The organism is Amycolatopsis sp. NPDC051102, assembly GCF_040682815.1.
Taxonomy (GTDB): domain Bacteria; phylum Actinomycetota; class Actinomycetes; order Mycobacteriales; family Pseudonocardiaceae; genus Amycolatopsis.
The window spans coordinates 1-114110 of sequence record NZ_JBFBBT010000007.1; the positions used below are offsets into that span (position 1 = coordinate 1).

The 114110-nt window shown below is 70.0% G+C and carries 106 protein-coding genes and 1 pseudogene (1 of these 107 running past the window's edge); 61 read left to right on the forward strand and 46 right to left on the reverse strand.

Annotation, left to right across the window (positions count from 1 at the left end; all coding sequences use genetic code 11):
- Window positions 1-138: 138 nt before the first annotated feature.
- The 4 genes from AB0M93_RS20855 to AB0M93_RS20870 all read right to left on the reverse strand — a co-directional run bounded on the left by AB0M93_RS20855 (window position 139) and on the right by AB0M93_RS20870 (window position 5180).
- Window positions 139-2442 carry an oxidoreductase gene (locus AB0M93_RS20855; protein WP_364275813.1) on the reverse strand — a complete coding sequence of 768 codons (2304 nt, stop codon included), beginning with the start codon at window positions 2440-2442 and terminating at the stop codon, window positions 139-141.
- 81 nt (window positions 2443-2523) lie between these two features.
- Window positions 2524-3297, reverse strand: a complete 774-nt coding sequence (locus AB0M93_RS20860) for an amino acid ABC transporter ATP-binding protein (RefSeq protein ID WP_364275815.1) — start codon at window positions 3295-3297, stop codon at window positions 2524-2526.
- Window positions 3294-4226, reverse strand: coding sequence for an amino acid ABC transporter permease (locus AB0M93_RS20865; protein ID WP_364275817.1), 933 nt, complete (start codon window positions 4224-4226; stop codon window positions 3294-3296). Before AB0M93_RS20865 ends, AB0M93_RS20860 begins: the two co-directional genes overlap by 4 nt.
- Before the next feature lie 15 nt (window positions 4227-4241).
- Window positions 4242-5180 (reverse strand): ABC transporter substrate-binding protein, encoded by a 939-nt coding sequence (locus AB0M93_RS20870; protein WP_364275818.1) that lies wholly within the window; start codon window positions 5178-5180, stop codon window positions 4242-4244.
- 148 nt (window positions 5181-5328) lie between these two features.
- On the opposite strand from AB0M93_RS20870, the gene AB0M93_RS20875 reads away from it, so the two are divergent.
- The 3 genes from AB0M93_RS20875 to AB0M93_RS20885 are packed head-to-tail and all read left to right on the forward strand — an operon-like array spanning window position 5329 to window position 8787.
- Window positions 5329-6990, forward strand: a complete 1662-nt coding sequence (locus tag AB0M93_RS20875) for a circularly permuted type 2 ATP-grasp protein (RefSeq protein ID WP_364275820.1) — start codon at window positions 5329-5331, stop codon at window positions 6988-6990.
- A gap of 10 nt (window positions 6991-7000) precedes the next feature.
- Window positions 7001-7948 carry an alpha-E domain-containing protein gene (locus tag AB0M93_RS20880; protein WP_364275822.1) on the forward strand — a complete coding sequence of 316 codons (948 nt, stop codon included), beginning with the start codon at window positions 7001-7003 and terminating at the stop codon, window positions 7946-7948.
- Window positions 7945-8787: a transglutaminase family protein gene (locus AB0M93_RS20885; protein ID WP_364275823.1), complete on the forward strand. Its 843-nt coding sequence runs from the start codon at window positions 7945-7947 to the stop codon at window positions 8785-8787. Before AB0M93_RS20880 ends, AB0M93_RS20885 begins: the two co-directional genes overlap by 4 nt.
- On the opposite strand, the gene AB0M93_RS20890 is transcribed toward AB0M93_RS20885, so the two are convergent.
- Entirely contained in the window at window positions 8784-9788 is a 1005-nt protein-coding gene (locus AB0M93_RS20890) for a hypothetical protein (RefSeq protein WP_364275825.1), read from the reverse strand. The genes AB0M93_RS20885 and AB0M93_RS20890 overlap by 4 nt on opposite strands.
- 82 nt (window positions 9789-9870) lie before the next feature.
- Here AB0M93_RS20890 and AB0M93_RS20895 point away from each other — a divergent pair, with 82 nt between their 5' ends.
- Window positions 9871-10431 carry a helix-turn-helix domain-containing protein gene (locus AB0M93_RS20895; RefSeq protein WP_364275827.1) on the forward strand — a complete coding sequence of 187 codons (561 nt, stop codon included), beginning with the start codon at window positions 9871-9873 and terminating at the stop codon, window positions 10429-10431.
- Here the strand turns inward: AB0M93_RS20895 and AB0M93_RS20900 are convergent.
- Window positions 10428-11849 (reverse strand): M20/M25/M40 family metallo-hydrolase, encoded by a 1422-nt coding sequence (locus tag AB0M93_RS20900; RefSeq protein WP_364275829.1) that lies wholly within the window; start codon window positions 11847-11849, stop codon window positions 10428-10430. The two genes, AB0M93_RS20895 and AB0M93_RS20900, sit on opposite strands and share 4 nt — an antisense overlap.
- 371 nt (window positions 11850-12220) lie before the next feature.
- Between AB0M93_RS20900 and pdhA the strand changes: the two genes are divergently transcribed.
- Genes pdhA through AB0M93_RS20915 form a run of 3 tightly spaced genes read left to right on the forward strand, consistent with a single transcriptional unit; the run spans window position 12221 to window position 15745 of the window.
- The gene (gene pdhA, locus AB0M93_RS20905; RefSeq protein WP_364275831.1) at window positions 12221-13426 is read left to right on the forward strand and encodes a pyruvate dehydrogenase (acetyl-transferring) E1 component subunit alpha; all 1206 of its coding nucleotides are present in this window, start codon (window positions 12221-12223) and stop codon (window positions 13424-13426) included.
- Entirely contained in the window at window positions 13426-14418 is a 993-nt protein-coding gene (locus tag AB0M93_RS20910) for an alpha-ketoacid dehydrogenase subunit beta (protein WP_364275833.1), read from the forward strand. The genes pdhA and AB0M93_RS20910 overlap by 1 nt, the downstream gene beginning before the upstream one ends.
- Window positions 14419-14434: 16 nt before the next feature.
- Entirely contained in the window at window positions 14435-15745 is a 1311-nt protein-coding gene (locus AB0M93_RS20915; RefSeq protein ID WP_364275834.1) for a dihydrolipoamide acetyltransferase family protein, read from the forward strand.
- A 34-nt stretch (window positions 15746-15779) separates the two neighbouring features.
- Here AB0M93_RS20915 and AB0M93_RS20920 read toward each other — a convergent pair whose 3' ends face one another.
- Window positions 15780-16070: a DUF6191 domain-containing protein gene (locus tag AB0M93_RS20920; protein ID WP_364275835.1), complete on the reverse strand. Its 291-nt coding sequence runs from the start codon at window positions 16068-16070 to the stop codon at window positions 15780-15782.
- Between the two features lie 94 nt (window positions 16071-16164).
- On the opposite strand from AB0M93_RS20920, the gene AB0M93_RS20925 reads away from it, so the two are divergent.
- The gene (locus AB0M93_RS20925; RefSeq protein WP_364275836.1) at window positions 16165-16749 is read left to right on the forward strand and encodes a helix-turn-helix domain-containing protein; all 585 of its coding nucleotides are present in this window, start codon (window positions 16165-16167) and stop codon (window positions 16747-16749) included.
- 68 nt (window positions 16750-16817) lie between these two features.
- Window positions 16818-18716 carry an ABC transporter ATP-binding protein gene (locus tag AB0M93_RS20930; protein ID WP_364276144.1) on the forward strand — a complete coding sequence of 633 codons (1899 nt, stop codon included), beginning with the start codon at window positions 16818-16820 and terminating at the stop codon, window positions 18714-18716.
- Here the strand turns inward: AB0M93_RS20930 and AB0M93_RS20935 are convergent.
- Window positions 18713-18913, reverse strand: a complete 201-nt coding sequence (locus AB0M93_RS20935) for a zinc-binding dehydrogenase (RefSeq protein WP_364275837.1) — start codon at window positions 18911-18913, stop codon at window positions 18713-18715. The genes AB0M93_RS20930 and AB0M93_RS20935 overlap by 4 nt on opposite strands.
- A gap of 153 nt (window positions 18914-19066) precedes the next feature.
- Here AB0M93_RS20935 and AB0M93_RS20940 point away from each other — a divergent pair, with 153 nt between their 5' ends.
- The 5 genes from AB0M93_RS20940 (at window position 19067) to AB0M93_RS20960 (ending at window position 24289) form a co-directional block, all read left to right on the forward strand.
- Entirely contained in the window at window positions 19067-20263 is a 1197-nt protein-coding gene (locus AB0M93_RS20940; protein WP_364275838.1) for a DNA cytosine methyltransferase, read from the forward strand.
- A 79-nt stretch (window positions 20264-20342) separates the two neighbouring features.
- A complete protein-coding gene (locus tag AB0M93_RS20945) occupies window positions 20343-22391 on the forward strand; it encodes an AAA family ATPase (protein WP_364275839.1) in 2049 nt (682 codons plus the stop codon).
- Window positions 22388-23239: a hypothetical protein gene (locus AB0M93_RS20950; protein ID WP_364275840.1), complete on the forward strand. Its 852-nt coding sequence runs from the start codon at window positions 22388-22390 to the stop codon at window positions 23237-23239. Before AB0M93_RS20945 ends, AB0M93_RS20950 begins: the two co-directional genes overlap by 4 nt.
- A 125-nt stretch (window positions 23240-23364) precedes the next feature.
- Window positions 23365-23832, forward strand: coding sequence for an FxsA family protein (locus AB0M93_RS20955; RefSeq protein ID WP_364275841.1), 468 nt, complete (start codon window positions 23365-23367; stop codon window positions 23830-23832).
- A gap of 82 nt (window positions 23833-23914) precedes the next feature.
- Complete coding sequence (locus AB0M93_RS20960) at window positions 23915-24289, forward strand: very short patch repair endonuclease (protein ID WP_364276145.1); 375 nt, start codon at window positions 23915-23917, stop codon at window positions 24287-24289.
- 26 nt (window positions 24290-24315) lie between these two features.
- Here AB0M93_RS20960 and AB0M93_RS20965 read toward each other — a convergent pair whose 3' ends face one another.
- Window positions 24316-24867 (reverse strand): SCP2 sterol-binding domain-containing protein, encoded by a 552-nt coding sequence (locus AB0M93_RS20965; RefSeq protein WP_364276146.1) that lies wholly within the window; start codon window positions 24865-24867, stop codon window positions 24316-24318.
- Between the two features lie 71 nt (window positions 24868-24938).
- Window positions 24939-25595, reverse strand: coding sequence for an SCP2 sterol-binding domain-containing protein (locus AB0M93_RS20970; protein WP_364275842.1), 657 nt, complete (start codon window positions 25593-25595; stop codon window positions 24939-24941).
- A gap of 126 nt (window positions 25596-25721) precedes the next feature.
- Between AB0M93_RS20970 and AB0M93_RS20975 the strand changes: the two genes are divergently transcribed.
- Window positions 25722-26378 carry a TetR/AcrR family transcriptional regulator gene (locus tag AB0M93_RS20975; RefSeq protein ID WP_086843734.1) on the forward strand — a complete coding sequence of 219 codons (657 nt, stop codon included), beginning with the start codon at window positions 25722-25724 and terminating at the stop codon, window positions 26376-26378.
- On the opposite strand, the gene AB0M93_RS20980 is transcribed toward AB0M93_RS20975, so the two are convergent.
- A complete protein-coding gene (locus AB0M93_RS20980) occupies window positions 26370-27212 on the reverse strand; it encodes a MaoC/PaaZ C-terminal domain-containing protein (RefSeq protein WP_364275843.1) in 843 nt (280 codons plus the stop codon). The genes AB0M93_RS20975 and AB0M93_RS20980 overlap by 9 nt on opposite strands.
- 1 nt (window position 27213) lies before the next feature.
- Entirely contained in the window at window positions 27214-28548 is a 1335-nt protein-coding gene (locus tag AB0M93_RS20985) for a 3-oxoacyl-ACP reductase (RefSeq protein ID WP_364275844.1), read from the reverse strand.
- Between the two features lie 92 nt (window positions 28549-28640).
- Between AB0M93_RS20985 and AB0M93_RS20990 the strand changes: the two genes are divergently transcribed.
- Entirely contained in the window at window positions 28641-29930 is a 1290-nt protein-coding gene (locus AB0M93_RS20990) for an acetyl-CoA C-acetyltransferase (protein ID WP_364275845.1), read from the forward strand.
- Window positions 29931-29976: 46 nt separating this feature from the next.
- Here AB0M93_RS20990 and AB0M93_RS20995 read toward each other — a convergent pair whose 3' ends face one another.
- Window positions 29977-30522: a DoxX family protein gene (locus tag AB0M93_RS20995; protein ID WP_364275846.1), complete on the reverse strand. Its 546-nt coding sequence runs from the start codon at window positions 30520-30522 to the stop codon at window positions 29977-29979.
- Between the two features lie 171 nt (window positions 30523-30693).
- On the opposite strand from AB0M93_RS20995, the gene AB0M93_RS21000 reads away from it, so the two are divergent.
- From AB0M93_RS21000 to AB0M93_RS21015, 4 genes are all read left to right on the forward strand, one after another.
- On the forward strand, window positions 30694-31422 hold the full coding sequence (locus tag AB0M93_RS21000; protein WP_364275847.1) for a TipAS antibiotic-recognition domain-containing protein: 729 nt from the start codon (window positions 30694-30696) through the stop codon (window positions 31420-31422).
- A 154-nt stretch (window positions 31423-31576) separates the two neighbouring features.
- The gene (locus AB0M93_RS21005) at window positions 31577-32767 is read left to right on the forward strand and encodes an ATP-binding protein (RefSeq protein ID WP_364001685.1); all 1191 of its coding nucleotides are present in this window, start codon (window positions 31577-31579) and stop codon (window positions 32765-32767) included.
- Between the two features lie 260 nt (window positions 32768-33027).
- Window positions 33028-33177, forward strand: coding sequence for a hypothetical protein (locus AB0M93_RS21010; protein WP_364275848.1), 150 nt, complete (start codon window positions 33028-33030; stop codon window positions 33175-33177).
- Between the two features lie 224 nt (window positions 33178-33401).
- Window positions 33402-34331 (forward strand): helix-turn-helix domain-containing GNAT family N-acetyltransferase, encoded by a 930-nt coding sequence (locus AB0M93_RS21015; RefSeq protein WP_364275849.1) that lies wholly within the window; start codon window positions 33402-33404, stop codon window positions 34329-34331.
- On the opposite strand, the gene AB0M93_RS21020 is transcribed toward AB0M93_RS21015, so the two are convergent.
- Entirely contained in the window at window positions 34328-34903 is a 576-nt protein-coding gene (locus AB0M93_RS21020; protein ID WP_364275850.1) for a peroxidase-related enzyme, read from the reverse strand. The genes AB0M93_RS21015 and AB0M93_RS21020 overlap by 4 nt on opposite strands.
- A gap of 32 nt (window positions 34904-34935) precedes the next feature.
- Between AB0M93_RS21020 and AB0M93_RS21025 the strand changes: the two genes are divergently transcribed.
- The 3 genes from AB0M93_RS21025 (at window position 34936) to AB0M93_RS21035 (ending at window position 36617) form a co-directional block, all read left to right on the forward strand.
- Complete coding sequence (locus tag AB0M93_RS21025; RefSeq protein ID WP_364275851.1) at window positions 34936-35541, forward strand: hypothetical protein; 606 nt, start codon at window positions 34936-34938, stop codon at window positions 35539-35541.
- Between the two features lie 66 nt (window positions 35542-35607).
- Window positions 35608-36339 carry an HNH endonuclease gene (locus tag AB0M93_RS21030; protein ID WP_364275852.1) on the forward strand — a complete coding sequence of 244 codons (732 nt, stop codon included), beginning with the start codon at window positions 35608-35610 and terminating at the stop codon, window positions 36337-36339.
- Window positions 36336-36617, forward strand: a complete 282-nt coding sequence (locus AB0M93_RS21035) for a hypothetical protein (protein ID WP_364275853.1) — start codon at window positions 36336-36338, stop codon at window positions 36615-36617. Before AB0M93_RS21030 ends, AB0M93_RS21035 begins: the two co-directional genes overlap by 4 nt.
- 65 nt (window positions 36618-36682) lie before the next feature.
- On the opposite strand, the gene mctP is transcribed toward AB0M93_RS21035, so the two are convergent.
- Both mctP and AB0M93_RS21045 read right to left on the reverse strand, forming a co-directional pair.
- Entirely contained in the window at window positions 36683-38338 is a 1656-nt protein-coding gene (gene mctP / locus AB0M93_RS21040; RefSeq protein WP_364275854.1) for a monocarboxylate uptake permease MctP, read from the reverse strand.
- Entirely contained in the window at window positions 38335-38613 is a 279-nt protein-coding gene (locus AB0M93_RS21045; RefSeq protein WP_364275855.1) for a DUF3311 domain-containing protein, read from the reverse strand. The genes mctP and AB0M93_RS21045 overlap by 4 nt, the downstream gene beginning before the upstream one ends.
- A 187-nt stretch (window positions 38614-38800) precedes the next feature.
- On the opposite strand from AB0M93_RS21045, the gene AB0M93_RS21050 reads away from it, so the two are divergent.
- On the forward strand, window positions 38801-40420 hold the full coding sequence (locus tag AB0M93_RS21050) for an alpha/beta hydrolase (RefSeq protein WP_364275856.1): 1620 nt from the start codon (window positions 38801-38803) through the stop codon (window positions 40418-40420).
- A 113-nt stretch (window positions 40421-40533) separates the two neighbouring features.
- Window positions 40534-40806, forward strand: coding sequence for a helix-turn-helix transcriptional regulator (locus AB0M93_RS21055; protein ID WP_033261071.1), 273 nt, complete (start codon window positions 40534-40536; stop codon window positions 40804-40806).
- Here the strand turns inward: AB0M93_RS21055 and AB0M93_RS21060 are convergent.
- The 11 genes and pseudogenes from AB0M93_RS21060 to AB0M93_RS21110 form a co-directional block, all read right to left on the reverse strand.
- Window positions 40803-41381: an EndoU domain-containing protein gene (locus tag AB0M93_RS21060; RefSeq protein ID WP_364275857.1), complete on the reverse strand. Its 579-nt coding sequence runs from the start codon at window positions 41379-41381 to the stop codon at window positions 40803-40805. The two genes, AB0M93_RS21055 and AB0M93_RS21060, sit on opposite strands and share 4 nt — an antisense overlap.
- A 31-nt stretch (window positions 41382-41412) precedes the next feature.
- Window positions 41413-42692 (reverse strand): annotated as a pseudogene (locus AB0M93_RS21065) (hypothetical protein).
- Window positions 42686-43291: an ABC transporter ATP-binding protein gene (locus AB0M93_RS21070; protein WP_364275858.1), complete on the reverse strand. Its 606-nt coding sequence runs from the start codon at window positions 43289-43291 to the stop codon at window positions 42686-42688. The pseudogene AB0M93_RS21065 and the gene AB0M93_RS21070 overlap by 7 nt, the downstream one beginning before the upstream one ends.
- The gene (locus AB0M93_RS21075; RefSeq protein ID WP_364275859.1) at window positions 43288-44136 is read right to left on the reverse strand and encodes an LLM class F420-dependent oxidoreductase; all 849 of its coding nucleotides are present in this window, start codon (window positions 44134-44136) and stop codon (window positions 43288-43290) included. Before AB0M93_RS21075 ends, AB0M93_RS21070 begins: the two co-directional genes overlap by 4 nt.
- A 14-nt stretch (window positions 44137-44150) precedes the next feature.
- Entirely contained in the window at window positions 44151-44993 is an 843-nt protein-coding gene (locus AB0M93_RS21080) for a TIGR03621 family F420-dependent LLM class oxidoreductase (RefSeq protein WP_364275860.1), read from the reverse strand.
- Window positions 44994-45072: 79 nt separating this feature from the next.
- Window positions 45073-46896 carry a phosphoenolpyruvate carboxykinase (GTP) gene (locus AB0M93_RS21085; protein WP_364275861.1) on the reverse strand — a complete coding sequence of 608 codons (1824 nt, stop codon included), beginning with the start codon at window positions 46894-46896 and terminating at the stop codon, window positions 45073-45075.
- A gap of 349 nt (window positions 46897-47245) precedes the next feature.
- Window positions 47246-47941: a hypothetical protein gene (locus tag AB0M93_RS21090; RefSeq protein ID WP_364275862.1), complete on the reverse strand. Its 696-nt coding sequence runs from the start codon at window positions 47939-47941 to the stop codon at window positions 47246-47248.
- Window positions 47942-48042: 101 nt separating this feature from the next.
- Window positions 48043-49881 carry a dynamin family protein gene (locus tag AB0M93_RS21095; RefSeq protein ID WP_364275863.1) on the reverse strand — a complete coding sequence of 613 codons (1839 nt, stop codon included), beginning with the start codon at window positions 49879-49881 and terminating at the stop codon, window positions 48043-48045.
- On the reverse strand, window positions 49878-50264 hold the full coding sequence (grpE, locus tag AB0M93_RS21100) for a nucleotide exchange factor GrpE (protein WP_364275864.1): 387 nt from the start codon (window positions 50262-50264) through the stop codon (window positions 49878-49880). The genes AB0M93_RS21095 and grpE overlap by 4 nt, the downstream gene beginning before the upstream one ends.
- A 69-nt stretch (window positions 50265-50333) precedes the next feature.
- Complete coding sequence (locus AB0M93_RS21105; RefSeq protein ID WP_364275865.1) at window positions 50334-50981, reverse strand: hypothetical protein; 648 nt, start codon at window positions 50979-50981, stop codon at window positions 50334-50336.
- A 59-nt stretch (window positions 50982-51040) separates the two neighbouring features.
- Window positions 51041-52564, reverse strand: a complete 1524-nt coding sequence (locus tag AB0M93_RS21110; RefSeq protein ID WP_364276147.1) for a dynamin family protein — start codon at window positions 52562-52564, stop codon at window positions 51041-51043.
- 205 nt (window positions 52565-52769) lie between these two features.
- Here AB0M93_RS21110 and AB0M93_RS21115 point away from each other — a divergent pair, with 205 nt between their 5' ends.
- Together AB0M93_RS21115 and AB0M93_RS21120 are read left to right on the forward strand one after the other, a co-directional pair.
- The gene (locus AB0M93_RS21115) at window positions 52770-53924 is read left to right on the forward strand and encodes a sensor histidine kinase (RefSeq protein WP_364276148.1); all 1155 of its coding nucleotides are present in this window, start codon (window positions 52770-52772) and stop codon (window positions 53922-53924) included.
- A complete protein-coding gene (locus AB0M93_RS21120) occupies window positions 53921-54577 on the forward strand; it encodes a response regulator transcription factor (protein ID WP_364275866.1) in 657 nt (218 codons plus the stop codon). Before AB0M93_RS21115 ends, AB0M93_RS21120 begins: the two co-directional genes overlap by 4 nt.
- Window positions 54578-54590: 13 nt before the next feature.
- On the opposite strand, the gene AB0M93_RS21125 is transcribed toward AB0M93_RS21120, so the two are convergent.
- Window positions 54591-55502, reverse strand: coding sequence for an SDR family NAD(P)-dependent oxidoreductase (locus tag AB0M93_RS21125; protein ID WP_364275867.1), 912 nt, complete (start codon window positions 55500-55502; stop codon window positions 54591-54593).
- Window positions 55499-56086 carry a TetR/AcrR family transcriptional regulator gene (locus tag AB0M93_RS21130; protein WP_364275868.1) on the reverse strand — a complete coding sequence of 196 codons (588 nt, stop codon included), beginning with the start codon at window positions 56084-56086 and terminating at the stop codon, window positions 55499-55501. Before AB0M93_RS21130 ends, AB0M93_RS21125 begins: the two co-directional genes overlap by 4 nt.
- 197 nt (window positions 56087-56283) lie before the next feature.
- On the opposite strand from AB0M93_RS21130, the gene AB0M93_RS21135 reads away from it, so the two are divergent.
- The 6 genes from AB0M93_RS21135 (at window position 56284) to trmB (ending at window position 61241) form a co-directional block, all read left to right on the forward strand.
- Window positions 56284-57222 (forward strand): ABC transporter ATP-binding protein, encoded by a 939-nt coding sequence (locus tag AB0M93_RS21135; protein ID WP_364275869.1) that lies wholly within the window; start codon window positions 56284-56286, stop codon window positions 57220-57222.
- A gap of 17 nt (window positions 57223-57239) precedes the next feature.
- Window positions 57240-57989 carry an ABC transporter permease gene (locus AB0M93_RS21140; protein ID WP_364275870.1) on the forward strand — a complete coding sequence of 250 codons (750 nt, stop codon included), beginning with the start codon at window positions 57240-57242 and terminating at the stop codon, window positions 57987-57989.
- A 98-nt stretch (window positions 57990-58087) separates the two neighbouring features.
- Window positions 58088-58996: an ATP-binding cassette domain-containing protein gene (locus AB0M93_RS21145; RefSeq protein ID WP_364275871.1), complete on the forward strand. Its 909-nt coding sequence runs from the start codon at window positions 58088-58090 to the stop codon at window positions 58994-58996.
- Window positions 58993-59754 carry a hypothetical protein gene (locus AB0M93_RS21150; protein ID WP_364275872.1) on the forward strand — a complete coding sequence of 254 codons (762 nt, stop codon included), beginning with the start codon at window positions 58993-58995 and terminating at the stop codon, window positions 59752-59754. The genes AB0M93_RS21145 and AB0M93_RS21150 overlap by 4 nt, the downstream gene beginning before the upstream one ends.
- Before the next feature lie 159 nt (window positions 59755-59913).
- The gene (locus tag AB0M93_RS21155) at window positions 59914-60483 is read left to right on the forward strand and encodes a hypothetical protein (protein ID WP_364275873.1); all 570 of its coding nucleotides are present in this window, start codon (window positions 59914-59916) and stop codon (window positions 60481-60483) included.
- A gap of 62 nt (window positions 60484-60545) precedes the next feature.
- Entirely contained in the window at window positions 60546-61241 is a 696-nt protein-coding gene (gene trmB, locus AB0M93_RS21160) for a tRNA (guanosine(46)-N7)-methyltransferase TrmB (protein WP_364275874.1), read from the forward strand.
- 106 nt (window positions 61242-61347) lie between these two features.
- On the opposite strand, the gene AB0M93_RS21165 is transcribed toward trmB, so the two are convergent.
- Together AB0M93_RS21165 and AB0M93_RS21170 are read right to left on the reverse strand one after the other, a co-directional pair.
- Entirely contained in the window at window positions 61348-63591 is a 2244-nt protein-coding gene (locus AB0M93_RS21165; RefSeq protein WP_364275875.1) for an ABC transporter permease, read from the reverse strand.
- Window positions 63588-64289: an ABC transporter ATP-binding protein gene (locus AB0M93_RS21170; RefSeq protein ID WP_364275876.1), complete on the reverse strand. Its 702-nt coding sequence runs from the start codon at window positions 64287-64289 to the stop codon at window positions 63588-63590. Before AB0M93_RS21170 ends, AB0M93_RS21165 begins: the two co-directional genes overlap by 4 nt.
- Before the next feature lie 173 nt (window positions 64290-64462).
- Between AB0M93_RS21170 and AB0M93_RS21175 the strand changes: the two genes are divergently transcribed.
- The 3 genes from AB0M93_RS21175 to AB0M93_RS21185 are packed head-to-tail and all read left to right on the forward strand — an operon-like array spanning window position 64463 to window position 68234.
- On the forward strand, window positions 64463-66253 hold the full coding sequence (locus tag AB0M93_RS21175) for a histidine kinase (RefSeq protein WP_364275877.1): 1791 nt from the start codon (window positions 64463-64465) through the stop codon (window positions 66251-66253).
- Window positions 66250-66903 (forward strand): response regulator transcription factor, encoded by a 654-nt coding sequence (locus tag AB0M93_RS21180; RefSeq protein WP_364275878.1) that lies wholly within the window; start codon window positions 66250-66252, stop codon window positions 66901-66903. The genes AB0M93_RS21175 and AB0M93_RS21180 overlap by 4 nt, the downstream gene beginning before the upstream one ends.
- A 23-nt stretch (window positions 66904-66926) precedes the next feature.
- On the forward strand, window positions 66927-68234 hold the full coding sequence (locus AB0M93_RS21185; RefSeq protein ID WP_364275879.1) for an amidohydrolase: 1308 nt from the start codon (window positions 66927-66929) through the stop codon (window positions 68232-68234).
- On the opposite strand, the gene AB0M93_RS21190 is transcribed toward AB0M93_RS21185, so the two are convergent.
- The 5 genes from AB0M93_RS21190 to AB0M93_RS21210 form a co-directional block, all read right to left on the reverse strand.
- A complete protein-coding gene (locus AB0M93_RS21190) occupies window positions 68231-68908 on the reverse strand; it encodes an SDR family oxidoreductase (protein ID WP_364275880.1) in 678 nt (225 codons plus the stop codon). The genes AB0M93_RS21185 and AB0M93_RS21190 overlap by 4 nt on opposite strands.
- Entirely contained in the window at window positions 68905-70530 is a 1626-nt protein-coding gene (locus AB0M93_RS21195) for an SdrD B-like domain-containing protein (protein WP_364275881.1), read from the reverse strand. Before AB0M93_RS21195 ends, AB0M93_RS21190 begins: the two co-directional genes overlap by 4 nt.
- A gap of 87 nt (window positions 70531-70617) precedes the next feature.
- The gene (locus tag AB0M93_RS21200; RefSeq protein WP_364275882.1) at window positions 70618-72693 is read right to left on the reverse strand and encodes a PhoX family phosphatase; all 2076 of its coding nucleotides are present in this window, start codon (window positions 72691-72693) and stop codon (window positions 70618-70620) included.
- A gap of 98 nt (window positions 72694-72791) precedes the next feature.
- Window positions 72792-74009 (reverse strand): MFS transporter, encoded by a 1218-nt coding sequence (locus AB0M93_RS21205; RefSeq protein ID WP_364275883.1) that lies wholly within the window; start codon window positions 74007-74009, stop codon window positions 72792-72794.
- Window positions 73999-74457 carry a MarR family transcriptional regulator gene (locus tag AB0M93_RS21210; protein ID WP_364275884.1) on the reverse strand — a complete coding sequence of 153 codons (459 nt, stop codon included), beginning with the start codon at window positions 74455-74457 and terminating at the stop codon, window positions 73999-74001. The genes AB0M93_RS21205 and AB0M93_RS21210 overlap by 11 nt, the downstream gene beginning before the upstream one ends.
- 66 nt (window positions 74458-74523) lie before the next feature.
- On the opposite strand from AB0M93_RS21210, the gene AB0M93_RS21215 reads away from it, so the two are divergent.
- Window positions 74524-75171 (forward strand): HAD family phosphatase, encoded by a 648-nt coding sequence (locus tag AB0M93_RS21215; protein ID WP_364275885.1) that lies wholly within the window; start codon window positions 74524-74526, stop codon window positions 75169-75171.
- Between the two features lie 60 nt (window positions 75172-75231).
- On the opposite strand, the gene AB0M93_RS21220 is transcribed toward AB0M93_RS21215, so the two are convergent.
- The 3 genes from AB0M93_RS21220 to AB0M93_RS21230 form a co-directional block, all read right to left on the reverse strand.
- Window positions 75232-75435: a hypothetical protein gene (locus AB0M93_RS21220; protein ID WP_364275886.1), complete on the reverse strand. Its 204-nt coding sequence runs from the start codon at window positions 75433-75435 to the stop codon at window positions 75232-75234.
- A 113-nt stretch (window positions 75436-75548) separates the two neighbouring features.
- On the reverse strand, window positions 75549-76637 hold the full coding sequence (locus tag AB0M93_RS21225) for an inositol-3-phosphate synthase (RefSeq protein WP_364275887.1): 1089 nt from the start codon (window positions 76635-76637) through the stop codon (window positions 75549-75551).
- A 71-nt stretch (window positions 76638-76708) separates the two neighbouring features.
- Window positions 76709-77254, reverse strand: coding sequence for a PadR family transcriptional regulator (locus AB0M93_RS21230; RefSeq protein ID WP_086679623.1), 546 nt, complete (start codon window positions 77252-77254; stop codon window positions 76709-76711).
- A 303-nt stretch (window positions 77255-77557) separates the two neighbouring features.
- Here AB0M93_RS21230 and AB0M93_RS21235 point away from each other — a divergent pair, with 303 nt between their 5' ends.
- Window positions 77558-77953 carry a DUF5318 domain-containing protein gene (locus AB0M93_RS21235; RefSeq protein WP_364275888.1) on the forward strand — a complete coding sequence of 132 codons (396 nt, stop codon included), beginning with the start codon at window positions 77558-77560 and terminating at the stop codon, window positions 77951-77953.
- 67 nt (window positions 77954-78020) lie between these two features.
- Window positions 78021-80681: a transglycosylase domain-containing protein gene (locus AB0M93_RS21240; RefSeq protein WP_364275889.1), complete on the forward strand. Its 2661-nt coding sequence runs from the start codon at window positions 78021-78023 to the stop codon at window positions 80679-80681.
- A 56-nt stretch (window positions 80682-80737) separates the two neighbouring features.
- Here AB0M93_RS21240 and AB0M93_RS21245 read toward each other — a convergent pair whose 3' ends face one another.
- Window positions 80738-81316 carry a hypothetical protein gene (locus AB0M93_RS21245; RefSeq protein ID WP_364275890.1) on the reverse strand — a complete coding sequence of 193 codons (579 nt, stop codon included), beginning with the start codon at window positions 81314-81316 and terminating at the stop codon, window positions 80738-80740.
- A gap of 491 nt (window positions 81317-81807) precedes the next feature.
- Here AB0M93_RS21245 and AB0M93_RS21250 point away from each other — a divergent pair, with 491 nt between their 5' ends.
- The 3 genes from AB0M93_RS21250 to AB0M93_RS21260 all read left to right on the forward strand — a co-directional run bounded on the left by AB0M93_RS21250 (window position 81808) and on the right by AB0M93_RS21260 (window position 88634).
- Window positions 81808-85179, forward strand: coding sequence for a hypothetical protein (locus tag AB0M93_RS21250; protein WP_364275891.1), 3372 nt, complete (start codon window positions 81808-81810; stop codon window positions 85177-85179).
- Between the two features lie 123 nt (window positions 85180-85302).
- Window positions 85303-87603: a transglycosylase domain-containing protein gene (locus AB0M93_RS21255; protein ID WP_364275892.1), complete on the forward strand. Its 2301-nt coding sequence runs from the start codon at window positions 85303-85305 to the stop codon at window positions 87601-87603.
- 62 nt (window positions 87604-87665) lie between these two features.
- Window positions 87666-88634 carry a S8 family serine peptidase gene (locus AB0M93_RS21260; protein ID WP_364275893.1) on the forward strand — a complete coding sequence of 323 codons (969 nt, stop codon included), beginning with the start codon at window positions 87666-87668 and terminating at the stop codon, window positions 88632-88634.
- A gap of 43 nt (window positions 88635-88677) precedes the next feature.
- On the opposite strand, the gene AB0M93_RS21265 is transcribed toward AB0M93_RS21260, so the two are convergent.
- Window positions 88678-89724: a Gfo/Idh/MocA family oxidoreductase gene (locus AB0M93_RS21265; RefSeq protein WP_364275894.1), complete on the reverse strand. Its 1047-nt coding sequence runs from the start codon at window positions 89722-89724 to the stop codon at window positions 88678-88680.
- Between the two features lie 55 nt (window positions 89725-89779).
- On the opposite strand from AB0M93_RS21265, the gene AB0M93_RS21270 reads away from it, so the two are divergent.
- Window positions 89780-90838, forward strand: coding sequence for an ROK family transcriptional regulator (locus AB0M93_RS21270; protein WP_364276149.1), 1059 nt, complete (start codon window positions 89780-89782; stop codon window positions 90836-90838).
- 48 nt (window positions 90839-90886) lie between these two features.
- The gene (locus AB0M93_RS21275; RefSeq protein WP_364275895.1) at window positions 90887-92437 is read left to right on the forward strand and encodes a glycosyltransferase 87 family protein; all 1551 of its coding nucleotides are present in this window, start codon (window positions 90887-90889) and stop codon (window positions 92435-92437) included.
- Window positions 92438-92441: 4 nt separating this feature from the next.
- On the opposite strand, the gene AB0M93_RS21280 is transcribed toward AB0M93_RS21275, so the two are convergent.
- On the reverse strand, window positions 92442-93215 hold the full coding sequence (locus tag AB0M93_RS21280) for a deoxyribonuclease IV (protein WP_364275896.1): 774 nt from the start codon (window positions 93213-93215) through the stop codon (window positions 92442-92444).
- A 115-nt stretch (window positions 93216-93330) separates the two neighbouring features.
- Here AB0M93_RS21280 and AB0M93_RS21285 point away from each other — a divergent pair, with 115 nt between their 5' ends.
- The 12 genes from AB0M93_RS21285 (at window position 93331) to dnaB (ending at window position 103102) form a co-directional block, all read left to right on the forward strand.
- Window positions 93331-94155: a hypothetical protein gene (locus tag AB0M93_RS21285; protein ID WP_364275897.1), complete on the forward strand. Its 825-nt coding sequence runs from the start codon at window positions 93331-93333 to the stop codon at window positions 94153-94155.
- A 117-nt stretch (window positions 94156-94272) separates the two neighbouring features.
- Complete coding sequence (locus tag AB0M93_RS21290; RefSeq protein WP_364275898.1) at window positions 94273-95178, forward strand: hypothetical protein; 906 nt, start codon at window positions 94273-94275, stop codon at window positions 95176-95178.
- 84 nt (window positions 95179-95262) lie between these two features.
- Complete coding sequence (locus tag AB0M93_RS21295) at window positions 95263-96138, forward strand: hypothetical protein (protein ID WP_364275899.1); 876 nt, start codon at window positions 95263-95265, stop codon at window positions 96136-96138.
- Window positions 96139-96253: 115 nt separating this feature from the next.
- Complete coding sequence (rpsF, locus tag AB0M93_RS21300) at window positions 96254-96580, forward strand: 30S ribosomal protein S6 (RefSeq protein WP_364275900.1); 327 nt, start codon at window positions 96254-96256, stop codon at window positions 96578-96580.
- A 17-nt stretch (window positions 96581-96597) separates the two neighbouring features.
- Complete coding sequence (locus AB0M93_RS21305; RefSeq protein ID WP_364275901.1) at window positions 96598-97110, forward strand: single-stranded DNA-binding protein; 513 nt, start codon at window positions 96598-96600, stop codon at window positions 97108-97110.
- Between the two features lie 43 nt (window positions 97111-97153).
- Window positions 97154-97402, forward strand: coding sequence for a 30S ribosomal protein S18 (gene rpsR, locus AB0M93_RS21310; RefSeq protein ID WP_003098744.1), 249 nt, complete (start codon window positions 97154-97156; stop codon window positions 97400-97402).
- A gap of 14 nt (window positions 97403-97416) precedes the next feature.
- Window positions 97417-97878, forward strand: coding sequence for a 50S ribosomal protein L9 (gene rplI / locus AB0M93_RS21315; RefSeq protein ID WP_003098743.1), 462 nt, complete (start codon window positions 97417-97419; stop codon window positions 97876-97878).
- A gap of 126 nt (window positions 97879-98004) precedes the next feature.
- A complete protein-coding gene (locus tag AB0M93_RS21320; protein ID WP_364275902.1) occupies window positions 98005-98361 on the forward strand; it encodes a hypothetical protein in 357 nt (118 codons plus the stop codon).
- Window positions 98358-98957: a DUF3558 domain-containing protein gene (locus tag AB0M93_RS21325; protein ID WP_364275903.1), complete on the forward strand. Its 600-nt coding sequence runs from the start codon at window positions 98358-98360 to the stop codon at window positions 98955-98957. Before AB0M93_RS21320 ends, AB0M93_RS21325 begins: the two co-directional genes overlap by 4 nt.
- 1 nt (window position 98958) lies before the next feature.
- Window positions 98959-100314, forward strand: coding sequence for a hypothetical protein (locus AB0M93_RS21330; protein ID WP_364275904.1), 1356 nt, complete (start codon window positions 98959-98961; stop codon window positions 100312-100314).
- Window positions 100315-100401: 87 nt separating this feature from the next.
- Window positions 100402-101190, forward strand: coding sequence for an ESX secretion-associated protein EspG (locus tag AB0M93_RS21335; RefSeq protein ID WP_364275905.1), 789 nt, complete (start codon window positions 100402-100404; stop codon window positions 101188-101190).
- A 502-nt stretch (window positions 101191-101692) separates the two neighbouring features.
- Entirely contained in the window at window positions 101693-103102 is a 1410-nt protein-coding gene (dnaB, locus tag AB0M93_RS21340) for a replicative DNA helicase (protein WP_364275906.1), read from the forward strand.
- On the opposite strand, the gene AB0M93_RS21345 is transcribed toward dnaB, so the two are convergent.
- Window positions 103099-103551, reverse strand: coding sequence for a MarR family winged helix-turn-helix transcriptional regulator (locus AB0M93_RS21345; RefSeq protein ID WP_364275907.1), 453 nt, complete (start codon window positions 103549-103551; stop codon window positions 103099-103101). The genes dnaB and AB0M93_RS21345 overlap by 4 nt on opposite strands.
- A gap of 66 nt (window positions 103552-103617) precedes the next feature.
- Here AB0M93_RS21345 and AB0M93_RS21350 point away from each other — a divergent pair, with 66 nt between their 5' ends.
- Both AB0M93_RS21350 and AB0M93_RS21355 read left to right on the forward strand, forming a co-directional pair.
- A complete protein-coding gene (locus tag AB0M93_RS21350; protein ID WP_364275908.1) occupies window positions 103618-104010 on the forward strand; it encodes a MarR family transcriptional regulator in 393 nt (130 codons plus the stop codon).
- A gap of 67 nt (window positions 104011-104077) precedes the next feature.
- Window positions 104078-104848 carry a class III extradiol ring-cleavage dioxygenase gene (locus tag AB0M93_RS21355; RefSeq protein WP_364275909.1) on the forward strand — a complete coding sequence of 257 codons (771 nt, stop codon included), beginning with the start codon at window positions 104078-104080 and terminating at the stop codon, window positions 104846-104848.
- 232 nt (window positions 104849-105080) lie between these two features.
- On the opposite strand, the gene AB0M93_RS21360 is transcribed toward AB0M93_RS21355, so the two are convergent.
- A complete protein-coding gene (locus AB0M93_RS21360; RefSeq protein WP_364275910.1) occupies window positions 105081-108581 on the reverse strand; it encodes a PE-PGRS family protein in 3501 nt (1166 codons plus the stop codon).
- A gap of 206 nt (window positions 108582-108787) precedes the next feature.
- Window positions 108788-109762: a hypothetical protein gene (locus AB0M93_RS21365; protein WP_364275911.1), complete on the reverse strand. Its 975-nt coding sequence runs from the start codon at window positions 109760-109762 to the stop codon at window positions 108788-108790.
- Window positions 109763-109995: 233 nt separating this feature from the next.
- On the opposite strand from AB0M93_RS21365, the gene AB0M93_RS21370 reads away from it, so the two are divergent.
- Genes AB0M93_RS21370 through AB0M93_RS21380 form a run of 3 tightly spaced genes read left to right on the forward strand, consistent with a single transcriptional unit; the run spans window position 109996 to window position 113035 of the window.
- The gene (locus tag AB0M93_RS21370; protein ID WP_364275912.1) at window positions 109996-111237 is read left to right on the forward strand and encodes an AI-2E family transporter; all 1242 of its coding nucleotides are present in this window, start codon (window positions 109996-109998) and stop codon (window positions 111235-111237) included.
- Complete coding sequence (locus AB0M93_RS21375; RefSeq protein WP_364275913.1) at window positions 111234-112370, forward strand: DUF5931 domain-containing protein; 1137 nt, start codon at window positions 111234-111236, stop codon at window positions 112368-112370. Before AB0M93_RS21370 ends, AB0M93_RS21375 begins: the two co-directional genes overlap by 4 nt.
- A complete protein-coding gene (locus AB0M93_RS21380) occupies window positions 112367-113035 on the forward strand; it encodes a response regulator transcription factor (protein WP_364275914.1) in 669 nt (222 codons plus the stop codon). Before AB0M93_RS21375 ends, AB0M93_RS21380 begins: the two co-directional genes overlap by 4 nt.
- Before the next feature lie 3 nt (window positions 113036-113038).
- Here the strand turns inward: AB0M93_RS21380 and AB0M93_RS21385 are convergent, their stop codons facing one another.
- Window positions 113039-114110: the 3' portion of a hypothetical protein gene (locus tag AB0M93_RS21385; protein ID WP_364275915.1), read on the reverse strand. It continues 8 nt past the right edge of the window; only the last 1072 of its 1080 coding nucleotides appear in the window; its start codon lies beyond the right edge, outside the window; the stop codon is at window positions 113039-113041.

Below are 114110 nucleotides of genomic sequence, written 5' to 3' on the forward strand. Positions count from 1 at the left end.
AAGCGTGCCTTGACAAACCCGACCGTCGACTGAAAAGCGGCTGGGATGAGGGGCGGGGGAGGTCTGGTGACGTCGTTGGTCATCTCGCGCTGCCGTCCGCCGGTTCGTCTCCGGACAAAGCTTGCGGCCGGTGCCCGCTCAGTTCTCCCGGCGCAGCATCCTGCTCACACCCGCCGCCACGGTCGTCGCCAAGATCCAGCCCGACGCAGTGAACCCGGCCGCTACCCAATTATCCGTTCCGTGCATGTACCACCGCGACTTGTTGCCGAAGTCGACGATCGGGACCAGCAGGTCCGCCGTGTAGATCACCGGGTTCCATTGCAGGCCGGTGTCCTGCTGGTTCACCACGCAGCGCTCGCCGTTGGCGACGACGCGGCCGGATTTGTCATATATACAGTCGTCCGAACCCAAGCCGAACCACAGGCTGCCCAGTACCAGCAGTGTCAGGAGCCAGCCGAGGGCTCGGACCGGGCGGTAGCCGTAGCCCACCATCGATCGCTGGAGCCAGCTCCACAGCCGGACTCCCGGGCCGAAGAACTTGAAGCCGCGGGCCAGTGCTTCGTACCTGAACTGCTGCTTGCGCAACGCCACCGTTGACGCGTGCTCTTCGTTTCCCGCCGCGCGCAACATGTGGGCCAGCTGGTCGTACGGGCCCGGGCGGTAGCCGCGCATGGCTTTGCGGAGCATCTCGATGCGGGCGTCCAGGGCCTTGTCGTCGTCGAGGGGGATTCCTTTCTTCAACGCGTCGTAGCGGAAGTCCTCCAGCTCGATGCCCTCGGAGGCGTCCCAGAACTGGTCGTTGTCGCTCAACGTTCCGCAGTGGGCGCGGCGCAGCACCACGCGGCCCGTCGGTGGCGCGCTCGGGGTCAGGATGAACTCGTCCGAGGCCACGTCGCCCGCGTCCAGGGCCACGTTGAACGGGGGCAGGGAGCCCAGCTGGGAGCCGCGGAGGTCCACGCGGCGGGCGACCTGGGCGCCGTCCAGGTTGACGCCGCCTTCCGCCACGAACGGGCGGCCGTTGTTGTCGCGTAGCGTCAGGTCGCGGCCGACCCGGCCCGTGCGGACGTCGAGGGAATAACTGCTGGTCTGGCGGCGGCCCGGGTCCGTCAGGCGGGTGCCCGCCAGGTTGATGCTGCCGCCGACGTCCACGCCCTGCAGGCGCAGCGTTCCGTGGATCGTGGCGTCCGTGAGCTGGAAGTTGCCCGCGATCTTCGACCGGCGGGCCGAGAACACGTCGCGACCCGGGTGGCGGAACATCGAGTTCCACGCCAGGAAGTTGCCGCCCACCGTGACGTCGGCCAGGCGCAGCTGGCCCGCCGGGACACGCAGGCTCGTCGCCTCGATGTCGCCGCCGATCTCGGTGCCGTCCAGGTGCAGCGCGCGGTCGTAGTACGGGACCGTCTTGCCGCGCTCGACGCGGATTTCGGCGCCGGCCAGCCGCAGCGAGCCGCCGATGCGGGCGTTGACCATGCGCAGCGTGCCCAGGGCCTGCAGGCCGTCGGACAGCTCGACGTTGCCGTCGACGCGCATGCGGTCCGCGACCAGGGCCGGCCGCGGGTCGAGGTACGGGTCGTTGGACTTCCACGCGTCGACGGCGATCGGGCCGTGCTGGGACACCGTCAGCTTGGCCTCGCGCAGCGAGATGTCGCTGTCCACCGTCGCGCTCGGCAGGTACATGATCCCGGTCGCGGAGAACCGCTTGCGCTGGCTGGCCGGCCCGTAGTTGTCGACCTCGCACAGCAGGCTGCCGCCGATGTGCAGGCCGTTGCCGTTGAGCGCGAAGCCGTCCGGGTTGTTCAGCGTGGCGCCCGAAAAGTTGACGTTACCGCCGGTCCGGACGCCGGGGAGGCGGACTTCGCCGTTCGCGACCATCCGGTAGGCCAGCAGCGCGCCGGTCAGCACGAGCCGATCGGCCTGGATCGCCTTGCCGTGCGGGTGCGAGATCACCGTGCGGGTCAGCACCATCGACCCCTCGATGACCGCGTCGGTCAGGTTGACCGCGGCGTTCGGCATGCCGCGCTCGCGGTCGTCGCCGCGCTGGACGGTCGTCTCCTCGATCTCGCGGACGTCCCCGTCGACCTGCACGACGCTGCGGATCAGCCGGACGTCGTTGCGGCTGCGCATGTTGCGGGCCTTGAGCCCCGGCAGCCAGCACTTGCGGAACACCAGCCCGAGCAGGTTCGCCTCGCGCACGTCCGGCGGCTGCTCGAACCGGCACCGCTCGAACCGGAACAGGTACTTCAGGTCCGCGGCCCGCAGATCCAGCGTCCCGGTGATGTAGGCGTCCTCGACGTAGACGATCGGGGCGTTCGTGGCCTGCCGACGCCAGCGCATCAGGCCCGCGTTGCCGGGTTTCAGCAGGTCAGCGGCCTTGACCTCGTACCGGCGGTCCGGGATGCCCGCGAAGGGGTCCAGCGGCGGCAACGCGCTTTCCGTCGACATGACCCCTCCCTCACCCCGCCACCAAAGTAGCGAAAAAACGGCGGAAACGGTGCTGGAACACCGTTTCCGCCGCAGGATCCCTCAGGCGTTGGGGTTGAGCACCCGGGCGAGGAACTCCTTGGTCCGCTCCTCGCGCGGGCTTCCGATCACCCGTTCGGGCGGCCCTTCTTCGACGACGACGCCGCCGTCCATGAAGAGCACCTTGTCCGCCACCTCGCGCGCGAACTGCATCTCGTGCGTGACGACGACCATGGTCATGCCGTCCTTCGCGAGCTGCTTCATCACGCCGAGGACGTCGCCGACGAGCTCCGGGTCCAGCGCCGACGTCGGCTCGTCGAACAGCATCAGCTTCGGCTGCATCGCCAGCGCCCGCGCGATCGCGACGCGCTGCTGCTGCCCGCCGGACAGCTGCGCCGGGTAGTTCTTCGCCTTGTCGGCGAGGCCGACGCGCTCCAGCAGCTCGTGTGCCCGCTGCCGGACCTGGGCCTTCGGCTCGCGCCGGACCTGGATCGGCGCCTCCATGACGTTCTCGAGCGCCGTCATGTGCGGGAAGAGGTTGAAGCGCTGGAACACCATGCCGATGTCCTTGCGCTGGAACGCGACCTCCTTCTCCCGCAGCTCGTGCAGCTTGTCGCCGCGCTGCTGGTAGCCGACCAGCACGCCGTCGACGTAGAGCCGGCCGGCGTCGATCTTCTCGAGGTGGTTGATGCAGCGCAGCAGCGTCGACTTGCCCGAGCCGGACGGCCCGATCAGGCAGAGCACCTCCCGCTCCTGCACCTCGAGGTTGATGCCCTTGAGGACGTGGACGCTGCCGAAGCTCTTGTAGATCCGCTGCGCGGACACCACGGGGGTCATGTGACGTTCCCTCCACCCCGGCTGAACATCCGCGACGCCCAGCCCTGCCGCTGGACCACGTCCCGCGAAGTGCCGCGCGCGAACCGCTTCTCGATCTGGATCTGGACCAGCGTCAGCACCGACGTCATGAACAGGTACCAGGCCGCGGCCGTGATGAGCAGCGGAACCGTCTTGTAGTTCTGCGCGTAGATGGTCTGCACGGCGACCATCAGCTCGTAGTACCCGATGGCCACGACCAGCGACGTCGTCTTCAGCATGGAGATGGTCTCGTTGCCGGTCGGCGGGATGATCACCCGCATCGCCTGCGGCAGGATGATCCGCCGCAGGGTCTTCGTCCGGCTCATGCCGAGCGCGCTCGCCGCTTCCAGCTGGCCGGAGTCGACGGACTGGATGCCACCACGGACGATCTCCGCCATATAAGCGGCTTCGTTCAGGCCGAGGCCCAGCAGCGACGCGGTGAACTGCGTGATCAGCTGGTTGGTGTCCCAGCTGACGAACTCCGGCCCGAACGGGATGCCCAGGCCGAGGCGCGGGTAGGCCAGCGCCAGGAAGTTCCAGATCACCAGCTGTGTGATCAGCGGGGTGCCGCGGAACAGCCAGATGTAGATGGCCGCCGCCCCCGAGGTCAGCGGGTTGGGCGACAGCCGCATCACGGCCAGCAGGATTCCGCCGACGATGCCGATCAGCATCGCGATCACGGTCAGGATCAGGGTGTTCTGCAGGCCGCGCAGCACCCGGGCGTCGAAGAGGTAGTCCCCGACGACCGGCCACTGCAGGGCGTTGTTCGTGATCACGCTGCGGACCACGATGAACGCGAGGAAGAGGATGACCACCCCGGCCACCCAGCGCCCGTAGTGGCGCACCGGGACGGCCTTGATGGCCTCCGCGTCGGTCGGCGCCTCGGTCGGAGGCGCTTCGGAGGAACTCACGAACTACGTCCTATCTCAGGAAGCCGGGTTGATCTCCGACTTGGTGACCGCGCCGGCCGCGTTCAGACCCCACTTGTCCAGGATCTTCTTGTACGCGCCGCTGTCGATCAGCTTCTGGATCGCACCCTGGACGGCCTTGCCGAAGTCACCGCTGTTCTTCGGCAGCACGATGCCGTACGGCGCCGTGTCGTAGGGCGCGCCGACCGACTCGAGCTGGCCGTTGGTCTGCTTGACCGCGTAGTCGATGACCGGGGAGTCGGCCAGCTCGCCCTGCACGCGCTTGGCGGTGAGGGCCAGGTTGACGTCGGTCTGGGCCTGCAGCTGCGTGACCTCGATGGCGGGCTTGCCCGCGCCGGTGCAGGCGGCGTTCTTCTTGTCGAGGTCCTCGACCTGCGTGGTGCCCTTCTGGACGGCGACCTTCTTGCCGCACAGGTCGTCGGCCTTCAGGCCGTCGGGGTTGCCCTTCAGCACGGCCAGCGAGGTACCCGCGCTGTAGTAGGAGATCATGTCGACCGACTGCAGCCGGTCGGCGTTGATGCTGAACGACGACATCGCGAGCTCGTACTTCTTGGCGCCGATGCCGGGGATGATGCCGTCGAAGGCGGCGTTCTGGAAGTCCATCTGCACGCCGAGCACCTGGCCGATGGCGGTGCCGAGGTCGACGTCGAAGCCGGCCGGCTTGCCGTTGTCGACGAACTCGTTCGGCGGGTAGCTCTGGTCCTGGCCGACCACGATCTTGCCGTCGGACTTCACGTCGGCGGGCACCATGGCGGCCAGCGCGTCGTCCTTCGCGACCGTGCCCGCGTCGCCGGAACCGGTGCCCGGGGCGGCCGCGGAGGTGCTGGAGCCGACGTTGCCCGCGCCGCTCCCTCCCGCTCCGCACGCCACGGTCAAGCCGACCAGGGCGAACGCAGGCAGCAGGGCGATCGCCTTGAGCTGGGTTCCTCGGGCCACGTCGTCACTCCTCGTAGTTCTCAGTTCGTGAGAGCACGCATATTGCCACTCATCCATACCAAAGCACAGCACCGTCGAGTTACGGCGAAGTTTCGCACTGCGCCCATCGCTCCCGGAGTGTCGCGCACGAAGGGGCACGTGGGTCAGGATGTCGCTCATGAACGCCACCCCGCCCCGGCTGCCCCCCTCCGGTCGACGCGCGAGGAAGGCGACGACCAGCCGGATCACCCGGCCGGGGGCCCGGTTCGACGGGTACCTCTCGCCGGATCGGCCGCACGCGGGCGCCTACGACGAGATGTTCGCCGCGGACGGCACGGTCCGCGGCCCGTACCGGGCGCTGTACGAGTCGATCGCGGCGCTCGACGCGCACGACCTGAACTCGCGGTCGCTCGCGCTGGACCGGGCGATGGTCGACCAGGGCATCACGTTCTCGCTGTCCGGGCAGGAACGGCCGTTCCCGCTGGACCTGGTGCCGCGGGTGATCCAGGCCGCCGAGTGGGCGAAGCTCGAGCGCGGTGTCGCCCAGCGCGTCCGCGCCCTGGAGGCGTTCCTCGCCGACATCTACGGCGACCGCCTGATCCTGCGCGAAGGCGTGCTGCCGCGGCGGCTGATCACCTCGTGCGAGCACTTCCAGCGGGAGGCGTTCGGCATCAACCCGCCGAACGGCGTGCGCATCCACGTGTCCGGGGTGGACCTCGTGCGTGACGAGGAGGGCACGTTCCGCGTGCTGGAGGACAACCTCCGCAACCCGTCCGGGGTGTCGTACGTGATGGAGAACCGGCGGACGATGGCCCGGGTCTTCCCGGACCTGTTCGCCCAGCACCGCGTGCGACCGGTCGGCGACTACGCGTCGCACCTGCTCCGGGCGCTGCGCGCGGCGTCCGCGGCGAACGTCGCCGACCCGACGGTCGTCGTGCTCACCCCCGGCGTCCACAACTCGGCGTATTTCGAACACTCGCTGCTGGCCCGGCTGATGGGCGTCGAGCTGGTCGAGGGCCGCGACATGTTCTGCCGCGACAACGTCGTCTACCTGCGGACCACCGAGGGCGAACGCCAGGTCGACGTCATCTACCGGCGGATCGACGACGAGTTCCTCGATCCCGTGCACTACCGGCCGGACTCCGTGCTCGGCATCGCGGGGGTGCTGAACGCGGCGCGCGCGGGCAACGTCGTCGTCGCGAACGCCGTCGGCAACGGCGTCGGCGACGACAAGCTCGTCTACACCTACGTGCCGGAGATGGTGAAGTACTACCTGAACGAGAAGCCGCTGCTGCCCAATGTGGACACCTTCCGGTGCTGGCTGCCGGACGAGTTCGACCACGTCATGGCGCACCTCGACGAGCTGGTCGTGAAGCCGGTCGAAGGCTCCGGCGGCTACGGGATCGTGTTCGGACCCGAGGCGACGCCGGCGGAACTGGCGACGCTGCGGCGCAAGGTGCGCGCGAACCGGCGCGGCTGGATCGCGCAGCCGGTGGTCCAGCTCTCGACCGTGCCCGCCAAGGTGGAGGACCGGCTGGCGCCGCGGCACGTCGACCTGCGGCCGTTCGCCGTCAACGACGGCAAGGACATCTTCGTGCTGCCCGGCGGGCTGACGCGGGTGGCGTTGCCGGAGGGCAGCCTGGTCGTCAACTCGTCGCAGGGCGGCGGTTCGAAGGACACCTGGGTGCTGGCGTCCCGGGCGTCGACGGCCGAACGCGAGCTGGAGCAACCCGCACTCGGCGCGATATCCACTGTGGATGGTCTAGCCGCCGAGCAGGGGCCCGAGCTGTCGATGTCCCAGCAGCAGCAACAGCAGCAGCAGCAGAGCTAGGGAGGTTCGCATGCTCGCCCGCAACGCGGAGTCGCTGTACTGGATCGGCCGGTACGTCGAACGCGCCGACGACACCTCCCGCATCCTCAACGTCTCGGTCCACCAGCTGCTGGAGGACGCGACCGTCGACCCGGACCACGCGAGCCGGCAGCTCCTGGCCGTCCTGGGCATCGACCCGGCGGGCACGGAGTCCCTGGACGTGTGGAAGCTGACCGAGCTGGTGGCGTACGGGAAGGACAACCCGGCGTCGATCGTCGGCTCGATCAACTCGGCGCGCGAGAACACGCGCGGTGCCCGCGAAGTCGTCTCGACCGAACTGTGGGAATGCCTGAACGCGACCTGGAACGCGGTGCCCGACCGGCAGCGCTACGCCCGCCGCGCCGGGCCGCACGCGTTCCTGTCGTTCGTGGAGGAGCGCGCGGCGATGTTCGCCGGGCTCGCGGATTCGACGATGAGCCGCGACGACGGCTGGCTGTTCATGGTGCTCGGCCGCTCGATCGAACGCGCCGACATGGTCGTGCGGCTGCTGCTCTCGCGGGTCGCGGACCGCGCGTCGTCCCCGGGCTGGATCACGGTGCTGCGCTCGGCCGGCGCGCAGGACACCTACCTGCGGACGTACCGGGGCGCGCTGGACGCCGGCCGGGTCGTGCAGTTCCTGTTGCGTGACACGCTGTTCCCGCGCTCGGTGTTCCACGCGCTGCGGCAGGCCGAGGAGTGCCTGCAGCGGCTCGACCCGGGCGGCGGCGCGCGCAGCAACGAGAAGTCCGAGGCCTTGCGCGAGCTCGGCCGGGCCCGCAGCGAGCTCGAGTTCCTGCGCCCGTCGGAGCTGCTCACCGACCTGCCGCGGCGGCTCGGGGCGTTGCAGACGTCCATCAAGGAGATCGGCGAAGCGGTCTCGATGCAGTACTTCAGCACGTCGCCGTGGGTGGCGTGGAGCGGCGCGGAGGTTTCCCTGTGACGTGGCAGCTGCGGGTCGCGCACCGGACGGGCTACCGGTACGCGACACCGGCGACGCAGTCGTACAACGAGGCCCGGCTGACCCCGCGCTCGGACCGCCGCCAGACGACGGTGGCGACGCGCATCGAGACGACCCCGGCCACCCGCGCCTACCGGTACACCGACTACTGGGGCACGGTGGTGACGTCGTTCGACCTCCACGCACCGCACACGGAATTCGCCGTGCTGGCGACGTCGGTGGTCGAGACGGCGGACGAGGCGGAACCCATCCGCACGGCGTCGTGGAAGGACCTCCGCGGCGAAACGGTGATCGACCACCGCACGGAGTACCTGACCCCGACCGACTACACCCCGCACGACGCGACGCTGGCGCGCGAGGCGCGTTCGCTGCGCACCGGCCTCGACCCGGCGGACGCGGTGCTGGCGGTGTGCGAGTGGGTGAACAAGCAGCTCAAGTACCAGCCGGGCACCACGGGCGTCCACTCGACGGCGACCGATGCCTGGCAGGCGCGCGAAGGCGTCTGCCAGGACTTCGCGCACGTGACGCTGGTGATGCTGCGCGCGATCGGCGTCCCGGCGCGGTACGTGTCGGGGTACCTGCACACGAAACCGGACGCGAAGCTCGGCGAGGTCGTCGAAGGCGAGTCGCACGCCTGGGTCGACGTCTGGACCGGCGGCTGGTGGGCGTACGACCCGACGAACGCGATCCCGGTCGGGCCGCGGCACGTGTGGGTGGCGATGGGCCGGGACTACGCGGACGTGGCGCCGTTGAAGGGCATCTTCACCGGCGGCGGCCAGTCCACTTTGGACGTCTCGGTGCAGCTGACCCGGCTCGCCTAGAGCAGGAAGGTCCCGCCCGCCGCTTCGGCCACCTCCGCGCCGAGGGCGGACACCGGCGTGTGCGCGCCGGGTTTGCCTTCGCCGCGGGCCAGGCGGGCGGCGACCTCGGCCACGACCGCCGCCGTGAAGTCCATGGCTTCGTCCGCGCGGAGCCAGCCCTCGCGGGTGGTTCCGCCGGGCCAGGTGACGACCGCGTGGCCCCACGTGTGCGTGCGGGGGCGGGGTGCCGGCTTCGTCCGGATGGCCGCGAGGCGCCGGACGGCGAAGCGGCGCACGGCCGGGATCGACGCCACCCGTCCGAGCAGCGGGACGAGGGCCCGGATCACCGGGGCCGTCGGGGCGAGTCCGGAGAAGACCGTGACGTCCGGCGTGCCGCTCGCGCGCTGGGCAGCGATCAGCTCGCCCGAGTCGACGCCCGCCACCTTCGCCGACTCGCCGTCCGGCAGGACGAGGGTGCGCGGCTTCGCGCCTCTGACCGTGACCGCGGTCAGGGCGTCGACGATGCTGGCGGCCAGCGCGACCCCCACTGTCCCGCCGTCGGACGCCACGGAGGCCAGCGCGTCGACCTCCACGTTGCTCGGCGTGTCACGCCCCTCACACAGCTTTGCGACGACGGCCTCGGTGGCCAGGACACCGAACCCGGCGCCGGTCACGAACGTGCTGCCGCCGGCCAGGGCCTCTTCGTGCAGGTCCAGCAGCCGCCGGACCGCGACCGGGTCCGCGGCCATGTCGACGTAGTGGCCGCCGGGCAGGCAGGCCCGGGCGATCGTCGCCGCCGTGGTGGCGTACTCGCCGATCGTGTTGATCACGACCGCCGGTCGCTGCCGCCGGATTTCGGCGGCCATGGCGTCGACGCCGTCGGCGACGACGTACGTCGCGCCGGTCGCCGCCAGGCCTTCCCGGTTGCGCCCCACCAGCACGACCGGCACGTCCCGGCGCTCGAGTTCGGCGGTGATGGCCCGGCCGGTACGGCCCAAAGCGCCTAGCACCCAGATCTCCATGACGGCTCCTCAGTGACGTCTCAGTGTGTCATCACTGAGGCTAGCAGGTGATGACACACTGAGACGTCAGCTAGGCTGAGGCGTGGCCAGATGGGATCCCGGGACCGCGGACCGGCTGCGGAAAGCCGCGCTGGAGCTGTACGCCGAGCACGGCTACGACGCCGTGACGATCACGCAGATCGCCGAGCGCGCCGGGATCACGCGCCGCTCGTACTTCCGCTACTTCCCCGACAAGCGCGAAGTGCTCTTCGCCGGCGCGGAACAGCTGCCGCCCGCAGTCGCCGAAGCCGTCCTCACCGCCGAAGAGGCGGAGTCGCCGCTTCGCACGGCTCTCGGGGCGCTCGCCGAGGTCGGTACGCGGGTCACGCAGCTCGTCGACCCGTCGCCCGAGCGCCGCGCGATCATCGCGGCCACGCCCGAGCTGCGCGAACGCGAGCGGAGCAAGGCAGCAGCGATCACCAGCGCGATCCAAGACGCCCTCGAACGGCGGGGCGTCCGTCCCGAGCTGGCCAAACCGGCGGCGCAGGTCGCGGCGATCGTCTTCGGTGCCGCCTTCGACCGCTGGATCGACGAAGGCGGGAGGCAGGAGTTCCCGGCCTACCTGGAGACGGCCGCCGCGACCTTGCGCGAGGCCTGTGGTTAGCCGCGCGCGTGGGCGTCCAGGATGTGCGCGACGGCCTCGGTGACCTGCTGCGCGTAGTCCAGGTGCAGCCACTCGTCCGGCACGTGGATGTTCGAGTCGGCCCCGCACGCACCGGTGACCAGGAACTGCGCCTCCGGGTACTTCCGGGAAAGCAGCCCCATGAACGGGATCGAGCCGCCCATGCCGGTCGCCCGGTGGGGGTGGCCGAAGACCTCGTCGCTGACCGTGCGCAGGGCCGCCGTCAGCCACGGCGACTCGGCCGGCGCGTTCCAGCCGTTCTCCGCCTGCGGGTTGTCGCCGAAGGTGACCTTCGCGCCGTACGGGACGTCGGTGGTCAGGGCGCGCTTCACGGCTTCGAGCGCCTTCTCGGCGTCGGCCGTCGGCGGGAGGCGGAAGCTCAGCGTCAACGTCGTGCTCTCGCGCAGGACGTTGCCGGCGTCGGCGGGCTTCGGGAAGCCGTCGGCACCGATCACCGACAGCGTCGGGCGCCACGCGTTGTTGAGCATCAGCTCCAGCGCGTCTTCTGTGATCACGCGCCCGCCTTCGACCAGCGGGAACGCCTTCGCCAGCGCCTCCGGGAAGTCCTGCGAGACGGCCTTGAGCTCCGACAGCCGGTTCGCCGGGACGTCGACCTTGAGCTCGTCCAGCAGCAGCTCACCGGTGGCGCTGTCCTCGAGGCGTTCGATCAGGTGCCGCAGGATCCGGAACGAGCTCGCGACGACGCCGGACGCGATGCCGGAGTGCTGCGCCGCGCCCAGCAGCTGCACGGTGACGTCGAGGTGCAGCATCCCGCGCAGGCTCGTGACCAGCCACAACCGCTCGTAGTCGCTGCCGCCGGCGTCGAGGCAGATGACCAGGGACACCTCGCCGATCCGGTCGGCCAGGTGCTCGACGTAGGCGGGCAGGTCGGGGCTGCCGGACTCCTCGCCGGTCTCCAGCAGCAGCACGATGCGGGCGTGCTCGCCGCCGGCCGCGTGCACGGCTTCGATCGCCGTCGTCGCCGCGTAGCCGGAGTAGCCGTCGTCGACGGACCCGCGGCCGTACAGCCGGCCGTCGCGGATCACCGGGGTCCACGGGTCGAGGCCCTCCGACCAGCCGCCCACCGGGGGCTGCTTGTCGAGGTGGCCGTACATCAGGACGGTGCCCTTGTCCGCCGCGCCCGGGGTCGCCGGGACGTCGACGAGCAACAGCGGGCTCCGGTCTTCGAGCTGGACGACCTCGAGGGTGGCGCCGGGCAGGTCACGCCCGGCGATCCACTCGCGGACGTGCTCGACGGCGGCGGCGAGGTGGCCGCTCTTCGCCCACCCGGCGTCGAAGGCCGGGGACAGGGCGGGGATCGCCACCAGCCCGGAGAGGCTCGGGATGACGTCGCTGGTCCACGACGAGACGACGGATTCACGCACGGATTTTTGCTCCACACGGCCATCGTGCCACGGAGGCGTTGGCGTGCCGCACATCACAACCTCACCTCACGCCTCGTGAGTGGTAAGGCGGGTTCTAACCCGCCTTGCCACTCACGAGCCTGGTGAGCGTCCCGGCTGACTGCCAACTCTCGTAGTTCCGACGCTCGGGCTTCCTAGCGTTTTCCCTGTTCAGGACCGGTTTCTCAGCAACAAATCAGCAACCGCGTCTCACCAAGACGGCGACCTTCGTGCCAGGATGTCCGCGAGAACCGTCAACGCCGACGGTGACTGAGCGCTTCGGACCCGACGCGCTGGTCCCCGCCGGTGCAGTCGCTGTGGTCGCCACAAGCGGCCGCCAGAGGCACCGACACCGAGGAGTACTGCGCATGCCGTCCGAACAGTGGACGCACCCGGAGCCCGGCGACGGGCCGGCCGCGGTAGCGGCCCAGCCGTCGCCGGAACAGGTGATCGCCGGGTTGCGAGCGACGAGTGAAGGTGGCGCTGAGCTGACTCAGCTGCTCACCCCCGAAGGCGAACGGGTTCCGTCGCCCCAGTTCGACAAGTACGTCGAGGACGTCGACGCCGAAGCACTCCGCGGCCTCTACCGCGACATGGTGCTGGTCCGGCGGGCCGACCGCGAGGCGAACGCCATGCAGCGCCAGGGCCAGCTCGGCATCTGGGTCCCGCTGCTCGGCCAGGAGGCCGCGCAGATCGGCTCCGGCCGCGCCCTCAAGGCGAACGACATGGCGTTCCCCAGCTACCGCGAGCACGGCGTCGCGTACGCGCGCGGGGTCGACATGAAGGACCTGCTGGGCATCTTCCGCTGCACCGACCACAGCGGCTGGGACTACCAGGGCACGGGCTTCCACCCGTACACCATCGTGATCGGCAACCAGGTGCTCAACGCCGCCGGCTACGCGATGGGCCAGAAGTTCGAAGGCAAGGTCGGCGACGACGACGGCGAAGCGACCATCTGCTACTTCGGCGACGGCGCCACTTCGCAGGGTGACGTCCACGAAGGATTCGTCTGGGCCGCCGTCTACGACGCGCCGCTCGTCTTCTTCTGCCAGAACAACCAGTGGGCGATCTCCGAGCCGACCGAGCGCCAGTCGCGCCTGCCGCTGTACCAGCGCGCCCGCGGCTACGGCTTCCCCGGCATCCGCGTCGACGGCAACGACGTCCTGGCCTGCCTGGCGGTGTCGCGCTGGGCGCTCGACGAGTGCCGGCACGGCAACGGCCCGGTGCTGATCGAGGCGTTCACCTACCGGATGGACGCGCACACGACGACCGACGACCCCACCCGCTACCGGCTCTCCGACGAGCTGGAGGAGTGGAAGCTCAAGGACCCGATCGAGCGCGTCCGGGCGTTCCTGGCCCGCAACGGCTACGCCGACCACGAGTTCTTCGACCAGATCCAGGCCGAGGCCGACGCCTTCGCCGCCGACCTGCGCGAGTACACGTTCAACATGCCGGAACCCCCGCCGGAGCGGATCTTCAGCAACGTCTACGCCGAGGGCAACCCGGTGCTGGACGCGCAGCGCGAAGAGTTCCTGTCCTACCTCGACGGCTTCGTATCGGCGGGTGAGCACTGATGTCCGACCTCCAGAAACTCACCATCGGCAAGGCCCTCAACCTCGGCCTCCGCCGCGCGATGGAAGAGGACCCCAAGGTCCTGATCATGGGCGAGGACGTCGGCAAGCTCGGCGGCGTCTTCCGGATCACCGACGGCCTGCAGAAGGACTTCGGCGAGCAGCGCGTGCTGGACACGCCGCTGGCGGAGTCCGGCATCATCGGCACCGCGGTCGGCCTGGCCGTGCGCGGCTTCCGGCCGGTGTGCGAGATCCAGTTCGAGGGCTTCATCTTCCCCGGCTTCGACCAGATCTCCTCGCAGCTGGCGAAGCTGCACTACCGGACGCAGGGCAAGATCAAGATGCCGGTGGTGATCCGGGTGCCGTTCGGCGGCGGGATCGGCGCGGTCGAGCACCACTCGGAGTCGCCGGAGTCGCTGTTCGCGCACATCCCCGGCCTCAAGGTCGTGTCGATCTCGAACGCCGTCGACGCCTACTGGGGCATCCAGCAGGCGATCAAGTCCGACGACCCGGTGCTGTTCTTCGAGCCGAAGCGGCTGTACCACTCGGGTGCGCTGCGCGCGGAGATCGACGTGGCCGGGACACCGGTCTCGTGCTTCTCGTCGCAGGTCGTCCGCGAGGGCACCACGGCGACGGTCGTCGCGTACGGCCCGTCGGTGAAGGTCGCCCTCGACGCGGCCGCCGCGGCCGAGGACGAAGGCAAGTCCCTCGAGGTCATCGACCTGCGCACGCTCTCGCCGCTGGACCTCGGCCCGGTGTTCGAGTCGGTGCGCAAGACCGGACGGCTGATCGCGCTGTCGGAGGCGCCGTCGGAGTCGTCGCTGACCTCGGAGATCGCCGCGCGCGTCCAGCAGGAGTGCTTCTACTCGCTGGAAGCGCCCGTCCTCCGGGTGACCGGGTTCGACACGCCGTACCCCCCGGCCAAGCTCGAGGAGCACTACCTCCCCGACCTGGACCGGGTGCTGCACGCCGTCGACCGCTCACTCGCCTGGTAAGGGGGATTTCCGCGCAATGCCCACGTACAAACAGTTTCCCCTGGCCGACACGGCGGAGGGGCTGACCGAAGCCGACATCCTGTCCTGGCACGTGAAGCCGGGCGACACCGTGACGGTCAACCAGATCGTCGTCGAGATCGAGACCGCGAAGGCCGCCGTCGAGCTGCCGATCCCGTGGGCCGGGGTCGTCACGGAGCTGCACGTCGAGCCGGGCCAGACGGTGGAGGTCGGCACGCCGATCCTCACCATCGACGTCGACCCCGGTGGCGCTTCGGCTCCTGCTGCTGCGGCACCTGCTCCCGCCGAGGCGGAAGAGGAGATGAAGCCGCTGGTCGGGTACGGCTCGAAGACGGTGATCACGCAGCGGCGCGCCCGCAAGGGTGCCGAACCCACTCCGGTCGCCGCGGTCCCCGCCCCGCCGGCGCCTGCCCCGGTAGCGCCTGCCCCGGTGGCGCCTCGCGGCGGGTACGTCCCGCTGGCGAAGCCGCCGGTCCGGAAGCTGGCGAAGGACCTCGGCGTCGATCTGCACACGCTCGCCGGAACCGCGGATGGCGGCGTCATCACGCGTGAAGATGTCGAGCGCGCCGCAAACGGGACTCCAGTCGTGTCCTCCGTTGTCGAGAGCGGCTCCCGCGAGCGGCGCGTGCCGATCAAGGGCGTCCGCAAGATGACCGCGGCGGCGATGGTGCAGAGCGCGTACACCGCTCCGCACGTCACGGAGTTCCTGACCATCGATGTCACGCCGATGATGGAGTTCCGCGAGAAGCTCAAGAAGTCGCGGGAGTTCGCCGGGGTGAAGGTCACGCCGTTGACGTTCGCGGCGAAGGCCGTGTGCCTGGCGGCGAAGCGCACTCCGGACGTCAACGCGGTGTGGGACGAAGCGGCGCAGGAGATCGTCTACAAGGACTACGTGCACCTCGGGATCGCCGCGGCCACCCCGCGCGGCCTGATCGTGCCCAAGGTCCGCGACGCCGACTCGATGTCGCTGAAGGAGCTGGCGAACGCGCTGACGACGCTCACCGACGTCGCCCGCGAGGGCAAGACGTCCCCGGCGGACATGGCGAACGGCACGATCACGATCACCAACGTGGGCGTGTTCGGCGTCGACACCGGAACGCCGATCATCAACCCGGGCGAGTCCGCGATCCTGTGCCTCGGCGCGATCAAGGACCAGCCGTGGGTGGTCGACGGCGAGATCAAGGTCCGCAAGGTGCTCCAGCTGTCACTGAGCTTCGACCACCGCGTGGTCGACGGCCAGCAGGGTTCGGAGTTCCTGGCCGACGTCGGCGCGCTGCTGGCCGACCCGGCGATGGCCATGACTTACTGAGTTCTCGCAGGTGAGGGCCGCCTCCGGGCGGCCCTCACCTCCGGAAGACGATCTTCCCGGCGTCGAGGTCGACGTGAGTGCGCGGCGGGGCGCCGTCCGCCTCGTCGTCGACCAGCATCAGCTGGACCTGGCGCTGTTCGAGCTCGTGCTGCTTCGTGCCGCCGAGGATCGCTTCCACCTCTTCGGTCGCCGCGACGCTCGCCACCCGCTGGCCGTCACCGCGGCGGTGCCACGGCAGGAACCGCCGGCCCCAGACCTCGAACACGGCCAGCAGGAACAGCAGCACCACCAGGATCGGGAACGCCATCGCCCAAAGCACACCCATGGAGCCAACTTATACTCGCTTGACGGAGTGAGCACTCACTCCACACACTGGTGGCATGACACCAGCACCCGAGACCCGGCGAAGAGCGCCGAGCATGAGCGCCGAAGACCGGCGCGCCATGATCGTGCACGCGGTGCTGCCGCTCCTGATGGAGCACGGCACCGCCGTCACGACCAGCCAGATCGCCCGCGCCGCCGGCATCGGCGAGGGCACCATCTTCCGCGCGTTCAAGGACAAGGACGAGCTGTTCGACGCCTGCACCGCCGAGGTGCTGCGCCCCGACCACGTCCTCGATGCGATCGCCGAAATCCCCATCGAGCAGCCTCTGGCGGACCGGCTCGTCGAGGCCGCCGAGGCGCTCGGCGCGCACTTCGAGCGGATGGGCGCGCTGATGGGCGCCCTGCACGCGTCGGGCAGGCACAAGCAGCGCGACCCCGAGCAGCGCCTGAAGAACCGCACGATGAAGGGCGGCCGCAACGAGTCGATGGCCGCCATGCGCGGCGCGATCACCGAACTGTTCGAACCCGAGAAGGACCAGCTGCGGCTGGCCCCGGAGCAGCTGGCCGCGCTGTTCCTCACCCTGCTGTTCGGCGGCCGGCGGATGGCGCCGGACGACAACGCCGCCACCACGCGCCAGGTGGTCGACGTCTTCCTGCACGGCGCCGTGGAGGCTCAGTGATTCCGGGCGGTGGGGGCGGCCTCGAGTTCGCGTTGAGCCGGCGCGGTCGCCGGCGGCACGCGACGACGGTGCCGGAGAGCGGGCTCACCGGGCCCGTGGAAATTCCCGAACCGAAGCAGGAGGACCAGCCGAAGGACCTGCGCTCCCGGCTGTCGCGCGCGAAGACGTCCGTCGCGGGCACGGTCCGCGGCCTGCCGAAGGTCGCGAAGCTGACGTGGCAGGCGAGCCCGGTCCTGACGATCCTGCTGGCTCTGATCACGCTGTTGTCGGGCCTGTTGCCGACCGTGACCGCGTACATCGCGAAGCTGCTGCTCGACGCCGTCGTCGCGGCGATCCAGCACCGCGGCACCACGGCCGACATCGTGAACGTCGCGCTGTTCCAGTTCGGGGTGCTCGCGGCGACCGCGATCAGCAGCGCGCTGACGTCGATCGCGCAGTCGCTGCTGCAGGAACGCATGACGCTGACCATCCGCCACCAGGTGATGGCGCACGCGAGCGAACTGCACCTGGCGTACTTCGAGGGCTCGGCGTCCTACGACATGCTGCGCCAGGCGGCGCAGGAGGCCCCGACGCGGCCGCTGTCGATGATGACTTCCGCGCTGGGGCTGGTCCGGACGCTGATCACGTTCGGCAGCATGGTCGCGCTGCTCGTCGCGATCAGCCCGCTGCTGGCCATGGTCGCGCTGGTGGCGCCGATCCCGGCGTTCATCTCGCAGTCCAAGTACGGCTCGCGCGCGTTCTGGCTGACGTTCCTGATGTCGCCGATCAAGCGGCGGATGGACTACCTGTCGTCGCTGGTCACGACGGACACCTACGCCAAGGAGACGAAGCTGTTCGGGCTCGGCCCGTACTTCGTCGACCGCTTCCGCCGGCTGGGCGTGGTTTCGTACGAGCGGCAGCGGAAGCTGACGGTCAACCGCAACATCAGTTCGACGGCGTGGGGCCTGCTGAGCACGCTGGTGGGCTCGGCGATCGCGCTGTACATCGCACTGGAGGCGGTCGGCGGCCGGCTCACGCTGGGCGACCTGGCGTTGTACACGGCCGCGGCGACGTCGGTGCAGACGTCGGTGTCCGGGCTGTTCACGGCGTTTTCGGGGATGTACGAGAACAACCTCTACCTGGACACGCTGTACCGCTTCCTGGACACGAAGCCGGAGATCACGGCACCGCCTTCGCCGCGCCCCATGCCCTCCACTGTGGACGGTCACATCGAGTTCGACTCGGTGACGTTCGCCTACCCGGGCGCGGAGGAGCCGGCCCTGGAGGACGTCAGCTTCGAGATCCGCCCGGGCGAGACGGTGGCGGTGGTGGGCCGCAACGGCGCGGGCAAGTCAACGCTGTTCAAGCTCCTCTGCCGCCTGTACGACCCAACGGACGGCCGCATCCTCCTGGACGGCGTCGACATCCGCGAGTACGACCCGGACGAGTTGCGCCGGCGCATCAGCGCGATGTTCCAGGACTACGTGACATACCAGGGAACGGCGGCGGAGAACATCGGCCTGGGCGACCTCACGCGGCTCGAGGATCGCCCGCACATCGAGGATTCGGCCCGCAGGGCGGGAGCGGACGAGCGCATCAAGCGCCTGCCATCCGGCTACGACAGCCCATTGGGAAGGTGGTTCGACCAGGGCGTATCGCTGTCCGGCGGCGAGTGGCAGAAGATCGCACTGGCACGGGCGTTCCAGCGCGAGGCACCCATTTTGATCCTCGACGAGCCGACATCGGCGCTGGACGCCCAGGCCGAGCACGATTTGTTCGCCCGCTTGCGCTCGTTGTCCGAAGGCCGGACGACGCTGTACATCTCGCACCGGTTCTCGACGGTCCGGCAGGCGGAGCGGATCCTCCTGCTGGACCACGGGAAGGTGGCGGAGTACGGAACGCACGAGGAGCTGATGGCGGCGAAGGCGGGGTACGCGGAGCTGTTCACGCTCCAGGCGCAGGCGTACCTGGACGAGGTGCCGAGCTAAGGGATGAGCACGACCTTGCCGACACCTTCGCGGCTCTCGACACGCGCGTGCGCGGCCGCGACGTCGGCGAGGGGATAGGTGCGGTCGATGACGGGGGTCAGCGTGCCGTCCGCGACGAGGCCGAGCGCCTCGTCGCGGGCGGCCGCGACCTGCTTCCCGTAGGCGACGGGAAGCTCGGAAAATTCCCCGCTGATCACGTCCGAAAGTGACGGTCCACATCGTCTGTCAGGAGGGGACGTCCCAGGATACATCGAGATCGTTCAACACGGCGTAGACGTGATGCGCCCCATCTCGAGTTTTTAGCACAAGTCTTGTAGTGTTTGAACGATCTCTGACTGAGGAGTGATGACGTGTCGGGCAAGTTTCGAGTGGCAGGGCTGTTCGCCGGGATCGGCGGCATCGAGCTCGGGTTCCACGCCGCTCTTGGCGACGGGCTGGACACGGTTCTCCTTTGTGAGAGCTGGGAGCCCGCCCAGCAAGTCTTGCGTGCACGATTTCCCGGGGTCGACGTTCATCCGGACGTGCAGGAGCTTCGTGACTTGCCGGACAATCTCGACGTCCTCGCAGCGGGGTTCCCGTGCACCGACCTCTCTCAGGCAGGACGCACCGCCGGCATTCATGGGGCACAGTCCGGTCTGGTCGCACATGTCTTCGAGATGCTTCAGCTAACGAAGCGTCGCGGACGGCGCATGCCGTGGGTGCTCATCGAGAACGTCCCGAACATGCTGACTTTGGATCGCGGTGAGGCCATGGCCTACCTAGTCCGCGAACTCGAAGACTTGGGCTACCGATGGGCTTACCGAGTCGTCGACTCCAGATTCACGGGTGTACCACAGCGACGACGCAGAGTGATCATGGTTGCATCATGCACCGACGACCCTCGCGGTGTGCTATTCGCCGATGAGTCGGCTCCCTTAGACGAGAGCCTTCTGTCGTCAGACGCATTCGGCTTCTATTGGACTGAAGGCCGTTCAGGAGTCGGCTGGGCCAAGGATGCGACTCCGACGCTGAAGGGAGGTTCTGCGTTAGGTATTCCGTCACCCCCTGCCGTATGGCTGCCCGACTGGACCGATCGTCCAACTATTGTTCTACCGACGATCGAAGACAGCGAGGCACTGCAGGGGTTCAAACGAGGCTGGACCGACGCAGCTAGCGACAGCCGGCGCAACGGCCCACGCTGGAAACTTGTCGGCAATGCCGTCACGGTCGGCGTATCGACGTGGGTCGCCGAGCGACTGCTGGACCCCGGTACACCTCATGACCTCCCTTCGGTCGAATTTATTCGAACGGCTGGCTGGCCGACTTCGGCATGGGGCGAAAAAGGCAAAGTTCACAGAGTTATCGCCAGCGAATTCCCTCGGCAAGCCAAGTACACTCATCTGTTGGATCTACTAGATGTAGACCAATGCCTTCCGTTGTCACACCGAGCCGCAAGTGGCTTTTGGGGTCGGCTGCAACAAACCAATTTGGGTAGGTACCCGAATTTTCGCGAGGACTTGGCCGCGTACGTCGCTTTGACTGACCCGACTCCACGCGTTTCAGCGTGAAGGTCACCGCATAGCGTGAACAAGTCCGACAACGGGTAATCAGTCAACCTGCGGCCGCAACACTGGGTATGCTAGGCGAGTGACGGATCCAGCAACGACACGACTGGGCCTTGAGCAGGCTAGTCAACGACTTCTAGGCGTAGATCACTCCGCGAAAAGCACTACGAAGTACCGGCCGTTCGAGGCAGATCTTGCAAGAACCCTCGGCATCGCTGACGGATCGATCTATACGACGTACATTTCCAAAGCCGGGAACGCACGCGTAAGGTTTGACCAATCGGACAGGTCTCAACGAGCACAGCTCCTAGTCGCACTGATCGACCCACCAGCAAAAGAGCATCCAATGCGGTCAGTTGAAGCACTGGAGCGGTACTGCAGGGAAAAGCGAAGCGACGCCGAAATTCTTGTTCTCCAGGCCCATGAGTCCGGCGCATGGAACCCGTACGCTGTAATATTCGTTCCTTCCGAGCGAGTTCCCCTACTGCAGCCCATTATCGAGGCGATGCCCAATTTGCGGGTATTCTCGCAGAATCTAGGGATTGATCGGAGCAAAAACTCCAGTAGTACTTCTGAGATTCCTCGGTTTATCGTACAAAAGCCCGGCGAATATGACGACAGTCTATCATATCCATATATCGCACTACGTTTCGAAGACTGGCCCGACGACTCGTTCCAGACATTATTCTCGGTGTATCTATACCGCAGCTTCAGCGATCGAGAACTACTAGGAGAGGTAAAAATACTGAAGAAGGGACAAAGAGGAGGCAAGACCCAGCTTCCTTTGGAGTCCTTTTCTCAATTAGGACGAGACTATTGCTCACTCGGTCAAAGCTTTTCTTTTTACGAGGCACTCCGAAGGTTGCCTCAAAAAACTTATCAGGCGATACTCCGCGGTCTGCGTGACGTCGTCTACTCAGACGATGTACGCGCGGAATTCGAGAATGAACCAGGGTTCGAAGCCTCACTCGCGAGGACCGGCAAGGCGACGCTTGCCCTACAGGAGGCGAGTACGTTATTCATACATGATTCCAAACGACGCCGTCGAGGACTGCGGTTCAAGTTCGAGACGAACGTTGGCGGATCATCTTTTGAAGTAGATTTTGTATTCGATCAATCCTCGAATATCCCTGATAGAATCAATGCCATAGTCGGATATAATGGAACCGGCAAAACTCAACTCCTCGCAAACATTGCCCTGGTAGCCACCTCAGATCTGAAACAGCGCGAGGGCGAGAACAGCTACCGTGGACGGATCGTTGATTCGCCAAACGTTCGATTCAGCTCAGTCATAGCTATCTCGTATAGTGCCTTCGACACGTTTTCACTACCGGATGCGTTCTGGCATTCAGAAGATGAGAGGCGCGCGGCAGAAAAAAGGTTGCGCGAAAAAGGCGATGTATTCGGATACGCCTACTGCGGTCTTCGAAAGCGTTTGATCGGGCAGAAGTCAGGAGCTCCACGCGGTCTAAAGAACATCGATGAACTGACAAAAGAATTCTCACGAGCTCTCGAGGCGTCTCGCTCGGCAGAGAAACGCTCGATATTGATCGCGGCGTTGTCGATAGTACTTCGAGAACCTTCTTTTTCGCGCATAGGACTCGACCCCTACCTAGCTGCCAGCGGAGACGACTGGGTCGAGCATTTCGATAGATTGAGTACGGGGCATAAGATTGTCCTGAATATCATTATGCAAGTCATCGCTCATGCCGATCTCCGCTCGATCATTCTTATTGATGAGCCGGAGTCCCACTTACACCCTTCGCTGCTTTCCGCGCTTATTCGAGCTTTGCATACGATCTTACAGCGCCTTAACTCATATGCGATTGTGGCCACGCATTCACCGGTCGTACTCCAAGAGATACCGCGAAGGTACGTCCGCGTACTACAAAGGTTTGGCAACAAAACGCGCGTTGCAAAACCATCAGTCGAGACGTTCGGTGAAAATGCTGGAAACTTGACTACGAACGTTTTCCATCTCGATAACACTGAAACCGACTATCATGAAACTTTGAAAAGGTTAGCGGCCGAGATGGACATGGACGAGATCGAAGATTTATTCGACGGCGAGATGAGCGCACAGGCGAGAGCCTACATACTAAGTTTCAAACACTCCATGGGTGATCAATGATCTACCAAATACAAAAGCCTACCCGTGATGTGGTTTTTGATTACGATCAAACTTACGCTAAGAGACGATCCATTCACGCCAAGAAGTATCTTTCTGCGGCTCGAAACCAAGTCATCGACGCGTATGCTGCGTATGATTCGATTGCCGGTCATCCAAAAGACCTCACACCACTACCTCTGGAAGAGGATACAAGAAAGGCACTTCGCGGGAACTACGAAAATACGTACCAAGATGGACGACTCGCCCCGTTGCGGGCGGAGTTGTTGGCTGGAGCAGCCTACGAACTCTGTCCCATGTGTGGACGGAATCCCGTGGCAGAACTCGATCACTATCTTCCAAAAGATAAGTATCCTGAATTCAGCATCCTTGCATTCAACCTTATCCCTGTTTGCGGTCGCTGTAACCGCGCCAAGTCAAATCTGATCACGGGAAATAGGGGTTACCTCTTCCACGCTTATTACGATAAAGTGCCACATAGCCCAACCTTACTTGTCGCAAACCTGAATGTGACACCAATAAGCACCCTCGTAACATTCGAGGTGAACAAGAAGTTGCCGCAACAGCTATATCGTGATGCATGTTTTCAATTCAATACACTGAAACTGGCTGATCTATACGTCGGAGCTTCCATACCGGAACTTGTCGAGCGAATCGATCTATACCGGCAATATCACGAGTCCGGCGTCGGAGCCACAGGTGTGGCGTACGACGCAAGCAGGCACGCGAAACATCTTCGCAAAGAATTCGGTGCGCATTATTGGAAGGCAGCCTTATACGACGCCGTAGCGTCTAGTTATGATTATTGCAACGGGGGCTTCCGGCTTCTGGCCAATCGTAGAGATCGATGATCACCCGGAATGCGGCAAGGTGGCGGACAGATGGGTAACTCTCGGTATGAGTACTTGCTACGAACTGTAATCGAATACGTCCGTCCAGATCGGAGCAAAACGAGCAGGCTGTCCGTTGAACCGGTATGGCTATCGCTCTCCTACTCTACGTCTTCGCCGAGATCGCCGCGATCTGGGCGGTGGGCTCGGCTGTCGGCGTCCTCGGCACGCTGGGCCTCCTGCTGGCCGGCGCGTTTCTCGGGTCTTGGCTGGCCCGCCGCGAGGGCGCTAAGGCGATGAGGGCGTTCACCTCGGCAGCCCGCTCCGGACGGCCGGTGGAGAAGGAACTCACCGACGGCATGCTGGTTGGCTTGGGCGGGGTGCTGATCCTGGTGCCCGGCTTCGTCAGCGACGTGCTGGGGTTGCTGCTGATCCTGCCGCCATCCCGCGCGGTAGCGCGCCGGCTGTGGTTGAAGCGGACGGATAAGCGAGCGGTCCGGTTCGCCGACCGCCGCAGGGGCCCAGTCATGGTGGTGGACAGCGAGGTGGTCTCCTCGGACGAACCGCGGCGCGACCACCCCACGGTCATCGAGGGTCGCGTCGTCGAGAACTGATCCACGCTCGGCCAGAGTCTCCGATCTTTGTCACAATGGGCTCGTGGAGCGTCTGAAGACCACGTCCGCCGTGCGCATCCGGATGAGTCAGCAAAGGTCCCGTAACACCGGGATCGAGATGACCCTGCGCAAGGCTCTCCACGGCGCAGGCTTCCGTTACCGGGTGCACCGCCGACCGGTCGAAGGTGTGCGACGCGAGGCTGACCTGGTGTCCGGCCCCGCGCGCGTGGCGGTCTTCGTGGACGGGTGTTTCTGGCACGGTTGCCCGGAGCACGCCACTTGGCCCAAGAACAATGCAGAATTTTGGCGCGACAAGATCGAGACGAACCGCAGACGAGACGCCGACACGGACGCTCGGCTCAGCGAGGCGGGCTGGCTGGCCGTCCGAGTATGGGAGCACGAAACGGCGGAGACCGCAGTGAACCGTGTCATCGAAGCATTGCGAAAACGTCGCTGACACTCCGGCTTCCTGGCGTCGGAAAGCTAGTCCGCCGTCGGCTTGGGGATGTCGAAGTAGCTCGAGAACCGCACCGCTGGTGCGTACTCGCCCTTCACCTTCACCCTTCCCGTCACGAACATCGCCGCCACTGCGGCATTGCCCGTCGCCATCCGAATGAAGTCGTCCACCGACAACGTGATCGTGGTGTCCGGGGTCCGGGACAGATCCGTTGAAGACACGCACACCCCGTCCTCGATCACCGTCTGGAAACGGTCGTAGCCGTCCTCTCCCGAACCGTCCGAAAAGCGCCACGAAACCACGATGTCCACGTGGCGTGCGCGGGCCGGTGAGAAATGCTCTGACATTCGGCGGAATATCTCGTCCAGGAACACCGGTCGTAACTCCGGGTGGTCCGCGATCGCCTTCAGCTGCTCGCGGGACGCTCGGCGGACCACGTCCACCAGGACGTCCGTCGACAATGAGCTCAGCTCGATGCCCGCTCCGGCTTCGCCCAGCATGTGGAGGGTTTCCAGGACCTGGATGAACTGCGCCGGTGTCAGCCGGGCGATTCCCAGCTTCTCCGCGAACGCGTTCACCACGTGACCGCCGCGATGGGTACGGGGGCGGCGCCATTTCGCTTTCCGGGGCACTGGCGGACTATAACCGGTCAAGCGGGGTGCGGTAGGTCGAAGAAACCGATCAAGCCCGCCGCGAAGGCCAAGTCACCTTTGACTTTGATCCTCCCCGTGACGAACAACACCGCCGGTGTCGCCTGGTGCGTGATGAGGCGGAAGAAGTCGGTCGGCGCGATGGTGATGGTCACTCGCGGCGATGAGCGCATCTCGCGGCTCACCGTGCACGATCCGTGCGAGATCGCCGTCTCGTAGCGGTCGAAGCCGCCTTCGCCTGCTCCGCCCGACAGGCGCCAGTGGACCACCGCGTGGAGGTCGCGGGCTCGGTCGGGGCGGATGTGGGCGCCCATGCGGGCGAAGATTTCGTCCAGGAGGCGCTCGCGCAGGGCGCGGTCCGCGACGACGCTCTCCAGCTGCGCGCGCGACGCCGAGGCCACCAGGGAGGCGAAGCGGGCCGGCTCGACCTTGCTCAGGTCGAACGCCGGGGCGTGGGTGGCCAGCCTGAGCAGGGCGTTCAGGAGACGGCGGAAGTCGTCCTTGCGGAGGTCGCCGGGGTCCAGGGCGAGCTCGTTGACGTTGAGGGCGTGGGCCTCGGGGCTCAGCGGGTCGAGCCGCTCCAGGGCGTCGAGCAGCGGTGCCCCACGGAGCTCCGCGATCCGATCGGCGCTGGTCATCCCGGCGTTGTCGGCCATGGTCACCCCTCTCCGGTTACTCATGCGTAAGGCTACCCGCCAGTAGGTACGCGGGCAAGCGTGCCGAAATCACCCGCGCGTGGCAACGACCGGTACCGTCTCCGGGCAGCAACGAGGAGGTCCAGCGTGTCAGAGGAAGATCAGCGTCCGCCCGAACGGGCCAGGCGGCTGCCGCGTGCCGTGCGCGAGCGGCAGATCCTGGACGCGGCCGTCCAGGTCTTCTCGCGCCACGGCTACCACGCCGCGTCGATGGACGAGATCTCCGACGTCGCCGGGGTCTCGAAGCCGATGATCTACACCTACCTCGGCTCGAAGGAAGACCTCTTCGGCGCGTGCATTCGCCGCGAGGCAACGCGCCTGCTCGAGGCCATCCAGGCCGGCGTGCAGCCCGACCTGCCACCCGACATGCAGCTCTGGCACGGCCTGCGGTCCTTCTACCGCTTCGTCGCCGAGTACCGCGAGTCGTGGACGGTCCTGCACCGCCAGGCCCTCACCGTCGGCGGGGCCTTCGCCGCGGAGATCACCGACATGCGGGCGCGCGCGATCCAGCTCGTCGCCGCGCTCGTGGTGTCCGCCGGCACCCGCAAGGGCGTCGGCGAGCAGGCGGAGTTCTCCGGCGAAGGCCTGGCCGCGTCGCTGGTCGGCGGGGCCGAGTCGCTGGCCGACTGGGCCCTCGACCACCCCGACATCTCCGACGGCGTCCTGGCCTCCTGGATGATGAACCTCGTCTGGCTCGGCTTCAACGACCTCATCGAGGGCGCGGTCTGGAAGCCGTCAGAGTGAGCTGATCGTCCCCTCGAGGTGCGGCTTCGACTTGCTCCACAGCTCGAACGCCCAGCCGTCGTCCACGGACCAGGACGTGAAGCCCGCCTTCGCCGGCAACAGCACCGGCTGCTTGAAGCGGACGTCCACCGTGAACGCCTCCGGCAGCCTGCCCTCGAACGCCGCCAGCGCGTGGGCCTTCGTCCACATCCCGTGCGCGATCGCGCGCGGGAAGCCGAACAGGCGCGCCGTCAGCGGGTGCAGGTGGATCGGGTTGCGGTCGCCCGAGACCTCCGCGTAGCGCCGCCCGATGTCGGCCGGGACGCGCCAGATCGCGTCCGGCGTCGGCGGCGCCAGCTGGTCCCGCCGGGAAGGGGCACCCGAAGAGCCGCCGCGACGCAGGTACGTGCTGACGTCGGACCAGACGAGATGATCACCGGTCCAAGCCTCGCTGACGACGTCGAACTGACGCCCCTTCTCGTGCGGCCGCAGGTTCTCCGCGCGCACGCGCACGGTGAGCGGCTCGCCGATCCGCAGGGCGCGGTGCTGGGTGATCCGGTTCGCCACGTGGACCATGCCGAGCAGCGGGAACGGGAACCCTGGCTCGGTCATCAGCGCCATCTGCAGCGGGAACGCCAGCATGTGCGGGTACGTCGCCGGCAGCTCGTCGCTCAGCCGGAAGCCGGACACCGCGTTGTACGCCGCCAGGTGCGCCGGGTCGACGACGACACCCGTGCGCACCAGCTCCGTGTCGGGCAGCGAATCCCCGGACGGCTTGCGCAGGACGCCGCCGAGCAGCGCCTTCGGGTACAGCGTGGCCAGGCTCGGCGTGCTGTCGAGTTCGCGGATCGCCACGTCACGCCCCCAGCAGGGCCTGGCCGCAGACGCGGACCACGTTGCCGTTCACCGCGGCCGACGCCGGGTTCGCGTACCAGGCGATCGTTTCGGCGACGTCGACCGGCAGGCCGCCCTGGCCGAGGCTGGACAGCCGCCGCCCGGCTTCGCGGATGAACAGCGGGACCGCGGCCGTCATCTTGGTCTCGATGAACCCGGGCGCGACGGCGTTGATCGTGCCGCCGTACGCCGCCAGCTGCGGCGCGCCGACGTTCACCATGCCGATGACGCCCGCCTTCGACGTCGCGTAGTTCGTCTGGCCGACGTTGCCGGCGATGCCCGCGATCGACGAGACGCCGATGATGCGGCCGTTCTCGTTCAGCACGCGATCGGCGAGGAGCTTGTCGTTCACCGCGAGCTGCGACGCGAGGTTCACCGCGATCACCGAGTCCCACGCGCTCTCGCTCATGTTCCCCAGCGTCTTGTCACGGGTAATACCCGCGTTGTGCACAACGATGTCGACGCCGCCGTGACGCTCCTTCAGGTACTCCGCGAGCTTCGCGGGCGCGCTCGGCGAAGTGATGTCGAGCTGCAGGGACGACCCGCCGACCTTGTTGGCCACCTTCGACAGGTCGCCGCCCTGGGCGGGGATGTCGAGCGCGACGACGTGCGCGCCGTCGCGGGCCAGCACCTCGGCGATCGCCGCGCCGATGCCGCGGGACGCGCCGGTGACCAGCGCGACCTTGCCGGCCAGGGGCTTCTCCCAGCTGGCGGGCGCGGACGCCGTCTTGCCCTCGGTGCCGATCCGGATGACCTGCGCGTCGACGAACGCCGACTTCGCCGACAGGAGGAAGCGCAGCGTCGACTCCGTCGCCTCTTCGGCGCCTTCGGCGACGTACACGAGCTGGGCGGTCGCGCCGCGCTTCAGCTCCTTGCCCACCGAACGGATGAAGCCCTCGAGGGCGCGCTGCGCGATCCGCTCGCGGCCCTCGACCTGCTCGGGCGGGGTGCCCAGCACGACGACCCGGCCGGACGGGCCGACGCTGCGGATCACCGGGTGGAAGAAGTCGTAGACCTCGCGCAGGCGTGCGGGGTCGGTGATGCCGGTGGCGTCGAAGACCAGCGCCGCATGCCGGTCGGCCGCGGTGGCGATGACCTCGATGCCGGCGTCGGCCAGCTGGTCACGAAGGGTTTTCTCCAGCCGCCCGCCGGGCGCGGCACCGAGCAGGGCGGGACCTTCGAGCGCCGGTTGCCCGGGCCGGTACCGGCGCAGCGTCGCGGGATTGGGCAGGCCGAGCTTCGGCACCACGAACTTCCCCACCGGGGTTTTCGTGAACTGCTGGTACCTGTCAGCCATCGGATGCCTCCCGTGCAGTCTGCGTCACGTCGCAGTCTAACCTACTCCCGAGTAGGTTACAGTGTGAGGGACACGACCAGAGAGGTGAAGTCATGCCACCGAAGAAGACGCCCGCAGTACGCAAGGTCGCGATCATCGGGGGCAACCGGATCCCCTTCGCGCGGTCCAACGGCCCGTACGCGAAGGCGTCGAACCAGGACATGTTCACCGCCGCCCTCGACGGCCTGGTGAGCCGCTTCTCGCTGCAGGGCGAGGTGATCGGCGAGGTCGCCGCCGGCGCCGTGCTCAAGCACTCGAAGGACTTCAACCTGGCCCGCGAGAGCGTGCTGGGCAGCAAGCTTTCGCCCGCGACGCCCGCGTCCGACGTCCAGATGGCGTGCGGCACCGGCCTGCAGGCGATCATCAACGTCGCCAACAAGATCGCCCTCGGCCAGATCGACTCGGCCATCGCCGGCGGTGTCGACACGACCAGCGACGCACCCCTGGCCGTGAACGAGGACCTGCGGCAGATCCTCATCCAGCTCAACGCGGCCAAGACGCTCGGCGACCGGCTCAAGCTCGTCGCGAAGATCCGCCCGGGTCACATCGTCCCGGCGATCCCGCGCAACGAGGAGCCGCGCACCGGCCTCTCGATGGGCGAGCACGCGGCGCTGACCGCGAAGATCTGGGAGATCACCCGGGAGGCGCAGGACGAGCTGGCGGCGAGCAGCCACCAGAAGCTCGCCGCCGCCTACGACCGCGGGTTCTTCGACGACCTCGTGACGCCGTTCCTCAAGCTCGCGCGCGACCAGAACCTGCGCCCGGACTCGACCGCGGAGAAGCTCGGCAAGCTCAAGCCGGCCTTCGGCGGCCCGGACGGCACGATGACCGCGGGCAACTCGACGCCGCTGACCGACGGCGCGTCGACGGTCCTGCTCGCCACCGACGAGTGGGCGAAGGCGCACAAGCTGCCGGTGCAGGCGTACCTGACGTTCTCGGAGACCGCGGCCGTCGACTACGTCCACGGCGAAGAGGGCCTGCTGATGGCGCCCGCGTACGCCGTGCCGCGGATGCTCGCCCGCGCCGGGCTGTCGCTGCAGGACTTCGACTTCTACGAGATCCACGAGGCGTTCGCGTCGCAGGTGCTGGCCACGCTCAAGGCGTGGGAGGACCCGGCGTTCGCCAAGGAGAAGCTGGACCTGGACGAGCCGCTCGGCGCGATCGACCGGGCGAAGCTGAACGTCAACGGCTCGTCGCTGGCGGCCGGGCACCCGTTCGCCGCCACGGGCGGCCGGATCGTCGCGACGCTGGCGAAGCTGCTGCACGAGAAGGGGTCCGGCCGCGGCCTGATCTCGATCTGCGCGGCCGGCGGCCAGGGCGTCACCGCGATCCTGGAGAAGTAGCCGCACGAAAAAGGGCCGTCCCCCGCGGGGGACGGCCCTTTTCGCGTCAGTTGGGGAGGGCCTTCTGGGCCCGCTTCGCGAGCTTGTTCGCGCGCTTCTGCCCGCGGCGGCTCAGCCGCTCGGCGCTCTGGCCGACGTCCTTCGCGGCGCGACGCGCACGCCAGGCCGCCGACGGCTTCCCGTGCGTGTCGGCCACCGCCAGCAGCAGGCCACCGGCCAGGCTCGCGTTCTTGAAGAACTGGATCTGCTGCTGCTGCTTCTCGGCCGGGTCCTTGATGGTCCAGAAGCTGTGCGTCGAGAGCGTCGTCGGCACCAGGCTGCCGAGGAGCAGCCCCGCCGCGAGCCGCGGCGCCTTGCCGGACGCGAGCGCGAGACCGGCGCCGATCTTCACCGCGGCGTCGATCCGGACGAGCGTCACCGGGTCACGCGGGACTTGCTCCGGGACGACGTCGCCGAACTTCTCGAACGCGTTGTTGAGGAACGGTTCCGCCGCCTTGGCGTGGCCCTCGGCCTGCCTCAGCGCATTGATCCCGCCCGTCACGAAGATCGTGGCGAGCAGGGGACGTGCCACTCGACGGAGTATCACGGTCATAGCCTTCCTCGTACGGGCCGCTGCCTGGTCGAACCTACTCCGTGGATGCCCGCTCGGCCCGGGCTCGAATCCTCATCGCGCTTTCTGCGGAAATATCCCCTGGACGCTAGAGAGCGCTATAAAGCTCTAGCGGTTGACCTTGACGCTGCGTCAACTTCTATCGTCGACGGCATGGAGTGGTCGATCCAGGACATCGCCCGCTCGGCCGGGACCACGAGCCGGACGCTGCGCCACTACGGCGCGGTCGGCCTGCTCGAGCCCAGCCGGATCGGCGGCAACGGCTACCGCTACTACGACGAGCAGGCGCTCGTCCGGCTGCAGCGGATCCTGTTGCTGCGTGAGCTCGGGCTCGGGCTGCCGGCGATCGCCGAGGTGCTCGACGGCCAGCGCGACAGCGCCGCGGCCCTGGAAACCCACCTGGAGCTGCTCGAAGAGGAGCAGCGGCGGATCGGACGGCAGATCGAGTCGGTCCGCACGACCCTCCGGAAACTGAAGGGAGGTGAACGGCTGATGGCAGAAGAAGTCTTCGACGGCTTCGACCACACGAAGTACGAGAAGGAGGTCACTTCGCGATGGGGCGCCGAGGCGTACCGGCGCGGTGACCAGTGGTGGAGTTCGCTGTCGGCGGCGGAGAAGCAGGCCCACCAGCAGGAGCAGCGCGACATCGCGGCGGCGTTCGGCGCGGCGTCCGGGCTCGCCCCGGACTCCGACGAGGTCCAGGCGATCACGCGGCGGCTGCACGAGTGGCTGAAGCCGGCGGTGTCGTCCGTGTCCGCGGGGTACTTCGCGGGGCTCGGACAGCTGTACGTCGACGACCCGCGCTACGGGTTCGAAGGCGCGACGGCGGAGTTGGTCCGGGACGCGATGAAGATCTACGCGGAGCGGAACCTGGGCGACTAGCGGTGCGTCGTAGGGGCGCACTGGGGGTAGAGCCGAGCAGGGCTGCAGACCTGTTCGGCTCTATGTACGGCCATCCGATCGAACCTCGGCGACACGCCTAGCCGTCTATGGCGGAATATCGGGCTCACCCTAGAAACGCCGATAACTTGGCAGAGTGGACCCCATCCGCAACCCCTTCGCGCCGGGCGCCGGGCAACGGCCGCCCGAGCTGGCCGGGCGCGAGCGTGAGCTCAAGGCGTTCGAAGTGGTGCTGGAGCGGGTGGCGCGGGGGAGACCCGAACGCAGTCTCGTCCTCACCGGGCTGCGCGGCGTCGGCAAGACCGTGCTCCTCGGGGAGCTGCGCGCGATGGCCGTGCGGCACAAGTGGGGAGCGGGCAAGATCGAGGCGCGGCCGGACGCCGAGCTGCGGCGGCCGCTGTCGGCCGCGCTGCACCGGGCCATCCGCGACCTCGCCGTGCGGCACCGGGCGCCGGACCGCGTCGAAGAGGTGCTCGGCGTGCTCAAGGCGTTCGCGCTGCGGGCCAACAAGCCCGACGCCAAGCTGCGCGAACGCTGGCAGCCGGGCATCGACGTGCCCGCCGCACAGGGACGGGCCGACTCCGGCGACATCGAAATCGACCTCGTCGAGCTGTTCACCGACGTCGCCGAGCTCGCCGCGGACGTCGGCACCGGCGTCGCGCTGCTCATCGACGAGATCCAGGACCTGCAGCCCGACGACGTCTCGGCGTTGTGCGCGGCCTGCCACGAGCTGTCGCAGTCCGGCGCGCCGCTGGTCGTCGTCGGCGCCGGGCTGCCGCACGTGCCCGCGGTGCTCTCGGCGTCGAAGTCCTACTCCGAGCGGCTCTTCCGGTACGCGCGCATCGACCGGCTCAACCGCGAGGACGCCGACTTCGCCGTGATGGCGCCGATCGAGCGCGAGGACGCCGGCATCGAACCGGAAGCTCTCGACGCGCTCTTCGACGCGTCCGGCGGCTACCCGTACTTCATCCAGGCCTACGGCAAGGCGGCCTGGGACGCGGCGCCGTCCGACCCGATCACTGTCAAGGACGTCCAGGTCGCGGCGCCCGAAGCGGAGTCGGAACTGGCGGTCGGCTTCTTCGGCTCGCGCTACGAACGCGCGACGCCCGCCGAGCGGGAGTACCTGCAGGCGATGGCCTCGCTGACCCAGGGACGCGACGAGCCGGCCGGCACGGCCGACGTCGCCGTGTTCCTCGGCCGCAAGCCGTCGTCGCTGTCGCCGGCGCGCGACAGCCTCATGAAGAAGGGGCTCGTGTACTCCGCCGAGCGGGGCCAGATCGCCTTCACCGTCCCGCACTTCGGCCACTACCTGCTCGGACGCGACTGACCTGCGGTTTTCCCGCTGTCTCGCGCTCTATGAGCGTCGCTAAGTCTTTATCGGATTATCGCTATACATACTTAGACGCCTGTAGCGGGTTGCTTCGTCGTGACCGCCGCCGCCCCGAATCTCTCCGGCCCTTACCCAGCTTTGCCTACGATTCATCGGCGAGTGCGCCACATCACCGGATATTCGTTGGCTTCCTTGTGAAAAAAGGCGCATACTAGAGGCACACCGACCAAGAACCCTCGAAGGGGATGCAGAAACCGATGAACAACATCGCCGCCAAGCTCCGTGCCCGTCGCGCCGAGGCTCGCACTCGCCGGGCGCTGAACCGGGCGATCGACACCGCCGCCACCGCGACGGTCCGTCAGGAACTCATCGCGATCTCGCAGGCTCGCTCGGGCTACATGCGCTGATCTCTTCACCCCGTGGCGGTCGCCCATTCGAGTGACCTAGGCCACATCGTGCTCACGGTGTAACGCCGCCCCGAGGGGCGTCGATACCCAGTACGACCCCGTGATGCTGGCGGACCCCCGACCTGGCAGCATCGCGGGGTTTCCCATTTCCCCGGAAAATCCCTCGCCGGCGCCGACGTGTCCGGTAATCTTTGACTTCGTCAACGAACTTGTTGAGGTGGTCAATGAACGACAGTCAGCTGGCCGATCGGGTCGCCGCGGTCCGCGCCTTCAACCGGCTCTACACCGGGGTCATCGGCGTGCTCGACGAGGGGCCCGCGGACGCCGAGTACTCCCTGCCGGAAGCCCGCGTGCTCTTCGAACTCGCCCACCAGGACCCGCTACCGGTCACCGACCTGCGGAAACGCCTCGAACTCGACGCCGGCTACGCGAGCAGGCTGCTCGCCCGCCTCGAGTCACGCGGGCTGATCGTGCGCGAACGGTCCGAGGAGGACGCCCGCCGCCAGCTCGTGCGGCCGACCACCGCGGGCCGGGACGCCTTCGCGGTGCTGAACCGGCGGTCCACCGACCAGATCGGCGGGCTGCTGCGCCGGTTCGCCGACGAGGACCAGCAGCGCCTGCTGACCGCGATGCGCACGATCGGCGACCTGGTCGGCGACCGCCGCCGCGACCCGGCCCTCGTTCTCCGCCCGCCACGACCGGGGGACCTCGGATGGGTGGTGGAACGCCACGGCGCGCTCTATGCGCGGGAGTACGGCTTCAACGCCGGTTTCGAGGCGCTCGTCGCCCGGATCGCCGCGGACTTCCTGGACGCCCGCACCGACCCGGGGGTGGCGTTCTGGATCGCCGAGCTCGACGGCGAGCGGGTGGGCAGCATCGGGTGCGGGCGCGGCCCGGACGCGGACACCGCGAAGCTCCGGTTGCTGCTGCTCGAGCCGTCGGCGCGGGGACACGGCGTGGGCAAGCGGCTGGTGACCGAGTGCGTGGAGTTCGCCAGGGCGCACGGCTACCGCGCGATGGAGCTGTCGACGGTCTCGGTCCTCGAGGCCGCGCGGTCGATCTACCGCGCGGCCGGCTTCGAGCTCGTCGCCGAAGCCGACTTCGACGACTGGGGCCCGAAGCTGACCGACGAGACGTGGCGCCTGGAGTTCTAGCGCGGGACGCGGCCGAGCAGGAAGAACTCCGGGTTCGGCCGCAGCGCCGTGAGGTGGGCGAGACGGTTCGACATCGCGAACAACGCCGTGATGGCGCCGACGTCCCAGATCTCGTCGTCGGTGAGGCCGGCGTTGCGCGCGGCTTCGAGGTCGCCCTCACCGAACAGTGCCGAGTCCTGGGCGAGCGCGAGGGCCAGGTCGACGATCGCGCGGCCGCGTTCGTCCAGCTCCACCTGCCACGGGTTGCTCGACACCCGGTCGGCCAGCTCCGGGTCCTTCGCGCGGATGCGCAGGATCGCGCCGTGCGCGACTACGCAGTAGGTGCAGTGGTTGGCGCCGGAGGTGGCGACCACGACCAGCTCGCGCTCGGCCTTGCTGAGTCCTTCGGCGCGTTCCATCAGGGCGTCGTGGTAGTCGAGGAAAGCCCGCAGCTCGGCGGGGCGGTGGCCGAGGGCACGGAAGATGTTCGGCGTGAAGCCGGACTTCTGCGCGATCGCGCCGACGCGCTCACGGAGGTCGTCGGGCAGGTCTTCGAGTTCCGTCACCGGGAACCGGCTCACCGCGTCGCTCATACCCCGCACGCTAGTCGTGGTTGGCTGGTCGCGTGACGGACTACGTCGACGGGTACTGCGAACGCGTCGCGCCCGGGCTCTGGGGTGAACCGCTCAACAGTCTCAGCAACCTCGCGTTCCTGGTCGCCGCCGTGCTCGTGTGGCGGCTGGCCGAGGGAGACCGGACCGGACGGCTGCTCGCCGGGCTGATCGGGCTCATCTTCGTGGCCAGCACGGCGTTCCACCTGCTCGCGACGCGGTGGGCCGCCGTCGGGGATTCGGTGGCGATCCTCGTCTTCGTGCTGGTGTACGCCGGGTTGTTCCCGCGGGTGTTCTTCGGGTGGCGGCTGTGGTGGCTCGGGCCGCCCGCGTTTCTCGCGCTCACCCTCGTCACGGCGTTGCTGGGCGGCGGGCTCTACCTGTCCGCCGTGATCGGGCTGTTCGCGTTCGCCGCGCTGCTGGCCTTCCGCCGCGACGCCTACTGGACGCACTTCGCCGTCGCGGGCGCGGTTTTCGCGCTTTCGCTGAGCTTGCGCGGGCTCGACCGGGACGTGTGCGACTACGTCCCGGCCGGCACGCACTTCCTCTGGCACCTGCTCAACGGGCTGGTGCTGTACCTCGTTTCCCGAGCGGCCATAGCGTGGCAACGGCAGGCGTAGGCACAGCATTTACTTGCCACTACTTGCCGAAATCGCGTACCGGCAAGTATGCTCACCTCGGGCGCCGTGCACTACGTCGCCATCAGCAAGGGGGGGACCGTGGGGCTACCTGATTGGCGTTCACCAGCGCTGGGCACCCGCGTGCGGGTGGCCTTATGGCTGGTCAGTGAGGTCGGCGAGAACGGCACGTTCACGAAAGCGGAGTTGAGGACGGCTTTTCCAGACGTAGCTCAAGCCGAACGCCGGATGCGTGACCTGCGTCAGGCGGGGTGGGAGTTCGTCACCAGGCGCGAAGATCCCACTTTGAGCCAGGAGGAGCAGCGCCTGGTGAAAGTCGGAAGTCCGGTGTGGGAGCGGCAACATCGCGCCGCGGGCCTTGGTCTGCTCACCAATGCAGTACGGCGGCAAGTGCTCGACCGCGACCGCAGTCGCTGCGTACGCTGCGGAATCGGCGCCGGCGAGGCTTACCCGGACAGCCCTTCGACGACCGCACGGCTCGGGGTGCACCACTTCGTTCCCTTGGGGAAGGCCGGCGGCAAAGACACGATCGACAATCTGGTCACCGAGTGCACGCGGTGCAGTGACGGAGCCCGCGAGGCGACGCCCCCGTCACTGACCGAGGTTTGGCAACGCATCGAGGAACTCTCACCCGACGACCGGGTGCGAGTCCTTGCCTGGATGGTGCGGGGCAAGCGCGAGTTCAGCCCAGCTGAACAGGCATTTGCTGACGCTCGTCGGCTCCCGCCGGCCGAGCGAGAAGCCCTTATGAGCCGGTTGGCCGGACTGGTGGCCGAATGACCGACGTCGATGAGAAACCTTCGTCGGAGCCCAGGAAGCGCCTGCCCACCGTACGGACGATCCCTGCCTTGATCTCGCGGGTTGTCGCCGACAAGGACCAAACCCGCCACCTCGCGCTCCTCATGCGCACCGCCATCTGGCCGGTGGTGGCCATCTCCGCAATTGGCGCATCGGTGCTGGTGGTGCTCGTGTTGAACCCGTTGTCGACCGTCAGCGCCCTCACCGGTCTCGGTGTTGTCGGCGGCACTTTCGCCTGGCGACGCCGCCGCTCCAGTTGACTACCCCACCCGTACCCTCGCCGACCCGGAGGGCCGGCGAGGGTATCGAGAACGTCCTTAATGGATTAGTGGACGCCGATCGGGCGCAGGTCCTTGTCGTTCTCGTCCGCGTGGTAGTCCTCGGCGTTGGTGTCGTCGGTGCCGTTGAACACCTTCAGCTGCCGCGCGATCACCGTGACGATCGCCGCCACCACCAGGTTCGCGATCAGCGCCACGAAACCGACGTAGATCTGGACCGCCGAACCCGCGAACGGGTGCCAGCCGAAGATCGACATGTTGCCCAGGGCCAGTGCCGAGCCGCCGAAGTGCTGCTTGCCGTTGGCCGGGTTGGGGATGCCGTACAGCATGATCAGGCCCCAGCCGATGCCGACGACCCAGCCCGCGATCAGGCCCCAGCGGTGGAACCAGCGCGTGTACAGCGCCAGCGCGACCGCCGGCAGCGTCTGCAGGATCAGCACGCCGCCGATGAGCTGGAGGTCGATCGAGAACTGCGGGTCGATCAGGATGATCACGGCGACCGCGCCGAGCTTCACGACCAGCGAAGCCAGCTTCGCCTGCTTCGCTTCTTCCTGCGGCGTCGCGTTCTTGCGGATGTACTCCTTGTAGATGTTCCTGGTCCACAGGTTGGCCGCGGCGATCGACATGATCGCGGCCGGCACCAGGGCGCCGATGCCGATCGCGGCGAACGCGATGCCCGCGAACCAGGACGAGAACTGGCTGTCGAACAGCACCGGGACGATCGTGTTGCCGTCCGCCTTGCCGGTCGCCGCGTTCGTCAGCGGCTTGACGCCCGCCGTGATGGCCACGTAGCCGAGCAGCGCCAGCAGACCGAGCACCAGCGAGTACGCCGGCAGCGCGACCATGTTCCGCTTGATGACGTTGCGGCCGCGCGAGGCGAGCACGCTGGTCAGCGAGTGCGGGTAGAGGAACAGCGCGAGCGCCGAACCCAGCGCCAGCGTCGCGTACTGCAGCTGGTTGTTGGCCGTCAGCAGGATCGACCCGGCCGGCTTGCCGGTGGCCGGGCTCGGCGTGCCGAGCTTCTTCGCCGCCGCGTCGAAGATGTGCGACCAGCCGCCCAGCTTCGAGGGCAGGTAGATGATCGCCACCAGGATCACGATGTAGATCAGGATGTCCTTGACGAACGCGATCAGCGCGGGCGCCCGCAGGCCGGACTGGTAGGTGTAGAAGGCCAGGATGACGAAGGCGACCAGCAGCGGCAGGTGCCCGACGATGCCGGAGCCGTTGATGCCCATCGTCCGCAGCACGGCTTCGAGGCCGACCAGCTGCAGCGCGATGTACGGCATGGTCGCGACGATGCCGGTGATCGCGACCAGCAGCGCGAGGATCGGCGAGCCGAAGCGGCCGCGCACGAAGTCGGCCGGGGTGACGTAGCCGCGCACCCGCGACACCGACCACATCCGCAGGGCCGGGAGCAGGACGATCGGGTAGACGACGATCGTGTACGGCAGCGCGTAGAGGCCCAGCGCGCCGGCGCTGAACACCAGCGCGGGCACCGCGACGAACGTGTATGCCGTGTAGAGGTCACCGCCGAGCAGGAACCAGGTGATCCACGAGCCGAACTTGCGGCCGCCGAGGCCCCATTCGTCCAGGTGGTCCAGGGTGCTGCCGCGCTGCCACCGCGACGCCATGAAACCGAGGACGGTGACGAGCGCGAAGAGGATCGTGAAGATGATCAGCTCGGGCCACTGCAGGTTGCTCATCGAGCGTCCCCTTCGTCCAGGTCGTCGACGCTCAGCTTGTCCGGCGCGTCAACGGTCCGCTTGTCCCGCGTCATCAGGTAGACGATCCAGGTGCTCAGCACCCCGACGCCGACCATGAGGAACTGGAACCAGTAGAAGAACGGCATCCCGAACAGCCGCGGACCGTCCATGTTGAACAGGGGCGTGACCAGGACCAGCAGCGGGACGATCAGGAGCAGGTTCCACGGGCTGAATTGAAACCCGCGGACCTTTCCGTCGTGCTTCACCGTCGACATCGACCTCACCTAACACTCCCGTAACCGACCGCCTGACCTTAGAACCTGGGTGACAGGGAGTCACGTCTGTCCGATATCGATTTGATCGCCGCGGCCGCCGATGCCGACCAACGTCGCTTGCCCCGCCCCCGAGGGCCCGATATCAATAGCGCGACTCCACACGCGAAAACCCAAAAGGGGCAACCGTATGACACGACTCCGCTACGCGGTGGTGATCCCGGCCATCGCCGGCACCCTGCTGGCCGGGTTCACTCCTGCATTCGCAGGTCAGGAGGTCGCGGCCGGTAAGCAGCCGCTGAACTCCACGAACATCCCGGCGCAGTACGCGAACCAGAAGCTGGACTGGCACAAGTGCGCCGTCCCCGCCGAGCTGCCGACGGCCCCGCCCGCGGGTGCCGAGGACATGGAGTGCGCGACCTACAAGACGCCGCGCAACTGGTACCAGGCCAACGCCCAGATCGACCTGACCATCGCCGTCAGCCGGCTGAAGGCGACCAAGGACGCGACGGCCAGCGTCGTCACCAACCCGGGTGGCCCGGGGGCGCCCGGGCGGAACTTCCCGGCCCGCCTGCGCAACCAGCCGAAGCTGCGTGAGCACCAGGAGATCGTCGGCTTCGACCCGCGCGGCACCGGCAAGAGCACGAACATCACCTGCGGTGGCGCCATCGGCACCGGCTCGGACCTCGACCCGCGTGACCGCAGCAAGCAGAACCTGAACCTGATCCTCCAGGCGACGAAGTACGCGGCCCTGTCCTGCCAGGCGAAGTCCGGCGAGCTGGGCCCGCTGATCAACACCGACCAGACGGTCAAGGACATCGACCTGCTGCGCGTGCTGCTCGGCCGCGACAAGATCAACTGGGTCGGCTACTCGGCTGGCACCTGGATGGGCGCGCACTACGCGCAGGCCTACCCGACGCGCACCGGCCGGTTCGTCCTCGACTCCTCGACGGAGTTCACCACGACCTGGCAGAAGTCCTTCGACTGGCAGCCGCTCGGCTTCGAGCGCCGCTTCCGCCAGGACTTCCTCCCGTGGGTGGCGAAGTACGACAAGCTCTACCACTTCGGCACCACCGGCGAGGCGGCCCGCCAGACCTACGAGCAGGTCCGCTACGCCCTGACCCAGGGCGCGGTCACCCTGCCCGACGGCTCGACCGTCTCGGCCAACGGCCTGGACTCGTTCATCGCGTCGAACATCTACTCGAAGCGGTCCTTCCCGGGCCTGGCCGACTACCTGGTCAGCGTCCGCACGCTGACCCAGGGCACCGCGTCGGCGCAGGCCAAGTCGTCGGCCGCGCAGAAGGTCAAGGCCGCCGACAAGAGCACCGAGACCTCCGGCGCCCAGCCGCTGATGGTCCCGACCGACGGCGACGCCTACGACGCCTCGTTCTGGACCATCCCGTGCAACGAGGGTCCGTGGACCGGCTCCACCCAGAGCGCCATCAAGCAGTCGCAGAAGCTGATCGACCAGCAGCTGCCCCTGCTCGGCGCGGGCTGGTTCATCCAGCCGTGCCTGTTCTGGAAGAAGCCGCCGGCTCCGCTGCCGGTGCTCGACGGCCGGGGTGTCCCGCCGGTGCTGATCGTCGAGTCGGAGCACGACCCGGCGACGCCGATCGAGGGCGCGCGCCGCGCGCACAAGGCGTTCGAGAACTCGCGGATGCTGACCATCACCGGCGAGGGTGACCACGGCATCTACGCCGGCGGCAACGCGGGTGTGGACAAGGTCGTGGAGGCCTACCTGGTCGACGGCGTCGTGCCGAACGACCAGAGCCTGCCCGGCATGCCACTTCCGGTGCCCGCGGGCGCCTGACGCCACAAGGGGTAGTGGAGGCCCCGCCGAACAGACGTTCGGCGGGGCTTTTCCACACCTGTGCACAGAGTTGTCCACCACCTGTGGACAACTCTGGTATTAGTATTGGCGCCATGGTGCGCGTACCGCTGACAGACGAAGAGCGTGAACGGGGCGAGCGCCTCGGCCTGGCGCTGCGGGCGGCGCGAGCCGGCCGGAGCATGGTCGACGTCGCCGCCGAGGCCGGGATCTCGGTCGAGACGCTCCGGAAGATCGAGACCGGCCGCATCCCGACGCCGGCGTTCTTCACGGTCGCGGCCATCGCGGACGCCGTCGGCCTGCCGCTGGAGGAACTCCGCGCGGCCGTCACACCCGCCGCGTCGCCACCGCTTTCCCAGGCCAGCTAGGCCGGGCGCAGCTGCTTGAGGATGTGCTCGCGGTCGTTGAGGAACGCGCAGGCCGGCACCGGCAGGTCGTAGCTGTTGAGCAGCCGCTCGAAGTCGGAGAACTCGTCGGCCGAAAAGCCGAAGCCGACCTTGACGGCGTGCGCGGCCAGCACGTCGGCCAGTTCCTCCCACTCGCCCGCCCACAGCAGCGTGCGGTAGTGCGTGTAGTCCTCCGGCGCGAGCCGGTCGGCGAGGTGGGTCAGGATGCTGTCGGCGAAGAAGCTGATCCGGTTGCTCTGGAGGTCGGCGACCGTCGGGTTCGCCGGGTCGCGCGCGGTGTCGGGGTTGCGGACCACGCCGGGCCCGGCCACCGGGTAGGCGGTGTGCACGTGCCCGTTGTCCTCGACCAGCACGATCAGGTGCACGTTGAACCGCTCGCCGGCACACCGCCAGCGGCCGTTGCGCTGCTGCCGGCGGGCCTCGCTGGGGTCGTTCGCGACATCCTTGACCACCGAGATGATCTGCTCGTCGCTCCAGCCGGCCGGGAACTCGCTGGTCGCCCTCCGCCCGACGCCCGGTGCGTGTCCGCCGCCCACTGGCTGCTCCCTTCGTCGCACCGAGGGTAGGTCAAACGGCGGCGGCGAGCAGCACGATGCCGACCACCAGCAGGTCGAGTCCGCGGAAGAGCTGCCGGACGAGGTTGGCGGGCATCGGGCCCATCGGGGTGTCGACGAACGCGGGATTCGCGTAGTCAACGGCGGTGCGGGTGACCGTGCGCAGGATCGAGAGCACCGACAGCGGCACCGCGAGCCACGCCGTCGCGGCGAACGACGTCCCACCCGCGAGGGTGACCGCGAACAGCACTGCCGCCCAGAGCAGGCCCACCCCGGCGAGCACCAGGCCGTGGGCCAGGACGAGGGCGCGGTCGCCCGAGCCCAGCCACCGCCGCCGTCCCGGGTTGCGCCAGAGCTCGCCGAGCCCGCCGCCGAACGGCGTCAGCGCGACGTACGCCCCGACGCCGACCAGGACCGCGCCCGGCACGGTCGGCACCGCGATGTGCGCGACGACGACCGCGAGGCCGACCAGCAGCGCCGCGCCCGCGTACCGCGACCGGCCGAGCGTGCCCGCCCAAGCCAGCCGCAGCGGCGTCGGACGGCGCAGCGAAAGCCCGCCCACCGGCGCGGACGGCGGGAGCAGCATCATCGGGTCGAGGAAGGTGACGGCGACCGAGCGCAGCACCCGGCCGTCCCACCCGGCGAGCAGCGCCGCCGGCCCGCGCGCGAGACCGGTTCGCCGCCGAAGGCCAGCGGCACTGCCGCGACCAGCACCCCGGCCGCGACCAGCTGGACGGTCGCCGGGCCGAGACCGAAGGCGGCGATCCCGAGCCCGACGACCGCGAGCGCGAGCGGGCCGAGCGCGTCCAGGCGCAGCGACGTCCGCCTCGCCGCCGCGAAGGCCGCCACGCCGGTCGCGAGCACGATCGCGACGGCCGCCCGCCACTGGTCCAGGCCCGCGCCGCCGACGGCGAGCAGCAGCGCGGCCAGGTAGCCGGTCACCGCGACCACGCCGGTCCACGCGCCGAGCAACCGCAGCGTGACGACGCGGCTGCGGTCCACCGGGGCGAAGTCGAGCCAGGTCAGCTCCGCGGGTTCGACCCACGCGAAGCCGCGGCGCAGCAGGCCGCGCCAGCCCACCGCGCAACAGAGCGTCAGCAGCCCGAGCACGGCCGGGAAGTCCACAATGGACGATCCGTAGAGCGCCGGGCGCCAGCCGTCGACGTGGAAGAACGCGGTGAACAGGAACCCGGAACCGAACAGAAAGACGAAAGTGGCCGTGTCGCCGCTGAAGATCCCGCCGAACCGCTTGCGGCCCGGGATCCGCATCCGCTTCGGCGTCAGCGTCACCACAGTTCGAGCACGCTGTCCGCGGCTTCGAGCAGCGGCGGGTGGTGGGTGGCCACCACGACCGCCGCGCCGGCCGCCGTCGACCGGGCGATCAGCTCGACCAGCCACTCCTTGCCCGCCGTGTCCAGCGCGCGTTCCGGTTCGTCCAGCAGGAGCACCCGGTGCGGCCGGGCGGTGACGCCGAGCAGCAGCAGGCGGCGGCGCTGGCCCGCGGAGAAGTGCCCGGACGTCACGCGCATGCGTTCGCCCAGCCCGGCGTCACGCAGCAGTTCCTCGTGGTCGCCGAGATCGGCGCCGAACGAGCCGGCGAGCAGGTCCAGGTGCTGCAAGGGCGTCAGCTCGGCGAAGAAGTCGGAGTCGTCGAAGAGCACCGACACCTTGCGCCGGAACTCGACGTCCCGCTCGTCCGGCGCCTTGCCGTCGACCAGCACGCGGCCCCGCTGCGGCTCCTGCATGCCGTAGAAGCAGCGCAGCAGGGTCGACTTGCCGACGCCGTTGGGCCCGACGATCGCGGCGCATTCACCGGGGTCGACGCTGAAGTCGAGGTCGTCGAACAGCCACAGCTCGCCGGCCCGGACGCCGAGCGCCTTCGCGTCGATCACCGGAGGTGCTCGATGACCGGCGCGAACTCCTCGAAGTGCATCTCGAGGATGGTGAAGTAAGTGAAGCCGAACCGCTCCCGGTGCCCCCGGATCTGGTCGGCGATCTGCGCCGGCGTGCCGACGAAGGCCGACGGCAGCTCGCTGAGCTGCTCGACGGTGACCCGGCCCTGCAGACGCTCGGCGAGTTCGGCCAGCCCGGCGGCGCGGTCGTCGGTGATGGTGACGAACTGGCCGAGCTGGTTGAACTCCACTTCGGACTCGCGGGCCCCGAGCTTCGCGCGGGCGAACGCGACGCGCTCGTCGACCTGCTCCGCGCTGACCCCGCCGACGAAGCCGATGGTGTCGGCATGCTCGGCGGCCAGGCTGAGCACGCGGTCGCCGCGGCCGCCGATCAGCAACGGCGGCCCGGGCTTCCGCACCGGCGCCGGCTTGTGCTCCGGATCGGCGTACAGCCGCTTGAGCTCGGTGATCGTCCGTTCGAGGTGGTCGACGCGCTCGCCGGCGGACGGGAACGGCAGGCCGGCGGCCTCGAACTCCGCCTCGACGTACCCGGCGCCGAGGCCGAGCTCCAAGCGGCCGTCGGTGAACTGGTCGGTGCCGAGGACCTCCCGGGCCAGCAGCGTCGGGTTGTAGAACGCCGCGTTCAGCACATAGGTGTTCAGCTTGACGCGCGAGGTGGCCTCGCCGGCGAGCACCAGCGCCGGGAACGGCGGGGCCATGCCGAGGTGGTCGGCCACGGACACGACGTCGTAGCCGAGGTCCTCGGCCTTGCGGCACTTCTCGGCCCAGGCGGCACGGCTGCCGGACACGACCATGTTGACGCCGAAACGGAATTCCCCAGTCATGGTCACCAACGTACTCAGCGGAGCCGTTCGAGCACCGGCGCCAGCCGGTCCAAGTCGTCCTCGAGCACCGTGAAGTAGCTGACACCCAGGGTTTCCCGCGTGCGCAGCAGCTGTTCGGCCGCCGCCGCGGCGGACCCGACGAGGACTGTGGCCAGCGCGCCGAGTTCCTCGACGCCGAGGTGCGGGACGAGCTCGTGGGCCGCTTCCAAGGCCGCCCGCCGGTCGTCGGTGATCCGGACGAAGTGGACCATCAGGTTCAGCTCGGCGTCCCGGCCGTCGAGCACCCGCTTCACGAAGCCGGCGCGCTCGGCCAGCGCGGCGGAATCGGCCAGGGCCAGCCGCCCTTCGGCCGCGCCGGGCGCCGTGCCGGTGAGGGCGATGGTGTCGGCGTGCGCGGCGGCGAAGGTCAGCATCCGGTCGCCGCGGCCGCCGAGCAGCAGCGGCGGCCGCGGACGATCGGTGAACGCGCGCTCGAGCTCGGTGACGGCGTCGACGACCCGCCCGAACCGGTGGCCGGGCGTGCCCCAGCCGACCCCGGCGGCTTCGAACTCTTCGCGGACGTACCCGGCGCCGATGCCGATCTCCACCCGGCCGCCCGTGAGTTCGTCGAGCGCGGTGACGTCCCTGGCCAGCAGCACGGGGTTGTGGAAGCTCGCGTTGAGGACGTAGGTGTTCAGCCGGACCCGCTCGGTGGCCTCGGCGGCCATCAACAGCGCGGGTACCGGCGCGACCCGGCCGAGGTGGTCGACGACGCCGACGACGTCGTAGCCGAGGTCCTCGGCCTTCCGGCACTTCGCCATCCACTCGGCCCGTGAGCCGGGTACGTACAGCGCGACGCCGAAGCGGAACGGTCTCATGGTCGCGAAACTACCCGTAACAGGGAGAAGGGGACGCCTCCCGGATGCGGCCGGGAAGCGTCCCCTTCTGTCCGAAGGACTAGCTCAGGCGCTGCGCCAGCGCGTCGAGCTCGTCACGCAGCGACGTCGGGACCTTGTCGCCGATCTTGTCGAACCACTCCTCGATCAGCGGCAGCTCTTCGCGCCACTCCTCGGGCTTGACGTCCAGGGCGGCCTGGATGTCCTCGAGCGGCTCGGTCAGGCCCTCGGTGTCGAGGTCCTCGGCGCGCGGCACGAAGCCGACCGGCGTCTCGACGGCGTTGCCCTTGCCCTCGACGCGCTCGACGACCCACTTGAGGATCCGCGAGTTCTCGCCGAAGCCCGGCCACAGGAAGCGGCCGTCGTCGCCGCGGCGGAACCAGTTGACGTAGAAGATCTTCGGCAGCTTGTTCGCGTCGGCGTTCTTGCCCAGGGTCAGCCAGTGCTTGAAGTAGTCACCGGCGTGGTAGCCGAGGAACGGCAGCATCGCCATCGGGTCGCGGCGCACGTTGCCGACCGCGCCGGCGGCCGCGGCGGTGGTTTCCGACGACATCGTGGCGCCCATGAACACGCCGTGCTGCCAGTCGCGGGCCTCGTTCACCAGCGGGACCGTCGTCTTGCGGCGGCCACCGAACAGGATCGCCGAGATCGGCACGCCCTTCGGGTCGTCCCACTCCGGCGCCAGGATCGGGCACTGCGACATCGGCGTGCAGTACCGCGAGTTCGGGTGGGCGGCCTTCTCGTCGGAGTCCGGCGTCCAGTCCTGGTTCTTCCACGAGGTGGCGTGCTCGGGCTGGTTCTCCATGCCCTCCCACCAGATGTCGCCGTCGTCGGTCAGGGCGACGTTCGTGAAGACCGTGTTGCCCTTCTCGATCGTGCGCATGGCGTTCGGGTTGGTGTGCCAGTCGGTGCCCGGCGCGACGCCGAAGAAGCCGAACTCGGGGTTCACCGCGTACAGGCGGCCGTCCTCGCCGAAGCGCATCCAGGCGATGTCGTCGCCCAGGGTCTCGGCGCGCCAGCCCGGGATGGTCGGCTGCAGCATGGCGAGGTTGGTCTTGCCGCAGGCGCTGGGGAACGCGGCCGCGACGTAGTGGACCTTGTCCTCGGGGGAGATCAGCTTGAGGATCAGCATGTGCTCGGCGAGCCAGCCCTCGTCACGCGCCATCACCGACGCGATGCGCAGCGAGTAGCACTTCTTGCCCAGCAGGGAGTTGCCGCCGTAACCCGAGCCGTAGCTCCAGATCGCGCGCTCCTCCGGGAAGTGCGAAATGTACTTCGTTTCGTTGCAGGGCCAGGAAACGTCCTTCTCGCCCGGTTCGAGCGGGTGGCCCACCGAGTGCAGCGCGGGCACGAATTCACGCTCGGATCCGTCGGGCCCGACGAACTTCTCGAGTGCGGCCTTGCCGGCGCGGGTCATCACGCGCATCGAGGCGACGACGTAGGCGAAATCCGTGATTTCGATACCCAGCTTGGGATTGTCGTCGCCGAGCGGACCCATGCAGAAGGGGATGACGTACATCGTGCGGCCGCGCATCGAGCCCCGGAAGAGCTCGGTCATGGTGGCCTTCATCTCGGCCGGGTCCATCCAGTTGTTGGTCGGGCCGGCGTCCTCGGGACGCTCCGAGCAGATGAAGGTCCGGTCTTCGACGCGGGCGACGTCGTTCGGGTCGGAAGTGGCCCAGAAGGAGTTCGGCTTCGACTTGAGCTGCACGAACGTGCCGGCCTCGACCAGCTCCTGGTTGATCCGGGCGGCTTCTTCGTCGGACCCGTCGACCCACACCACGCGGTCCGGGGTGGTCAGTTCGGCGACCTCCCGGACGAAGGACAGCACGCCGGTGTGCGTCGTCGGCGCGGTGTCCAGTCCGGGGATGGCGACTGCGGTCATCTCTACTCCTGACTTCCGACGACAAAAGCGCCCACACCGGAACAACTCTGTCCCGGTGCGGGCGACATTGCCGGCGACCGAATGGCTTCGCGCACCGGCTGGCGAACCGGTGTGCGCGATTTGGGATTCCTTGAGAGTAGCCGCATGACCGGCGAGTAACCGAGAGCTGACGTGTAGGTTCTCTCACAAGAACGATAAGGGAATCGATTCAGATGTCACTTGATCGGTGCATTCGCTGAAAATCTTCCGGTGGCTTGCGACACAGCCGTGACCTGCTTGTTTTCATTGAAGACATGAAGAAAGCCCGAGGCCGGAGCCTCGGGCTTTCAAACTATGACCTGGGTCACTTTCAGTTCGGGGAAATCCACTGCCCGGTGCCGGAGTCGATGCGGGCGACGCCCTCCAGCGTCTGCGTGCCGGCCTCGCCCCAAGCGGCGTCCGCGGCCGGGTCGCTCCCGGGGTTCATCAGTCCACTGGAGACCTCGGTCCACTGGCCCGGTCCGGAGTGCTCGAACGTCGTGGTCGTGCCGTCGGCCTCGGTCTGCACCGCGACGTCGGCTTCGCCGTCGCCGTCCTTGTCGGTGAAGGCGATGGTGCCGCCGCTCTTCGTCTCGACGATGGCGGTGTCGTTGTGCCCGTCGTGGTCGGTGTCGATGGTCGCGACACCCGCGTCCACCTCGCCGTCCGGCATGTCCGCGTGGATGTGGCCGCCGGAGCTGTCGTCGCGGCCGCCGGTGTCGGAGTGGTCGTGCCCGCCGGAGCCGTCCTCGACCCACTGGCCGCTGGCCTCGTCGTAGACCGCCTGGTCGACGACCTTCCCGTTCTCGTCCAGCACGGCGTAGTGGTCGGCCTCGCCGTCGTGGTTCGTGTCGATGAAGGCCTGGGCCGAGCCGTCTTCGTGCTCGATGATCGCGGTGTCGTTCACCCCGTCTTCGTTCACGTCGTAGTTGACCTCGGCCTGGTACTCCTGGCCGTCGACGTGGACGGTCATCGCGTCCGGGCTGCTCGCGTCGGTGTCGCTGCCGCCACTCTCGTCGACCCACATGGGACTTCCCCCTTCGAACCGGGTAACACGCTCCGACCTGCTGTCTGAGGGTATGACTCACCGTAGGCCCGTTCGGTTCCGCTCCACAACCGGACCGGTGCTCAGGCGGTTTTGTCCCGCAGTGCCCGGATGCGCGTCAGGAACGCTTCGGCGCGCTCGCGGCCGTCGCTGACCTCTTTGAGCCGCTTCGAGACGACGGCGATCTTCTTGGCCCGCTCCTGCGCGCCCATCTTGATCGTCTTGTCGACTTCCTTCAGCTCGGCTTCGATCGCGTCGATGCGCCGGCCGAGTGCTTCGTCCAGCGCCATCGACAGCTGCTGCTCGGCCTCGATGAGCTGCTCGGCGACGAGCTGGTCGAGCGTCGAGCGGGCGTCTGCGATGGCTTCGACCAGCCACTGCTTCATGTGCTGCTTGTCGGCCGCGTGCTTGCGCGTGCGGGCCATCCACCAGCCGGCGCCGAGGCCGATGATGATCGTCGCGGGCAGCACGACCGGGTTCAGGATCGCGACGCCGGCCAGCGGCAGCGCGGCCACCTTGCCGGCCCCGACGCCGCCGGAGATGCCCATGAAGACGAGCAGTTTGTCCTCGGCCGTCGGCGGCTTCTTGTCCGGCGGGCGCAGCACCACCGGCGGCCCGCCGGCCCGGGCGAACTGCGCGCGGATGACGTCGAGCTCTTCGGGCGAGAACAGTTCCGACAGCGAGACGTTCGTGACCTGGTTCAGCCGCTGCGACAGCAGCATCGAGATCCGCTGCGACGTCGTCTGCAGCGCGATGTCGACCTGCTGCGGCAACGCGGCCAGCTCGTCGCGCTTGGCCGCGTCGATGAGCTGGCGGAAGTGGGTCTGCGCGTCCCGCATCTGCCGGGCGCTCTCGTGCCCGACCTCCACGCGGGTGCGCTGCACCTCGCCGCGCAGCTTGAGCTGCCAGCCGCGGGTCGAGCTCCGGCGTTCGGCCTGCAGCTGGTCACGGCGTTCGCGCAGCTGTTCGGCCTCGGCCTCGCCCGCGGACAGCGCCCGGCTCTCGGCCTGCAGCTTCGCCTTGAGCTCGCCCAGCGCGCTGGACAGCGCGCGCAGCGTGTTCGCCTCGCCGAGCATCGCCGAGCGGCCGACGAGCAGCTCCTGCAGCGCCGTCTGGATCGCCGCGACCCCGGACTTCTCACGCAGCATCGCGGCCATCTGCTCGTTGGGCGCCTTGGCCGCGGTCTCGAACATCCGCGCCGACACGGGGTGGAACACGGCGTCGGCGAAGCGGGGCGCGTGCTCGCGCAGCAGCTGCCGGTCGGCCTCCATGACCTCCCGCCAGCCGCGGAACATGTCGACCTTGGTCAGCGCGAAGACCACGGTCTCGACGCGCTCGCCGACGTCGCGGAGGAACTGCAGCTCGGTCGAGGTGAACGGCGCCGACGCGTCGACGACGAACAGCAGCGCGGTCGCGCCCGCGGCGGCCTCCTTGGCGAGCTCGCCGTGCATCGAGTCGAGCCCGCCGACGCCCGGGGTGTCGACCAGCGAGAGCCGCTCCAGCAGCGGCACCGGCCCGCTGACCTCGACGTACCGCGGCGGGATCTGGCCCGGCGGCAGCTCGTGCGCGGCGGACACCCAGTGGATCAGCTGGCCGAGGTCGATCGGCACCGGCGCGAGCTGGCCGGGGTAGCAGGCCTGCGCGCCCCAGACGTCCGCGTGGTCGAACACCAGGTAGGTCGCGGTGGCCACATCGGCGTCCACAGGGGACAGTCCCGGCCGCGCAAGCAGGGCGTTGACCAGCGAACTCTTCCCGCGGTTGGTCTCCCCGACCACCACGACGGCCGGCTTCTTCGGCCGGGTCTTGCGGATGTCCTCGACCCACCTGGCGGCGGCCGGATCGGCGTCGCGGACGACGGTCAGCAGCTGGTCTCGGGTCGCGGCGACCTGCGCGGGCAGGCTCGGCGCGGTCGGTGCGCTCACGGGTTCTTCTTCGCGTAGACGGTGACGATCGGGGCGCGCAGCAGCCGGTCGTGGTCGGCGAAGCCGGTGACCTCGGTTTCCGCGACGATCCCGTCGAGCGCCGGGTCCTCGGTCGGCACGGCACCGCCGGCTTCGTGCCGGGCCGGGTCGAACCGCTCGCCGTCGGGCCGCAGCGCCTGGACGCCGATCGCGGCGAGGCCCTCCTCGAGGCGTTCGACGACGCCGCCGCTGCGGGCGCGGTCCAGCGCGTACAGGCACATCTGGATCAGCGCCTGGCGGTCCGCGAGAGCTCGTTCGAGCTCGCTCACCTGCTGCAAGGGGTGCACATCGGTGTCCGACGCGGCCGGACCGCCGTCGGTTCCCTCCCGGCGAAACCACGCCACCGCCCACCACCCCCGTCCCGGTTTCCGCCCGATTCCACCAGTTCCGGGCGGGTGGGCGCCAGGCGGGGCTCAGACGAGGTCGTCGATCACCGTGCGGAGGACCGCCTCCAGGCCCGGGCCGTCCTCGGCGAGCCGGGAGGAGACCAGCAGCTGGTCGTCGGCCGTGCGCAGCCAGATGGCGCCGGCGACCGAGATCTCGATGACGTTCAGGCGGAACGGGTACGCGCGGCGGCCGTGGCGGACTTCGGCCTCGCGCACCAGCTGGCCGAGCCGCTCGCCGGCGACGATCTGACGGCGGTAGAAGCCGGGGGCCCACGGGGTGCCGCCGGCCGGCTCGCCCGCGCCGCGCAGGGCGGGGCCGCGCGCGTTGGCGAAATGGCGGGCCGCGGCCGGGGCGAAGAAGTCGACCGCCTGGCGCATCGCCGAGCCCGCGGCGAGCGCCGGCCTGCCGTAGCGGGTGCGGGGGCTGCGCGGGTCCGGGTCCTCGCGGTGGCGCAGGAAGGCCAGCAGGTCGACCCACCAGTCGGCCCACTGGGCCTGGACGGCCGCGCGGTCGACCCCCGGTGGGACGTGCACCGGGACCTGCGGCTCCACCGGCGGCAGCACCTGTCCTTCGGAAACGGACAGGGCCAGGGCATCACGGATGTACAGCGCGACGTCGACCTCGGACTCGCTGCTCCAGCCCGCTCGCCAGGATGTCGTGTTTTCTAGGCGCACGTTCTCACAGTACGCGGGGAAACGCCGTGATCAGGCGAAGTCGGCAAGCAGAGACAAACTCACCCCTGCGGCTCCCGGACCTGTTGCCAGATCAAGAAGTACGCCCGGTGCACGACGTGCGCTACGCGGCTCTGCGCCGGGGTCGCACCGAAGGACGCGAAGGAGCGCCACCAGCCCGCCCGCTCGAGGGCGTGCGCGGCCAGCTCCGGCCGCGGGGCACCGGGCTTGCCGAGCTGGGCGCCGATGTCGGGGTTGCTGCCCACCCGCAGCACCTCCTCGGAGAGGTCCTCCGGCATGTCGACCGCGCCGGACGCGACCAGCGTCAGCGCTTCGAGCAGCCGCAGCTGGTGGGCCTCGGGCTTGGCGAGCAGCACCTCGATGGCGTCGTGGACGCGCTGGCGTTCCGCCGGGTCGCCCGAGGCGTGCGCGAGCGCGGTCACCGACGCCAGCGCCGCGGCCGCCTTGATGCCGTCGGCGCGGGCCGCGAACACCACCGCCAGCCGCTGCCGGACCGCTTCCAGGCCGGACGCGTCGAGCAGCGACCGCCGCAGCGCGCCCGCCGTGAGCTCCGGTTCCTTGCGGATGGCCTCGACGGCGTGCGAGATGCCGAACAGGTCGAGCTTCTCCAGCAGCCGCAGCCGGGTGCCCGCCGGGACGTCGCACTCCCAGCTCGTGAAGATGTCGGCCGAGATGAGCATGGTCTGCAGGACGTCGTCGTCGAGACCGGCGAGCTGCCGCAGGGCCTCGGCGTCGGCAGAGGTGAAGCCGCCGGACTCGGCCGACTCGGCGATCAGCCCGATCACCGGCAGCACGTCGGCCACGCGCGGCTTCAACGTCGACGCCTGCTTCTCGGCGAGCAGCGTCGCGGCCTTCCAGACGTCACCGCCGGCGCCGTCGACGGACTCGGGGGCGATGGTGTCGGCCTTGTTGAGCACGGCGATCGCGTTGACCGGACCCGCCTCGCGGCTCGCCGTCGCCGCGGTGAAGGCGGCGAGGGCCTGCTGGTCGTCCGCGCGAACACCCTGGGTGACGACGTAGAGCACGGCTTCCGCGCCGGCGACGGCGTTGCGCGAGGTGTCGTCGAGCTCGTCGGAGCCCTCTTCGCCGTCCTCTTCCTTGTGGTGCTTCGCGGCGCCCAGGAGCTGCTCGGTGCGGGACACCGACGCGGCGTCGAGCGAGCCGAGGCCCGGGGTGTCGATCACCGTCATGCCCTGCAGGACGGCGTTGGTCAGGTACGCCTCGATGTGCGACACCTCGTCGATGTCGACGCCCAGCTCGGCCGGGATCATCCCGTCCGCGGCGAAGGGCAGCACCTGCTTGCGGCCGTCGGTGAAGACGATCTCGACGCGGTCCACCGTGCCGTACTGGAACCGGGTCACCAGCCGGGTGCACTCGCCGATGTCGGTCGGCGCGACCCGGCGCCCGATCAGCGCGTTGACCAGGGTGGACTTGCCCGACTTGATCCGGCCGGCGACGGCCACCTGCAGCGGCGCGCCGAGCCGGCGCAGCACCTCCGCGAAGCCGGCGGCGGTCCGGGCGGAGACCTGCGACTGCAGGCGGTGACACAGGTTGGCCACCGACATCGACAGCGGACCCGCGAGCCGGCCCTGCTCCGGTGACGTCACGGCCCCCAGCCCTCCCCGTCAGATGGACAACCCCGTGAATCGTGCCATGCGCCTCATCCCCTGGTCGCACCGAAGGTGGTACCGCCGACCGACGCGCGATCCGCGCCGCGCGACCTAGGGTTGTGTGGTGCGACGGCTGAGCCTCTGGATGCGTGCCCACCCCATGGCGGGTGACACGGTGATCGCCGTCGTGCTCGGCCTGATCGACATGCTGCTGTTCGCCGCCGACGGCCTGGACGAGATCGCCGAGATGCCGCCCTGGTACATCGCCGTGCCGGTGAACCTCGCCATGGTGGCGCCGCTGGTGTTCCGGCGGAAGTCGCCGCTGTGGTCGGCGTACGTCGTGCTGGTGATCAGCATCGTGCACGGGACGCTCCAGCTCGGCGTCTCCAGCGTCGCCGGGCTGGCGATGAGCATCTACTCGGTCGTCGTCTACGCCGGGCGGCGGCAGGGGCTGGTGTACGTCGGCGCGGTCATCGCCGGGTCGGCCGTGCAGCTGGCGCTCGGCCCGGCGGACGAGCTCCTGATCTCGGCGCTGTTCCTGGCGTTCGGGATCGCCCTGTGCTGGACCCTCGGCGAGTTCGTCGGGGCCCGGCGCGCCTACGACGTGGAAGTGGAGGCCAGGTTGCACCTGCTCGAGACCGAACGGGACCAGGCCACCCGGATCGCGGTGGCCGAAGAGCGCGGGCGGATCGCGCGCGAGCTGCACGACGTCGTCGCGCACGCGGTGAGCGTCATGGTCGTGCAGGCCGACGGCGCTTCGTACGCGCTCCAGAGCAACCCCGAGCTCGCTCAGCGGGCCCTGCAAACGATTTCCGAGACCGGCCGCGGCGCGCTCGGCGAACTGCGGCGCCTGCTGGACGTGCTCCGCAGCGACGACGCCGACGGCGAGCCCCGGGTGCCGCAGCCGGACGCGCACGCCCTCGCCGAGCTGGCCGACCGGATGCGCACCGCCGGCGTGCCGGTGGAACTGGAGCTCGGCGAGCTCGGCGACCTGCCGGCCGGCGTCTCACTGGGGATCTACCGGATCGTGCAGGAGTCGCTGACCAACACGCTCAAGCACGCCGGCCGCGGCGCGACCGCTTCGGTGCGGGTGCAGCGCACGGGTGACCTGGTGGAGGTCCTGGTGTCCGACGACGGCGCCGGCGTCGGGCAGCTGGTCCCGGCCGGACGGCGCGACCCCCGGCTGCCGGGCGGGAACGGCTTGATCGGCATGCGCGAACGCGCGCACGTGTACGGCGGAACGTTGGACGTGGGCCCGGCTCCGGGCGGTGGATGGCAGGTCCGCGCGGCCCTGCCGGTTAGGTTGGACAAGTGATCCGGGTGGTGGTCGTCGACGACCAGGAACTGATGCGCGTCGGGTTCCGGATGGTGCTGGGTGCGCAGGCCGACATCGACGTCGTCGGCGAGGCCGGCGACGGCGCGCAGGCGATCAAGCTCGCCGAAGAACTGCGCCCCGACGTCGTGCTGATGGACGTCCGGATGCCGGTGCTCGACGGTGTCGAGGCGACGAAGCAGATCGTCGCCGCCGGCACCGCGCGCGTGCTCGTGATGACGACGTTCGACCTCGACGAGTACGTCTACGCGGCGCTGCAGGGCGGGGCCAGCGGCTTCCTGCTCAAGGACACCCAGCCCGACCACCTGGTGTCGGCGCTGCGCGCGGTCGCGTCGGGCGACGCGGTGGTGTCGCCGTCGGTGACCCGCCGGCTCCTGGACCGCTTCGTCGGCACCGGCGGCTCGCCGATGCGCGACACCGCCGAGCTGGACGTGCTGACCGACCGCGAGCGCGAGGTGCTCGTGCTGATCGCGAAGGGCATGTCGAACCTGGAGATCGCCGAGGCCCTGTTCCTGTCCGAGGCGACGGTGAAGACGCACGTCGGGCGGATCCTGGCGAAGCTGGACCTGCGGGACCGGGTGCAGGCCGTGGTGCTGGCCTACGAAACCGGCCTCGCCCGCCCCGGCCTGGGCTGAAATCCGGCGCCGGTCAGCGGTATGCGTCCGGCGGGGTCGCCGCCGGGTCCTTGCCCGCGTTCCGGACCTCGGTGAGCCAGCGGCCGAAGTCCGGGCGGTCGCCGTCGATGTCGGTGTAGCCGTACTCCTTCATCAGCGTCCACGACGCCAGCGTCTGCCCGGCGAAGCGGGCGACCTCCGGGTCCTGCGCCAGGGCCGCGACGCCGCGGGCCAGCAGGTACGGCGTCTCGGAGATCTTGAAGTCGGCCGGCGCCAGCTTGCCGACCGCGTCGCGCCAGTTGGCCTCGGTCACCTCGAAGTGGTCGAGCATCGACTCCGAACGCAGGAACCCCGGCGTCACCGCGAGCCCGACCGAGCCGTTCTTCGCCAGCTCCACGCCGAGGGCCCGGCCGAGCGCGCGGATGCCGCACTTGGCCAGGTAGTAGGGGAGGCCGGCGCCGACGTAGTCGTCGTTGTCGCCGTCGGTCACCTCCAGGACCAGCCCGTTGCGCGCGATAACGAGTGGCAGCAGCTTGTGCAGCGCGATCAGGTGCGTGTCGAGCGCGTTGTGCGTCAGGTCGAGCGCGTCTTCCAGCGGCGTCTCCCAGAAGGGCGCGTCGAAGTGGAAGTACATGTCGCCGCCCCAGACGTCGTCGACCAGGATGTCGATTCCGTCCACTTCGGACTCGATGCGGGCCCTGAGCGCGTCCACATCGGACACCGAGGTGAAGTCGCAGCGGACCACGGCGGCCTTGCCGCCCGCCGCTTCCACCAGTTCGCCCGTCTCCTCGATCGTCTCCGGGCGCTTCATCGGTGACGCCGTTTCGCGCGTCGTGCGGCCGGTGACGTACACCGTCGCGCCCGCGCGGCCCAGCTCCACCGCGATTGCCCGGCCACACCCGCGCGTCGCCCCGGTGACCACCGCGACCTTGCCCTGCAAGCTCATGAGTCCTCCCGTCCCCGCCACGCGGTCAGCACCGCGTCGACGTCCTCCGCCAGCCGGTCGGCCAGCCGCCCGTGCGGCCGGATCGACCAGTCGATCGACACCCCGTTGATCACCCCGAGCACCGCCCGGGCCGCCCGCGGCACGCTCGGCGCGTGGGGCAGCAGAGGAGCCGCCGCCCGCACGAGCCGTCGCAGCTCTTCTTCCACCGCCGTGAAGTGCTCGCCCAGCAGCGACCGCAGCACCGGGTCCCCGATGTCGACGCCGAGCTGGCCCAGGTGGTTCGCCGCCTCTTCGGCGTCGCCGAGCACCGCGTAGACCGACACCGCCGCGGCGCGCAGGCCGTCGACCGGGTCGTCCGCCCGGTCCGCGCTTTCCCGCATCTGCTCGACCGCCCGGTGCGTGGCCCGCCGGCTCATCGCCTGCAGCAGGCCGCTCTTCGAACCGAACCGCTGCGCGACCGTGCCGACCGATACGCCGGCCTCCGAAGCCACCTGCGCCAGCGTGAAACCGGGGCCGCAGCGGCCGATCACGGTCTCCGCGGCACTCAGCAGGCGTTCGTCGGTGATGCTCCTCGGCCGGGCCACGCCATTATTGAACCACAGTTCAATAATGGCGTCGAATCAGGGTTGACTCAGGGTCATCACTGATCGCGCATCGGCCGAAGAGCCAGCAAGGTACTACTCAGGTAGGGGGAGCGGTTCGGCCTCCAGGGTGACGCGCTGACCACCCCCGACCCGCGACGATGAACGCGTCGTAAGCGAGGGGCGGAAGAGGAGCAGCCATGATCGAGGCAACGGGCCTCACCAAACGGTACGGAAAAACGCTGGCGGTGAACAACCTGTCGTTCTCCGTGGCCGCGGGCCAGGTCACCGGCTTCCTCGGCCCGAACGGGGCGGGCAAGTCCACCACCATGCGGATGATCCTGGGCCTGGACAACCCGACGGGCGGCCAGGTCACCATCGGGGGCAAGAAGTACCACGACCTCAAGGAACCGCTGCGCACCGTCGGCGCGCTGCTCGACGCGAAGTGGGTGCACCCGAACCGCTCGGCACGCGCCCACCTGCTCTGGATGGCGAAGTCCAACCGCATCCCGGCGGCCCGGGTCGACGAGGTCCTCGACATCGTCGGCCTGACCAGCGTCGCCGGCAAGCGCGCCGGCGGGTTTTCGCTCGGCATGTCGCAGCGGCTCGGCATCGCCGCCGCCCTGCTCGGTGACCCCGAGGTGCTGCTCTTCGACGAGCCGGTGAACGGTCTCGACCCCGAGGGCATCCTGTGGATCCGGAAGTTCATGCACCGGCTGGCCGAGGAAGGCCGCACCGTTTTCGTGTCGAGCCACCTGCTTTCGGAGATGGCGCTGACCGCCAGCAACCTCGTGGTGATCGGCCGGGGGCAGCTGATCTCGCAGTCGTCGACCGAGGAGTTCGTCTCCCGCGCCGCGGAGAACACGGTCAAGGTCCGCTCGCCGCAGCTGGCCGAGCTCCGCGATGCCTTGCAGCGCGCCAGCGCCGGGGTCACGGGGGATGACAAGGCGCTCGTGGTGTCGGGCATGGACAGCGACAAGATCGGCGAACTCGCCGCCGCCAACCGGATCGTGCTGCACGAGCTGAGCCCGCAGACCGGCTCGCTCGAGCAGGCGTTCATGCAGATCACCGGCGACTCCGTCGAGTACCACACCGGCCTCGACGCCGAGGCGCAGCACGTGCTCGAGTCCGCCAAGTAACCGGGGAAACCAAGACCATGAACCTGCTCGCCGTGGAACGCATCAAGCTGTTCTCGACCCGCTCGCCGTGGTGGTGCGCGCTCATCACCCTGGCCCTGACCATCGGCTTCGCGGCCATTCTGGCCGGCGCCTCGCCGTCCGACTCGCCCATCGCGGTGTCGGCCACCCAGTTCGGCGGCTCCCAGTTCGGCATCGCCGTCGTCATGGTGCTCGCCGCGCTCGCGGTGACCACCGAATACCGCTTCAACACCATCCGCACGACGTTCCAGGCGGTGCCGCACCGCACGCCGGCGCTGCTCGCCAAGGCGGTCGTCGTCGGGCTGATGGCCCTGGTGATCGGCGAGATCGGCGCCTTCGGCGCGCTGGGCCTCGCCATGCTCATGCGGCCGAACGACGGCCTGGGCCTGCACAGCACGCAGGACTGGCTGAACGTGGCCGGGCTGGGGCCGGTCTTCGCGATCAGCGCCGTGCTCGCGGTGGCCCTCGGCATCCTCATCCGGCACAGCGCCGGGGCGATCGCTCTGCTGCTCATCTACTACTTGGCCGTGGAAGAGCTGGTGCAGATCATCCCGAAGGTCGGGCGCCACATCCACGAGTGGATGCCGTTCAACGTGGCGAACAAGTTCCTGCGCGGCTCCGCGGTCGTCGACGGCCCGGCGCCGTCGGACTCGCCGCTGAGCCCGGGCTGGGCGCTGGCGTACTTCGCCGGCATCGCGCTCGTGTTCCTGCTCGTCGCGCTCGGGGTCGCGAAGAAGCGGGACGCCTGAGGGGAACAGGGGAAAACGGGAATCCGGGTCGCGCTGTCGGGGGGGCGACCCGGATTCCCGTTTCGCAGTAGGCTTCCGGTGACGGACGAGGGAGCCCCATGATCGAAGCGACCGCGCTGACCAAGCGGTACGGCGCCACCACGGCGGTCAACGAGCTGACGTTCACCGCCCGGTCCGGGCGCGTCACCGGCTTCCTCGGCCCGAACGGCGCCGGCAAGTCCACGACCATGCGGCTGATCCTCGGCCTCGACCGCCCGGACGCGGGCACCGTGCTCGTCGACGGCGTCCCGTACCGCGAGCTGAAAGATCCACTCAGGACGGTCGGCGCGATGCTCGACGCCACCTGGCGCCACCCCGGCCGCACCGGGCGCGACCACCTGCGGTGGCTGGCCGCGACCAACGGCATCCCGGACAAGCGCGTCGAAGAGGTGCTGGCGCTGGTCGGCCTGACGAGCGTGGGCAAGACACGCGTCCTGCAGTACTCGCTCGGCATGCAGCAGCGGCTCGGGATCGCCGCCGCGCTGCTCGGCGACCCGCGCGTGCTGCTGTTCGACGAGCCGGTCAACGGCCTCGACCCGGAGGGCATGGCCTGGATCCGGCAGCTGCTGCACGCGCTGGCCGCCGAGGGCCGGACCGTGTTCGTGTCCAGCCACCTGCTGCCCGAGATGGCGCAGACCGCGCAAGACCTCGTCGTGATCGGCCGCGGCCGGCTGATCTACCAGGGCACGATGGACGGCTTCGTCGCACAGACCAGTGAACACGGCGTGCGCGTGCGCACCCCGCACGCCGAGGAGCTGCGGGCGGCGCTGACCGGCCAGGCCGAGTTCACCGAGGCCGACGGCGCGTTCGTCGTATCCGGAATGGACAGTGACCGGATCGGGCAGCTCGCCTTCGACGCCGGCGCCACGCTGCACGAGCTGAGCCCGATCACCGGCTCGCTCGAGCAGGCCTACCTCGACCTCACCCGCGAGGCCGTCGAGTTCGCCACCCCGGAGGCCGTCCAGTGACCGCGTCGACGAACCTCCTGCGCGCCGAGCGCATCAAGCTCTTCAGCACCCGCGCGCCGTGGTGGTGCCTGGCCATCGCGCTCGTCGCGCCACTGGGCTTCACCGCGCTGTTCTTCGCGCTGGCCGGGCCGGAAATCCCGCCGACGGTCGGCAACACCCAGCTCGCGAGCGGCAACGGCCGGACCGTGCTGCTCGTCCTGGCCGTGCTCGCGACCGCGTCGGAGTTCAACTGGGGCACCATGCGGCTGACGTTCCAGGCCGTGCCGAGCCGGGTGCCGGCGCTGCTGGCGAAGGTGACCGTCGTCGGCGCGGTCGGCGCCGTGCTCGGGCTGGTCGTCGGCTTCGGCTCGTGGGGGCTGGCGTCGCTGGTGCAGCCGGACGCCGACCTCGCGCTGCACACGGCCGCGGACTGGCGCTCGGTGCTCGGCCAGAGCCTGGTCTTCCTGTTCTCCGCCGTGGCCGGCGTCGGCGTCGCGCTCCTGCTGCGCAGCGTCGCCTTCGCGCTGACGGTCGTCCTCGTGTGGACGCAGGTGCTCGAGGGCGTGCTCCCCTTCATCCCGGGCATCGGCAAGCACGTCTACCAGTGGATGCCGTTCCACGCGGCCGACCAGTTCGTCAACGCGGGCGGGTTCACCGGCGGCGCGCTGCAGCTGCCCCCGCCCCCGCTCGGCCCGTGGGGCTACCTCGGTTACTTCGCCGCGATCTGCGTCGCCCTGCTGGCGGCCGGGGTGCTCGTCACGGCCCGGCGCGACGCCTGAGCGTGACCGCGGTCTCAATACCGCACAAAAGCTTGTTAACAAAAGGTGAAACAGCTGTGGCTTCCCTCACAGGCACCGGACATACTGCTACGACCAGGCAAGATTCATAAGTGAGAGCACCGGACCCGTCTGAACTCCCCCTGGAGGTGAATCTTGACGGTGGACACCGGGCAAGAATTGGGTGGCACGATTCCCCGAGCCCGCGTCGAAGACGACGCTCCCCGGCTCGAACCCATGCTGGACCTCGAATGGTCGCGGGCGATCGAACTCCCGCAGGCCGCCATGACGGCGGCCACGCCCGCCGAACTCCGCCGGGCGTGGGTGCACCGCGCGCCCGAAGACACCGTTCTGGCCCTCTTCCGCGCTTCGGCCGGGATGTCGGGCCCGATCCCCGCGCCGTGGTGGCTGCGCGCGATGGCGGACGGCAAGCTCGATTCGCGGGAACAGGGTTTCCGCGTCGAGGACCGGATCGCGCAACTGCTCGGCCCGCGCCCGGGGTGGGAATTCGTCCCGTGGGCCGCGGACGGTGAATCCGGCTACTGGGAGTTCATGCCCTCCGAACGCGGGAAATCGGGGCACGCGATTCCCACGACGGTGATGAACACCGACCGGCACCCGGGCTGGATCGACGTCCTGCCCGCGCACACCGGGCGGACCCCGGACCCGATCCCGGTGGCCGGGCTGGCGGGCCTGCGATCTCGTCTCGGGGTGTTCGAAGCCGTTCGTTGATCCATCCATGCCCCCGCCACCACCCTCAACGGAGGCGCTGCGCGCCCAGCTACATTCGGCCGGTGGAAAACGAGCACCAACCCCGGCTGCGCAGCGTGGTCAGTTACGTCAAGCGCGGTGGCCGGATGACCGTCGGGCAGCAGCGGGCGTGGGAAGAACACTGGCCGCGGCTGGGCCGCACGGTGAGCGAGCTGCCCGAAGGGCCGCTCGACTTCACCGCGTGGTTCGGCCGCGAAGCGCCGGTGATGCTGGAGATCGGCTCCGGCATGGGTGAGACGACGTCGCAGCTGGCCGCCGCGGCGCCGGAGCTCAACTACGTCGCGGCCGAGGTCTACGACCCGGGCCTCGGCCAGCTGATGCTGCGCGCGGAAAACCTCGGCGTCGAGAACCTGCGGCTGCTGCACGGCGACGCCGTCGTGCTGCTGACCGAGCACGTCGAGCCGGGGACGCTGCACGGCGTGCGGCTGTTCTTCCCGGACCCGTGGCCGAAGAAGAAGCACCACAAGCGGCGGATCGTGTCGCCGTCGTTCGCCGCGCTCGTGGCTTCGCGGCTCGCACCCGGTGGCACCTTCCACATGGCGACCGACTGGGAGAACTACGCCGAGCAGATGCTCGAGGTCTGCTCGGCCGAGCCGGCGTTGAAGAACCGGTACGACGGCTGGGCGCCCCGGCCGGAGTGGCGGCCGGTGACCAAGTTCGAGCAGCGCGCCGACGTCGAAGGCCGCGTCTCGCACGACTTGATCTTCGAACGGCGCTGAGCCGAGAAGCGCTGAAGGGGACTCTCCCCGGATCCCCTGCGGAGAAAGTCCCCTTCAGCTCACTACCCCCGGTATCCGCCCCTCCCCCGACAGAGGGACGAACGCCTTATTCGTCGGCCAGCGGCTCGGCCTGGACCCGCTTGAGGGCGGGTGTGCAGACCGACGCGCCGAGCAGGGCCACCCCGACCCCGAGCACGACCGGCGCCAGCAGCCAGGGGCTGAGCACGATGCCGCGCTCGTCGACCATGCTGTAGAGCCCAACGCCGACCAGTACCCCGACGATTCCCGCACCGATGGTGGCGACCAGCGCCGGCAGCGCGGCTTCCATCCGCAACGCCCTCGCCAGCACCCGCACCGGCGTGCCCGCGGCCATCAGCGCCCCGAACGTGCGACGGCGGTCCATCACCGAGCCCGCGGTCGCGACCGCGGCACTGCAGCCGGCCAGGATCCCCGCCGCGATCAGCCCGATCACGGTGACCCGGCGCAGGTCGCCGAGCTCGGTCTGCTGGTTGTAGAGGTACTGGTCGCGGCTGCCGATCTCCGCGCCCGCCGCCGGTGCGGCCAGTGCCGTCCGGACGGTCTCGCGGTCGGCGTCGGTGGTCGGCGCGACGACGGTGTAGTCCGTCGGCGTGAAGCCGTCCGGCAGCGCGGCCGGATCGACGATCAGCGTGTCCGACAGGTCCGCGTCGCGGGGGTGCACGGCTTCCACCCGCGTCCCCGACTTCGCGGCCATCGCCTGCCCCTCCCAGTTCGTGGCGAACTTGTACTGCGCCAGGTCGATCGCCGAGTCACCGAAGACGGCCGGGCCGCCCGCGCAGTTCTCCGGCGTGAGCCCGAAGCGGGTCAGCTTGACGGCGTCGGCACAGGTCATCACCAGCGCACGGTGGCCGTACCGGTTGGGCGCCTGCCCCTTCACCAGGTAGACCTCGCCGACCGCGATCGCCTTTTCGTTCTGGCCGTACTTCTGCAAGGACGCGTTGGCCTGGTCGACGATCCGGCCGGCGTTCTGGTCAGTGGCGTCGACGTAGAGCACGGAGTCGACGTAGGACCGCCCGCCGCCGGCCATCGATTCGAACGTCGGCAGCAGCGTCAGCGCCATCGACCCGGCGAACACCGCGAGCACGATCCCGGCGGAGGAGCGGTAGGCGCCCTTCGGGTCGTCACGCAGGCGGCGGCCGGCGAGCAGCGCCGACGGGCGCCGCCAGATCCGGACGAACGTGCCGCCGACCGCCGACGTCACCCACGGCCCGACGATCGCGGCCGAGCCGACCAGGAAGAACAGCCCGGCCATGACGAACCCGATCCCGCCGTACTCCTTCGCCGTCGTCACCGCGACGAGGAAGAACGCCCCGGCCGCGGGCAGGGCCAGCAGCCGCCACCAGTGCAGCGGCTTCTTCGTGTGGCCGCCGGTCGCGAACAGCGGGTTCTTCAGCACCCGGCGCAGGCCGAGGACGCCGGCCAGCACCACGAGCACCGGGATGGCCACGACGATGAACACCGTCAGCCCGACCGGCAGGGCGAAGTCGGAGGCCAGCCAGGTGCCGCCGGCCCACGGCACGAACGACGCGAGGCCGTGCAGCGCCGGGCTGATCAGCAGCCCGAGCAGGGCACCGATGCCGGCCGACAACGTCGTCTCGGCGGCCACCATGTTCGTGACCTGCCCCGGCGTCGCCCCGGCCAGCCGGATCGCGGCGAGCCGCCGTTCCCGCCGGGCCGCGGTCAGCCGCGCCGACGACGCGACCAGGACCAGGCTGGGCACCAGCAGCACGATGATCCCGACCCAGGACAGCAGCATGAGCAGCGGGTCCGGGCTCGCCTTGCCGCTGGGGAAATCCGCCAGCGGGTAGGCGTTCTTCGGCATCGCGTCCGGCGTGTGCCCGACGAGCGCGACGAGCTGTTCCGGGAAGCGGAGGGCGCCCTCGCCGAGGGCACCGACGGGCTTGCCGAACCGGTCCCCGAGCTGCGCGGCCGGGTTGGCCTGCAGGAGCCGGCCGAGCGCGGGGGACACGACGGTCTCGCCCGGCCCCGGCAGTTGCGGCACGCCCGGCGGCAGGGCGATCGACCCTGCACCGGCGACCGGCGCGATGTCGACGCGGACGATCTGCTGCCCGTCGAAATAGTCCGTGGTGGAGTTGAACAGCACCTTCTGCGGGCCGTCGAGCTGGTAGCCGACGTGGTGTTCGCCCTGCCAGAGGGCACGCTGCTCGCGGTTCTGCGTGGCGAACGGCAGCGTCGCCAGCAGCAGCACCAGCCCGGTCGCGACGGCCACCCCGATCGCGGTGAGGATCGCCGACGTCCGGGTCCGCCGGTCCACCCTCAGCACCCGCAGGGCGATCTGGAGCGAGTTCACGCCGCCAGCCTCGTCGCGATCAGGCCGTCGCGGATGGCGACGGTCTTCGGCATCGACTCGGCCAGCTCGCGGTCGTGGGTCACCACGATCACCGCGGCGCCGGTCTCGTGCGCGGCACCGAGCAGGGCGTCCATCGTCTCGCGGCCGGTGCGCGTGTCGAGCGCGCCGGTCGGCTCGTCGGCGAAGATCACCTTCGGCCGGTGGGTCAGCGCCCGCGCGATCGCGACGCGCTGGGCCTCGCCGCCGGAGAGCTCACCGGGGCGGCGCTTCTCCTTGCCGGCCAGGCCGAGGCGCGAAAGCCACTGGCGGCCGGCGTCGATGGCCTCCTTGCGGCCGAGCCCGGCCAGCAGCGACGGCAGCGCGACGTTCTCCTCGGCCGACAGCTCCGCGACCAGCATCCCCGACTGGAAGACGAACCCGAACTCGGTGCGGCGCAGTTCGCTGCGCTTCTTCTCGCCGAGGTGGTCGATCCGCTGCCCGGCCAGGAAGATCTGCCCGTCGTCGGCCCGGAGGATGCCGGCCAGGACGTGCAGCAGCGACGTCTTGCCCGAGCCGGAGGGCCCGACGATGGCGACGGCGTCCCGCGGCTGGATGTCGATGTCGATGCCGGCCAGGGCGTACTGGGTGCCGTAGCGCTTCACCAGTCCGCGGCCGGAGAGCACCGGGCCGTTCGTCGCGTGTGGAGTGTTCGGGTCCACGAGGTTCTCCCTGTCGGTTCGGATCTTGGTGCCGATGAGCCTCGCGGAGACCGGGGGGTGCCGGCTTCGGGCAGACGGCCAGTCACGCACCGGCCCGCATCGGCCGATCGGCCGAGGGAGCGCGGGCCACTCGGCCAAGGTGCGGGCACCGGGGAATCACGTAACGTCACGTTGTGCCCGCCGCGCCCCCCTCGAACACGCTCTCCACCCGCGCCGCCGCCCTGGTGCGGCGCATCGGCGTGCCCTCCGCCGTCCTGTTCGCCGCCCTGCTGTTCGACGTCGTTTACACGACGCAGGCGGCGCTCGACGACAACGGACCGCCCTTCGTCGACTTCGGCCTGCTGCCGGGCATCTTCGCGATGGCGGCCTGCGGGGTGTGGGCCCAGAAGCGCGCCGCCGTCGCCGGGGTGGTCGGCGGCGGGGTGCTGGTGTTGTCCACCCTCTTCATCCACACGCTGCGCATCCCGCCGTACTCCAGCGTGCTGCCGAAGGTGACCATCACCGAGGTCGTGGCCGGGGTGCTGATGGTCTACTACGTGGCCCGCCGGGCGCGGGCGGGCGTGGCGTTCTGCGTGATCGGCTTCCTGGTCTTCGCCGGCCTCACCGCCGTCTTCGGCCGGTACGCGGGCGTGGCCGAAATCGACGGCGGCACGGGCACCCAGGCGCTGCTGTTCGGCCTGCTGCTGCTCGCCGGCCCGCTGGTGCCCGCCATCGCGGCGCGCGACCGCAGTCCGCGCGGCGAGCCGCGGACCCGGCTGCTGCGCCGGGTGAACGAGCTGGCGATGGGGCAGTGGCCGCTGATGGGCCTGCTCGCGTTCGCGCTGCTGTTCGAGTTCGGCTACACGTACTCGAACACCGCCCGCGGGTTCCCGATCCTGTTCTGCTCGATCGTCGCGGCCGTGATCGCGGTGCTGTCCCCGCGGCGGCCCGCGGACGCCCTGCTCGGCCTCGCCGGGATCATGCTGCTGTCCGCGGTCGTCACGCCGTTCCTGCAACTGCAGTCGTACGAATACCCGGTGCCCGGCGGCATCCCGGCCACGCAGATCGTCGCCGGCATGGGCGTGGTGGTGAACCTGACCCGGGCGCGCGGGCTGAGCCAGTCCTGGGCGCGGGTCGCGGTGCTTTCGAGCGTCGTCGCGCTCGGGGCGATCCTCAATTCGGACGCGCGGCGCGGCCTGCAGACCGATCCGCAGACCCTGTCGGTCCTCGCGTTCGCCGCGACGCTGATGCTGGGCATCTCCATCGCCGTCGGCCTGATGCTGCGGTCGCGGGACTCCGAACGCACCCAGGCCGTGCAGTCCGCGGTGTCCGACGCCCAGACCGCCGAGCGGATGGCGCTGGCCCGCGAGCTCCACGACGTCGTCGCCCACCACGTCACCGGGATCGTCGTGCAGGCGCAGGCGGCGCGGCTGATGGCCGAGAAGAACCCGCAGATCGCGGTGGAGGCGATGGGCCGGATCGAGAACGCGGGTGTCGAGGCGCTCGCGGCGATGCGGCGGCTGGTCCGTTCGATGCGCGGCGACGCGCCGGCCGGGTCGAGCGAGTTCAGCGAGCAGGCGACCACCGACCTCGGCGCCGACCTGCGGAAACTGGTCGACAGCGCCAACCACGGCGTCCCGACGGCGATGCACCTCGACCTGCCGCCGGACCTGCCGCACGAGGTCGGCCGCTCGGCGCTGCGGCTGGTGCAGGAGTCGCTGACGAACGTCGGCAAGCACGCCGCCGACGCGACCGAAGCGTTCGTCGTCGCCGAAGTGCAGGGTGATCAGCTGCACCTGCGGGTGACGGACGACGGGCGCGCGACGACACACCGGCCGGCCGGCGGGTCGGGCGGCTACGGTCTGGTCGGCATGCGCGAACGGGTCGCGCTGCTCAAGGGCCGGCTCTCGGCCGGGCGCGGCCCGGACGGCGGCTGGCGGGTCGAAGCTTGGCTGCCACTGGCCGCCGGGGAAGGGGACGAGTGATCCGGGTACTGATCGCCGACGACCAGGAGATGGTGCGGATGGGGTTCCGCATGATCCTGGACTCCCACGACGACATCGAGGTCGTCGCCGACGTCGCGGACGGCGTCTCGGCGGTCTCGAAGGCCCGCGAACTGCGCCCGGACGTCTGCCTGCTCGACATCCGCATGCCCGGCCTCGACGGCCTCGAGGTGACCCGGCAGCTGGCCGGCCCGGACGTGACCGACCCGCTGAAGGTGGTCGTCGTCACGACGTTCGACCTCGACGAGTACGTGCACACGGCGTTGCGCAACGGCGCGTCCGGCTTCCTGCTGAAGGACGCGGGCCCGGCGCTGCTGATCGAGGCGGTCCGCGCGGCCGACCGCGGCGACGCGCTCGTCTCGCCGCAGATCACCGTCCGGCTGCTCAAGCACTTCAACAGCGGCGCCGCCGCGAAACCGCAGGTCCCGCCGCCGTCCGAGCCGCTGACCGCGCGGGAGCTCGACGTGGTCAAGGCGGTGGCCCGCGGGCTGACCAACACCGAGATCGGCGCGGAGCTGTTCATGTCGCTGTCGACGGTGAAGACGCACCTGGCGTCGGTGCAGGGCAAGATCGGCGCGCGGAACCGGGTGGAGACGGCGGCGTGGGCGTGGCGGAGCGGAGTCGTCTCGTGATTGCGGGTGCGTAGTATCCAGAGATGCAACGCCGTTTCCACGCACCTGTAGTTCTCCCCGCCGACCCGTCCTGTTCGCTTCTCCGTGACGCGGTCGTCGACGTCGACGCCGATGGGCGCATTTCGTACTGCGGACCGGCGGCCACCGCCCCCGAGTCCGCCGCACCGGTCACCACCCTGACCGGCATCCTGCTCCCCGGCCTGGTCAACACGCACGCGCACAGCCCGATGACGCTGCTGCGCGGCATGGGCGGCGACCTGCCGCTGCTGCCCTGGCTCAACGAGATCATCTGGCCGGCCGAGGCGAAGCTGCGCCCGGAGGACGTCCGCACCGGCATGCTCCTCGGCTCGGTGGAGATGCTCCGCCACGGCGTCACGACCAGCGCGGAGATGTACTTCGAAGGCGAGCAGCTGGTCGACGCGGTCCTCACGACGGGCGGCCGCGTACTGGTGGCGCCGCCGGTGATGGAGCTCCCGGGCCTGGACTGGAAGACCCAGCTGACGGCGATCGAGCGCTGGATCGACACGGACGGCCTCCGCTTCGGCCACGGCGACCGCATCGAGCTGGGCTACGGCCCGCACTCGGCGTACATGCTGTCGGAGGAGGGCCTGCGCGCGACGGCGGAGTCGGCCCTTTCGCGGGGCGCGCTGGTGCAGATCCACGTCGCCGAGGCGGCGGCCGAGGACCTTTCCGTGCGTGAGGCGCACGGTTCGGTGCCGGCGCTGCTTCGCGAGCTGGGCATGCTGGACGGCCGGATGCTGGCGGCGCACGCCATCCACCTGTCGGACGACGACATCGCGCTGTTCGCTTCCCACGGCGTCGGGATGGCGCACTGCCCGGGTTCGAACGCGAAGCTGGCTTCGGGCATCGCGCGCATCGCGGACCTGCGGGCAGCGGGGGTTGCGGTCGGTCTCGGCACCGACGGCCCGGCATCGAACGACGACATCGACCTGTGGGAGGAACTGCAGCTCGCGGCGATGTTCGCCCGGCTGGCCACGGGAGACTCGACGGTGCTGACGGCGGCGGACGTGTTCCTGCTGGCGACCCGGGGCGGCGCTTCCGCGCTCGGGCGGTCGGACATCGGGGCGCTGGAGGAGGGCCGCTGGGCGGACCTGGTGCACATCGACCTGGACGACCCGGCGTTCGCGTGCGGCCTGGACGTACCGGACGTGCAGCTGCTGTCGAATCTCGTGTGGGCGGCCGGATCACGGCGGGTGCGGGACGTCTGGGTGGCCGGCGAGCAGGTCGTGGCCGACGGGGAGTCGGTGAAGGTGGACCGGGCGAAGGTGCAGGCCGGCGTGGCCGAGACCGCGGCCCGGCTGCGGGTCTAACGCGGACGGAGGATGATCTCCGTCTGGTGGGCGTCCGGGGTGGCTGACACCGCCGTCACCACCGCCGTAGCCACCGAGTCCGCCTTCAGCAGGTGGCTCGTGTCGTACTCCCTGCCTTCGCCCGCGAAGATCTCCTGCTGCATCTCCGTGTCCGTGCGGCCCGGGTAGACCGACGTTACGCGGAGTTGCGGCTCTTCCTCGCGCAGGGCGTCGGCGAACGCCCGGACCGCGAACTTGCTCGCCGCGTACGGGGACCAGCCTGGGCGGGCGTTGCGGCCCGCACCCGAGTTGATCACCACCACGTGGCCGGCCGCCGCGCGCAGGGCCGGGAGGAGCAGGCGGGTCAGCTCGACCACCGCCAGGGTGTTGACCTCGAAGTTGTCGCGCCAGGCCGACGCGTCGGCGTCCTCGATGCGGCCCAGGCGTGCCACGCCCGCCGAGTGGACCAGGACGTCCAACGAGGAAATGTCCGCCACCGCCGCGGCGAGCGAGGCCGGGTCCGTGAGCTCCACCGGCCACGGCTGGGCGCCTGGGAGTTCCTCCGCCAGTGCGGCCAGCGCGTCGGCGTCGCGGCCGCCGAGCAGGAGACGGTGGGTCGGGGCCAGCTGGTGGGCGACCGCCGCGCCGATGCCGCGGGATGCGCCGGTCACCAGGGCGAGGGGAAGATCCGTCATGCCCCCACCGTAGCGGCGAAGCCGGCGTCCACCGTGCGGTCCTCGCGGTGGCCCGGGCCGAGCGTCCGCGGGGTCGTGCAGCCGGACGCCGGATCCGCGTCGGAGTCGCGGGCTTCGTCGCCGGCGCTCCTGGCCGTCGGGTGGTGGCCGTCCGCCGTGAAGCACACCTGGTACGTGCCGTCCTCCAGGCCGTCGAAGCCGTAGGTGCCGTCCGGGCCGGTGACGACGCTCGCCAGCTCCTTGCCGGCCGCGTCCTTCAGCACCGCCTTGACGCCGGCGAGGCCTGGTTCGCCCGCGTCCTGCAGCCCGTTGCCGTTGGTGTCGGTCCAGGCCAGGTCGCCGATCCGGTTCGTCGGCGTGACCAGGCCGACGTCGGCCGCGAAGTCCTGGTGGGAGGGCGCGCCGACCGTGCGCGGTGCGGTGCAGCCGCCGGCGTCCGCGTCCGAATCGCGGTCGTCGGTGCCGACGTCCTTGCGCGTCACCGCGAAGCCGTCCGGGACGGCGAAACAGACCTGGTACGTGCCGTCCTTCAGCTTTTCGAAGCCGTAGTGGCCCTTGTCGTCCGTCGTCGTGGTGCCGACCGTGCCGCCCGCGCCGTCCTTCAGCGTCACCTTGACGCCCGCGACGCCGGGCTCGTCCGGGTCCTGCAGCCCGTCGCGGTTGCGGTCCGCCCAGGCGAAGTCGCCGATCTTCGCGATGGGCGGCGGCGGGAGGACGGTGATCGTCGCCGACGCCGTCTTGTCGCCGAGCGTGCCGCCCGGGTAGTGGACACCGGTCACCTTCGCCGTGTTGACGTGCCCGTTGTCGGCCACCGTGAGGTCCGGGTGGTCGCAGGTCAGCTGCCGGTTCGCGCCCGCGGCCAGCTCGAACGGCCCGAACGGCCCGGCGCACCACGGGTCCGCGACGGTGATCCCGCTGAGGTCCTGCGTGCCCTCGTTGGTCACCGTGACGCGGTAGTGCGCGGTTTCGCCCGCGGTGACCGTCGCGAACGAGCCCCACGCGCCCGTTGCCGGGTTCTGCACTTCCTTCTTCACCGAGTACGCCGCGAGCTGGAGGTCGACGCAGTCCCAGTGCAACCGGTCGAGGGTCGTCGTGGCGAAGAACTTCACCGCGGCCGCCTTCGCCGGCGCGGTCGCCGCCGGGAAGTCCTGCCGGGCCAGGTCGCCTTCGCGGGCGTAGTGGTCGGCGACCAGCTTGGCCTCCTGCACCTGCGTGCCGGACGCGTCGAAGAACCGCAGGCCGGTGGCCGGTCCGTACCGCGGCGCGTTCGAGGCGGTCCAGACGCTCAGCGTGTAGACGCCGCCGGGGACGAACCGCTCGGTCTGGTAGGCGGTGCTCGTCTTGCCGTCCGGCGTCTGGATGACCGCCGCCCGGTGCCCGTCGACGGCGTACGCCTGCTCGGTCAGCAGCCTCGGCACCTTCGCCGCCGGAGTCCCGGGCGGGACGGGCGCGGCGGGGGTGAAGATGTAGCCGTCGGGCGCGCCGTTCCGCGCGGTTTCCTCGACGCTGGGGTTGGCGGCCACCCCGCCGCACGACGGCGGCGGCTCGTCGGCGGAAGCGGGCACGACCGCCGCACCGAGCACCACCACCGCCACTGCCGCCACGCGCGCCGAACGGACCATGCTTCGACTATGGCGCGTGACACCGGCCCGCACCGGCCGGAAGCCGTCCACTTAAGAGTGAAACTTGGCCGGTGCGGGCCGGTGACCTCAGCGTTCGCCGATGCGGCCGGGACGTCCGAAGCGGCCCGTCTTCCACACCGAGACGATGGCCGGCCGCGGCTGGGCGGTGCCGCCGTCCGGCCAGTGCGACGTCGGGTTCGCCGAGCTCGCCGCGTTCTCGCCCGGGTGCTGGACCGCGACGAGCACCAGGTCGTCGGTCACGACCGGGCCGCACGTCTCGGCGCCGACCGGCACCGACAGGAACTGCTTGACGTGGCCGCGCTCCGGGCCGGTGACCGGCACCGCGAACAGGCCGTCGTTCGCGCCGAGCGCGTTGCCGTCGGTGGCGACCCAGAGGTTGCCGTGCCGGTCGAACGCGACGTTGTCCGGGCAGGAGATCGGGCTGACCTGATCCTTCGGGAAGCCGCCGAAGTAGGTGTCCGCCGCCTTGGGGTCGCCGCAGACGAGCAGCAGCCGCCAGGAGAACCGGGTCGACGCCGCGTCGCCGCAGTCCTCCTCCCACTCCAGGACGTGGCCGTTCTTGTTGCCGTTGCGCGGGTTGACCTCGTCGACGCCCGCCTTGCCCGCCGCGCCGCGGTCGCTGTTGTTGGTCAGCGCCGCGTAGACCCGGCCGTTGACCGGGTTCGGTTCGATGTCCTCGGGGCGGTCCATCTTCGTGGCCGCGACCTTGTCGGCCGCCTGGCGGGTGAAGACGTAGACCTCTTCGGCGGTGAAGCCGTCCACAAAGGACTTGTCGCCGCTGACCAGCGGGATCCACTCGCCGGTGCCGTCGAACTCGCCGTCGGCCGGGAGCTTGCCGGTGCCGTCGATCTCGGCAGCCGGGCTGTCGCCGGTGAAGCGCGCAACGTACAGCGTGCCCTCGTCGAGCAACGCCGAGTTGTGCCGCCGCGCGTGCGCGCTGCGGCCGGGCTTGTACTTGCCCTTCGACACGAACTTGTAGATGTACTCGAACCGGCTGTCGTCACCGGAGTAGACGGCGACCCGGCCGTCGGCGGTGATCTTGATGTTCGCGGCTTCGTGCTTGAAGCGGCCGAGCGCGGTGTGCTTGACCGGCGTCGAGTCCGGGTCGTTGGGGTCGATTTCGACGACCCAGCCGAACCGGTTCGGCTCGTTCGGCTCCTGCGCGACGTCCCAGCGCTTGTCGAACCGCTCCCACTTGCGGGTGCTCGCGCCGGTGCCGACGGTGTAGCGCTTGAGCCGCGCCGCCGCGACCGGGTCGGTGACCTTGTCGGCGTTCGCGAAGTACTGGTCGAAGTTCTCCTCGCCGGAGAGCACCGTGCCCCACGGCGTCACGCCGCCGGAGCAGTTGTTCTGCGTGCCGCGGACCCGGCGCCCGGTGGGGTCGGCCGACGTCCGCAGGAACTTCGACCCGGCGGCCGGGCCGCGGACCTCGAAGACGGTGTCGAGGGTGATCCGGCGGCCGTACCGGCTCGGGACGACCTCGAGGCCGCCGCGGACCGGGTCGCGGCGGGTCAGCAGCACCGAGAGGCCGTGCGCCGCCCAGGCGATCCTGACCTGCTCTTCGGTCGGGTTCGCCGGGTCGTACTGGTCGGCCGGGAACATGTGGACCTCGGTCGTGTACTCGTGGTTGACCACGAGCAGGTTCGTCAGCCCCAGCGGGTCCTGCGGGATCAGGCCGACGAAGTCGTTGTTGTAGCCGAACTGCTTCGCCTGCGCGGCCGCGGTCTGCTTGGTGAAGTCGAACTTCGGCGCTCCCGCGACGACCGGGTCGCCCCACCGGACGACGACGCGCTGGGCGTAGCCGCCGGGCACGCTGACCTGGTCGAGCTTGTTCGGCGGGACCGGGTCGAAGTCGGTGCCGGGCACCGGCCGCGGCCGCGGCTTCTGCAGCGGCTGTGGCACCGGCGCGGCCGCGGCGGCCGTGCCGGACAACGCGGCGAACCCGCCCGCGGCGGCCGCCATCACCGCGCCGGCCTGGAAGACGCGGCGGCGGGAGATGTCTTTGACGACGTCGCCGAAGTACTCGTTGGCGGATTCGTTCGCCTCGGGGTGGGCGCACGCGTTGCCGCAGCGGTATTCGCAGGTCACCGGCGAGCGGCCGCCCGGATGGGCGGGGAACAGCGGGAGCAGACGGTCGGGCACGAGGCCTCCATGGTGGGAGTTCGGGAACGAACCGAACCTAAGCTCCCAAAACCAGCCTTTCCGGACATTCAGGTGAACGTCCGGTGTACTGGCCCCGTTCAGAACTCTTCGCCGACGAGCACCGCTTCCTGCGGCACGCTGTGCGGGTCGGCGGTTTTCTCCCGCAGCGAGAGCAGCGCACCCGCGACGACGCACAGCACGGCCGACGCGATGAACGGCGCCTGCGGCGAGCCGAACCACTCGGCGACGTGCCCGACGAGCGTCGCGGCGACGGCGCCACCGAGCCAGCGGCAGAAGTTGTAGCCCGCGCTGGCGACCGGGCGCGGCGCGTCGCTGATCGACATCGCGGTCCCGGTGAACAGCGTGTTCAGCAGGCCGGACACCAGCCCGGAGACGACGATCCCGGCGACCAGCACCGGCTTGCTCGGCACGGCGAGCACCAGCATCAGCACGGCGTACCCGAAGACGGCGGCCGCGGCGGCGTGCCGCTCACCCAGCTTGGCGGCGAGCCGCGGCGCGAGGGCGACCCCGGCGACGGCGACGCACAGGCCCCAGCCGCAGAACACGAGCCCGACGGCGATGGCGCTCCAGCCGAGGACGAACGGCGACCAGGCGAGCACCGCGAAGAACGCGGCGGTGTACAGCGCCGAGGCGACGGAGGTGCGCAGCAGACCGGTGTGCTTGAGCGCGCGCAGCGGGTCGAGCAGCTTGATCGGTGCGCGCTGCTCGTCCTTGTCGCTCTTGAGGAACACCGCGCACAGCACGAGCGCGCCGGCCATCAGGATCGCGGTGCCGAGGAACGGGCCGCGCCACGAGATGCTGCCGAGCAGCGCGCCCAGCAGCGGCCCGACCGACAGGCCGACCCCGAGGGCGGCCTCGTAGAGCAGGATCGCACCGGACTGGCCGCCGGTCGCGGCGCCGACGATCACCGAAAGCGCCGTCGCGATGAAGAAGGCGTTGCCGAGGCCCCAGACCGCGCGGAGCCCGACGAGCTGCTCGATCGACCCGGCGGCCGAACACAGCGCGGTGGCCGCGACGATCAGCGTCAGCCCGACCAGGACGGTCCGCTTGGCGCCGAAGCGGGCACTCGCCGCGCCGGTGACCAGCATCGCGATGACCTGGACGCCGAGGTAGGACGAGAAGAGCAGGGTGACCTGGGACGGCGTCGCGTCCAGGCCCTTGGCGATGGACAGCAGGATCGGGTCGACCAGCCCGATCCCCATGAAGGCGATGACCGCGGCGAACGCGGTGATCCACACCTGCTTGGGCTGGCCCTTGACGGCGTCCAGCAGGCTCGAGTGGTGTTCAGCGCTCATCGCTGATCAGTTCCTCCTTCTTGGTGACTACGAGCAACTTGGCGAGGGCCGGGAGGGCGGCTTCGATCGCGGCGCGGTCGGTGTCGTCCATGGCGATGAGCCGCTCGCGGAGGAACTCCTCCCGCGCGGCCACCGTCTCGGCGTAGAAGCGGCGACCCTCGTCGGTGACGTCCACGAGCACGGCCCGGCCGTCGGCGGGATCCGGGCGCCGGGTCGCGAGGCCGAGCCGTTCGAGCCGGCCGACGACGTCCGTCATCGACGGCAGCTTGACCTGCTCGAACTCGGCCAGCGCGCTCATCCGCCGCGGTCCGCCGTTGACCAGCTCGCTCAGCACCGAGCCCTGGGTGAGGGTCAGCGACAGCTGCGGCGTCTGCCGGCGCACCTGGTGGTACAGCCGGAAGACCAGCGGCCGCAGCCGGTGGGCGAGATCGGTGATCGCGGAAGTCACTTAGCCAGGCTAACAAAAAATAGTAAGCGTAGCTAAGTAACTCCTCTCACAGGCTAGGCTCGACGCATGGAAGCGGTGATCTTCGACCTCGACGGCGTACTGGTGGATTCCGAGCGGATCTGGGACGAAGTGCGGCGCGCGGTCGTCGCCGAGCACGGCGGCACCTGGCGCGAGGAGGCCACGCGGGCACTGCAGGGGATGAGCACCCCGGAGTGGGCCCGCTACCTGGTGGAGGAGCTGGGCGCGCGGCTGTCACCACCGGAGATCGCGACGCTGGTGGTCAAGCGCATGGCGGCCCGGTACGCGGCGGAGCCACCGTTGATCCCGGGCGCGGTGGAGGTCGTGCGGCAGGTGTCGGCACGGTGGCCGGTGGCGATCGCCAGCTCGTCGCCGGTGATTCTGATCAAGGGCTTCCTGGACGTGACGGGGCTGCCAGTCGGGGCGGCGGTGTCGTCGGAGCAGGTCGGGGCGGGGAAGCCGGCGCCGGACGTGTACCTGCGCGCGGCGGAGCTGCTGGGAGTGGCGCCGGCGGAGTGCGCCGCGGTGGAGGACACGACCAACGGGCTGCGGTCGGCGTTGGCGGCGGGGATGGCGGTGTACGCGGTCCCGAACCCGCACTTCCCACCGGACCCGGAGGTGCTGAAGCAGGCGACGGCGGTGGTGAAGAAGATCACCGACCTGCCGGGGGCGTTGGAGTCATCGCCCGACGCCTGACCCGCGCGGCGGGAAGTCGGGAGGCCAAGCACGACCGGCTGCTCGATGTGGCTGTGTGAGCTACTCGGCCGAGGACAAGAAGCCGTTGATCGTCTTCCGGATGGAGCCGGGTGGCGCGTCGTGTTCCTCCAGAGTGCCGATCGGCCTGCGACGAAGAGCGTGTGCAGTAGCGACGAGCCGGGTGGCGTCGGCAGGTGGATCGCCCCCGTAGCTGTTCTCGATCTGCTCCAGGGACAAGGATTCGCGGAAATTCGAGGCGGTCACAACTGGTCTCTCTCGTTCATCTTGGCGGTCGGCACGGTGTGCCCTTCCTGCCTCGGCAGGCAGCCGCGAAGAAGGCCGCCACCCAGTGGTGACGGCCCCCTCCGCAGACAGCCTTACCGCTCGAGCTCGCCGCGGATGAACTTCTCCACGGCGTCACGCGCGGTCGCGTCGTCGTACTGCTCCGGCGGCGACTTCATGAAGTAGGACGACGCCGACAGGATCGGGCCGCCGATGCCACGGTCGAGCGCGATCTTCGCGGCGCGCACCGCGTCGATGATGATGCCCGCCGAGTTCGGGGAGTCCCAGACCTCGAGCTTGTACTCCAGGTTCAGCGGCACGTCGCCGAACGCGCGGCCCTCGAGGCGGACGTAGGCCCACTTGCGGTCGTCGAGCCACTGCACGTAGTCGGACGGTCCGATGTGGACGTTGCCCTTGCCGAGGTCGCGGTCGACCTGCGACGTCACCGACTGGGTCTTCGAGATCTTCTTCGACTCGAGCCGCTCGAGCTCCTTCATGTTCAGGAAGTCCATGTTCCCGCCCACGTTGAGCTGCATCGTCCGGTCGAGCTGGACGCCGCGGTCCTCGAACAGCTTCGCCAGCACGCGGTGCGTGATGGTGGCGCCGACCTGGGACTTGATGTCGTCGCCGACGATCGGGACGCCCGCGTCTTCGAACTTCTTCGCCCACTCGGGGTCGGAGGCGATGAACACCGGCAGCGCGTTGACGAACGCCACGCCGGCGTCGATCGCGGCAAGGGCGTAGAACTTGTCCGCCACCTCGGAGCCCACCGGCAGGTACGACACGAGCACGTCGGCCTGCGCCTCGCGCAGCGCGGCGACGACGTCGACCGGGGTCTCGTCGGACTCCTCGATCGTCTCGCGGTAGAAGCGGCCGAGCCCGTCGTGGGTGTGACCGCGCTGGACCGTGACGCCCAGCGGCGGCACGTCGGCGATCTTGATGGTGTTGTTCTCCGAGGCGAAGATGGCCTCGGACAGGTCGCGGCTGACCTTCTTGGCGTCCACGTCGAACGCGGCGACGAACTCGATGTCGCGGACGTGGTACCCGCCGAAGTCGACGTGCATCAGACCGGGGACGCGGGTGGCCGGGTCCGCGTCGCGGTAGTACTGGACACCCTGGACCAGCGACGCCGCGCAGTTGCCGACGCCCACGATGGCCACCCGTACGCGGCGGTTCTCGCCCATGGGGGTTTCTCCTTCAATCCGTGTCTGTTCAGTAGGTCTGTGCCGCGACGCTGCGGCCCGGGCCGGGCGGCTCAGGTCTCCGGACCCTGCCGTTCGGCTTGTTCGTGCGCGATCAGCTCGTTGAGCCAGCGCACCTCCCGCTCGCTCGTCTCCAGCCCCAGCCGGTGCAGCTCGCGGGTGTAGCGATCGATCTTCTCCTCGGCCCTGGCCAGCGCCGCCCGCATGCCCTCACGGCGTTCCTCGACGCGGCGGCGGCGGCCCTCGAGGATCCGCATCCGCACGTCGGCCGGGGTCCGCGAGAAGAACGCCAGGTGGACGCCGAAACCCTCGTCGTCCCAGGTCTGCGGCCCGGCGTCGCCGAGCAGCTCGCCGAAGCGCTCCTTGCCCTCCGCGGTGAGCTTGTAGACCCGCCGTCCGCGCCGCGACCACGCCCGGTCGTCGGCCTCGTCCAGCTCTTCGACCAGGTACCCGGCCCGAAGCAGCTTCCGCAGGGTCGGGTACAGCGAGCCGTACGAGAACGTCCGGAACGTGCCGAGCGTCTCGTGCAGCCGCTTGCGCAGCACGTACCCGTGCATGGGCGCTTCGTGCAGAAGACCCAGGATCGCGAACTCCAGCACACCGCACCCCCTTTCGGGAACAAACCGAGACGACCGGCGTTGCTCCGAACGATCGCCTCGATCCAACCTACTCAGCCACTATATCGCCCCGATACATCGAAGTGGCGAAGCTAACCCTGACTGATTACCCGCGTGTTCCGGGGCTTCGCCCCGAGCCGGGGGCTCCGCCACCCGGAACCCCCATAGCCGGTGGGGGCGAAATTCACCGGAGAGTTATCGAACGTCCGGCGTGTCCGCCCCGGTCCGCGGCCTGGTGCCGCTAGGGGGCGTGGATCCCACAGGAAGAGCCCGTACTCTGTCCTCGTGAATAACCAGCGGCAGGTCGTGGACTACGCGCTGCAGCGCCGTGCGCTGCTGGCCGAAGTCCGCTCCGGGCGCGTCGGCAGCTACGAAGCCTGCGACGCGAGCCCGTACCTGCTGCGAGCGGCGAAGTTCCACGGCCGCGCCGGTGACCAGCCCTGCCCGATCTGCCGCCAGGAACCCCTGACCCTGGTGTCCTGGGTCTACGGTGACGAGCTCAAGCACGTCGCGGGCTCGGCGCGGACCCCGGAGGAGCTGGCCAGGATGGCGGGCTCGTTCGGGGAGTTCACCGTGTACGACGTCGAAGTGTGCCGGGCATGCCACTGGAACCACTTGGTCCGGTCATACGTCCTGGGCACAGGGGAACCGGCGAGTCCGCGAAGGACCACAGGCCGGTGAGCCACCGTACGACCAACGCAACGCGCAGGTCAGTGCCCCTGCGGGTACTGATCCGGGAGGACCGTCCGTGACCGACGACCACAACCGCTCCTGGCCCAACCAGGAGCCAGACGCACCTCGCCGTGCCCAGTGGCCGGGCGAAGACGCGGGACCGGCGTGGCCCGGTGAACCCGCCCGGCGAGCCAACCCGGCTCGCGGTGGCGCGCGGCAGTCCGGGCCCGCTTGGCCCGCCGGCGACGAAGGCGGCCCGCAGCGGCCGAACGACCAGGCACGACGTCCGCAGACACCGCCCGGCGGCAACCGCCGTCAGCCGCCCCCGCCCGGACGCCGTTCCGGAGCCCCGCCCGGCTCGCCGCCGCAGGGCTTCCGGCAGCCGCCGCCCGGCGGCCGCCGTCCGGAACCGCAGACCGAGCGTGAGCCGGATCTCATCACCCACCACGCGCACAACGGGACCGAGGACGCGTACGACTCGTACGACGACGACCGGCGCTTCGACGAGTTCGCCGACGACGTCGAGCCCCAGCCGGAGCTCGACGAGAAGGGCCGCCGGGTCCTCACGCCGGCGCAGCGGAAGAAGCGCCGCTGGAAGATCATCCGCCGCGTCGCGTACGCGTGCGTCGGCGTCTTCTTCGTCGTCCCGGCGATCGCGTTCGTGATCACGTACTTCATGGTCGACGTGCCGACGCCGGAGAGCGTCGCCGCACTGCAGAGCCAGCCGGTCACCTACTACTACGCCGATGGCAAGACGGTGATGGGCAAGTCGCTGCCCAAGGGCGGTGACCGTCAGCTGCTCAAGCCGGGCGACATCCCCGACGTCGTCAAGCACGCCGTGTACTCGGCCGAGGACGCGACCTTCGAGACCAACTCCGGCTTCGACGTCACCGGCATCCTGCGCGCGGTGTACAACCAGGCCACCGGTGGCCAGGGTGGTGGGTCGACCATCTCCCAGCAGTACATCAAGAAGGCCACCGAGAACGACGCCCCCAGCCTCAGCCGGAAGTGGACCGAGCTGGCCAAGTCGTTCAAGATGAACAACCAGGAGTCCAAGGAAGAGATCATCACGGGCTACCTGAACATCGTCTACTTCGGACGCAGCGCGAACGGCATCCAGGCGGCCGCGAAGGCCTACTTCAACAAGGACGTCAAGGACCTCAGCGCGTCCGAAGCCGCGTTGCTGGCCGGTCTGATCCAGGGCCCGAGCAAGTCGGAGAACCAGGACTACGCCACGCGGCGCTGGAACTACGTGATGGACCAGATGGTGGCCAACAAGTGGCTGCGCGCCGACGAGCGCGCGGCCGCGCAGTTCCCGACGCCGATCCCGAAGGTCACCAAGGACACCGGCCAGTCGATGCCGTACCACATCCAGCAGCGGATCGACGAGGAGCTGGCCGCCGAGGGCTACGACAGCACCAAGCTGCACGCGACCGGCGCGAAGGTCTACACCACCATCGATCCGAAGGCGCAGAAGGCGGCCGAGGACGCGGTCACGAACAAGATGAAGGGCCAGAGCGACCCCGAACTCCTGGGCGCACTGGTCGCGGTGAGCCCGAAGACCGGCGGCATCCTCGCGTACTACGGCGGCCCGGACGTGGTGAAGGGCGACGACGGCAAGGACAAGGTCGCCGAGGACTGGGCCAAAGTGCCGCAGAACCCGGGCTCGTCGTTCAAGGCGTTCGACCTCACCGCCTACCTCAAGATGGGCAAGGGCCTCGGCGACACCTTCGACGGGTCGAACAACCGGATGTTCCCCGGCCGCAAGTCCCCGCTGCGCAACGCGGGTGACAGCGCCAGCTGCGGTCCGCAGTGCACCGTGGCGACGGCGATGGAGATCTCCGCGAACACCGTGTTCTACGACATGGTGCTCAACGTGACGAAGCCGGCGCGCGTGGCCCAGGCCGCCAACGAGGCGGGTGTGCCGACGTCACCGCAGATGAGCCAGGACATCAACATCGCGCTCGGTGGTGGCGCCACCGTGGCCACCCCGGAGGCCATGGCCGCGGGCTACGCGACGTTCGCCGGCGAGGGCATGCGCCGGGACGCCCACTTCGTCGCCAAGCTGACCAACGCCCAGGACGAAGTCGAGTTCGACGAGAGCAAGTACCAGGCCAAGCCGGCGTTCGACGGCGACGCGCAGAAGACCGCGCAGATCGCGGGCAACGTGACCACGGCCCTCGGCCCGGTCATCACCCACTCGCACCTGAACTGCCCGGCCGGTCACCAGTGCGCGGGCAAGACCGGTACGCAGCAGTACGACGTGCAGCAAGGCGACCCGGCGAGCTACGCGAACCGCAACGCGCAGACGTGGATGGTCGGCTACACGCCGTCGGTCTCGGCGGCGGCCTGGGTCGGCGGCAACGGCAACCGACCCCTGCACGACAACCAGAACAAGCCCATCTTCGGTAGTACCTACCCGGGTCCCATCTGGGAACAGTTCATGAAGGAGTACCTGGACGGGACCCAGCCGGAGAAGTTCGACAAGGTCGAGCCGATCGGCAAGGACCCCAACGACGTGACCACGACGGCGTCGAAGCCGTCCGACACGCCGACGCCGACCGAGACGCCGACCACGACGCCGAGCCAGCCGAGCACGGAGCCGAACACCGAGACCGAGTCGAGCCCGACCAAGCCGACCAAGTCGCGGCCGGGTCCGCCGGGCACGGGCGGCCCAACCCCGCCGCTGCCCGGCGGTGACGGATTCGCCCGGCCACCAGGCTCGGAAACCGGCTGACGCAAAGGCCCCGCACTCACGAAGAGTGCGGGGCCTTTGCGTTTTCCCCTACGGCGTCAGCAGTTCCGGATGCTCCACACCGGACCCCAGTAGTACGACTCGTCGAAGCTGTTGGGCACCGGCGTCGTGTAGAGCAGGTTCCCGGACTTGCCGTAGAACCTGGCGCGCGTGCCCGACGTCTGCTCGTTGATCCACGAACCGGTGCCGGTCCAGTTCGGCAGCGGGTAGCTGGCGCAGTTGTACGCCTCGATCACGTCGCCCATGTACCACTCCTGGCTGTACGCACAGAAGTACCCGTCCTTGGCGTGCTGCTCGCCGTAGAAGCACGGGTCCCAGTCGGCCGCGGTGTTCGTCGTCTTCAGGTTCCGGACCTTTGTCTCACCCGGCACGGTGAGCGCGATGGTGGCGTTGCCGCCGAGATCGATCTTGTTCGGCGCGATCTGCTTCCCGCCGGTCGTGGCGAGGTAGCTGTCCGCCTTCGCCTGCAGCGCCGCGGCCTGGTCGGCGGTCAGCCCCGCCGCCACGGCTTCCGCGCGGAAATCCGGGTGCGTCTGCGCCGCACCCGCCGACACCGCGCCACCGAGCAAGGACAACGCCGTGGCCGCGAGCACCCCGGCAAGACGTCTTCCAGACATTACTTCCCCCTTCGGTAAATCATGATCGATAAACCCCAACGGTTCGCAGCCTGCCTGACGAACACCGGTGTGATCAAGGACGAAAAGTGAATTGCTTCCAATGGAGCAGAGCGCTCGGCGCATTGCGTCCGGCCACCCCTGAAGACGAGCACCACCTCCGACAGTCGGGCGTTTTGTCCGTAATTGCACCCGAATGGAGGCTGGCGTGAGTTGATCGACGAAAGCTTTGATGATCGAGTGCGCTGGGGTGTTTGCCCTGGCCACGACCGCCGGAGCACGGGGAGGCACCGGCGTCACAGCAGTACCCGGGGGAGAATCGTGTTCACTGGCCGGCTTGTGCCATTTTCCTGCACCGATCCGCGTCGAGCTTTCTGCTGCTCCGTCGGATAAGGCTTTCTCGTTTCACCAGTCCGCGCATTCAAAGGATTTCGTATGCCGGTTTCCCCGGCAACCGTGAATTCGGCGCACCCGGCGTGCGAGAGAGGGAAAAAATGAGACGAAGCTGGCCGAAAGCCGCGGTAGCGGCACTGGCCTTCCTCACGCTGACACCGATGATGACCGCCGCGGCCGACCCCGATGCGATGCCCGTGCTGCCGCCCGGCGCGGTGCAGGGCAACACGACCCCGGCCCCACCCGTCGATCCGCCTGCCGTCGACCCCGGCAAGCGCGACGAGCTGCTCGGACAGGGCTGGCAGCGCTCCGGCGACCGGCTCTGGACCACCAGCAGCGACGCGTCCGGGTTCCACGTCCTCGTGGCCGAGGCCAAGACCGGCTACACCTGGCGGACCGCCGCCACCCTCGGCAAGCCGAACGCTGACGTCGACCAGTGGATCGGCAACGCCTGCGTGACCGGTTCCGGCCAGCGGGCCGTCGTCGTCTACGCGCCCCGCCGGTTCACCAACAAGGAAGCGCTGACCGGCCGCGGCGGTCTCACCGCGGTCGTCGACCTCACCACCGGCGCGGTCACCAACCTGCCGGTGCGCACGTCGCTCGCGTACTACAACCCGGGGTGCGGCGCCGGGGAAACCGCCGCGCTGACCCAGGAAGCCGACGAGGACCTGGGCAAGACCGGAGTGCTCGTCGTCGATGCGGCGACCGGCAAGCTGAGCCCCCGCAAGGAGTTCGCCGGTCAGGTCACCTCGGCGACGCCGACTGCGGGCGGATTCGTCGTGGCGGACCGGCTGGGCCTGCTGAAGGCGGCTGACAACGGCGACCTGATCCGGCTGGTCAAGGACACCGGCGGCGTGCCGTCCGGCGTTCGCGCCGACTCAGCCGGCGGCGTCGTGTTCATGGACCGGGACAAGGACAAGGCCCGTGTCTTCCGCGTGGCGCCCGGCGCCGGCGGCAAGCCGGCCGTCACCGCGCTGGCCAGCGGGAAAGCCGGCGCGCTCGACGTCGGGAGCGGGGCCGGTCAGGTGTTCATCACCGGCCAGGCGGACACCTTGGCCGCGCTGCCCGCGCAGGTGCGGAAGCTGGACATCCCCGCGACCAGCGAGGTCTCGACGCTCGGCGAAGCCGCCGTCACCCACAGCCAGACGCAGATCACCAACGCGGACCCGGCCGTGCCGGAGCAGGTGCACATCGAAGGCCGGAGCACGAAGACCGGCAAGGCACTCGGCTTCAGCTTCAACCCCGGTTCGACGCCGAAGCCGCGCTGGAGCGACACCACCGACCCGGCCCGGACGTGTTCGGTGCCGCGCAACAACCCCGCCGTGCAGGTGTACCAGCCCAAACCGAAGCAGGTGGAGTGGGCGGCCGACATGGCGGTCAAGAGCCATCTGTACAACTCGCGCCCGGCGAACTGGAACGGCAACGGCATCAGCGCCTACACCCCGCAGGGGATGTTCCCGCCGGTCGCGCTGTCGCCCGGCGGCCAGGTGCCCGCCCAAATCCTGCTCGGCATCCTCGGCCAGGAGTCGAACCTGTGGCAGGCAAGCCGGTACGCGCTGCCCGGTGAGACCGGCAACGCACTGATCGGCAACTACTACGGCCTCGACATCTACGACGCCGACGCGGGCAATGACTGGGACATCCACTGGGACGATGCTGACTGCGGTTACGGCGTCTCGCAGATCACCGACGGTATGCGGCTGGCCGGGCACGCCAAGCCCGGTGAGACGCTGCTGTCGGCGAGCCAGCAGATCGCGGCGGGCACCGACTACGCCGCGAACGTCGCCGTCGGGCTCCAGGTCCTCGTCTCGAAGTGGAACCAGATGCAGACCCTCGGGATGACGGTGAACAACAACGACCCGACGAGTATCGAGAACTGGTTCTATGCGACCTGGGCGTACAACTCCGGCTACCACAACCCGGGCGAATCCGGTGCCAACGGCGCGTACGGGCTCGGCTGGCTGAACAACCCGGCCAACCCGCGCTACAGCCCGAGCCGCCACGCGTTCGGCAGCGACCCGCACGACTTCGCGCACCCGCAGCAGTGGCCGTACGAGGAGAAGGTGCTCGGCTTCGCCTCCTACCCGCCGAGCGGTTACGAGGCGCCGGGTGTCGAGGTGCCGTTCTTCCGGCCGGCCCAGTGGCTCACCGACAGCTTCCGGGCGACGGCGGTTCCGGCACCGCAGCTATTCTGCATCGCGGACACCGGCTGCCAGTGGGGTACTTCGAACGAGCCGCAAGCGCCCGACGTCAAGGGTGAGCCGTACGGTCCGTGCGCGCACAAGAACAGCGCCGGCCTGAACGACCTCAAGTGCTGGGTGCACAGTCCGGTCACCTTCAAGGCCAACTGCGCCAGGGAGTGCGGGTTCGAAAAGATCCGCTACGACTACCCGGACTACGCGGCGGAACAGGCGAACGGCACGAGCTACCCGCCCGCCTGCAACACCGTCGGGCTGGCCGGTAACGCGCTGACCGTCGACGACGTGCCCGGCTCGACCCATCCGATCCAGAACCCGAACTGCAACGGGATCGGCAAGAACTACGGCAGCTTCGACTTCGCCTTCGCCAAGGACGCGAACGGGTTCGAGGCCTCGAAGATCGACCTGCACCAGCTCGGCGGCGGGTACGGCTCGCACTTCTGGTTCAGCCACACCCGCGGCGACAACGTCGAGGGCCGCAAGCTGCAGATCACCGGCACCTGGACGTTCGACGCGATCGACGGCCTGGCGAGGGTGAAGGTGCACGTCCCGGACCACATGGCCGACGGCGGGTCGGTGACCTACACGATCGACACGGCCAACGGCCCGGTCCAGGTCTACGCATCCCAGGTGAACTCCGGGAACCGCTGGATGGATCTGGGTGTCTACCCGTTCAGCGGTGTGCCGAAGGTGCACCTGAGCACGATCGACTCGACCGGTGACGGGACGAAGAAGGTGGCGTGGGACGCCGCCGCGCTCGAACCCGCCTACGGTGTCGACAACCCGGGCGACTACAACCCGTCGTTCCGGAACTTCGGCTCGAACCTGTGCCTGATGCTGCACGGCAACACCCCGGCCAACGGCGCGGTGGTCGAGCAGCGGACGTGCACCGCGTTCAGCGCGAACTACTGGCACCTCAAGGAGCTGCGCACCGAAGGCAGCGGTACCGACCTGAGGCACATCGTGCAGATCGTCGACCGTGGTAGTTACCTCTGCCTCACGCCCGCCGGAGGCAGCACGGCCAGCGGAGCGGCGATCGTCGAAGCGACCTGCAACGTGAACGACACAGCTCAGCAGTGGAGCTTCGCCGACCTCGAGAACACCGACCCGGCCTCGTCGGAAGGCCTGGACAACGTGAAGAGCGGCCTGATCGTCGGGCCGAAGGACTCCGCCACGACGATCGGCGCGCCGATGACGCAACGCGCCCCTGTTGTGGACGGTGACCACGTGCTCGACGACACCCAGTGGTGGTTCAAGACCATGAGCCAGCCCTGATCGACCGGGCCCGGCAGGCACCCCGCCTGCCGGGCCCGTTCCGGTGAACCACAGCCGCCCGTGGTCCGTGTGGAGTGTCGAGGGGTCTGCGCCCGCAGCCCACTTGCGTACCGAGGACGGCCCGTGTACACCGACCGAAATCGCTCGAGGCCCGGCCGGCGGCCGGTTCCGCGTGGTCGTTACCAGCCACGCCGGCCCCTCCCGCCGCTGCCGGGCGAACTGCCCGTACCGGACGAACCCGCCGACGGCGCCCCGCCGACGGACCAGCGCCGCCGGCGCCGCTGGAAGACCGTGCGCCGGGTGGTGTACGTGCTGGCCGGCCTGTGCTTCGTCGTGCCCGCGGTCGCGTTCGTCGTCACCTACTTCGCCGTCGACGTGCCTTCGCCGGACAAGGTCGCGCAGTCGCAGGGCCAGGCGGTCACCTACCTCTACGCCGACGGCACCGAGATGGGCAAGGACGTGCCCGCCGGCGGGAACCGGCAGATCCTCAGCTCCGCGCAGATCCCCGACGTCGTCAAGAAGGCCGTGATCGCCACCGAAGACGCGTCCTTCGAGACCAACTCCGGGTTCGACGTCTCCGGCATCCTGCGGGCCGCCTACAACCAGGCCACCGGCGGGTCCGGCGGCGGGTCGACGATCTCGCAGCAGTACATCAAGAAGGCCACCGGCGACGACGCGCCGACACTGACCCGCAAGTGGGTCGAGCTGGCGAAGTCGTTCAAGATGAACCAGACCTACGAGAAGGCGGACATCATCACCGCCTACCTCAACACCATCTACTTCGGCCGCGGCGCGTACGGCATCCAGGCGGCGGCGCAGGCGTACTTCGGCAAGGACGCCGCCCAGCTGAACTTCTCCGAGTCCGCGCTGCTCGCCGGGCTGATCCAGCAGCCGGGCCGGTCGGAAAACGCCACCGTGGCGCGCGACCGGTGGAACACCGCCCTGGACCGCATGCAGCGCAACGGCTACCTCACCGCGGCCGACCGCAAGGCAGCGAAGTTCCCGACGCCGGTACCGCTCGTCGAATCGCGGCAGGGGACCACGATCAACCCGTTCATCAAGAAGCAGGTCAAGGCCGAGCTCGCGGCCGCGGGCATCCCCGAGGAGAAGTACTACGCGGGCGGGTTCCAGGTGTTCACGACGATCGACTCGAAGGCGCAGGACGCCGCCGAGAAGGCCGTCGCGCAGGGCATGGCCGGGCAGACCGACGACCGCATCCTCGACGCGCTCGTCGCCGTCGACCCGCAGTCCGGCGGCATGCTCGCCTACTACGGCGGGGCACCGATCGTGAAGGGCCCCAACGGCGAGGACCAGGCCGGGCGCGACTGGGCGGACGAACCGCACAACCCCGGGTCGTCGATGAAACCGTTCGACCTCACCGCTTTCCTCAAGGGCGGCCGCGGTCTCAACGCCGTGTTCGACGGCCGGTCGCCGCGGTCGTTCCCGGACGTGCCGCTGCCGGTGCGCAACGCCGGGACCACCAGCAGCTGCTCGGAGACGTGCACGGTGGCCGAGGCGATGCAGCGGTCCACCAACACCGTCTTCTACGACATGGTGCTCAACGTGACCAAGCCGTCGGGCGTGGCCGAGGCCGCGCAGGAGGCGGGCATCCGCACGAAGGACAACGGCGGCCGCAGCGTGCTGTTCACCGGGGACAACAACATCTCCATCGGCGGCGGCCAGACCGCCGTCACTCCCGCTGACATGGCCGCGGGGTACGCGACGTTCGCCTCCGGCGGGCTCCAGCGCGGCCGCCACTTCGTGCAGAAGGTGACCAACGCCCAAGGCGAGACCGCCTACGAGGCCGACACGCACGCGACGGAAGCGTTCGCGGACAACGACCGCGGCAAGAGCAGGCAGATCGCCGGGAACGTCACCGCCGCGCTGGCGCCGGTGATCCCGTTCTCGCGGCTGACCTGCCCGTCCGGGCACGAGTGCGCCGGCAAGACCGGCACCCAGCAGCACACCCCGGGCGACGACGAACCGGCGTCCGCGGCGAACACGAACTCCCAGACGTGGATGGTGGGCTACACGCCGTCGGTGTCGGCCGCGGTGTGGGTGGGCAGCGACGGCGACAAGGCACTGCACGGCCCCACTGGCGCGCCGCTGACGCCGTCCGTCGTGGCCGGCCCGGTGTGGCAGCGGTTCATGCAGCTCTACCTGGCCGGGAAGCCGGGCGAGCGCTTCGACCGCGTCCAGGCGATCACCGCGCCGCAGGACGACCAGTTCCAGTTGCAGCTCCAGCAGCAGCAACAACAGCAGCAGTTCCAGGAGCAGCAGCAGGACTTCACCGTCGGCCGCGGCAACCAGAACCAGCAGCAGCAACAACAGCAACAGCAGCAACGCGGTCGCGACCGGCGTGACGGCCGTGGGCCGGGGCGGGGCAACGGGAACGACACCGGCCAGGCGAATTTCGGCCCCTGACCTCCCCGGTCTGCCAGGATGGTCGCGGGACGCCCGTCCCGCGACCGTCCGTCGGGAAGGCCATGCGGAAACTCGTTCCCCTCACTCTCGCCGTCCTGCTGGCTATGCCGGCGACCGCGGACGCCGCGGGTCCGTACTGGGCGGACGAGCTCGGGCTGCCCGCGGCCTGGCAGCTCTCCGAAGGCGCCGGGGTGCGGGTCGGTCTGATCGACACCGGCGTCGCCGCGGACCCCGACCTCGACGGCGCGGTGCGGCCCGGCGCGGACTTCCCCGACCTCGGCGCGCCGCCGGGCGACGCCATCGGGCACGGGACGACGATGGCGCTGCTGATCGCCGGCCGCGGGACCGCCGGCACCCGCGGGGTCGCCCCGAAGGCGGAGCTCCTGCCGGCCCGGCTGACCGGTGGCCCGGCGGACGCGGTCGCCGCCGTCCGCTGGGCGGTGGACCAGGGCGCGAAGGTCGTCAACCTGTCGCTGGGCAGCGGCGGACGGTCCACCGAGTACGACGAAGCCGTGAACTACGCGCGTGACCACGACGTGGTCGTCGTCGCCGCGGCGGGGAACGCGGGCCAGGACCGCGAGGTGACCAGCCCGGCGGACCGTCCCGGCGTGCTGGCGGTGTCGGCGGTCGACCGCGCGGGCAAGTTCCGCGACGACGTCAGCGTGTCCGGCCCGGAGGTAAGTTTCGCTGCGCCAGGTGTCGACATCTCGACATCTCGCCCCGGCGAAACGGCGCCGACATCGGGCACCAGCCAGGCCGCCGCGATCGTGTCGGGTGTGGTCGCGCTCGTGCGGTCGCGGTACCCGGACCTGACCGCGGCGCAGGTCACCGACCAGCTGGCCCGGACGGCGAAGGACCTCGGCGCGCCGGGGCGGGACAACGAATACGGCTACGGGCTGATCGACCCGGTGGCGGCGTTGTCCACCGAGCCGGACACGGGCACTCCGTGGTGGGTCATCGCGCTGTGGGTGGCCGGCGGCGTGCTCGTGCTGGGCACGGCCTTCGTGGTGCTGAAAAGAAGGAAGCCGTGACCTCGGAGCTGGGGGTCACCGAGGTCACGGCCGGTCAGGGGGGTCAGACTTCGACCACGGTGCCTTCGACGCCGGAGCGGTGGGCGGCCTCGATCACGCGCAGGGCCGCGACCGACGACTCGGGGTCGACCGGGAACTCGCCTTCGCCGCGCAGCGCGTCGCGCACCTGGGCGTAGAACTGCTCGTAGCGGCCGGTTTCGGTGGGGACGGTCTCGACGTCCGTGCCGACGCCGAGCTTCCCGGCGTCCGCCGCCGGCTCTTCGCCCCAGCCCGCGTCCCCGGGCCGCAGCCCGGCCTTGATCTGCGGTTCTTGCACGTCCAGGCCGTACTTGGTGAACGTCGCCCGGTCGCCGAGCACCCGGAACCGCGGGTTCTGCATGCCGGCGAGCGCCGAGGACCACAGGTGCGACCGGACGCCGTTCGCGTGGTGCAGGGCGACGAAGACGTCGTCGTCGACCTGGACGCCGGCCCGGCGGCGGTCGACCTCCGCGTAGACCCGGGTGACCGGGCCGAACAGCTGCAGCGCCTGGTCGACGATGTGCGCGCCGAGGTCGTAGAGCAGGCCGCCGGCCTCGGCCGGGTCGCCGAACTCACGCCAGTTGTCCTTGGGCTTCGGCACCCAGCGGTCGTAGCGGGACTCGAAGCGGAACACCTCGCCGAGCCGGCCGGAGCCGAGGACCTTCCGCACGGTGAGGAAGTCGGAGTCGAGCCGCCGGTTCTGGAAGACGGTCAGGCCGACGCCCGCCGCCTTCGCCGCGGCGACGACCCGCTCGGCTTCGGCCGCGGTCGGGGCGAACGGCTTGTCCACGACCACGGGCAGGCCGGCTTCGATCGCCCGCAGCGCGAGCGGCACGTGCGTGCGGTTGGGCGTGCTGACGACGACGAGGTCGAGGTCGCCGGCGCGCTCGAACAACGCGTCGGCATCGGGCACGATCTCCGCGCCCGGGTGGTCGGTGCGCGCCTGGGCGGCGCTGCTCGACGTCGTGATCACCGCCGGGGTCAGCCCGGGCGTCGCCGCCACCAGGGGCGCGTGGAAGACGCGTCCCCCGATGCCGTACCCGAGGATGCCCACCCGCAAATCGTCCGCCATGCCCCTATTAAACAACAGCGTTGCCTAATTGACCAGACGTGCGAAGATCCTGTCCATGGCGGACACCGGAGTGAACCTGCGCGACATGCGCGACCACAACCGTGCCCTCCTGCTCACGCACATCCTGCGCGCCGGCGGGCTCAGCCGCGTCGAGCTGGCCGAACGCACCGGGCTCACCCAGCAGGCCGTCTCCAAGATCGTGCCCGAACTGCTCGACACCGGCCTGCTGGACGAGCAGCGCCAGCCGTCCACCGGCGTCGGCAAGCCCCGCACGCGGCTGCGTATCCGGGCCGGCGCCAAGCACGCGCTCGGCGCCCGCCTCGACCGCGACGAGTTCCACGTGGTGCGCACCAACCTCCTCGGCGAGATCGAAGAGGGGGCGGGCGGCCCGCTCCCGCCCGGCTTCACGCCCGCGCAGGCCGTCGAGGCCATCGGCGCCACCGCGCTCGAACTCGCCGACGGCTTCGACGTGCTCGGCCTCGGCATCGGCGCGGTCGGCCCGCTGGACCACCGCGCGGGCCTGGTCCGCGACGCGACGAACATGCCCGGCTGGCACGACGTCCCGCTGCGGGCCCTCCTCGAGCAGCGCACCGGGCTGCCGGTGACGCTGGACAAGAACACGAACGCCGCCGCGTTCGCCCGGCTCTGGCCACACGGCGAGCCGACGGCGACCGCGGTGATCCTCGCCGGCACCGGGATCGGCGTCGGCCTGCTGATCGACGGGCGGCTCTACCGCGGCCCGCGGACCAACGCGGGCGAGTTCGGGCACACCACGATCGCCTACGACGGGCCGCGCTGCGCCTGCGGGCGACGCGGCTGCGTCGAGATCATGGCCAAGCAGGCCCCCGACACCCGGACCGCCGCGGGCTTCCTCGGCATCGGCCTGGCCGACCTCGTGCAGGTGCTCGACCTGGAGCAGATCGTGCTGGCCGGCCGGGCGGTCCGCGACGAGCCGGGCGTCCACCGCGAAGCCGTTTCGGCCCGGCTCGGGGAACTGCTGCCGGCGCCGCACTGGCAGCGCATCGACGTCGTCGAAGACGCCTCCGGCGAGGAGATCGTCACCCGCGGCGCGGCCGCCGAGGTGCTGGCCTCGTACTACGCGAATCCGGCATGATCACCGGCTTCACCGCCGCGAACGCCGATCACCGATACCATCCGGCTCGTGCCAGAGGAGACCACGCGGGAGCCGGAGCGCGGACCCGTGACGCTGACCCGGGCGGAACGGGTCGTCCCGAGCTGGAGCGACCCCCTCGCGGCGGCGGTCACCAGACCACTCGGCGGACCGCTCGGTGAACACGCGGCGGTCGGCAGGCACTGGTTCTGGTCGCCCCAGCGCGTCGGGCTGCTGCTGGCCACGCTCGCGCTGATGCTGTGCTGGTTCGGCAAGGGCTCGTGCATCCAGCAGTACCAGGACTCCAGCGGCGCCACCCAGCTCGACTGGCGCGCGGGCCGCCCGTTCGTCGCGATGTGCTACTCCGACATCGTGCCGCTGTACGGCTCCGAGCGGCTCGACCGGCCGGGCACCTTCCCGTACGCCACGTCGTGGAAGGAGAGCTCGCAGACCGCCGAGGACAACACCCGGTACATGGAGTACCCGGTACTCACCGGCCTCTTCCAGTGGGTGAACGCGAAGCTGGCCGCGGGCTGGCTGAACCTCGCCGAGGCGGGCTGGCTCCCCGGCGCGCTGCCGGTGGCGATCTACTTCGACATCACGGCGTTCTTCCTGTCGGCCGCGTGGCTGGTCACCGTGTGGGCGACCGGCCGGACGACGAAACGCCGTCCGTGGGACATGGTGCTGGTGGCGATCTCGCCGCTGGTGCTGGTGCACGCCTTCACCAACTTCGACGCGCTCGCGACCGCGTTCACCGCGACCGGCCTGCTCGCCTGGGCCCGCCGCCGCCCGGTGCTGGCCGGCCTGCTGCTCGGCCTCGGCGCGACGGCCAAGCTCTACCCGCTCTTCCTGCTCGGCGTGCTGTTCGTGCTGTGCCTGCGCGCGGGGAAGCTCACGCCGTTCTGGAAGACCGCGGCCGCCGCCGTCGTGACGTGGCTGGCGGTGAACGCGCCGTTCATCGTGTTCACCACCCGCGGCTGGTGGGAGTTCTTCCGGATGAGCACGCTGCGGCCGATGGACCCGGATTCGCTGTACAACGTCTTCTCGTACACGACCGGCTGGGCCGGATTCGACGGTGTGCTGCAGAAGAACCAGACGCCGACGTACCTGAACATCACGGTGGCCGTGCTGTTCCTGGCCTGCTGCGCCGGGATCGCCTACCTCGCGCTCGCCGCGCCGCGCCGGCCGCGCGTCGGCCAGCTCGCCTTCCTCGTGGTGGCCGCGTTCCTGCTCACCAACAAGGTGTGGAGCCCGCAGTACTCGCTGTGGCTGGTGCCGCTGGCCGTGCTGGCCATCCCGCGCTGGCGGCTGCTGCTCGGCTGGATGCTGATCGACGCCGTCGTCTGGGTGCCGCGGATGTTCTACTACCTCGGCATCGACCACAAGGGCCTGCCCGAAGGCTGGTTCCTCGGCACGGTGGTGGTCCGCGACCTCGCCGTCGTGGGCCTGTGCGTGCTGGTGGTCCGGGAGGTCTGGTGCCCGGCGGCCGACCTGGTCCGGGCCGGTGGCGACGACGACCCGGCCGGCGGCTTCCTCGACGGCGCCCGGGACGTGATCATCCCGAACGCCACCCGGCGCCGCCGGAAGGCCGTCGTCGTCTAAACCGTCAGCCGAGCTGTTCGCGCAGGTAGGCGATGTCGGCGGCTTGGCCGTCCGGCGGCGTCTCCACGACGACCGGGGCACCCGCCGCCCGGGCGACGCCGACGAGGACCTCGGGGTCGATGGTGCCCTCGCCCTCGATGACGTTCGCGTGCCGGTCGCGGGTCGAGCCGAACTCGTCGCGGGAGTTGTTGAGGTGCACCAGGTCGATCCGGCCGGTGATGGCCTTGACCTTTTCGACGGCGGTGGCGAGGTCCCAGCCCGCGGCGAACGCGTGGCAGGTGTCCAGGCAGAACCCGGCGCCGAACTCGCCGACCTTGTCCCACAACCGGGCGATCACCTCGAGGTCGCGGGTCATCGCGTTCTCGCCGCCGGCGGTGTTCTCGATCAGGATCGGGACCTTGAAGCCGCCCTTCTCCTGCTCGCGCTCGAAGAGCTTGCGCCAGTTGTCCAGGCCGGCCTCGACGTCGTCGTTCGCGCCGACGTGGCCGCCGTGCACGATCAGGCCCTTGGCGCCGATCGCGGCGGCGCCGTCCGCGTGCTGCGTGACGTTCTTCCGCGACGGGATCCGGATCCGGTTGTTCAGCGAAGCCACGTTGATCAGGTACGGCGAGTGGATGAACACCTCGACCGGGTCGGCCGCGATGGCCTCGCCGTGCGGGTGCGGCTTCGGTGCCTTCCAGCCCTGCGGGTCGGAGAGGAAGAACTGGACGACGTCGGCTTTGCGCTCGGCGACCGCGGTCAACGGGTCGTCGTCACGAACATGGGCGCCAATCAGCATGCCGAGCACGCTACTCCGGAGCCCGGATCCGGCCGGTGGGCCCGGTTGGTGACGCTCGTGGAGTACCGTGAGCGCGTTCCGTGATCCAATTTGGTCCGACTGCCGGAGGACACCGATGGGGAAGCACGTCGTCCGGGTCACCGCGCTGGGGTTCACCTTCGCCGCCACGGCCGCGCTGGCCGCGCCCGGCGTGGCGGGCGCCGCACCCGACCCCACGCTCGGCGGGAGCTGCCAGGCCACGCTGCAGCAGGGGAGCGCGTCCGGCCTGGTGCTGGACGCCGGCGCCCCGCTGAACGCCCCGAACCGGCTCACCGTCGGCCTCGATTCGAGCTCGCGGAACACGAACGGCTCGGCGCCGCTGCTCACGCTGCCCCTCGGCGACACCGTGAAGGCGCTCGGCCTCGGCCAGGTGCCGCTGGTCGGCGACCTGACGGCGAAGGGCGTCTGCCCGGCCGCGCAGAGCACGGTCAACGCCGTCGGCAACCTGACGCAGGGCGTGGCGGCGGATCTGCCGCCGCTGCCCATCCCGCCCCTCCCGCCCGCGCCGCCGGGGCCGAACCCGCCCCAGCCCGCGCCGCCCGGCCCGAACCCGCCGAACCCGCCCGGCCCGACTCCACCGGTGCCGAACTCGCCGCCGGGCAGCAGTATCGGCCCGGTGGTCACCGGCCAAGGCAGCGCGACCCTGCCGGGTGACGCGATCTCGGGCATCTTCACCAACGCCGCCCTGCTGCCGGGCAGCCTGGTCCAGGTGCCGGTGATCGCCCAGGTCATCCCGGGCCAGCAGCTCCCGCCGACCGTCGACGAGCAGAAGTCCGGCACCGCGGAGGCGCTGCCCGGCGTCACCCCGCCGGCGAAGCTGCCGATGCTGCTCGCGGTGCTGGCGCTGGCGATCGTCGCGGCGGCTCTCGTCCGGGCCTGGATCCGCCGCACCCCGGCCTGACGCACGGTGACGTCCGCTTCCACCCGAATGCCGCACATTTCTGAACGAGCGGGCGTCACCCGGCTGCCTTAGCGTCGTTGTACTGGTAAGCAGGCGACGAGACCAGGGGTGGCGGGCATGCAGGATCGGACACGGAGGGCAACAGCGGTCGGTGCGGCGGCGGTCGTCCTCGCGGGTTCGGCCGTGCTCGGTATGCCAGGCACCGCCTCCGCGGACACGAAGACCGTGCCGTGCGGCAGCACCGTGTCGGCCCAGCCGGGTGACCACATCCAGGGCTCGCTGCTCGGCCTGCCCCTGATCGACCTGGGCATCGTCACCCAGGCGACCACCGTGCTGACCACCACCGTGAGCGGGCTGCTCAACACCGTCTGCAAGGTCACCGTGAACGTGGTGAACACCGTCGTCTCGCCGGTGCCGGTGGTCGGCGCGCCCGCGGCGAGCGCGATCAACCAAGGCGTCCAGAGCGTGACGAGCGGCGCCCAGCAGGGCCTGACCGCGGTGAGCGGGGGCGGCAAGCAGTCGTCGCCGCAGCCCGGCACAGGCGGCAACCCGCAGCAGCAGCCGCCGGCCCAGGGCGGGCCCGGGGGCGCACCCCAGCAGGGCGGCACCCCGGCCGGCGCGACGCCGATCCCGGACGCGAACAGCCCGCTCCTCCCTGGATTCTCGAGCACCCCGGTGTTCGGCGGCTTCCCCTTCACCCTCGGCACGGGCTACGCGCCGATGCGCGACTACAGCGGCATCCCGTTCGCGACGGCCGGGCTCTTCACGCCGTCGCCGGCGATCCGGTACGGCAGCCAGATCCCCGGCTACGCCCCGCAGTACGGTCTCACCGGTCCGGCCGGCCCGTCCGACGGCAATTCCGGGATCCAGACGGCAGGCCAGGCCGAAGCGCTACCGTCCGCATCGGACGGTTTCACGAACGGGTCGAATCTGCCGCTGCTGATTGCGGTTCTGGCACTCTCCGGAGTCAGTGCGGGTCTCGTTCGCACCTGGGTGCTCCGCCGGATGGCCGCTGCGAATTGATCCAACTGCCGAGTATCTTTCACGTATCTCGGTCGTTCATCCTGGTGTTGCCCGGAACGACGCCCCCGTAATTCCCTGGAGGACATGCTCGTGCGGAAGATCATGACCGTCACCGCCCTTGCCGCGTTCATGGTCGGCGGCGCATTCCTCTCCGCGGGCACGGCCTCCGCCACGACGACACTCGTCAGCAACAGCTGCACGGGCTCGGTCACCGGGCAGATGGGCGACCAGGTGGCGATCGACGGGGCTTCGGTGAAGACCCTCGTCACCACCGGCGCGAACAACGCCGGCACCCTCGCGATCGGCAGCTGGGCGGGCGATTCCATCGCCAAGAACCACTCGATCCTCGTGGGCCAGGTGCCGAACACGGCGGGCGGCGAAGCGACCGGTGCCGCGATCGGCAAGGCGGTCCGCACCGCGCTGGCCGCCTCCGGCACGTGGGGCCTCGGCCTCGACTGGAACAAGACGCTGAACAGCGTGGAGAGCACGGTCGCCAAGGGCTGCGGCCTCACGCTGCTCGCGAGCAACTACGTGGCGCCGAGCAACCCGGCTCAGCCGGGCGCGGGCGGCACCGGCACCCAGCAGGGCAGCACCGGGACCGCCCCCGGCGCGTCGGGCAACCTCTCGAACCTCAACCCCGGCACCGCCGGCGGCACGGGCGGCAGCGCCCCGATGCGCGACTACAGCGGCATCCCGACGGCGACCGCCGGCACGGCCGTCGCACCCGGCGTGCGCTACCCGGCGAACGGCACCCTCCCCGGTGACGCGTCGGCCCCCCAGGCGGGCGTGGGCGACCAGAGCGGCCAGAGCGCGGACATCCGCGACGCCGGCAACGCGCAGTCGCTGGCCTCGAACAGCGCGTCGAACGACGTGCAGCTGCCCATGCTGATCGCGGTGATCGTGCTCGCCGGCGTCACCGCCGGGCTGGTCCGCACCTGGGTGCTGCGCCGGGCGGCCTGACCCCCGGAGAAGACCCCACTGTCCGGTCTCCTCGATGCCCCCAGGTAGCCTTACCTGGACAAACCCTCCTGTCACGGACAGTCCGTGACCGCGAGCCCATAGGAGGTGAGTGGTTGTGTCACGCCATTACGAGGTAATGGTCATCCTGGACCCCACGCTCGACGAGCGCACGGTCGCTCCGACGCTGGACACCTTCCTCAACGTGATCCGCACTTCGGGCGGTTCCGTGGAGAAGGTCGACGTCTGGGGCCGTCGTCGCCTCTCGTACGAGATCAAGAAGCACGCCGAGGGCATCTACGCCCTGCTCGACCTGAACTCGTCCTCGGACGCGGTGAAGGAGCTGGACCGCCAGCTGTCGCTGCAGGAGACCGTGCTCCGCACCAAGGTCATGCGCCGCGAGATCAAGCGCGCCGCGGCCAAGCCCGCTGCCGCCAAGGCCTGAGCCCGAGGGGAACCCCGATGGCTGGAGACACCGTCATCACGGTGGTCGGCAACCTGACGTCCGACCCGGAACTGCGCTTCACCCCGTCCGGTGCGGCGGTCGCGAACTTCACCGTCGCGTCCACCCCGCGCACGCTCGACAAGCAGTCGGGCGAGTGGAAGGACGGCGAGGCGCTGTTCCTGCGCTGCAACATCTGGCGGCAGGCGGCGGAGAACGTCGCCGAGTCCCTGACCCGCGGCGCCCGCGTCGTCGTGCAGGGCCGCCTGAAGCAGCGGTCGTTCGAGACCAAGGAAGGCGAGAAGCGGACCGTCGTCGAGCTCGAGGTCGACGAGATCGGCCCCTCGCTGCGGTACGCCACGGCCAAGGTCAACAAGGTCAGCCGCGGTGGCGGCGGTGACTTCGGCGGCGGCGGTGGCGGCGGCGGAAACCGCGGCGGCGGTGGCGGCGGAATGCCGGCCGACGACCCGTGGGGCTCCGCCCCGGCCGCGAGCAGCAGTGGCGGCGGCTTCTCCGACGAGCCTCCCTTCTGATCTCGTACACATCCACACAGATTTGAATTACCAGGAGTAGACAGTGGCCAAGCCACCCATCCGCAAGCCCAAGAAGAAGGTCTGCGTGTTCTGCAAGGCCGAGAAGAAGGGCCGCCCGGAACTGATCGACTACAAGGACACCAACCTGCTGCGGAAGTACATCTCCGACCGCGGCAAGATCCGTGCCCGTCGCGTCACCGGCAACTGCAGCCAGCACCAGCGTGACATCGCCATCGCGGTCAAGAACTCCCGCGAGATGGCGCTGCTGCCCTACACCTCGACCGCGCGCTAAGGGAGGGCACTGACATGGCGAAGATCATCCTCACCACGGACGTGGCCAACCTGGGCGGCCCCGGCGACATCGTCGAGGTCAAGGACGGCTACGCGCGCAACTACCTGCTCCCGCGGGGCTACGCGATCGTGGCCTCCAAGGGCGCGGAGAAGAACGTCCGCACGATCCAGCGCGCGCAGGAGAGCCGTCGCATCCGCGACCTCGACCACGCCAAGGAGATCAAGGCGACGCTGGAGGGCCTCGGCGCCATCCAGCTCACCGGCAAGGCGGCCGAGGGCTCGAAGAAGCTCTTCGGTTCGATCACCGCCGGCGAGATCGTGGACGCGATCAAGGCGGCCGGTGGCCCGCTGCTCGACAAGCGCGTCATCGAGCTGCGCGACCACATCAAGACCGTGGGCAAGCACTCGGTCGGCGCCCGGCTGCACCCGGACGTCAAGGTCGACGTGCGGCTCGAGGTCAAGGCCGTCGCGCAGTAACGCAGTGCTTCGTGAGAAGGCGGGTCACCCCTGGTGGGTGGCCCGCCTTCACGCATTCCGGGGAACCTCGGACACCGAAGCGGCGTCGGAGGAGAATGGCCGAGGACGCGAAGGGGATGGGATCGCATGGCTAACGAGGTCAACATGTCCGCGCCGGCCGGCGGGAGCGGCGGCTTCACCTTCGACGCCGGCAAGATCGACGGCGTCATCAAGAAGTGGCAGGACCTGCAGGCCGACCTGAAGCGCGACTACGACGACGCCAACCTGATGGCGAACGTCAAGGCGCCCGGCAAGGAGTTCGCGAGCAGCGACTGGGTGAAGCTCGCGAACCCGTCCGGCAAGGCGTTCCTCGAGCAGAACAAGAAGATGCAGGAGTACGTCAAGAACTACATCGACGCGCTCACCGCCGCCAAGCAGAAGATCACCACCAAGGAGTCGGACACGCAGGCCGACCTTTCGAAGACGGGGAACCAGGCCACGTGAACCGACGACTCATCGCCGTCCCGGCGCTGGCCATCGCCGTGCTCGCCCTCACCGGCTGCGCCGGCAAGACCCGGGGCACCGCCAACCCGGCGCCCGTGACGGACTCGAGCAGCGAGACCACCCCTCGGTCCACCGCCGACACCGCCCCGCACGTGCCGAGCCCGCTGAACACCGGGTCGATCACGTCGGACGCCTGCGCGACGCTGTCGGCGTCCGCGCGCTCCGACCTGGGCCTCGGCGAGGGCCGGCCGCGCTCCACCGGCAACGGCCCGAGCTGCACGTTCCAGGAAGCCGCCGACCCGGGCAACCAGATCGACGTCACCACGGTGACGGCGAACAAGAACGGCCTCCAGGACGTCTACGACACGAAGGCCAACGACGCCTACTGGGGCGAGACGCAGGCCGCCGGGTACCCGGGCGTCTACGCCGCCGCGGTGGACGACCGCAAGAGCGGCAAGTGCGGCCTGTTCGTCGCGGTGACCGACCAGCTGGCGGTCAACATCCTGGTCCAGTACGACAACGGCGCCGGCGCGTCGGACCCGTGCCCGGTGGCGATGAAGTTCGGCGAGGCGATGATCCACACCCTGGGAGGCTGAGATGCTGGAACTGGTGCTGCTGGGCGGTTTCGCCGCCTACAACATGGCGACCACGCATTCGGACGACCACACGTCGGTGCAGGGCGACCGCAAGATCGACTGCTACGACATCTGGGAGAAGATCACCACCGGCCCCGGTCCCGGCTCGATCGAGAACGGGCAGGCGGCGGCGAGCCGGCTGAAGGGCGCCTACCAGGAACGTCTCGGCACCATCGACGACCTGGCCAAGGAGATGGACGCGGCCTGGACGGGCGGCGGCTCCGAAGCGGCCCAGCAGGCCGGCGCCCACCCGCTGCGGGTGTGGATGGAGGACTCCGGCACCAAGCTCACCGATTCCGACAAGTACCTCGGCGAGCAGCACAACGCGTTCACCACGGTGCACGCGCAGGTGCAGCAGGTGCCGAAGGACCCGCCGAAGAACAACCTGCTCAACGCGATCACGCCGTGGACGACCGACACCGACCGGGCGATCCGCGACTACAACGCCAAGGGCCAGGCCAACGTCGACGCCTTCAACACCTACTACAAGGCGAGCAACGACAACGGCCAGAAGATGCCGACGTACTCCGCGCTCCAGGGGCAGCAAGAAAACGTCAGCGTGGACGGCGGCAAGGACGGCAAGAAGAAGCCGGGCGGCGACGGCAACACCGGCACCGGGAACCCGAACGGCACCGGTTCGGTGCCCGGCGGCGTGAACATGCCGGGGCCGGGCGGGGTGCCGTCCTTCTCCGGGCAGCCGAACACGCCGGGCGGCGGTTTCGACCCGTCGAAGGTGCCGGGGTTCGACCCCGGCAAGCCGCCGAACTTCGACCCGTCGCAGGTGCCCGGTGGGAACTTCGACCCGTCGAAGCTCCCGGGTGGCGGCAGCTACACCCCGCCGAACTTCGGCGACGGCACCCACTCGTCGGGCTTCATCCCGCCGAAGATCCCCGGCGCCGGCGGCTTCGGGCCCAGCGGCTCGGGTGGCGCGGGTGGCGCGGGCGACTTCTCGATTCCCGGCGGCGGCTTCGGCCCCGGTGGCTCGAGCGGGATCGGCGACCCGTCGGCGGGCTTCGGGCCGGGCGGGGCGGGCTTCGGGCCCGGCGGCTCGACCGGCGCGGCCACGCCCGGCGGTGCGGGCGCGGGCCGGGGCGGCATGGGCGCCGGCGCCGCGGGTGGTGCGCTCGGCGCGGGCGGCGCCGGAGCGGGCCGCGCCGGTGCCTCCGGGATGGGCGGCATGGGCGGTATGCACCCCGGCGGCGCCAAGGGCCAGGGCGGTGGCGACGAGGAGCGGACCTCGAAGTACCTGCTCGGCGACGACCCGAACGACATCTTCGGGACCGACGAGCTGACCGCGCCGCCGGTCATCGGCGAGTAGCGCACGCGGGACGGCCGGGCGCGTGCCAAGATGGGCGCGCCCGGCTCGCACGGGTTCACCGGGTTCGAGCTTCATGGGGGAAGAGCGGTGCTGGACAGGCAGGTCACCATCACGACCGGCACCCTGATCAACCTGATCCGGCGCCGGGGCGGCGAACCGCACCTGGTGCTGGCCGAAAAGCCGGCCTGGTACAGCGACGAAGCCCAGCGGGCCGAGGACGAGCGGACCAACGCCGAGCTCGCCAAGGCCGGGCTGTTCGGCCCGCGCGGCATGCACCCCGGGTTCGTCGCGACGGTCGAGGCGATCGCCCGGCCGCAGCTGGAGTACTACGGCTGGATCGACGGCGGGTTCCAGGGCAAGCCGGTGAGCTACCGGCTGCTCGCCGGCTCCGCGGGCGGCGAGGCGTTCGTGCTGGCCAAGCACGAGGAGCTGGACGTCGTCGTGCTGGAGTCGACGAAGCCGCACGAGCTGCTCGACGACTTCCTCGGCCAGATCCCCAAGCTGGCGCCCGGGCGCGGGACGCCGATCGCGGTGCCGAAGAGCCGGCTCGAAGGCACCGCCCGCGGTGACGAAGGCGGGTTCGCCGTGCTCCGCAGCGACCGCCCGGCCGAGGGTGCGGAGGAGGCCGACGAGCTCCGCCGGATTCTCGCGTTGCGCCGGATGGGGAGCGGCAGCCTCTACGTCGCCGCCCGCAACCGCACCGGGGCGCGGCACCGGATCGAACGCCCGGTGAACTACATCGATACATCGGAAGGCCGATGGCTGACCGAGGAGATTCCGGGACGTGGCGAGAACCGGATCGCCTTCACCCCGGCCGACCAGCGCGTTCTCGCCGACCGGTTACGCAGCGCACAGGGCCGGCTCACCGCGGCCTGACGAGCGGGCCGTTCAGCCCACCGGGTTACCCGTCCACTCTCTGTGATTTTCATCCACAGGCCGCACGGTCCAATGGGTCTCGGCTGGTCCACGACACGCCGAAGGACGGACTTCGCGCGACACGCCGCACGAGTTTTCCGCAAGTTCTCCACAGCATGTCCACAGCCGCTGACCAGCAGATTCACCAAAGGCGATCACGCTTGTCCCCAAGTTGTCCACAGCTCTCACGCCACCTGTGATTGGTTACCCCCATTCATCCCCAGGTTGTCCACAGAAGGGTCCCCACCCTGAATTGCCATCGGCCTTCCGGGGGATCTAGCGTGCCCGCTCGGGCCTGTACTCACGGTGGCGCTCCGCGTGTCTGCGGCAGCCGGCCGAGGTTGTCACCGATCATCGGGGACAGGCCCGGGGGACGAAAGCACGGGATCCAGCCGCGTGCTTCGAGAGCGAAGATCCGGCATACTCGAACAGGTGTTCGACAAATGAGGAGGTGTCCGGGGCGGTGGCGCTGACCGACGACCGCAGTCCGATGTATGCGGAGAACGACCCGGGGCCGAGCGACCCCGGTCCGGGTGGCGGTGGGTTCGACCGCCAGCCGCCGCAGGACATCGCGGCCGAGCAGTCCGTGCTCGGCGGCATGCTGCTGTCCAAGGACGCGGTCGCCGACGTCATCGAAGCGCTCGGCCCCGACGACTTCTACCGGCCCGCGCACCAGGCGATCTACGACTGCATCCTCGACCTCTACGGCCGCGGCGAGCCGGCCGACCCGATCACGGTGTCGGCCGAGCTGGAGCGGCGCGGCGAACTGGGCCGCGTCGGCGGCGCGCCCTACCTGCACACGCTGATCGCGACGGTGCCGACGGCGGCGAACGCGGGTTACTACGCGGAGATCGTCTCGGAGAAGGCGGTGCTGCGCCGGCTGGTCGAGGCGGGTACCCGGATCGTGCAGTACGGCTACGGCGCGGCCGCGGCCGACGGCGCGAACATCGACGAGGTGGTCGACCGCGCGCAGGCCGCGATCTACGACGTCACCGAGCGGCGCACCAGCGAGGACTACGTCGCGCTGGAAGAGCTGCTGCAGCCGACGATGGACGAGATCGACGCGATCGCTTCGCGCGGCGGCCAGTCCCAGGGCATCCCGACCGGCTTCACCGACTTCGACGAGCTGACCAACGGCCTGCACCCCGGCCAGATGATCATCGTCGCGGCCCGCCCCGGTGTCGGCAAGTCGACCCTCGGCCTGGACTTCGCGCGCTCGGCGTCGATCCGCCACGGCCTGACCAGCGTCATCTTCTCGCTGGAAATGAGCCGCACCGAGATCGTCATGCGCATGCTCTCGGCCGAGGCGAAGATCCGCCTCGCCGACATGCGCGGCGGCAAGATGTCCGACGACGACTGGACGCGGCTGGCGCGCCGGATGAGCGAGGTGTCCGAGGCGCCGCTGTTCGTCGACGACTCGCCGAACATGACGATGATGGAGATCCGGGCCAAGGCGCGGCGGCTGAAGCAGCGCAACGACCTCAAGCTGGTCGTCCTCGACTACCTCCAGCTGATGACGTCCGGCAAGCGCGTCGAGTCGCGGCAGCAGGAGGTCTCGGAGTTCTCGCGGCAGATGAAGCTGCTGGCGAAGGAGATCGAGGTCCCGGTGATCGCGATCAGCCAGCTGAACCGTGGTCCGGAACAGCGCACGGACAAGCGCCCGATGCTGTCCGACCTGCGTGAGTCCGGCTCGCTGGAGCAGGACGCCGACCTCGTCATCCTGGTCAACCGCCCGGACGCCTGGGAGCGCGACGACCCGCGCGCGGGCGAGGCGGACCTGATCATCGCGAAGCACCGCGCCGGGCCGACGGCGACGATCACCGTCGCGCACCAGCTGCACTACAGCCGGTTCGTCGACCTCTCACACGACTAACCGAGGGCGCTGTACCCGCGGACGAACGCGGTGAGGAGCCGGCCGAAGGTCTCCCGGTCCTCGTCCGGCCAGTCCGCCATCACCTCCGCGAACACCCCGCGGCGGAAGGCGTGCAGCTCGTCGAGGTGCGCCTGGCCGGCTTCGGTCGGCACCAGCACCGCACGCCGTCCGTCGCGCTGGTCGGCTTCGCGGCGGAGCAGCCCTTGCTCGACCGCGCGCGCCACGAGCCGGCTGGCGCGCGGCTGGTCGACGCCCATCGCCGCGCTCAACGCCGTCACCGTGCTGGGTTCCCCGCGCTCCGCGAGCTCTTCGACGACGTCGAGCAGCTCGAACACCGGGTCGTGCGCGCCGCGGCCGCGGGCCTTGCCGATCCGGCTGAGGGCGCGCCGCTGCTGGCTGCGGCGGATCGCGATCATGGCGCGCTCGACGTCGGCCACCGCGTCCGTCATGGTTGCTCCACCTCCCAACTACATGTACTTTTACATGTAGTTGCTCATCGACATCTCGGAGTCCTCATGAAACCCCTCGGCTGGTGGCTGCGCCACCTCCACGAGCTCCTCGAATCCTCCATGGCCCACACGCTCGAGGCGGAGTCCCTGACCCGCCGGCATTGGCAGGTACTCAACACGATCGCCCTCGGCGCCCGCACGCCGGAGGAGGTCGACGCGGCGATGTCGCCCTTCGTCGCCGGCGAAGGCTCGATGGCGCCGAAGGTGGCCGATTTGCGCGGCCGCGGCTGGGTCGCCGAGGACGGCACCTTGACCGGCGACGGCCGCGAAGCCCACGCCCGCGTCGAAGACCGGATCAAGGCGTTCCGCGCGAAGAGCATGGCGGGCGTCAGCGACGACGACTACCGCACGACGATCCGGACACTGGAGCGCTGCGCCGCGAACCTCGGAGCCGCCTGAGGAATATCCCGGGCCGCCCGGGCGTCAGGTACTCTAGTAGTTGAATTTTCAATCATTGGAGCGCCCGATGACCCGCACCCCGGTTCTCTACCTCAGCCACGGCGCCCCGCCGCTCGCCGACGACGCGACGTGGACCCGCCAGCTCGCCGGCTGGTCCGCCGAACTCCCGAAGCCCCGCGCGATCCTGGTCGTGTCGGCGCACTGGGAGGAGGCGCCGCTGACCATCGGGGCGACTACGACGGTGCCGCTCGTCTACGACTTCTGGGGCTTCCCCGAGCGCTACTACCAGGTGAAGTACGCGGCTCCCGGCGCACCGGAGCTGGCGGCGAAGGTGCGTAAGCTGCTTCGCTCGCCAGACACGCCCGTGCACGACGCGCCGGAGCGCGGCCTCGACCACGGCGCCTACGTGCCGCTGGTCGAGATGTACCCGGACGCCGACATCCCGGTGCTGCAGGTCTCGATGCCCTCGCTCGACCCGCGGGAGCTGTTCGACGTCGGCCGCAAGCTCGCGCCGTTGCGCGACGAAGGCGTGCTGATCATCGGCAGCGGCTTCTTCACCCACAACCTGAGCGGCATGGCCCGCGCCACCGACGGGACGCCGCCGGCCTGGTCGGCCGAGTTCGACCACTGGGGTGACGAAGTCCTGCGCAGCGGCGACGTCGACACGCTGCTCGACTTCCGGCACAAGGCGCCCGCAGCGGCCCTCGCGCACCCGCGGATCGAACACTTCGCGCCGCTGTTCGTCTCCCTCGGCGCCACCTCGGACGAGGGATCGGGCCGGACGGTGATCGACGGCTTCTGGCACGGCCTGGCGAAGCGGTCCCTCCAGTTCGCCTGACCTCCCGCGAACGCGAGCGAGCCCCAGGAGCCGGTGTCGGCTCCTGGGGCTCTTCGTCTCCAGGGAAGGAGAGCTATTCGGTGTTCGCGGGTGGACCCGCATCCGCGGTCGCGTCGGCGGAGCGCTCCGTGCGAGGTCGCCCTCGCGGCGCGGTGGAGCGCCGGCCGCCGTGACAGCGGGGTCTTGGGGGGCCGGGCGGGTTCCCGATCGGAACCCGCCCGGCGTCACCGCACTACTTGCGCTTGACCAGGCCCAGCAGCTTCGCGAGGAAGCCGGTGGAGTCCAGGCCCGACATCGCCGGAACGCTGTCCAGCACCGGCAGCTTGGCGCTCACCGGCAGCTTGGCCGGGACGGCCGGGGCGACCGGCAGCGCCGGGGTGGCCGGCAGCGCCGGAACGGCGGGCAGGTCCGCACGCTGGGTCTGGCCCGGCAGGACACCACCCACGGCGGGCAGCGCCGGCAGGGCGGGCAGGCCGGCAGCCGGCAGGTCCGCACGCTGGGTGTGCGCCGGCAGGAGCCCGCTCAGGGCAGGCAGGCCGCCGGTCGGCAGGAGCCCACCGACGCCGGGCAGCTTCGGCAGACCCGTGGCCGACAGGAGCCCACCGAGGAGCGGCAGGTCGGCGGCCGGCTGGTCCGCACGCTCGGTGTGCCCCGGCAGGAGACCGCCCACGGCGGGCAGCGCCGGCAGGGCGGGCAGGCCGGCAGCCGGCAGGTCCGCACGCTGGCTGTGGCCCGGCAGGGCCTTACCCGCGGCCGGCAGCGCCGGCGCGGCGGGCATGGCCGGCTTCGGCAGCGCCGGGGCGCTGGAGAGGTGACCCACGGCCGGCGACTTCGCCAGGTCGGCCGCCTTCTGGGCCGCCTGCTTGGCCGCCGACGGCGCGCCGCCGACGTGCTGGACGCCCACCGGGACGGTGGTCGGCAGCTTGGGGAGGCCGTCGGCGGACACCCCGGCGGTCGGCAGCTTGCGGGCCACGTCCTTCACGGCGGGCAGGCTCCGGACCGGCAGCCCGGCCGTCGGCAGGTTGCTCATCAGGCCGTGCACCGAGGGCAGCCCACCGGTCAGCCCGGCGATCGGCAGCTTGCCGGTCAGCCCGCCGAGCAGTTCGTTCAGCGAGGGCAGGCCCCGGGAGGGCAGCCCGCTGCGGAACGCCGCCAGCGACGGCAGCTGGCGAGCCCCCAGCTCCGAGCCCTCGGCCGGGAAGAGGTTCTCGTCGTCGTCGATGGTCGTCAGGTTCGACGCCTCCGCGGTGGCGACCCCGATCAGCTCGAGGGGCACCCCGTAGATCTGCACCGGGAGCGCGAACGCGCCGTACAGGTCGTTGCCCGACACGGAGGATCCGTTGCCCCCGGTCACGGACTTGCCGCCGTTCTCCGTGGCCAGCGTGTTTTCGCCGACGGCGTGCGAAACGCCGGCCACGGCCGCCGCGTCGCCGAACAGCTGCGCGATCGCGGTCACCGGCAGGTCGAGGATGTTGCCGGACATCGCGCCCTCGACACCGGAGGTGGTGTCGTTGCCCGAGTTCTTCACCTCGGTCATGTTGATGCCGGCGCCCTTGGCGACGCCCGCCGCGCTGACGGCGTCCCCGAAGACCTGCGCCACCGGCAGCGCGTCCACGCCGACGATGTTGCCGGCCACACTGCCGCGGTCACCGCTGGTGGTGGCGTCGCCGCCCGCCGCCGACTCGACGTCGTTGGTGCCGGCACCGTTGCCGAGCGCGCCACCGGCGATCCCGTCGCCGAACACCGAGCCGGCGCCCGCGATCGGGGCCTTCACGATGTTGCCGGTCAGGGCGCCGAAGCGGCCGTCGGTCACGGCGTCGCCGCCCGCGGTGGCGTCGGTGATGTTGTCGTTCGCGCCGGTGCCGATGCCGCCGAGCGCGGCGCCGGTGCCCATCGCCTGCACGGGCAGCGCGACGGGGGCCTCGATGATGTTGCCCGCGCCGGCTCCGCCGGGACCGTGGGCCTTGACGGGACCGCCCGCGTTGGACGTCGTGTCGGTCGAGCCCTTGCCGTGGCCCTGGCCGATCAGGGCGCCACCGATGTTGGCGGCCTGCACCGGCAGCGACGCCGGGACGGTGCCGAGGTTGGAGCTCAGGAAGCCGCCGTCGTCCACGGTGCTGCCACCGCCGCCGCCGGAGACGACCTTGGTCTCTTCGGCCGCGCCGGAGCCCTGGCCGATGAACGAGCCGCCGATGCCGAAGACCTCGGCGGGGAGCCCGACCGGCACCTGGACGAGGTTGCCCGAACCGGACGAGTTGTTGCCCTGCGTGCCGTCGTACGCCCCGGCGGTGACCTTCTTGTCCTCGGTCGCGGTGCCGGTCGCGTTGCCGATGTGGCTGCCGCCGATGCCGAAGACCTCGGGCGCGCCCGCGGCCTGGGTGTTGAGGATGTTGCCGCCGAGGAAGGCGCCGTTGCCCTTGGTGAAGCTGCCGTTGCCCGCGTTGACGTCGGTCGTGTTGTCGTGCGTGGCGTTCGCCTGGCCGATGTAGGTGCCACCGATGCCGAAGGCCTCGACCGGCAGGCCGAGCGACGGGTTGAGGACGTTGCCCGACCCGCTCGAGTTGTCACCGGCGGTCTTGACGAAGCCACCCGAGTCGACCGTGCTGGACGAAGTGCCGGGGTCGGTGAGGCCCGCCGAGGAGTTGCCGATCCACGAGCCCGCCACACCCGCGACGTTCGCGACCGGGGACAGCGAGGTGGCCCCGCCGTTGCCGGAGAGGAACGATTCGTTGCCGCTGGTCTGGAGGTAGGTCGGGACGCCGCTGCGAGCCTTCCGGGTACTGCCTGCCGCGGCGTCGGCCGAGTTGTCGCAGCCTTCGGAGTTCGACAGCGAGCCCCACACCGCACCGGAGTTGCAGTTGAACTTCACCGGCACGGCGATCGGCGCACCGACCACGTTGCCCGACTCGGAGGCGGCGTTGCCGGAGCTCAGCAGCGAACCGCCGGACGCCCCGACGGTGTCGGCCGAGTAGCCGTGGCTCTGCCCGTTGCCGAGCAGGTACGAAGCGGCGTTGCCGGTCACCTGCACCGGGGTGGCGAACTGGCCCGCCACCACGTTGCCGGAGAGGGCCGAGCCGTCGCCGTTGGTGTCGATGTCGCCGGTCTCGGTCGTGCTCTGGCTGGCCGACCCACCGGTCACGCGGCCGGTGCCGCCGGCGACCCCGCCGCCGTTCCCGGCGATCTGGACGGGGAGGGCCCAGTCGAGGACCACGGCGTTGCCCGCGATGCTCGAGTCCTGGCCCGTCGTCTTGAGGTCGTGGTCGTGGCCCCAGGACTGCTGGTGCTGGGTGCCGTTGACGTGCGCGTCGCCGACCGCGCCGATCGCGTTGTCCACGATCTGGATCGGGACGACGACGTCGCCGCTGATCTTGTTGCCCTTGAGGTTCTTGTGGCCCGGGGTGAAGCCGCCCGCACCCTCCGCCTGGGACGCGCCGCCCAGGGTGGTGTCGTTGATCGGGCTCGAGTAGTCGAGGTGCCGGGAGCCCTCGTCCAGCGCCTTGCTGACGGGCTTGGTGCTCAGCTCCGTCTGCCCGGCGGGCAGGTCCAGCTGGCCGAAGGGGGTGCCGACCGCGTTGTTGGCTTCCTGGATCGGAGCCGTGACGTTCAGGTCGAGCGGGGAGGCCGGGGTGTCGGGGTTGACGTTCTCGTCGGCCGAAGCGATGCCGGTACCCAGCATCAGCAACCCACCCGTGACAAGTGCGGTCTGGAGTCCGCGCTTTGCCCACGTCTGCATGGGGTTTTTCTCCTTTATTTCGGGTTCCCTTGCGGGCTTATGGGGGTGCGCTCGTCGAAATTCGAAATGTGTCCGAGCCGCACCGAGGGGGATGGACTTCGTGCGGGCGCACCAAGGCGCACCGCCGTGTCACGGGCATGGAGCGGACGCGACGCCGTCAACGAAGGACGGACGTGGGCGCGTCAGCGACCCGTGAAGGGAGGTGTTCAGTCAGGAGTGACGCCGGGCTGTTCGCCCGGGGTGCGCAGCGAGTGGCGCAGGCCGGCGCGGGTCATCGCCGCGACGGCGGTGTCGACGGCTTTGGTCGTCCAGGAAGGGACGCCGAAGTTGAGACCGTCGAGGTGTCCACCGGGGGCCGTGGTGCCACCCGGGGCGGTGGGGACGGCCGGCGCGATCGGAAGCGGCGCCGGGGTCAGCGGCGACGGCAGGTCACGGTGCCCGTCGCGGAAGTGGCCCGCGGCACCGGTGACGTCGTCGGCCTGGGAGCCCGCCGGCGTCGCGAGCGCGGCTCGCAACGCGGCAGGAAGTTCGACAGTGGTGACGGCGGGCGTGCCGGCCACCTGGCCGGCGCCCGGGGTCACCGGTTCCCCGCCCGGGGCGGACCCGGGGAGGCCGGGCAGCGGGACCAGGGTGCCCCGGCCGGCCGGGGCGAGCAGCTGCCACACGTGGTGGCCGAAGTCCTTGGCCGGCTCGGGAGCGATGGTCTGCTCGATGACCTGGCGGGTGTCCTCGGGCTTGCGGGCGATGTGTTCGAACGCGCCGAGGGTGCGCTCCGCCGGGCTCAGCACCGCGTCGTCGGCGAGGTCCGCCACCGAACCGCCGACGCGCTCGGAAACCTCGCGCTCGACGTCGGCGGCCTGGGTGCGGTCGCACGCGCGGTGCGGCTCGCTCCACGTCGTCGCGTCCTGGTGGCAGGCCGTGTGGGCGACCCCGCCGGCGACATCGCCCGCGAAGTGCGCGGCACCGTGGTTCACGTCGCCGAGGCTGCCCGCCGTGGCGTCGCTGACCGGGGTGACGGAGGCGGTGCCGACCTCGACGGTCTCGGCGGAGGCGGCCGCGCCGGAAACGAGCCACGCGGCGGCCGTGCCGGCCACCGCGCCACCGAGCACCAGCAGCGCACGCGACACGAGCCGGCCGGCGCGCTTGGCGCCCTGCCCCTCGTTCGTCGCGGTCTTCGCCACTGGTGGGTTCTCCTCGCATCGGGTATTCGACCGGCCACATGCCGTTGCGGAAGCGACCTAACCAAATCCGCGCCACCCCGCGCACCCCCGACTCGGCTTGATGCCCCCATCGTGTGAAAGACACACCGTGTAATCCGGTTTGACGTTCGGTGATCATGCCTGGCCGTCAAGCGTGTCGGACGCGGCCGTCGGAAAGCGGCCGAATCGGGCGGTCCAGCCGCTACGGTGAGCCAGTGACCCACGCGCGACGCGAAGACCCGTTCCTGCCGGAGCACGAGGACGTCACCGGGCTGATCCCCCGGGGCCTGCGCATCAGCGCGGCGCTGGCGTGGCGGTTCATCGTGGTGGTCGCCGCCCTGTACGCCGTGGTGTGGGTGATCGGCTACCTGTCCGTCGTCGTCATCCCGCTGGGCATCGCCCTGCTGGTTTCGGCGTTGCTCGCGCCGGCGGTCCAGAAGCTGGTGGCGGTGCGGTTCCCGCGCGGGCTGGCGACGGCGATCGTGCTGATCGCCGGGCTGGCCGTGCTGGGCGGGCTGCTGACGTTCGTCATCACGCAGTTCTCCTCCGGCCTGCCGCAGCTGCAGCAGCAGGTGAACGCGAGCCTCGACCAGATCAAGAACTGGCTGCTCAACGGGCCGCCGCACCTGCGCCAGGAGCAGATCCAGGACTTCATCAACCAGGCGATCGGGTTCATCCAGAACAACCAGGCGTCGATCACGACGACCGCGCTGACCACGGCGAGCACCGTCGGCGAAATCCTCACCGGCTTCCTGCTGACGCTGTTCATCACGATCTTCTTCCTCAGCGGCGGCGAGGGGATCTGGACGTTCCTGGTCCGCGCGGTGCCCGGCCGGGTCCGCAACCGCGTCGACGTCGCCGGCCGCCGCGGGTTCGCGTCGCTGGTCAGCTACGTGCGGGCGACCGCCGCGGTGGCCGTCGTGGACGCCGTCGGCATCGGTATCGGCCTGTGGATCATGGGTGTGCCGCTGGTGATCCCGCTGGCGACGCTGGTGTTCATCGGCGCGTTCATCCCGATCATCGGCGCCGTCATCACCGGCGGGGTGGCCGTGCTGATCGCCCTGGTGACCAACGGGTTCATCGGCGCGGTGATCGTGCTGGGCATCGTGATCGGCGTGATGCAGCTGGAAAGCCACGTCCTGCAGCCGCTGCTGCTGGGCCGGGCGGTGAAGCTGCACCCGCTCGCGGTGGTCCTCGCCATCACCGCCGGCCTGGTCGCGGCCGGGATCGCCGGCGCGCTGCTGGCGGTGCCGCTGCTGGCCGTGCTGAACGCGGGGGTCCGCTCGCTGCTGCACGAAACGAACCCCGACCCGGCCGAGGTGAACGTCCTCAAGGACCAGGCCGCCCAGCCGAACGACGCCGAGCCCGGGTCGCCGAAGGCCGAACTCGCGACGGTCGGCGAGGCCGAAGCCGGCTCCTCCACGGCGGAGCCGCCGAAACGCGACAAGAAGCCGTGACCGTCAGGAGGACGCCCGACCCGGTCACGCCGATGTGGCGGGGCGTGCTCGCCTTCCGCGTGCTGACCTGGGCGTTCGCCTGCGCCACGGTGATCGTGCAGAGCGGCCAGTACCGGCGCGAGTGGCTGGCGTGGGCGGTCCTCGGCGTGATGGCCGTGTGGTCGGTGGTGAGCAGCTTCCTCTACCTGCGCGAGCGGACGCGGCCGCCGGCGCTGGTCGTCTTCGACCTCGTGCTGAGCACCGGGCTGCTGATGACGTCGCCGTGGGTGCTCAGCGACGCGCAGTTCGCGCTGAACGTGCCGCTGATCACCACGGTGTGGGCGGCGGTGGCGCCGGTCGCCGCGGGCGCGCGCTTCGGCGCGGCCGGCGGGGTGCTCGCGGGGCTGGTCGTCGGGGTGGCGACCGCGCTGGCGCGGCAGAAGTTCGACCTCGACGTCGCTCGCGACGGCGTCCTGCTCGCCGCGGCCGGCCTGCTGGTCGGCATGGCGGCGACGATGGCCCGCCGGTCGGCGGCGCGGCTGGAGCAGGCGCTGCGGAAGGAAGCGGCGACGGCCGAGCGCGAGCGGCTGGCGCGGTCGATCCACGACAGCGTGCTGCAGGTGCTCGCCCGGGTCCGCAAGCGCGGCAACGAGGTCGGCGGCGAAGCGGCGGAGCTGGCCCGGCTGGCCGGCGAGCAGGAAATCGCGCTGCGGTCGCTGGTGACGACCGAGCCGGTGCGGCCGAACGACAGCGGCCGGACGAGCCTGCGGGCCGCCCTGCAGCTGCTCGCGACATCGTCGATACAGGTCTCGGCCCCGGCCGACGACGTCGAGCTGCCGGCGCACGTCACCGGCGAGCTGGTCGCCGTGACCCGCGAAGCACTGGCGAACGTCGAGAAGCACGCCGGCCCGGGCGCACAGGCGTGGGTGCTGCTGGAGGACCTCGGCAACGAAGTCGTCGTGAGCATCCGCGACGACGGACCGGGCATACCGGACGGCGTTCTCGAGCGAGCGGCCGCGGACGGGCACCTCGGCGTGGTGGAATCCATCCGGGGGCGGGTCCGCGACCTTGGCGGGAGCGCGACCCTCGACACCGGGCCCGGCCGGGGCACGGAGTGGGAGGTCAGGGTGCCGAGCACGAGGGGTGCGAGATGAGCGACGAGCCGCGGATCTCCGTGATGGTGGTCGACGACCACCCCATCTGGCGCGACGGGGTGGCCCGCGACCTCACCGAACACGGCTTCGACGTGCGGGCGACCGCGCCGGACGCCGGCGCGGCGCTGCGGATCGCCCGGACCGTGCTGCCGGACGTCGTCCTGATGGACCTGAACCTGGGCAGCACCTCGGGCGTGGACGCGACCCGCGAGATCACCGCGGCACTGCCGTCGACGAAGGTGCTGGTGCTGTCCGCGAGCGGCGAGCACAAGGACGTCCTGGAGGCGGTGAAGGCCGGCGCGTCCGGCTACCTGGTCAAGTCGGCGTCCGCGGCGGAGCTCGTCGACGCCGTCCACCGCACCGCCGCCGGCGACCCGGTGTTCACCGCGGGCCTGGCTGGGCTGGTGCTCGGTGAGTACCGGCGGATGGCCGACGCGTCGCGGGAGGACACCGCGGGCGCCGAGCCTCCCCGGCTGACCGAGCGCGAAACCGACGTCCTGCGCCTGGTCGCGAAGGGGCTGACCGCGCGGCAGATCGCCGAGCGGCTCGTGCTGTCGCACCGGACGGTGGAGAACCACGTCCAGTCGACGCTGCGGAAGCTGCAGCTGCACAACCGCGTCGAGCTGGCCCGGTACGCGATCGAGCACGGCCTCGACGGGGAGTAGTCCTCACCGGAGGACCGCGAAGCCCGACCAGTTGCCGGCGGGCAGGGCGGCCCGGCTGAGGCGCCACTGCGGTTCGCCGGGGTGCCAGGCGGCCAGGACGCGGTCGGCGAGCACCAGGTCACCAGCGTCCGACCAGTCGAAACCGCCACCGCGGCTGAGGTGCTCGGTGACGAACGGCATGCCCGGGGCGTGGTCCCAGCTCGGCCCGTCCGGGCGGAGCAGCCAGATGTCCCGCGTCTGCGTGTTGGTGCCGCGGTAGGCGGCATTCGCGAAGTCGACGGCCCAGATCGCTCCTTCGCGCGAGGGCACCACGGTGGGTGCCGCGCCGATCGACGGCCGGCTGAGCTTCTTGCTGCTGTTGTCCCGCAGGTCGACCAGGGTGAGGTCGGTCAGGCCGTCCAGCAGCAGCCAGTCGCCGGCGGCACCGAGGATGCGCGGCGCCTGCCGGACCGTGCGCCCGGTCGCCGGTTCGATCAGGGCGTCGGTCGACTCGGCGGCACCGGCGTTGATGGTGATCAGCAGACCGTGCGCGGTCTCGGCCCGCACCTGCGTCCGGCAGCTGGCGGACTGGCCGCGGCCGAGCTCGCCGGCGGTGAACGAGACGTGCTGGAGGCGGCAGTCGTCCGGCGCGTCCTGCCGGATCAGCCAGACGCCTTCGCCGCCGGCGTCCGGCCCCGCCGACCAGGCGCGGCCGAGCGACCGCGGCGGGCTCGACGGCCCGGTGTACTCGAGGATCTCGGAGGGCTCGCCCTCTCGCGGGAACGGCGGGCGGACCATCAGGACGACGTGCTTCCCGACCCGCACGACGTCCAGCCGGACGTCACCCCCCGGGTAGCCGGGCGCGGTGGCCACGGCGCCGCGGTCGGCGTCGAACAGGGTGGGGGCGACGGTCGGCAGCAGCGCGGTGACGCCGATGCCACCGGTCGCCTCGATGCCGGAGAGTTCCGCCAGCGGCCCCGGTGGTGGTGGCGGCGGTGGGGGTGCGGCGTTGGTGCACGCGGACAGCAGGACCAGCGCCGTGACGGCGGCGGCCGCGCGGACTACGGGTCCGTTCAGGGTTTTCCCCCGATCTCCC

Bases quoted from the DNA above. Each gene is read 5' to 3' on its own strand.
- AB0M93_RS20855 (WP_364275813.1), bottom strand. From the start codon at position 2,442: ATGTCGACGGAAAGCGCGTTGCCGCCGCTGGACCCCTTCGCGGGCATC.
- AB0M93_RS20860 (WP_364275815.1), bottom strand. From the start codon at position 3,297: ATGACCCCCGTGGTGTCCGCGCAGCGGATCTACAAGAGCTTCGGCAGC.
- AB0M93_RS20875 (WP_364275820.1), top strand. From the start codon at position 5,329: ATGTCGCTCATGAACGCCACCCCGCCCCGGCTGCCCCCCTCCGGTCGA.
- AB0M93_RS20880 (WP_364275822.1), top strand. From the start codon at position 7,001: ATGCTCGCCCGCAACGCGGAGTCGCTGTACTGGATCGGCCGGTACGTC.
- AB0M93_RS20890 (WP_364275825.1), bottom strand. From the start codon at position 9,788: ATGGAGATCTGGGTGCTAGGCGCTTTGGGCCGTACCGGCCGGGCCATC.
- pdhA (WP_364275831.1), top strand. From the start codon at position 12,221: ATGCCGTCCGAACAGTGGACGCACCCGGAGCCCGGCGACGGGCCGGCC.
- AB0M93_RS20910 (WP_364275833.1), top strand. From the start codon at position 13,426: ATGTCCGACCTCCAGAAACTCACCATCGGCAAGGCCCTCAACCTCGGC.
- AB0M93_RS20915 (WP_364275834.1), top strand. From the start codon at position 14,435: ATGCCCACGTACAAACAGTTTCCCCTGGCCGACACGGCGGAGGGGCTG.
- AB0M93_RS20920 (WP_364275835.1), bottom strand. From the start codon at position 16,070: ATGGGTGTGCTTTGGGCGATGGCGTTCCCGATCCTGGTGGTGCTGCTG.
- AB0M93_RS20925 (WP_364275836.1), top strand. From the start codon at position 16,165: ATGAGCGCCGAAGACCGGCGCGCCATGATCGTGCACGCGGTGCTGCCG.
- AB0M93_RS20950 (WP_364275840.1), top strand. From the start codon at position 22,388: ATGATCTACCAAATACAAAAGCCTACCCGTGATGTGGTTTTTGATTAC.
- AB0M93_RS20955 (WP_364275841.1), top strand. From the start codon at position 23,365: ATGGCTATCGCTCTCCTACTCTACGTCTTCGCCGAGATCGCCGCGATC.
- AB0M93_RS20960 (WP_364276145.1), top strand. From the start codon at position 23,915: ATGAGTCAGCAAAGGTCCCGTAACACCGGGATCGAGATGACCCTGCGC.
- AB0M93_RS20970 (WP_364275842.1), bottom strand. From the start codon at position 25,595: ATGGCCGACAACGCCGGGATGACCAGCGCCGATCGGATCGCGGAGCTC.
- AB0M93_RS20985 (WP_364275844.1), bottom strand. From the start codon at position 28,548: ATGGCTGACAGGTACCAGCAGTTCACGAAAACCCCGGTGGGGAAGTTC.
- AB0M93_RS20990 (WP_364275845.1), top strand. From the start codon at position 28,641: ATGCCACCGAAGAAGACGCCCGCAGTACGCAAGGTCGCGATCATCGGG.
- AB0M93_RS20995 (WP_364275846.1), bottom strand. From the start codon at position 30,522: ATGACCGTGATACTCCGTCGAGTGGCACGTCCCCTGCTCGCCACGATC.
- AB0M93_RS21000 (WP_364275847.1), top strand. From the start codon at position 30,694: ATGGAGTGGTCGATCCAGGACATCGCCCGCTCGGCCGGGACCACGAGC.
- AB0M93_RS21010 (WP_364275848.1), top strand. From the start codon at position 33,028: ATGAACAACATCGCCGCCAAGCTCCGTGCCCGTCGCGCCGAGGCTCGC.
- AB0M93_RS21015 (WP_364275849.1), top strand. From the start codon at position 33,402: ATGAACGACAGTCAGCTGGCCGATCGGGTCGCCGCGGTCCGCGCCTTC.
- AB0M93_RS21020 (WP_364275850.1), bottom strand. From the start codon at position 34,903: ATGAGCGACGCGGTGAGCCGGTTCCCGGTGACGGAACTCGAAGACCTG.
- AB0M93_RS21035 (WP_364275853.1), top strand. From the start codon at position 36,336: ATGACCGACGTCGATGAGAAACCTTCGTCGGAGCCCAGGAAGCGCCTG.
- mctP (WP_364275854.1), bottom strand. From the start codon at position 38,338: ATGAGCAACCTGCAGTGGCCCGAGCTGATCATCTTCACGATCCTCTTC.
- AB0M93_RS21045 (WP_364275855.1), bottom strand. From the start codon at position 38,613: ATGTCGACGGTGAAGCACGACGGAAAGGTCCGCGGGTTTCAATTCAGC.
- AB0M93_RS21050 (WP_364275856.1), top strand. From the start codon at position 38,801: ATGACACGACTCCGCTACGCGGTGGTGATCCCGGCCATCGCCGGCACC.
- AB0M93_RS21055 (WP_033261071.1), top strand. From the start codon at position 40,534: ATGGTGCGCGTACCGCTGACAGACGAAGAGCGTGAACGGGGCGAGCGC.
- AB0M93_RS21075 (WP_364275859.1), bottom strand. From the start codon at position 44,136: ATGACTGGGGAATTCCGTTTCGGCGTCAACATGGTCGTGTCCGGCAGC.
- AB0M93_RS21080 (WP_364275860.1), bottom strand. From the start codon at position 44,993: ATGAGACCGTTCCGCTTCGGCGTCGCGCTGTACGTACCCGGCTCACGG.
- AB0M93_RS21085 (WP_364275861.1), bottom strand. From the start codon at position 46,896: ATGACCGCAGTCGCCATCCCCGGACTGGACACCGCGCCGACGACGCAC.
- AB0M93_RS21090 (WP_364275862.1), bottom strand. From the start codon at position 47,941: ATGTGGGTCGACGAGAGTGGCGGCAGCGACACCGACGCGAGCAGCCCG.
- AB0M93_RS21110 (WP_364276147.1), bottom strand. From the start codon at position 52,564: ATGTCGGTGGCCAACCTGTGTCACCGCCTGCAGTCGCAGGTCTCCGCC.
- AB0M93_RS21115 (WP_364276148.1), top strand. From the start codon at position 52,770: ATGGCGGGTGACACGGTGATCGCCGTCGTGCTCGGCCTGATCGACATG.
- AB0M93_RS21125 (WP_364275867.1), bottom strand. From the start codon at position 55,502: ATGAGCTTGCAGGGCAAGGTCGCGGTGGTCACCGGGGCGACGCGCGGG.
- AB0M93_RS21135 (WP_364275869.1), top strand. From the start codon at position 56,284: ATGATCGAGGCAACGGGCCTCACCAAACGGTACGGAAAAACGCTGGCG.
- AB0M93_RS21140 (WP_364275870.1), top strand. From the start codon at position 57,240: ATGAACCTGCTCGCCGTGGAACGCATCAAGCTGTTCTCGACCCGCTCG.
- AB0M93_RS21145 (WP_364275871.1), top strand. From the start codon at position 58,088: ATGATCGAAGCGACCGCGCTGACCAAGCGGTACGGCGCCACCACGGCG.
- AB0M93_RS21185 (WP_364275879.1), top strand. From the start codon at position 66,927: ATGCAACGCCGTTTCCACGCACCTGTAGTTCTCCCCGCCGACCCGTCC.
- AB0M93_RS21190 (WP_364275880.1), bottom strand. From the start codon at position 68,908: ATGACGGATCTTCCCCTCGCCCTGGTGACCGGCGCATCCCGCGGCATC.
- AB0M93_RS21195 (WP_364275881.1), bottom strand. From the start codon at position 70,530: ATGGTCCGTTCGGCGCGCGTGGCGGCAGTGGCGGTGGTGGTGCTCGGT.
- AB0M93_RS21205 (WP_364275883.1), bottom strand. From the start codon at position 74,009: ATGAGCGCTGAACACCACTCGAGCCTGCTGGACGCCGTCAAGGGCCAG.
- AB0M93_RS21215 (WP_364275885.1), top strand. From the start codon at position 74,524: ATGGAAGCGGTGATCTTCGACCTCGACGGCGTACTGGTGGATTCCGAG.
- AB0M93_RS21225 (WP_364275887.1), bottom strand. From the start codon at position 76,637: ATGGGCGAGAACCGCCGCGTACGGGTGGCCATCGTGGGCGTCGGCAAC.
- AB0M93_RS21245 (WP_364275890.1), bottom strand. From the start codon at position 81,316: ATGTCTGGAAGACGTCTTGCCGGGGTGCTCGCGGCCACGGCGTTGTCC.
- AB0M93_RS21250 (WP_364275891.1), top strand. From the start codon at position 81,808: ATGAGACGAAGCTGGCCGAAAGCCGCGGTAGCGGCACTGGCCTTCCTC.
- AB0M93_RS21260 (WP_364275893.1), top strand. From the start codon at position 87,666: ATGCGGAAACTCGTTCCCCTCACTCTCGCCGTCCTGCTGGCTATGCCG.
- AB0M93_RS21265 (WP_364275894.1), bottom strand. From the start codon at position 89,724: ATGGCGGACGATTTGCGGGTGGGCATCCTCGGGTACGGCATCGGGGGA.
- AB0M93_RS21270 (WP_364276149.1), top strand. From the start codon at position 89,780: ATGGCGGACACCGGAGTGAACCTGCGCGACATGCGCGACCACAACCGT.
- AB0M93_RS21280 (WP_364275896.1), bottom strand. From the start codon at position 93,215: ATGCTGATTGGCGCCCATGTTCGTGACGACGACCCGTTGACCGCGGTC.
- AB0M93_RS21285 (WP_364275897.1), top strand. From the start codon at position 93,331: ATGGGGAAGCACGTCGTCCGGGTCACCGCGCTGGGGTTCACCTTCGCC.
- AB0M93_RS21290 (WP_364275898.1), top strand. From the start codon at position 94,273: ATGCAGGATCGGACACGGAGGGCAACAGCGGTCGGTGCGGCGGCGGTC.
- AB0M93_RS21295 (WP_364275899.1), top strand. From the start codon at position 95,263: ATGCTCGTGCGGAAGATCATGACCGTCACCGCCCTTGCCGCGTTCATG.
- AB0M93_RS21305 (WP_364275901.1), top strand. From the start codon at position 96,598: ATGGCTGGAGACACCGTCATCACGGTGGTCGGCAACCTGACGTCCGAC.
- rplI (WP_003098743.1), top strand. From the start codon at position 97,417: ATGGCGAAGATCATCCTCACCACGGACGTGGCCAACCTGGGCGGCCCC.
- AB0M93_RS21320 (WP_364275902.1), top strand. From the start codon at position 98,005: ATGGCTAACGAGGTCAACATGTCCGCGCCGGCCGGCGGGAGCGGCGGC.
- AB0M93_RS21330 (WP_364275904.1), top strand. From the start codon at position 98,959: ATGCTGGAACTGGTGCTGCTGGGCGGTTTCGCCGCCTACAACATGGCG.
- AB0M93_RS21345 (WP_364275907.1), bottom strand. From the start codon at position 103,551: ATGACGGACGCGGTGGCCGACGTCGAGCGCGCCATGATCGCGATCCGC.
- AB0M93_RS21350 (WP_364275908.1), top strand. From the start codon at position 103,618: ATGAAACCCCTCGGCTGGTGGCTGCGCCACCTCCACGAGCTCCTCGAA.
- AB0M93_RS21355 (WP_364275909.1), top strand. From the start codon at position 104,078: ATGACCCGCACCCCGGTTCTCTACCTCAGCCACGGCGCCCCGCCGCTC.
- AB0M93_RS21360 (WP_364275910.1), bottom strand. From the start codon at position 108,581: ATGCAGACGTGGGCAAAGCGCGGACTCCAGACCGCACTTGTCACGGGT.
- AB0M93_RS21380 (WP_364275914.1), top strand. From the start codon at position 112,367: ATGAGCGACGAGCCGCGGATCTCCGTGATGGTGGTCGACGACCACCCC.